This is a genomic window from Methylobacter sp. sgz302048 (assembly GCF_052162025.1).
GTDB lineage: Bacteria > Pseudomonadota > Gammaproteobacteria > Methylococcales > Methylomonadaceae > Methylobacter.
In genome coordinates this window covers 4,344,342-4,459,684 of sequence record NZ_CP197401.1, presented here as the reverse complement: position 1 = coordinate 4,459,684, position 115,343 = coordinate 4,344,342, and the positions used below count along the sequence as shown (strand labels likewise).

Annotated in this window: 98 protein-coding genes; 69 read left to right on the top strand and 29 right to left on the bottom strand. The window is 54.4% G+C overall.

What is annotated here, in order from left to right:
• The first annotated feature begins 201 nt into the window (after positions 1-201).
• From ACTNE6_RS19950 to ACTNE6_RS19910, 9 genes are all read left to right on the top strand, one after another.
• Positions 202-1,743 (top strand): OprO/OprP family phosphate-selective porin, encoded by a 1,542-nt coding sequence (locus tag ACTNE6_RS19950; RefSeq protein WP_442498050.1) that lies wholly within the window; start codon positions 202-204, stop codon positions 1,741-1,743.
• Positions 1,744-2,038: 295 nt separating this feature from the next.
• Positions 2,039-3,046, top strand: coding sequence for a sulfate ABC transporter substrate-binding protein (locus ACTNE6_RS19945; RefSeq protein WP_442498049.1), 1,008 nt, complete (start codon positions 2,039-2,041; stop codon positions 3,044-3,046).
• Positions 3,047-3,241: 195 nt separating this feature from the next.
• Complete coding sequence (cysT, locus tag ACTNE6_RS19940; protein ID WP_442498048.1) at positions 3,242-4,069, top strand: sulfate ABC transporter permease subunit CysT; 828 nt, start codon at positions 3,242-3,244, stop codon at positions 4,067-4,069.
• Between the two features lie 12 nt (positions 4,070-4,081).
• Positions 4,082-4,945 (top strand): sulfate ABC transporter permease subunit CysW, encoded by an 864-nt coding sequence (cysW, locus tag ACTNE6_RS19935; protein WP_194970643.1) that lies wholly within the window; start codon positions 4,082-4,084, stop codon positions 4,943-4,945.
• Between the two features lie 103 nt (positions 4,946-5,048).
• Positions 5,049-6,065, top strand: coding sequence for a sulfate/molybdate ABC transporter ATP-binding protein (locus tag ACTNE6_RS19930; protein WP_442498047.1), 1,017 nt, complete (start codon positions 5,049-5,051; stop codon positions 6,063-6,065).
• Between the two features lie 32 nt (positions 6,066-6,097).
• Positions 6,098-7,024: a LysR substrate-binding domain-containing protein gene (locus ACTNE6_RS19925; protein WP_194970645.1), complete on the top strand. Its 927-nt coding sequence runs from the start codon at positions 6,098-6,100 to the stop codon at positions 7,022-7,024.
• Between the two features lie 120 nt (positions 7,025-7,144).
• Positions 7,145-8,110, top strand: coding sequence for a serine O-acetyltransferase EpsC (gene epsC / locus ACTNE6_RS19920; protein WP_442498046.1), 966 nt, complete (start codon positions 7,145-7,147; stop codon positions 8,108-8,110).
• Positions 8,111-8,176: 66 nt separating this feature from the next.
• A complete protein-coding gene (locus ACTNE6_RS19915; RefSeq protein ID WP_194970647.1) occupies positions 8,177-9,106 on the top strand; it encodes a family 2A encapsulin nanocompartment shell protein in 930 nt (309 codons plus the stop codon).
• Positions 9,093-10,712, top strand: coding sequence for a family 2A encapsulin nanocompartment cargo protein cysteine desulfurase (locus ACTNE6_RS19910; RefSeq protein ID WP_442498045.1), 1,620 nt, complete (start codon positions 9,093-9,095; stop codon positions 10,710-10,712). Before ACTNE6_RS19915 ends, ACTNE6_RS19910 begins: the two co-directional genes overlap by 14 nt.
• Positions 10,713-10,930: 218 nt before the next feature.
• On the opposite strand, the gene smbP (ACTNE6_RS19905) is transcribed toward ACTNE6_RS19910, so the two are convergent.
• The 3 genes from smbP (ACTNE6_RS19905) to fae all read right to left on the bottom strand — a co-directional run bounded on the left by smbP (ACTNE6_RS19905) (position 10,931) and on the right by fae (position 12,345).
• The gene (smbP, locus tag ACTNE6_RS19905; RefSeq protein WP_442498044.1) at positions 10,931-11,266 is read right to left on the bottom strand and encodes a small metal-binding protein SmbP; all 336 of its coding nucleotides are present in this window, start codon (positions 11,264-11,266) and stop codon (positions 10,931-10,933) included.
• 146 nt (positions 11,267-11,412) lie between these two features.
• Positions 11,413-11,718, bottom strand: coding sequence for a hypothetical protein (locus ACTNE6_RS19900; RefSeq protein WP_331817424.1), 306 nt, complete (start codon positions 11,716-11,718; stop codon positions 11,413-11,415).
• 114 nt (positions 11,719-11,832) lie between these two features.
• On the bottom strand, positions 11,833-12,345 hold the full coding sequence (fae, locus tag ACTNE6_RS19895; protein ID WP_442498043.1) for a formaldehyde-activating enzyme: 513 nt from the start codon (positions 12,343-12,345) through the stop codon (positions 11,833-11,835).
• Positions 12,346-12,735: 390 nt separating this feature from the next.
• Between fae and ACTNE6_RS19890 the strand changes: the two genes are divergently transcribed.
• The 10 genes from ACTNE6_RS19890 (at position 12,736) to ACTNE6_RS19845 (ending at position 22,964) form a co-directional block, all read left to right on the top strand.
• On the top strand, positions 12,736-13,701 hold the full coding sequence (locus tag ACTNE6_RS19890) for a hypothetical protein (RefSeq protein WP_442498042.1): 966 nt from the start codon (positions 12,736-12,738) through the stop codon (positions 13,699-13,701).
• Between the two features lie 407 nt (positions 13,702-14,108).
• Complete coding sequence (locus tag ACTNE6_RS19885; RefSeq protein ID WP_331814755.1) at positions 14,109-14,645, top strand: GNAT family N-acetyltransferase; 537 nt, start codon at positions 14,109-14,111, stop codon at positions 14,643-14,645.
• Between the two features lie 90 nt (positions 14,646-14,735).
• Positions 14,736-15,296, top strand: a complete 561-nt coding sequence (locus tag ACTNE6_RS19880) for a histidine phosphatase family protein (RefSeq protein ID WP_442498041.1) — start codon at positions 14,736-14,738, stop codon at positions 15,294-15,296.
• A 135-nt stretch (positions 15,297-15,431) separates the two neighbouring features.
• Positions 15,432-15,821, top strand: a complete 390-nt coding sequence (locus ACTNE6_RS19875; protein ID WP_442498040.1) for a tautomerase family protein — start codon at positions 15,432-15,434, stop codon at positions 15,819-15,821.
• Between the two features lie 497 nt (positions 15,822-16,318).
• On the top strand, positions 16,319-17,017 hold the full coding sequence (locus ACTNE6_RS19870) for a hypothetical protein (protein ID WP_442498039.1): 699 nt from the start codon (positions 16,319-16,321) through the stop codon (positions 17,015-17,017).
• 155 nt (positions 17,018-17,172) lie between these two features.
• Positions 17,173-17,637 (top strand): SRPBCC family protein, encoded by a 465-nt coding sequence (locus tag ACTNE6_RS19865; RefSeq protein WP_442498038.1) that lies wholly within the window; start codon positions 17,173-17,175, stop codon positions 17,635-17,637.
• A gap of 570 nt (positions 17,638-18,207) precedes the next feature.
• Positions 18,208-19,851 (top strand): hypothetical protein, encoded by a 1,644-nt coding sequence (locus ACTNE6_RS19860; protein ID WP_442498037.1) that lies wholly within the window; start codon positions 18,208-18,210, stop codon positions 19,849-19,851.
• Positions 19,852-20,195: 344 nt separating this feature from the next.
• Positions 20,196-20,540 carry a small metal-binding protein SmbP gene (smbP, locus tag ACTNE6_RS19855; protein WP_194970664.1) on the top strand — a complete coding sequence of 115 codons (345 nt, stop codon included), beginning with the start codon at positions 20,196-20,198 and terminating at the stop codon, positions 20,538-20,540.
• Positions 20,541-20,880: 340 nt separating this feature from the next.
• Positions 20,881-22,035, top strand: coding sequence for a pentapeptide repeat-containing protein (locus tag ACTNE6_RS19850; protein ID WP_442498036.1), 1,155 nt, complete (start codon positions 20,881-20,883; stop codon positions 22,033-22,035).
• Positions 22,036-22,136: 101 nt separating this feature from the next.
• Entirely contained in the window at positions 22,137-22,964 is an 828-nt protein-coding gene (locus tag ACTNE6_RS19845; RefSeq protein WP_442498035.1) for a hypothetical protein, read from the top strand.
• A 200-nt stretch (positions 22,965-23,164) separates the two neighbouring features.
• Here ACTNE6_RS19845 and ACTNE6_RS19840 read toward each other — a convergent pair whose 3' ends face one another.
• Entirely contained in the window at positions 23,165-23,953 is a 789-nt protein-coding gene (locus ACTNE6_RS19840) for a methyltransferase family protein (protein WP_442498034.1), read from the bottom strand.
• Between the two features lie 446 nt (positions 23,954-24,399).
• Between ACTNE6_RS19840 and cmoA the strand changes: the two genes are divergently transcribed.
• On the top strand, positions 24,400-25,128 hold the full coding sequence (cmoA, locus tag ACTNE6_RS19835; RefSeq protein WP_442498033.1) for a carboxy-S-adenosyl-L-methionine synthase CmoA: 729 nt from the start codon (positions 24,400-24,402) through the stop codon (positions 25,126-25,128).
• A gap of 138 nt (positions 25,129-25,266) precedes the next feature.
• Here the strand turns inward: cmoA and ACTNE6_RS19830 are convergent, their stop codons facing one another.
• Together ACTNE6_RS19830 and ACTNE6_RS19825 are read right to left on the bottom strand one after the other, a co-directional pair.
• Complete coding sequence (locus ACTNE6_RS19830) at positions 25,267-28,329, bottom strand: TonB-dependent receptor (protein ID WP_442498032.1); 3,063 nt, start codon at positions 28,327-28,329, stop codon at positions 25,267-25,269.
• 368 nt (positions 28,330-28,697) lie between these two features.
• Positions 28,698-29,942 (bottom strand): hypothetical protein, encoded by a 1,245-nt coding sequence (locus tag ACTNE6_RS19825; protein WP_442498031.1) that lies wholly within the window; start codon positions 29,940-29,942, stop codon positions 28,698-28,700.
• Positions 29,943-30,685: 743 nt separating this feature from the next.
• Between ACTNE6_RS19825 and ACTNE6_RS19820 the strand changes: the two genes are divergently transcribed.
• Positions 30,686-32,239, top strand: a complete 1,554-nt coding sequence (locus ACTNE6_RS19820; protein WP_442498030.1) for a PQQ-dependent sugar dehydrogenase — start codon at positions 30,686-30,688, stop codon at positions 32,237-32,239.
• 51 nt (positions 32,240-32,290) lie between these two features.
• Here the strand turns inward: ACTNE6_RS19820 and ACTNE6_RS19815 are convergent, their stop codons facing one another.
• Both ACTNE6_RS19815 and ACTNE6_RS19810 read right to left on the bottom strand, forming a co-directional pair.
• Entirely contained in the window at positions 32,291-33,586 is a 1,296-nt protein-coding gene (locus ACTNE6_RS19815; protein ID WP_442498029.1) for an OmpP1/FadL family transporter, read from the bottom strand.
• A gap of 160 nt (positions 33,587-33,746) precedes the next feature.
• A complete protein-coding gene (locus ACTNE6_RS19810) occupies positions 33,747-34,847 on the bottom strand; it encodes a sigma-54 interaction domain-containing protein (RefSeq protein WP_442498028.1) in 1,101 nt (366 codons plus the stop codon).
• 991 nt (positions 34,848-35,838) lie between these two features.
• Here ACTNE6_RS19810 and ACTNE6_RS19805 point away from each other — a divergent pair.
• The 12 genes from ACTNE6_RS19805 (at position 35,839) to ACTNE6_RS19750 (ending at position 48,552) form a co-directional block, all read left to right on the top strand.
• A complete protein-coding gene (locus ACTNE6_RS19805; protein ID WP_442498027.1) occupies positions 35,839-36,540 on the top strand; it encodes an energy transducer TonB in 702 nt (233 codons plus the stop codon).
• Positions 36,541-36,550: 10 nt separating this feature from the next.
• Positions 36,551-37,468 carry a MotA/TolQ/ExbB proton channel family protein gene (locus tag ACTNE6_RS19800; RefSeq protein WP_442498026.1) on the top strand — a complete coding sequence of 306 codons (918 nt, stop codon included), beginning with the start codon at positions 36,551-36,553 and terminating at the stop codon, positions 37,466-37,468.
• Complete coding sequence (locus ACTNE6_RS19795) at positions 37,468-37,878, top strand: ExbD/TolR family protein (RefSeq protein ID WP_331819931.1); 411 nt, start codon at positions 37,468-37,470, stop codon at positions 37,876-37,878. The genes ACTNE6_RS19800 and ACTNE6_RS19795 overlap by 1 nt, the downstream gene beginning before the upstream one ends.
• A gap of 142 nt (positions 37,879-38,020) precedes the next feature.
• Positions 38,021-40,963 (top strand): TonB-dependent receptor domain-containing protein, encoded by a 2,943-nt coding sequence (locus ACTNE6_RS19790; RefSeq protein WP_442498025.1) that lies wholly within the window; start codon positions 38,021-38,023, stop codon positions 40,961-40,963.
• A 29-nt stretch (positions 40,964-40,992) separates the two neighbouring features.
• A complete protein-coding gene (locus ACTNE6_RS19785) occupies positions 40,993-41,958 on the top strand; it encodes an SMP-30/gluconolactonase/LRE family protein (protein ID WP_442498024.1) in 966 nt (321 codons plus the stop codon).
• A gap of 180 nt (positions 41,959-42,138) precedes the next feature.
• On the top strand, positions 42,139-43,029 hold the full coding sequence (locus tag ACTNE6_RS19780) for a dienelactone hydrolase family protein (RefSeq protein WP_442498023.1): 891 nt from the start codon (positions 42,139-42,141) through the stop codon (positions 43,027-43,029).
• Positions 43,030-43,064: 35 nt separating this feature from the next.
• Positions 43,065-45,182 carry a protein-disulfide reductase DsbD family protein gene (locus tag ACTNE6_RS19775; RefSeq protein ID WP_442498022.1) on the top strand — a complete coding sequence of 706 codons (2,118 nt, stop codon included), beginning with the start codon at positions 43,065-43,067 and terminating at the stop codon, positions 45,180-45,182.
• A gap of 368 nt (positions 45,183-45,550) precedes the next feature.
• Positions 45,551-45,961, top strand: coding sequence for a hypothetical protein (locus ACTNE6_RS19770; RefSeq protein WP_442498021.1), 411 nt, complete (start codon positions 45,551-45,553; stop codon positions 45,959-45,961).
• Positions 45,962-46,010: 49 nt separating this feature from the next.
• The gene (locus ACTNE6_RS19765; protein WP_442498020.1) at positions 46,011-46,631 is read left to right on the top strand and encodes a redoxin domain-containing protein; all 621 of its coding nucleotides are present in this window, start codon (positions 46,011-46,013) and stop codon (positions 46,629-46,631) included.
• Positions 46,632-46,643: 12 nt separating this feature from the next.
• On the top strand, positions 46,644-47,351 hold the full coding sequence (locus ACTNE6_RS19760) for a cytochrome b/b6 domain-containing protein (RefSeq protein WP_442498019.1): 708 nt from the start codon (positions 46,644-46,646) through the stop codon (positions 47,349-47,351).
• A gap of 43 nt (positions 47,352-47,394) precedes the next feature.
• Positions 47,395-47,856, top strand: a complete 462-nt coding sequence (locus ACTNE6_RS19755; RefSeq protein ID WP_194971882.1) for a c-type cytochrome — start codon at positions 47,395-47,397, stop codon at positions 47,854-47,856.
• Between the two features lie 234 nt (positions 47,857-48,090).
• Positions 48,091-48,552, top strand: coding sequence for a cupin domain-containing protein (locus tag ACTNE6_RS19750; protein ID WP_194971881.1), 462 nt, complete (start codon positions 48,091-48,093; stop codon positions 48,550-48,552).
• Between the two features lie 197 nt (positions 48,553-48,749).
• Here the strand turns inward: ACTNE6_RS19750 and ACTNE6_RS19745 are convergent, their stop codons facing one another.
• The 17 genes from ACTNE6_RS19745 to ACTNE6_RS19665 all read right to left on the bottom strand — a co-directional run bounded on the left by ACTNE6_RS19745 (position 48,750) and on the right by ACTNE6_RS19665 (position 64,739).
• Entirely contained in the window at positions 48,750-49,379 is a 630-nt protein-coding gene (locus tag ACTNE6_RS19745; protein ID WP_442498018.1) for a VPLPA-CTERM sorting domain-containing protein, read from the bottom strand.
• Positions 49,380-50,017: 638 nt separating this feature from the next.
• The gene (locus ACTNE6_RS19740; RefSeq protein WP_442498017.1) at positions 50,018-50,698 is read right to left on the bottom strand and encodes a lectin; all 681 of its coding nucleotides are present in this window, start codon (positions 50,696-50,698) and stop codon (positions 50,018-50,020) included.
• A 298-nt stretch (positions 50,699-50,996) separates the two neighbouring features.
• The gene (locus tag ACTNE6_RS19735) at positions 50,997-51,569 is read right to left on the bottom strand and encodes a cytochrome c (protein WP_442498016.1); all 573 of its coding nucleotides are present in this window, start codon (positions 51,567-51,569) and stop codon (positions 50,997-50,999) included.
• A gap of 83 nt (positions 51,570-51,652) precedes the next feature.
• The gene (locus ACTNE6_RS19730; RefSeq protein ID WP_442498015.1) at positions 51,653-52,126 is read right to left on the bottom strand and encodes a DUF6644 family protein; all 474 of its coding nucleotides are present in this window, start codon (positions 52,124-52,126) and stop codon (positions 51,653-51,655) included.
• 341 nt (positions 52,127-52,467) lie between these two features.
• Positions 52,468-52,962, bottom strand: a complete 495-nt coding sequence (locus ACTNE6_RS19725) for a DUF6644 family protein (RefSeq protein ID WP_442498014.1) — start codon at positions 52,960-52,962, stop codon at positions 52,468-52,470.
• Positions 52,963-52,980: 18 nt separating this feature from the next.
• On the bottom strand, positions 52,981-53,985 hold the full coding sequence (locus ACTNE6_RS19720) for a hypothetical protein (RefSeq protein ID WP_442498013.1): 1,005 nt from the start codon (positions 53,983-53,985) through the stop codon (positions 52,981-52,983).
• Between the two features lie 41 nt (positions 53,986-54,026).
• Positions 54,027-54,941 carry a hypothetical protein gene (locus tag ACTNE6_RS19715; protein WP_442498012.1) on the bottom strand — a complete coding sequence of 305 codons (915 nt, stop codon included), beginning with the start codon at positions 54,939-54,941 and terminating at the stop codon, positions 54,027-54,029.
• A 149-nt stretch (positions 54,942-55,090) separates the two neighbouring features.
• Positions 55,091-55,528, bottom strand: a complete 438-nt coding sequence (locus ACTNE6_RS19710; RefSeq protein ID WP_442498011.1) for a DUF6152 family protein — start codon at positions 55,526-55,528, stop codon at positions 55,091-55,093.
• Positions 55,529-56,323: 795 nt separating this feature from the next.
• Positions 56,324-56,740, bottom strand: coding sequence for a DUF6691 family protein (locus ACTNE6_RS19705; RefSeq protein ID WP_442498010.1), 417 nt, complete (start codon positions 56,738-56,740; stop codon positions 56,324-56,326).
• Positions 56,740-57,174, bottom strand: a complete 435-nt coding sequence (locus tag ACTNE6_RS19700) for a YeeE/YedE family protein (RefSeq protein ID WP_442498009.1) — start codon at positions 57,172-57,174, stop codon at positions 56,740-56,742. Before ACTNE6_RS19700 ends, ACTNE6_RS19705 begins: the two co-directional genes overlap by 1 nt.
• Positions 57,175-57,224: 50 nt before the next feature.
• Entirely contained in the window at positions 57,225-57,518 is a 294-nt protein-coding gene (locus ACTNE6_RS19695) for a hypothetical protein (protein ID WP_442498008.1), read from the bottom strand.
• A 531-nt stretch (positions 57,519-58,049) separates the two neighbouring features.
• Complete coding sequence (locus ACTNE6_RS19690; protein WP_442498007.1) at positions 58,050-59,702, bottom strand: choice-of-anchor X domain-containing protein; 1,653 nt, start codon at positions 59,700-59,702, stop codon at positions 58,050-58,052.
• A gap of 378 nt (positions 59,703-60,080) precedes the next feature.
• Positions 60,081-60,281 (bottom strand): NTP transferase domain-containing protein, encoded by a 201-nt coding sequence (locus ACTNE6_RS19685; protein ID WP_442498006.1) that lies wholly within the window; start codon positions 60,279-60,281, stop codon positions 60,081-60,083.
• Entirely contained in the window at positions 60,265-61,377 is a 1,113-nt protein-coding gene (locus ACTNE6_RS19680; protein ID WP_442498005.1) for an XdhC family protein, read from the bottom strand. Before ACTNE6_RS19680 ends, ACTNE6_RS19685 begins: the two co-directional genes overlap by 17 nt.
• A 52-nt stretch (positions 61,378-61,429) precedes the next feature.
• Positions 61,430-63,682, bottom strand: coding sequence for a molybdopterin cofactor-binding domain-containing protein (locus ACTNE6_RS19675; protein WP_442498004.1), 2,253 nt, complete (start codon positions 63,680-63,682; stop codon positions 61,430-61,432).
• The gene (locus tag ACTNE6_RS19670; RefSeq protein ID WP_442498003.1) at positions 63,679-64,152 is read right to left on the bottom strand and encodes a (2Fe-2S)-binding protein; all 474 of its coding nucleotides are present in this window, start codon (positions 64,150-64,152) and stop codon (positions 63,679-63,681) included. Before ACTNE6_RS19670 ends, ACTNE6_RS19675 begins: the two co-directional genes overlap by 4 nt.
• Positions 64,153-64,502: 350 nt before the next feature.
• The gene (locus tag ACTNE6_RS19665) at positions 64,503-64,739 is read right to left on the bottom strand and encodes a hypothetical protein (protein WP_442498002.1); all 237 of its coding nucleotides are present in this window, start codon (positions 64,737-64,739) and stop codon (positions 64,503-64,505) included.
• Here ACTNE6_RS19665 and ACTNE6_RS19660 point away from each other — a divergent pair.
• From ACTNE6_RS19660 to ACTNE6_RS19555, 22 genes are all read left to right on the top strand, one after another.
• Positions 64,738-65,490 (top strand): GntR family transcriptional regulator, encoded by a 753-nt coding sequence (locus ACTNE6_RS19660; RefSeq protein WP_228779268.1) that lies wholly within the window; start codon positions 64,738-64,740, stop codon positions 65,488-65,490. The genes ACTNE6_RS19665 and ACTNE6_RS19660 overlap by 2 nt on opposite strands.
• Before the next feature lie 249 nt (positions 65,491-65,739).
• Positions 65,740-66,984, top strand: coding sequence for a hypothetical protein (locus ACTNE6_RS19655; RefSeq protein WP_442498001.1), 1,245 nt, complete (start codon positions 65,740-65,742; stop codon positions 66,982-66,984).
• A gap of 49 nt (positions 66,985-67,033) precedes the next feature.
• Positions 67,034-67,603 (top strand): NADPH-dependent FMN reductase, encoded by a 570-nt coding sequence (ssuE, locus tag ACTNE6_RS19650; protein ID WP_442498000.1) that lies wholly within the window; start codon positions 67,034-67,036, stop codon positions 67,601-67,603.
• A gap of 19 nt (positions 67,604-67,622) precedes the next feature.
• Entirely contained in the window at positions 67,623-68,597 is a 975-nt protein-coding gene (locus ACTNE6_RS19645; protein ID WP_442497999.1) for a sulfonate ABC transporter substrate-binding protein, read from the top strand.
• A 75-nt stretch (positions 68,598-68,672) separates the two neighbouring features.
• Positions 68,673-69,833: an FMNH2-dependent alkanesulfonate monooxygenase gene (gene ssuD / locus ACTNE6_RS19640; protein ID WP_442497998.1), complete on the top strand. Its 1,161-nt coding sequence runs from the start codon at positions 68,673-68,675 to the stop codon at positions 69,831-69,833.
• Positions 69,830-70,624: an ABC transporter permease subunit gene (locus ACTNE6_RS19635; protein ID WP_442497997.1), complete on the top strand. Its 795-nt coding sequence runs from the start codon at positions 69,830-69,832 to the stop codon at positions 70,622-70,624. The genes ssuD and ACTNE6_RS19635 overlap by 4 nt, the downstream gene beginning before the upstream one ends.
• 22 nt (positions 70,625-70,646) lie before the next feature.
• On the top strand, positions 70,647-71,396 hold the full coding sequence (locus tag ACTNE6_RS19630) for an ATP-binding cassette domain-containing protein (RefSeq protein ID WP_442497996.1): 750 nt from the start codon (positions 70,647-70,649) through the stop codon (positions 71,394-71,396).
• Positions 71,397-71,706: 310 nt separating this feature from the next.
• A complete protein-coding gene (locus tag ACTNE6_RS19625) occupies positions 71,707-72,552 on the top strand; it encodes an amidohydrolase family protein (protein ID WP_442497995.1) in 846 nt (281 codons plus the stop codon).
• Positions 72,553-72,570: 18 nt separating this feature from the next.
• Positions 72,571-74,322: a fumarate reductase/succinate dehydrogenase flavoprotein subunit gene (locus ACTNE6_RS19620; RefSeq protein WP_442497994.1), complete on the top strand. Its 1,752-nt coding sequence runs from the start codon at positions 72,571-72,573 to the stop codon at positions 74,320-74,322.
• Positions 74,312-74,539 carry a 4Fe-4S dicluster domain-containing protein gene (locus ACTNE6_RS19615; RefSeq protein WP_442497993.1) on the top strand — a complete coding sequence of 76 codons (228 nt, stop codon included), beginning with the start codon at positions 74,312-74,314 and terminating at the stop codon, positions 74,537-74,539. The genes ACTNE6_RS19620 and ACTNE6_RS19615 overlap by 11 nt, the downstream gene beginning before the upstream one ends.
• A gap of 5 nt (positions 74,540-74,544) precedes the next feature.
• Complete coding sequence (locus ACTNE6_RS19610) at positions 74,545-75,513, top strand: HEAT repeat domain-containing protein (protein ID WP_442497992.1); 969 nt, start codon at positions 74,545-74,547, stop codon at positions 75,511-75,513.
• Between the two features lie 360 nt (positions 75,514-75,873).
• Positions 75,874-76,230 carry a hypothetical protein gene (locus tag ACTNE6_RS19605; protein WP_442497991.1) on the top strand — a complete coding sequence of 119 codons (357 nt, stop codon included), beginning with the start codon at positions 75,874-75,876 and terminating at the stop codon, positions 76,228-76,230.
• A complete protein-coding gene (locus ACTNE6_RS19600; protein ID WP_268120897.1) occupies positions 76,203-76,646 on the top strand; it encodes a helix-turn-helix domain-containing protein in 444 nt (147 codons plus the stop codon). The genes ACTNE6_RS19605 and ACTNE6_RS19600 overlap by 28 nt, the downstream gene beginning before the upstream one ends.
• Complete coding sequence (locus tag ACTNE6_RS19595; RefSeq protein ID WP_442497301.1) at positions 76,643-77,338, top strand: IS630 family transposase; 696 nt, start codon at positions 76,643-76,645, stop codon at positions 77,336-77,338. The genes ACTNE6_RS19600 and ACTNE6_RS19595 overlap by 4 nt, the downstream gene beginning before the upstream one ends.
• Before the next feature lie 2 nt (positions 77,339-77,340).
• Entirely contained in the window at positions 77,341-78,261 is a 921-nt protein-coding gene (locus tag ACTNE6_RS19590; protein ID WP_442497990.1) for a DUF3800 domain-containing protein, read from the top strand.
• A 152-nt stretch (positions 78,262-78,413) separates the two neighbouring features.
• Positions 78,414-78,710: a hypothetical protein gene (locus ACTNE6_RS19585; protein WP_442497989.1), complete on the top strand. Its 297-nt coding sequence runs from the start codon at positions 78,414-78,416 to the stop codon at positions 78,708-78,710.
• Positions 78,711-78,801: 91 nt separating this feature from the next.
• Entirely contained in the window at positions 78,802-79,410 is a 609-nt protein-coding gene (locus ACTNE6_RS19580) for a GyrI-like domain-containing protein (protein ID WP_442497988.1), read from the top strand.
• A 72-nt stretch (positions 79,411-79,482) separates the two neighbouring features.
• Complete coding sequence (locus ACTNE6_RS19575) at positions 79,483-80,154, top strand: ABC transporter ATP-binding protein (RefSeq protein ID WP_442497987.1); 672 nt, start codon at positions 79,483-79,485, stop codon at positions 80,152-80,154.
• A gap of 463 nt (positions 80,155-80,617) precedes the next feature.
• On the top strand, positions 80,618-81,409 hold the full coding sequence (locus ACTNE6_RS19570; protein ID WP_442497986.1) for an ABC transporter permease: 792 nt from the start codon (positions 80,618-80,620) through the stop codon (positions 81,407-81,409).
• Positions 81,410-82,126: 717 nt separating this feature from the next.
• The gene (locus ACTNE6_RS19565; RefSeq protein WP_442497985.1) at positions 82,127-83,284 is read left to right on the top strand and encodes an LLM class flavin-dependent oxidoreductase; all 1,158 of its coding nucleotides are present in this window, start codon (positions 82,127-82,129) and stop codon (positions 83,282-83,284) included.
• Positions 83,285-83,361: 77 nt separating this feature from the next.
• Complete coding sequence (locus ACTNE6_RS19560; RefSeq protein ID WP_442497984.1) at positions 83,362-83,997, top strand: class II glutamine amidotransferase; 636 nt, start codon at positions 83,362-83,364, stop codon at positions 83,995-83,997.
• Between the two features lie 285 nt (positions 83,998-84,282).
• On the top strand, positions 84,283-85,242 hold the full coding sequence (locus tag ACTNE6_RS19555; RefSeq protein WP_194971855.1) for an AraC family transcriptional regulator: 960 nt from the start codon (positions 84,283-84,285) through the stop codon (positions 85,240-85,242).
• Positions 85,243-85,295: 53 nt separating this feature from the next.
• On the opposite strand, the gene ACTNE6_RS19550 is transcribed toward ACTNE6_RS19555, so the two are convergent.
• Positions 85,296-85,562: a transposase gene (locus tag ACTNE6_RS19550; protein WP_442499722.1), complete on the bottom strand. Its 267-nt coding sequence runs from the start codon at positions 85,560-85,562 to the stop codon at positions 85,296-85,298.
• Between the two features lie 329 nt (positions 85,563-85,891).
• On the opposite strand from ACTNE6_RS19550, the gene ACTNE6_RS19545 reads away from it, so the two are divergent.
• From ACTNE6_RS19545 to ACTNE6_RS19515, 7 genes are all read left to right on the top strand, one after another.
• Positions 85,892-92,299, top strand: coding sequence for an SDR family NAD(P)-dependent oxidoreductase (locus ACTNE6_RS19545; RefSeq protein ID WP_442497983.1), 6,408 nt, complete (start codon positions 85,892-85,894; stop codon positions 92,297-92,299).
• A gap of 1 nt (position 92,300) precedes the next feature.
• On the top strand, positions 92,301-92,456 hold the full coding sequence (locus tag ACTNE6_RS19540) for a hypothetical protein (RefSeq protein WP_442497982.1): 156 nt from the start codon (positions 92,301-92,303) through the stop codon (positions 92,454-92,456).
• A 65-nt stretch (positions 92,457-92,521) separates the two neighbouring features.
• Positions 92,522-93,853 (top strand): aminotransferase class I/II-fold pyridoxal phosphate-dependent enzyme, encoded by a 1,332-nt coding sequence (locus ACTNE6_RS19535; RefSeq protein ID WP_442497981.1) that lies wholly within the window; start codon positions 92,522-92,524, stop codon positions 93,851-93,853.
• 107 nt (positions 93,854-93,960) lie between these two features.
• Positions 93,961-94,134 (top strand): hypothetical protein, encoded by a 174-nt coding sequence (locus ACTNE6_RS19530; RefSeq protein ID WP_442497980.1) that lies wholly within the window; start codon positions 93,961-93,963, stop codon positions 94,132-94,134.
• A 116-nt stretch (positions 94,135-94,250) separates the two neighbouring features.
• On the top strand, positions 94,251-96,461 hold the full coding sequence (locus ACTNE6_RS19525; protein ID WP_442497979.1) for an efflux RND transporter permease subunit: 2,211 nt from the start codon (positions 94,251-94,253) through the stop codon (positions 96,459-96,461).
• 10 nt (positions 96,462-96,471) lie between these two features.
• On the top strand, positions 96,472-97,254 hold the full coding sequence (locus tag ACTNE6_RS19520; protein ID WP_442497978.1) for an outer membrane lipoprotein-sorting protein: 783 nt from the start codon (positions 96,472-96,474) through the stop codon (positions 97,252-97,254).
• 126 nt (positions 97,255-97,380) lie between these two features.
• A complete protein-coding gene (locus ACTNE6_RS19515; protein WP_442497977.1) occupies positions 97,381-98,601 on the top strand; it encodes a hypothetical protein in 1,221 nt (406 codons plus the stop codon).
• 273 nt (positions 98,602-98,874) lie between these two features.
• Here the strand turns inward: ACTNE6_RS19515 and ACTNE6_RS19510 are convergent, their stop codons facing one another.
• Complete coding sequence (locus ACTNE6_RS19510) at positions 98,875-99,090, bottom strand: GDCCVxC domain-containing (seleno)protein (protein ID WP_434482865.1); 216 nt, start codon at positions 99,088-99,090, stop codon at positions 98,875-98,877.
• An 884-nt stretch (positions 99,091-99,974) separates the two neighbouring features.
• Here ACTNE6_RS19510 and ACTNE6_RS19505 point away from each other — a divergent pair.
• The 6 genes from ACTNE6_RS19505 (at position 99,975) to ACTNE6_RS19480 (ending at position 106,585) form a co-directional block, all read left to right on the top strand.
• Entirely contained in the window at positions 99,975-101,291 is a 1,317-nt protein-coding gene (locus tag ACTNE6_RS19505; RefSeq protein ID WP_442497976.1) for an alginate export family protein, read from the top strand.
• Positions 101,292-101,302: 11 nt separating this feature from the next.
• Entirely contained in the window at positions 101,303-102,544 is a 1,242-nt protein-coding gene (locus tag ACTNE6_RS19500) for an ABC transporter substrate-binding protein (protein ID WP_442497975.1), read from the top strand.
• Positions 102,541-103,362, top strand: coding sequence for an ABC transporter permease (locus ACTNE6_RS19495; protein ID WP_442497974.1), 822 nt, complete (start codon positions 102,541-102,543; stop codon positions 103,360-103,362). The genes ACTNE6_RS19500 and ACTNE6_RS19495 overlap by 4 nt, the downstream gene beginning before the upstream one ends.
• Before the next feature lie 205 nt (positions 103,363-103,567).
• The gene (locus ACTNE6_RS19490) at positions 103,568-104,113 is read left to right on the top strand and encodes an OsmC family protein (protein ID WP_442497973.1); all 546 of its coding nucleotides are present in this window, start codon (positions 103,568-103,570) and stop codon (positions 104,111-104,113) included.
• Positions 104,114-104,167: 54 nt separating this feature from the next.
• Positions 104,168-105,301, top strand: a complete 1,134-nt coding sequence (locus ACTNE6_RS19485; RefSeq protein WP_442497972.1) for an acyl-CoA dehydrogenase family protein — start codon at positions 104,168-104,170, stop codon at positions 105,299-105,301.
• 420 nt (positions 105,302-105,721) lie between these two features.
• Entirely contained in the window at positions 105,722-106,585 is an 864-nt protein-coding gene (locus ACTNE6_RS19480) for an ABC transporter ATP-binding protein (RefSeq protein ID WP_442497971.1), read from the top strand.
• A 277-nt stretch (positions 106,586-106,862) separates the two neighbouring features.
• Here ACTNE6_RS19480 and ACTNE6_RS19475 read toward each other — a convergent pair whose 3' ends face one another.
• Entirely contained in the window at positions 106,863-109,433 is a 2,571-nt protein-coding gene (locus ACTNE6_RS19475) for a TonB-dependent receptor (RefSeq protein ID WP_442497970.1), read from the bottom strand.
• Between the two features lie 701 nt (positions 109,434-110,134).
• Complete coding sequence (locus ACTNE6_RS19470; protein ID WP_442497969.1) at positions 110,135-111,529, bottom strand: arylsulfotransferase family protein; 1,395 nt, start codon at positions 111,527-111,529, stop codon at positions 110,135-110,137.
• Positions 111,530-112,126: 597 nt separating this feature from the next.
• Between ACTNE6_RS19470 and ACTNE6_RS19465 the strand changes: the two genes are divergently transcribed.
• Positions 112,127-115,042 carry a TonB-dependent receptor gene (locus tag ACTNE6_RS19465; RefSeq protein ID WP_442497968.1) on the top strand — a complete coding sequence of 972 codons (2,916 nt, stop codon included), beginning with the start codon at positions 112,127-112,129 and terminating at the stop codon, positions 115,040-115,042.
• Positions 115,043-115,343 lie beyond the last annotated feature (301 nt).

The following is a 115,343-nucleotide window of genomic DNA, read 5'->3' as shown; positions in this document are numbered from 1 at the left end:
GCGTTCCCATGCTCCGCATGGGAGCGCTTCCGTATGGCTGAAGCGGCGCGGAACGGGACACTGGAGCATCCCGAAGACAGTTTCTGCGCGGCGTCTGTGAACTATAAATAATCTACCGGAATAGCCGGCGATTAAATTAAAAAAATTAAAAAGGCGGCAAGACACCGGACAACCGGAAAGGGCTGCTATCTGGGGAAACGCATGAGGACCAACAACGTTTTACTTTTAACGGCCGCCATTAACGGTCTGTTAGCTGTCAGCGGTATTCAACCGGCAACCGCCTCTACCGCTAAAGAAAAAGACGAAAAAATCGAATTACTGGAACGTCGCCTGCTTTTGCTGGAGCAGCGCCTGGAAGCCGCCGAGCGTAATAATACCGAGCATACTAAGGCTCCGGTAGCGGACGACAAACTGCAAGCGCTGGACCAGAAAGTCAAAATTCTGGAGCGGAAACACGAAGTCGATAAGGAAATCGCCATAGAAAACGCTAAAACAGCCCCTATATTTGAAGCTGGCCCGAAAGGCGTGAGCTTTTCGTCGGCCGATGGCAGCAACTCGGTACGCCTGCGCAGTTCCATACAGGCGGACGGCCGCTTCTTTGTCGATAATGAGTCAAAGTTAAAGGACAGGTTCGATCTCAGGCAGGCGCGTATCTGGTTGGAAGGGCGGTTCTGGAAATATTTCGACTATAAGCTCATGCCCGATTTCGGCTCTAACCAGACGCTGTTGGCCGATGCCTATGTCGATGTGCATTATTTTCCCTATGCCAGCTTGAATATCGGCAAACAGAAAACGCCGATCAGCTTGGAACGTCTGCAAGGCGATTCCGACGGCAACTTCATGGAGCGCGCCTATCCGACTTATCTGGCCAGCAACCGTGACATTGGCGTCAAGTTGCACGGCAGCTTCGCCAGGCCCGGCGATAAAGTCCAGTATGCTGGACCTATCGACTTCAAAAACTTCTTCACTTATGAAGTGGGTGTATTCAATGGCGGCGGCGACAACGGCGCCGACAATACCGACAAGGAAAACGACGACAACAAGGAAGTGGCGGCCCGCCTCTGGTCGCATCCGTTCCAGAACTCCGGCATTGCTGTGCTGGATGGTCTCGGCGTCGGTGTCGCCGGCAGCTGGGAAGTGCCCAACAACAATAAAACCACCGTCAAGAACCTGAAAACCCCGCTGGGCCAGAATACCTTGGTTGACTACACCAAAGTCGGTACAGGCACAACGGAAGTGGTCGCGGACGGCGAACACTATCGCATCTATCCGCAGGCGTACTGGTTTTATGGGCCTTATGGCTTGCTGGGCGAGTATGTGCTGTCGTCTCAGCAGTTGACCGGCGACGGCGGCAATACGCATATTCAGCAGGACAACACGGCCTGGCAGATTCAGGCGTCTTATGTCGTGACCGGCGAAAACAACACCTTCCAGAGCGTCAAGCCGCGCTCGCCGTTCGATCCGTTCAATGGCCAATGGGGCGCCCTGCAACTGGCGGCGCGCTGGAGCGAATTGTCCATCGATGAGGACACATTCAAACCGATCAATGGCGTGCAGCTGTTGAACCCGGCCAATTCAATCAGAGAAGCCAGCTCCTGGGCGATCGGCGCCAACTGGTTCCTGAACCAGAATACGCGCTTGATGGCGGATTATGAAAATACGCATTTTACCGGCGGCGCCAAAAACGGCGGCGACCGCCCGGCTGAAAACGTGTTTTCAACGCGGCTGCAGCTGGTTTTCTAACGCTGCGCCGCGGATTGTGGGGGCGACTTCAGTCGCCCATTGATTATCAATACAAGGTTGTAGGGTACGCACCGCGTACCATTTTGGAGCGTCCATAAGTGGTACGCGGCGCGTACCCTACTGTTGGTAAGCGAAGTCGCCCCCACAAGTTGATAAATATCGAATAATTCGATGATAAGTTCTAATTATATCGTTTCTATTATTAACCCGGCTTACGTACCATTTGCATCAATGAACAAGCGCTAACAAAGCCGTCTTGAAACCTTTTACTTATTCTTTAAAGACAGGATACACCATGAAAACAAAAATAAGGCTGAAAACCGGTTTGCTGGCGGCGAGTCTTTTGGTCAGCAGCGCCGCATTCGCCGACAGAACCTTGCTGAATGTCTCCTATGACCCGACCCGGGAACTGTATCAGCAATTCAACCAGGAGTTCGTCAAATATTGGAAGGAAAAAACCGGCGAGACGGTCACGGTTCAGCAATCGCACGGCGGTGCGGGCAAGCAGGCGCGAGCTGTTATCGACGGCCTCGATGCTGACGTATTGACGCTGGCCATCAGCTACGATATCGACAAAATCGCCGCGAACGCCAAGCTGCTGCCCAAGGACTGGCAGAAACGCCTGCCCAACAACAGCGTGCCCTATACCTCAACCATGGTTTTCCTGGTCCGCAAAGGCAATCCGAAAGGCATCAAGAATTGGGATGATCTGGTGAAAGAAGGCGTATCGGTCATCACGCCAAACCCTAAAACTTCCGGCGGCGCGCGTTACAACTATCTGGCCGCCTGGGCCTTCGCCGAAAAAACCTACGGCAGTAAAGAGGCCGCCAAGGATTTCATCAGAAAGCTGTACAAAAACGTACCGGTGCTGGATTCCGGCGCCAGAGGCTCCACCACCACCTTCCTGCAGCGCGGCATCGGCGATGTGCTGCTGACCTGGGAAAACGAAGCCTACCTGGCTCTGAAGGAATTGGGCCAAGGCGAAGTTGAAATCGTCGTGCCGCCTTTCAGCATTCTGGCCGAAACGCCGGTTGCAGTCGTTGACACGGTGGTCGACAAACACGGCACGCGCGACCTGGCTGAAGCCTATCTGAATTATCTGTACTCGCCGGCCGGCCAGAAACTGGCAGCCAAAAATTTCTACCGTCCGACCGACACTAAAGCCGTCGATGCGGCCGATCTGGCCAACTTTCCGCAACTGGAACGCGTAACCGTGGATCAGGCTTTTGGCGGTTGGGACAACGTGCAGAAAGAGCATTTCGATGACAAAGCCATATTTGATCAGATCTATTCACCAAGCTAGTTAGGCACACTGTAGGGTACGCACTGCGTACCGTTCCGGGCTCATAAAAAGCTTGGAAAGGCACGCGGTGCGTACCCTACAGGCTGCCCTTATATCATTCTGTTGCCGGTGGGCACGAATAGGTTGTGTCCACCCTGCCGTTGGGGCGATACCTATAAAAATTTATGCTCACCACCACGAAAAGCGTAAAAAAACATGAGTCAAAGTAACATCATGCCGGGCTTTCGCCCGACTCTCGGTTTCACCCTGTTTTATCTGGGGCTGGTCGTGCTGATCCCGTTAAGCACGCTGGTATTCAAAAGCTTCCAGTTGAGCTGGGATGAGTATCTGTCCGTCATTACCAACGACCGCGTGGTCGCCTCTTTCCGCGTCAGCTTTGTGACTTCGCTGGCGGCCGCCGCCGTTGCCAGCCTGTTCGGATTTATCATTGCCTGGGTGCTGGTGCGCTATCCGTTTCCGGGCAAGCGCCTGTTTGATGCCCTGATCGATTTGCCGTTCGCCTTACCGACGGCGGTTGCGGGCATCGTGCTGGCGACGATCTACCAGCCTAATGGCTATATCGGCCAATGGCTGACCGAAATCTTCGGCCTGCAAGTTGCTTACAAGCCTCTCGGCATTATCGTGGCGCTGATTTTCATCAGCCTGCCGTTCGTCGTGCGAACGGTCCAGCCAGTGCTGCAGGAATTCGACTCTACCATGGAAGAAGCCGCGTCCAGCCTTGGCGCCACGCGGCAGCAGGTGTTTGCCCGCATTATTCTGCCCAACCTGTTGCCCGCTTCGCTGACCGGTTTTGCGCTGGCCTTTGCACGCAGTGTCGGCGAATACGGCTCAGTCATTTTTATCGCCGGCAATCTGCCTTATGTTTCCGAGATCGTGCCACTGATGATCATTACCAAGCTGGAGCAATACGAATATGCCGGCGCCACGGCGATCGCGTTGACCATGCTGGTCATTTCATTTCTCTTGCTGCTGGTGATCAACCTGCTGCAACTGTGGGTGCGCAAGCGCTCAGGCCAACTCTAAAAGGATACCGACATGAGTGCTATTGCTTACCCTGTCCACGAGGCTAAAACCGTTGAGCGGCCGCATGCGCTGCGCGATCCTGACTGGGTCAGATGGAGCCTGACCGCTGTCGCCCTCGGCATTATCGTTTTGTTTTTATGCCTGCCTTTGGGCATCGTCATTGTCGAGGCTTTTTCGAAAGGCTGGCAGACTTACTGGTCGGCGCTGACGCAGCCTGACGCCCAATCGGCCATGCAGCTGACATTGCTGACCGCCTTGATAACCGTGCCGCTCAACACGGTGTTCGGCGTGGCCGCGGCCTGGGCAATCACTCGCTTCGAATTTCGCGGCAAAAGCCTGTTGACGACGCTGATCGACTTGCCGTTCTCAGTGTCGCCCGTGATCTCCGGCCTGATTTTCGTGTTGTTGTTCGGCGCGCAGGGTTGGTTCGGCGAATGGCTGAGAGCGCATGACGTGAAGATCATCTTCGCCGTGCCGGGCATCATTCTGGCTACCTTGTTCATCACCTTCCCGTTCGTGGCACGCGAGCTGATTCCTTTGATGCAGGAAATGGGCAGCGAAGAGGAAGAGGCAGCGCTGTCGCTGGGCGCGAGCGGCTGGCAAACCTTCTTGATGGTCACGCTGCCGAACATCAAATGGGCGCTGCTGTACGGCGTGCTGTTGTGCAATGCCCGCGCGATGGGCGAATTCGGCGCCGTTTCGGTCGTATCGGGCCACATCCGCAGCCTGACCAATACGCTGCCGCTGCACGTCGAAGTCAGCTATAACGAATATGACTTTGTCGGGGCCTTCGCCAGCGCTTCGCTGCTGGCAGGACTGGCCATCGTGACGCTGGTCCTGAAAAGCGCGCTGGAATGGCGGCAAGCCAGACGATAAACCTGAGCGATATGGGCTGGGCTGCAAACCCGGCAATTCGTGCCGCTAATGCTGGGTTTAGCAACCCAGCCTACACAGTTCCAATAGTTTTGTGAGACGACTTATGAGTATTCTGCTTTCCAACATCAGCAAGAAATTCGGCCAGTTTTCAGCGCTGAACAACATCAACCTGGAAATTCCCGAAGGCGAACTGGTTGCACTGCTGGGCCCTTCGGGCTGCGGCAAGACCACCTTGCTGCGCATCATTGCCGGGCTGGAGCAAGCCGATCAGGGGCGCGTGCTGTTGAACGGCGAAGACAAAACCGACCAGCATGTCAGCCATCGCGGCATCGGTTTCGTCTTTCAGCACTACGCGCTGTTTCGCCACATGACCGTTTTCGACAACGTGGCTTTCGGGCTGCGCGTCAAGCCGCGCAATCAGCGGCCGAAGGAAAGCGAAATTGTCAAAAAAGTTCACGCCCTGCTGGAACTGGTGCAATTGGACTGGCTGCACGACCGTTACCCGGATCAGCTGTCCGGCGGCCAGCGCCAGCGCATCGCCCTGGCGCGCGCCCTGGCCGTGGAGCCGTCCGTGCTGCTGCTGGACGAGCCTTTCGGCGCGCTCGATGCCAGCGTGCGCAAGGATCTGCGCCAGTGGCTGCGCAACCTGCATCACGAGCTGAACGTCACCAGCATTTTTGTGACCCATGACCAGGAAGAAGCCATGGAAGTCGCCAGCCGCGTGGTCGTGCTCAATCACGGCCGCGTTGAGCAGCAAGGCTCGCCCAGCGAGATTTATGACCGTCCGGCCAATGCTTTCGTCTCGCGCTTCATCGGCCAGACCAACGTATTTACGCCGGAGCAGATGGACGACATTTGGCTATCCTCGTACGGAGTACAGCCCGGCAAAACCGCGCATGTGCGTCCGCATGACATCGATATCGAAAAAACAACCGATCAGGATGCGAAGGTCACGCTGAAAGACTGGCAGCATCTGGGCGCATTGATCCGCATCGAGCTGGTCAAGAATGGTTCAAACGACCGGTTTTACGCCGAAATGCCTAATGAGCGCTTCAAGCGCCTGCAGCTCGGCAAAGGCGACAAGGTGTCCATGCGCATCCGCCAGGCGCATTGGTTCTAGTAGATACAACCCGACTGTAAAGGACTATAACCATGAACTTAAGCCAACTGGAATTACTGCGCGTGCTGCAGGAAACCGATCTGAACCTGTCCAAAGCGGCTGACAGGATGCACATCGTGCAATCGGCCGTCAGCCGGCAACTGCAGCTTTTTGAAAGCGAGCTGGGCTCGCCCCTGTTCGAGAGAAAAGGCAAAAAGCTGACTGGCCTGACGCCTTTAGGGGTTCGCATCATGGATGAAGTGTCGACGATCAACATGGCCAAAAATAACATCCGTGCCATCGCGGCCGATTACCTGGACAGCCATCAGGGCACCTTGCACATTGCAACTACGCATACGCAGGCCAAGTATTTTCTGCCGACCCCGATCCGGCGCTTCCGGGAAAAATATCCCGGCGTCAGGATCTACATGATTCAGGCCTCGCCCGAACAGTTGATCGACCAGCTGCATGCGCACAAGGCCGATATCGCGATTTGTACGGAAAAAGTCGATGAAGATGCCGGACTGGTGCTCAAGAAATGCTACGCATGGCACCATGCGGCCGTCATGCCGCAGGACCATCCGCTGAGCACGGGCGAGATCACGCTGGAGCGGCTGGCGTCTTTTCCGATTCTGACCTACAGCTTCGGTTTCACGGGCCGGTCGAACATCGAACATGCCTTCAGGAGCGAAGGCCTGGAGCTCGACATCATCCTGGCCGCGGCCGACACGGACGTGATCAAGACTTATGTACGCCTGGGGCTGGGCGTCGGCCTGATCGCGGGCATGGCCTACGACGCGCTGGCGGACCGTGATCTTGTGGCGCGCGACCTGTCGCATCTGATTCCGCATTCGACGACCAAGATCGCCTATCTGAAACACAACTATCTGCCGCTGTACAGCCAGCATTTTATTGAGGAGCTGTTGAGCGCAGCCGATCTGCACCGCAACAGCAAGGAGCCGTTGCCGTTGCAACAATAGGAAAAACACAGCCTCTGCCGCTTGGCTCTGGCTTTTTTGCCTGCGATTTTAGGCGATGGCGACAGACGGCTGTTGCAGCGTTCTGAAATCGCGGATTGATCAACAAGGAACCCCATCTTCATGCAGGAAAATAATCAGAAAAACATTAGCCGTTGCGACCTCGATACCATCGTATCGGAACTGCGGATTCTGCGGAACAAATCGCTGCAGCGCCGGCAGCGAGAAGGGCGGCCTACGAAGCTGCCGTCCCGGAAGGCGCTGATCGACGTTCTTGAAAAGCTCTCGGCGGCGCTTTTTCCGAACCGTCTCGGCTCAGGGGAACTCACCGATGAGAGCATCGATTATTTCGTCGGCCATACGCTGGATGCGGCGCTAAGAGTCCTGTGCGAGCAGGTGCGCCGCGAGTGCTGCTTCAAAGCCGAACAGAACGGCAGCGTCGTCTCCGAGTGCAATCAACAGGCAGATAGCATCAAGCGCGATTTCGCCGCGCAGCTGCCGGCGATACGCGCGCTGTTGGATGAAGACCTGATGGCGGCCTATGAGGGCGATCCGGCCGCAGCCAGTCCGGACGAAGTGTTGGTCTGCTATCCGGGCATGACCGCCATTATTTACCACCGGATCGCGCATGTGCTGCACTCGCTGGGAGCGCCGCTGGTAGCACGCATGATTGCCGACATTTCGCATTCGGTCACCGGCATCGACATCCATCCGGGCGCCAGAATCGGGCCCAGCTTTTTTATCGATCACGGCACCGGCGTCGTTATCGGCGAAACGGCCATTATTGGCCGGCATGTGCGTTTGTACCAGGCCGTCACGCTGGGCGCCAAACGCTTCCCGAAAGACGCGGACGGCACCCTGATCAAAGGCAACGACCGGCATCCGATCGTCGAAGACGATGTCGTGATTTATGCCGGGGCCACCATTCTCGGCCGCGTGACCATTGGCCAGGGCTCAACCATCGGCGGCAACGTCTGGCTGACGCACAGCGTGCCGCCCGGCAGCATCATCACGCAGCCCCAGGCGCATAGCGAGGCGCTATCCGGCGGGACTGCAACTCAACAGGAGGGAGCTTACAACAGCCACTGAATCAATTTCGTATCACTTAAAAAAATAATAACTAATCACCAGACAAAATAATCAGGAAATAGAAATATGTCAGATATACATGAAGCCTATACCGCATTGAGCGATGTTGCCGCGCGTACATTGGCCAATGCGACCAAAACCGTCCCCATGATGTCCACCATCACGCCAAGATGGCTGGTTCACTTACTGCACTGGGTGCCGGTCGAGGCCGGTATTTACCGCGTCAACAAGGTCAAGAACGAAACTGGTGTTGCGGTCGACTGTTCCAGCCTGGACGAGCGCGAATTGCCGCAGACCTTCGTCGACTATGAAGCTTGGGGACGCGAGTATCGGCTGGGCGCGGTCAACACCGTGCTGGACATTCACACCCGTGTCTCGGACTTGTACAGCAGCCCGCACAACCAGATCCAGGAACAGTTGCGCCTGACCATCGAGACCATCAAGGAGCGCCAGGAAAGCGAGCTGATCAACAACCCCGAATACGGTCTGCTCAGTAACGTGGCGCCCTCACAGAAAGTGCAGCCGCGCGTCGGCACGCCCATACCCGACGACATGGACGAGCTGATCACCAAGGTCTGGAAGCAGCCCGGCTTTTTCCTGGCCCATCCGCTTGCGATTGCCGCTTTCGGCCGCGAATGCACGCGCCGTGGCGTGCCGCCCGCTACCGTGACATTGTTCGGTTCGCCGTTCCTGACCTGGCGCGGCATTCCGATCATTCCGTGCGACAAGCTCAAGATCGTCGACGGCAAAACCAATATCCTGCTGATACGCACCGGCGAGAGCCGTCAGGGCGTGGTCGGGCTTTACCAGCCGAACTTGACCGGCGAGCAAAGCATGGGCTTGTCGGTGCGCTTCATGGGCATCAATCATAAAGCCATTTCGTCCTATCTGATCTCGCTCTACTGTTCCTTGGCGGTGCTGACCGACGACGCCATCGCGGTGCTTGAGAACGTCGAAGTGGGCAAATACTATGATTACAGCTATGACTACAAGTGATTTTGATGCCCGGAACGCCTCTGCGGCGCCGGAACTGTCGGCCGAGCAACTGGAGCGCATGGCTAATGCCCTGTTTTCGGCCCTGCCCGGCGACGGCGATGCGGCCGGCGTAGCGGCGCAAGAGTTGGCCGTGCAGGCCGCCGAGCATCCGAGAGCGATGAACTGCGCAACAAAACTGGCCGGACTGCTTAACCCGGCCGGCGCTGCGCCGTCTGTTTCCGGCACGCCCGGCGAAGACGCGATGTTAAAGGAACTCGCCCGGCAGATAGCGACAGTCGATCACGCGCCTTTGAACGGAACATCCGGTTCATCGTTTTATTTTCTCGACGACCTCATGCCGTTCGGCCGCAGTCCGGAAGCGCCGGGCGTCGGCAATGCGCATCCGCCTTTCGACGTGCATGCCGTGCGCCGCGACTTTCCGATCCTGCGGGAGCATGTCAACGGGCGGCCGCTGATCTGGCTGGACAATGCCGCGACGACCCAGAAGCCGCAGTGCGTGATCGACCGCATCGCGTATTTCTACCAACATGAAAACTCCAACATCCACCGCGCCGCGCATGAACTGGCGGCGCGCGCCACCGATGCCTACGAGGCGGCGCGCACTACGGTCGCCCGCTTCCTGCACGCGCCGTCCAGCAATGAAGTCGTGTTCGTGCGCGGCGCCACCGAGGCGATCAACCTGGTCGCCAAGTCCTGGGGACGCCAGCATATCGGCAAGGATGACGAGATCATCGTCACCTGGCTGGAGCATCATGCCAACATCGTGCCGTGGCAGCAGCTGTGCGCCGAGACCGGCGCCAAGTTGCGGGTCGTGCCTGTCGACGATGACGGCCAGGTGCTGCTGGACGAGTATGAAAAGCTGTTCAGTTCGCGTACGCGGTTGGTCGCCTTCACGCAGGTGTCCAATGCGCTCGGCACCATTACGCCGGCCCGGCAGATGGTTGAAATCGCCCATCGCCACGGCGCGCGCGTGCTGATCGACGGCGCGCAGGCCGTGTCGCACATGCGCGTGGACGTGCAGGCGCTGGATTGCGACTGGTACGTGTTCTCGGGCCACAAGATCTTCGGGCCGACCGGCATCGGTGCGCTGTACGGCAGGCGGGATGTGCTCAACGGCACAGTGCCCTGGCAGGGCGGCGGCAATATGATCAAGGATGTCACGTTCGAGCATACGCAGTATCATCAGGCGCCGACGCGCTTCGAGGCCGGCACGGGCAATATCGCCGATGCGGTAGGGCTGGGGGCCGCGCTGGAATACATGGAAAAGCTCGGCATGGACAATGTCGGCCGCTATGAGCATGAACTGCTGGTCTACGCCACGCGCGGGCTCAAGACCATTCCGGGCTTGCGTCTGATAGGCACGGCAGCCGACAAAGCCAGCGTACTGTCCTTCGTGCTTGAAGGCTTCACGACGGAAGAGGTCGGCTCGGCGCTGAACAAGGCAGGCATCGCCGTGCGTTCCGGCCATCACTGTGCGCAGCCTATCCTGCGCCGCTTTGGCATCGAAGGCAGCGTGCGTCCTTCGCTGGCGTTTTACAATACCTTCCAGGAGATCGACGTGCTGGTCGAAACCGTGCGCGCCATTCAAAGCAAAAGACCTATCTGAAGTACCGAGGGTAGTCGCTTCAGCCGCGGTTGCCGCGGCTGAAGCGCTTTTTGCGAGATTGCATGGGATTGTTTTACCGAAGCGGCCTCATTGCAAGGCGCTGTTTCTGATCTGTTGAGAAGAAAATATTAAGCCGTTTCTAAAAATTGTAACAACACTCTTCATAAGGACTTTTACAGCAGGCGGCAGAACCACCTGCCGATATCATAGGCTACTGATTACTTGTTTCCGGCTTTGAGATGCTTGACCGCTTCTTCAGCAGCTTCGGTCGCCACTTCGGAATGTCCCTGTTTGCCGTGTTCGATGGCGCTTTCCAGTGATTTTACGCCTTCATCTATGTGCTGTTTGGCTTCGCCTTTGGAAACCTCGGCGCTTTTCTGGGCATGTTTCAGCGCTTCTTCCGCATGCTCAACCAGAACGGAAGCATGTCCAGCCTTGCCATGCGTTACCGCGGCATTGGCATGTTTCAGCGCTTCGTCCGCATGCGGTTCGGCAAAAACGCTTGTGTTCAATAAAAGTAATAAGCCTGTAGCCATTAATTTAAAAATTTTCATATTCGACCTGTTTTAAATAGTTAGTAAACGAAAGGTATTTTTGTATCAGGTTGAGGCTTTGTATGGCCTTGCATTCTCATGACCGATGCCGGTCATCTAAAGTCAGGCTATTTTTCGGCACCCCCTAAGTTGATGTTTCTTAAATTCTATTTATGGCGTTGTTCTCCATGGTGCTGTTTCAATTCCTCCCATCTGGCCAGCTGCTGCGTGGTCAGGACTTGTTTGATGGCCGCTTGCGATTCCTCGTGCAGAGCCTGAATCTTTTCACGCTGCTGACTGAAAATCCCTTCCAGCTTGGCTTGCTGGTCTTTCGTCAATTCAAGCGCTTTGCTCAGCTGCTCAACGCCGTGACCATGATGATGCCAGCTTTCGGCATGTCCTTGTCCGGGAACGGCAAAAGCCGTGACAGGAAGGGCCATCGCAAGGGATAAAAACAGGATTTTCTTATTCATAATGTTTCTCCGTTGATTGAATAGTGGCAGGCTCTTTTTCCGGAAGCAGTTCCATGAATTAATTCATCTGAGGTCATGATGAAAAATCCCGCAAATGCTCCGGCAAGCTATTGATTAGCTTTTGGCCTGAAACGGATGGACGGCGGTTGATTTCTGGGTCAGTACATCAACGGCTCTCGGTTCGCCTGCGACCGCGCGCTTGATGGCCAGACGCGTCGCTTCGTAATTGAACGCCTGGATTTTTGCATCGTCTTCGGCCAGCCAGTGAATAAAGACGCCCACGGAAATAAAAATATCGTCAGCCTCATCAATGGGTAAAATGCCATCCTCGACCGCATCGGCAACTGCCAGCGCTATGCCTCTTTGCGCGGGACCGAACAATTGCGTGGCCTGTTTGCCGTTTTTGATGGTCACTTTATTGAATAGCACAGTGGCGGGCTTAACCAATAGATTAGGCGCCACGACGGCCAGCAGGGTGGTGAAGCCGTCTTTGTTGTTGGTCAAGGCATTGGCAAACGCCGTTTCAGCGCTGCTGCCCCGGGGGCCTAATATCAGGTCAATATGAGCAACTTCACTGCCTTCCCCTACCAGCGCTTCGCCAATATGCAGCTTATTAATTCGAGCCATTTTTCTACTCCGTTTGTATTGTTGAAAGCGTTTCCTGTTGCACTGGATACGCACCTATCGATAACTAAGCGGTTTTCATGCCAATCATGACAAAACTCGATAAATCAAGGCAGATACGGATAAGGCAGTCCGTTTTGCCTTGTGATGGCTGCTGTTAATTCAACCTGAGTTGCTGAATGGGTGTTTCAGAAGGAACAGTGCGGCAGGATGATGGCATTATGATCAAAATCAAACATAGACCTTGGAGAACTACGGCCTTGACGTAAATAATGATGGTTCCGTCATTCGCCATTTTGGTATTGTTCTGCTCTTGTGCCGGCGTTTGACAGCATTATCAGAACATAGCATCGTTTTGCACATAGATTCATTGCCGCATGACCGGAGATATTCATGACTGAATCCAAACACAAACCCGCCGCGGTATTATCCATCGTCATGCTGGCATCCCTGCCCGCCTTTTCCGATACCATTCTTCATCACACGCCGCCTTTTGTGCCGACGGGCATGGAGTCGCTGGGAAACGACCGTCTATTGCTGTGGGGGGACGATGGCCAAGTGCAAATGCGTGACGGCAACGGTGAATGGTCGATGGTTTTGCATCTACCCATGCAGAAGGTCATGGAGATTGAACCGGAGGGCTCCGGTGGTTTTCTGGCCCTTGGTGCGCCCGCGACGCCATTCGGGGCAAGCCTCATTGCGGCCTTTGATCCGGCAGGCAGGGAAACCGAACGCTGGTCGGTCGCTGGGGTGTGGAATATCAAGGTTACTCCTCATGGAAGGAGAGCAGTAACTCGAACCGGATTGTTGCCGCTGTTGCCTCAAGCTGTCGTCGGCGTCGAAGAACCTTTCCCGGCATGGGGCGGCGATCAGCCGGAGGAACCACGATTTCCTCCGGAGCTGTTGTACTGGCCGGGAGGGACGATTTTCTGTCACCGCGCCGATTTGTCCTTGCAGCATTTTGCCCATGCGCGTTGCGAACGCCCGGGCCCCGCAGGATGGATCTATGAGAATGGAGAGTCGACGTTGGCCCCAGTTGCTTGCGGCCCTTGGCTGTTGGTAAATGAGGGGAAGCGCCAGGAACAGCTTGTCGTGCTTGAAATGGCGACAGGCAAGATTCTAGCCCGGCGGAATTACCCCAGCCGTCCGCGCATCGCTTGTGCCGGAGGAGATGAACTGGCTGTCGGCGATCGTAATCTCGAGCTAGTCCAACTGCCGTCGCTGAAATCACGCTGGCATTTTCCCATCGCTAAAGATCGGGTGATTGAGCTGACCGCATTAGAGCATTACCTGGCTTATCGTGGGGAAAACAGCCCGGACTTGCTGCTGGTGCCGCGTCCGGCGCTCGAACACCAGTGAATGAGCTTCATGCGGTTAGGCGCAACTGTTGTGTGTGAATTGTGGCGGTTTTCGGAGTAATAATAGTCGTCGTCTTATTCCTCTAAGAGTTCTTCATGGTATTTGTCTAAGTTGGAAAACAGCTTGCAACTTTTTTACCGGTTAACGAGGTTTTCCGTCCGAGAAAAATACGCATGCTTTGATTATCAACAAGATAGAAAAATTATTTTGGAAAAGCGTAACGCTCTTTCGATATAAAATTGGAAATGCCGACGCCGTTTTCTATGTTAAATGAATCCTCTTTGTTGGAACGCGATTATATGATGGAAAAATATATTTTGTAATTCTAACATCATAACTTTGTTGCCTTCATGATCCAGAATAGGGAAGATATACAGAAACTTTATAATTAATAGTTAACCAATCTCATGAAATCGTCCGCAATTACCTTCGCAGGTCTGGTTCTTAGGCCATTTTCTGACTCAGACGCTGACGCATTTACCCTCGCAGCGCTCGAATCCGTTGGAACAGTAGGCCATTGGATGCCATGGTGTTCTAGCGACTACAGTACTCGTCACGCCCTCGAATGGTTTGCCGCCTGCCGCACTGCGCGAGACGCAGGCACCGCATTTGAATACGGCATTTTTTGCCAAGACTCTGGCGATTTTCTTGGTGGTGCAGGTCTCAATGAAATCAGGCAACAGCACAAGTTTTGTAACCTTGGTTACTGGGTCCGTCAATCAAAGCAACGTCAGGGGATCGCATCCCGTTGCGTACAAGCCCTTTCCGCTCACGCGTTTCACCAACTCGGGTTGCACCGCGTTGAAATCGTAGTAGCCGTTGGTAACCTTGCCAGCGAAGGTGTCGCCGTGAAATCCGGCGCTCTTCGGGAGGGCATCGCGCGCAATCGTCTTCATATTCACGATAAACCGGTATCTGCTCATGTATTTTCACTTGTGCCGTAGCCAACCAGCGGTTAACCCATCACTCCACCAAACTTGCGCATAAAACCGCGCAAGTCCAGTGAATTCAAACGTTACGTTGCAAGATGAGCCATGGAAATTACATTAATCAGGCACGGCAAGCCCGCATTCGAGCTGAAAGGAAAAGTAAAGTCCCGGGATGTTTGCGAGATGATCAGACGGTATGATTCATCAGGCATAGCGGAGCCGCCGCCGGAACAAGCAAAGCAGCGGGCATCGGCATGCAAGGTGGCCGTCTGCAGCGATTTCATCCGCTCTTTGGAGTCGGCCAAGGCGCTTGGATTTGATGATATTTTGTTGAGCGATCGGATATTTCGGGAAATTGCCGTACCTCATTTCAAGACGGGTTCATTGGCTATGTCAGCCAGCGCCTGGGGTGCGCTGTTGAGATACATGTCGGTATTCGGTTTCTTGCAGAATGGGGAGTCACTCTCGATGGCAAAAAAGAGGGCGCAGGTTGCGGCATCGGCTTTGATTGACATAGCCCATGTCCATGAAAGCGTTTTGCTGGTGGGGCATGGCTTTATAAACTATTTTCTAGCCAGGGAATTGCTGTCCAGAAACTGGGTCGGCCCCTCAAAGCCAGGCGACGGCTATTGGGAATACGGGGTATATCAATATCATGCGGTATAACATGGCGCTGGGCGCTGCAAAGCCTGAACCAGGGGCAGGGTGCGGCTGGCTGCTCAAAGCATCCGACTCGCCGTTTCGGAGGACCCTATTCTAAGGCCGCTCATTTAAAATGTTACACAACAAAAAGGAAGTTTAATGGCCCAAGTAAAAATTTACGGCATTCGGGAAAAGCAGGCGCCGGTGCGCGAGCGTTTGTCGGAAACCATCCACCAATGTGTCATGGAGGCCTTGCAGTTTCCTGCCGACAAACGTGCGCATCGTTTTTTCATGATGGAGAAGGAGGATATGCTTTATCCGCCAGGGCGTACCGATGCTTACACCATTATCGAAATCGCAATGATCGAAGGCCGCAGCATTGAAGCAAAGAAGAAGCTCATCCGGCTGCTTTTCGACAAAATCAGGGATGAAGTCGGCATCGCGCATCAGGATATCGAGGTGTGCATTCAGGAAAGCCCCGCGCACAATTGGGGCTTCAGGGGCATGCACGGTGATGAAGTCAAACTCAATTATAAGATCAATATATGAATTTATTCAGGCGTTGGTGTTTCAACGGACATCGGGCATTTTGAAAACGCCGTACGTGAGTCCAGGACCACACGCCCTGTTATCAATGACGGAAATGAATACTCGCCGCCACGGCAGTAGAAAACTGATTTAGCAGGACTTACGCAAGCTTGTGGGGGCGACTTCAGTCGCCCCCACAATTTTTAGAGCCGCTTGCTTCAGTGGTTGAACAGTCAAACTGCGGAAATCCTGTTTAGTTCAAAATCAGCATTGAAAAAATTGCATTAGGTAGTATTACGTATTATGCTTCGCTTCGTGCTTGGCGCATCAGTATTTATGTTAGTCAAGCGCTAAAGAGGCTGCAGTCTGGATTGGAAGTATGGATTCGGCGCATCAGCGGTAGAGAAATCCATTGCAGAACTCCAATCCGCCTACGGGCCGGCTTTATTTTGTCTGATCGCCCATTCCGACGGGATAGGCGAATCTGTTCCTTACACTAGATCACAGGATGTCATTGTATGAATAAGTTCAAAAAACGGTTGTGGGTAATGGCTTGCGGTTCATTACTTGCAAGCATCGGTATCAGCCAATCTGTTCATGCCGCTAATAATATTCAGCACTTTAAACAAAAAGGGTCGGGTGCGTCGGCTCAATGGGATCAATCTGACGACTGCTCTTATTCCAGTACCTCCGTATATGTCTCGGAAACCGAAACACTAGGCGCCTCCGGCGATTCGGCGCCATTCGTCAGCGTATGGGTAAATACCTACAACTCTTGCAATGGAACCTCACACAGCATTTCCGGTTATTCATACGCTGATATCCAGTTCAACAAGAACCCGGGATTCAAGCCCAGCACACTGGTTGCGACCATCCCCGCCTCAGTGTGCAGCTATGACTATAATACGGATTCATGGTGGGGATCGTATACATGTGAGGAAAACCATACCATCGATGTCGATCTTACCTGGACGCCTACTGAGCATCCAATACACTCCAACAGCCATTACAACTACGGTTCGCCCACTTATAAGTTTTCATCCCACAGTGTAGGGTCTACGGCGGCCGCTACAGTTTCGGGAACCGTCAAACAGGACGGCTCTCTCGACTTGATTACCGGCAGCTTGACGTACGGACAGGTGTATTCTGACCATTCCGGCAGCATATACCTGGGCGAGTACCCTATCTTTTTGCCTCAACCAGTAGTTGCCTACTGACAATAAGGGCGGCACAAGCTTGAACCGCCTGTAAGCCGTACTGATGTTAAACGGGAAGCGTCTAAGAAATTCGGGCGCTTCCCTTTTCAACGCATCTTAAAAAGTTCTATTTCTTCATAAGGCTTGAGTCGAACTGAGGTTAATTAAGGAAACCTATGAGCAGTTATCAGCTACAAACTGAAATTGAGATTGATGCAACCCCCGACCAGGTCTGGGCAATTCTTACAGATTTCACAGCCTATCCGGAGTGGAATCCCTTTATTAAATACATTCATGGGCTTCCGCAGCACGGCGCCCGGCTTGAAGTGCGCATTCAGCCAAGCGGAGCCAGAGGCATGACTTTCCGTCCGTCCGTTCTGATGGCCGATGCCGGCCGGGAACTTTGCTGGCTTGGCCGCTTCCTGCTGCCCGGCTTGTTCGACGGCGAGCACTGCTTTGTGATCGAGCCTCTTGCCAGCGGAAAGGTGCGGTTCCGGCAAAGCGAGCAGTTCAGCGGCGTGCTCGTGCCGGTATTCAGAGGCAGCCTCGAGCGGGGTACGAAGCGAGGTTTTGAAGAGATGAATCAGGCGTTGAAAGCGCGCGCCGAAGCAAGCCATGCGCTTGATAATGGAGAGCTATAGGGATGTGCTGAACGCAATGAAGCATCAATCGCGAACGATATAGCTCGCGCCCTGACGCATCCTGTGGGCCGGGTTTCCGCAAAGCGCCAACCCAGCCAATCAAACTGAGTTTTTAGGATAAACCTTCAGGACTTACGCAGTTTGCCCGTTCAATCGTCGAAACAAGCGGTTCTAAAACCTGTGGGGGCGACTTCGGCTAGAGCGCCTACTGTTGGTAGTCGCCCATTCAGAAAAAGGCGACTGAAGTCGCCCCCACAGGCTTGTGTAAGTCCTAAATCTGTAATTCTCGCCGCAAATCCATAACGCCCCATCGACGCGCCGATATTGCTCCCCCATTGGGTACAACAGAAAATTAATTTTTCGTGTGGTGGCGTACATAAATTTCATTCTTCTTGCTGTAGGGTAATTTTTTATCAGGAAGACGTGCCATAGTCTGTTTGCTTTCCTCTGCATCGGGCCGTTATCTCAAACGTCGGCCCAGACGCGACTTTTCAAGCCGAGAGAGAAGTTATGCCATTTATCCGCTGCTTACATAGAACGCTACTTTTATTGGCAGTTTTCGCTGTTGCCATGTTTTCTATCAGCGCCTATGCGCATCAGGAACAAGCCGGAGCCGATTTTACAGAGAAAGCCCGGCTCGGCGAGATTCGTTTCCCGACTTCTGTCCGGTCGGAAAAGGCGCAAGCCCATTTTCTGCGGGGAGTCACGGCGCTGCATTCCTTTTCGTATGAGCTGGCGCTCGACGAGTTTCGCAAAGCCACGGCAATCGAGCCGGATTTCATGATGGGCTATTGGGGCGAGGCGATGGCGTACAATCAGCCGCTCTGGGGAAAGCAGGACGCTGATGCTGCGCGTAAGGCGCTCGCAAATATCAAGGACATCCCAACGCTGACTCCAAGGGAGCGGGCTTATCTGCATGCAGTAAAGCTATTGTATGACGAAGGCGACAAGGCCTACGCCGCCGCTATGGAAAGGCTCTACCGGGAATACCCGGATGATCTGGAGGCGGCAGCCTTTTATGCGCTGGCCCTGCTGGGGAGCGTCCGCTCAGACGATCCTGCCGGTCTGCGAACCCGGATCAGGGCAGGCGCCGTCGCGTTAGAGGTGGCCCGAAAAGCACCCTATCACCCCGGCGCAACGCACTATATCCTTCATGCGTTTGATGACCCGGATCACGCCATTCTGGCTCTGCCGGCCGCGCGGCGCTACGCCGAAATCGCGCCCGAAGCGCCTCATGCGCTGCACATGCCGTCTCACATTTTCCTGCAGCTGGGGATGTGGCCGGAAGCCGCTTCGACGCAGGAAGCGTTATGGGAACAGCAGAAAAACAGCCCCGTCAGCGAGCGCGACTACCATAACCTTTACTGGCTGCATTATGTCTATTTACAGCAGGGCCGTTACCGCGAGGCGGAGGCATTGCTGACGCTGATGCAGAAAAATCTCTCGGAGTTTCCTAAAGATGACAGCGTTTCCCTGGGCTACGTAACCTTTCTCAATTCCGGCATGGCCGCCGCCTTCATGCTTGAAACCGGACGCTGGGAGGCGGCAGCCAGGTTGATTGATCCCTTACAGAGGCGCTTCGGGCACTTTGTTGCGGCCGTCGAGGACAATCCCGGCCCGTACCAGGGGCTGGCCGGCTACGTCGAATCGCTATGGATCTACACGCGCGGCATGGCGGCCGCAAAAATGAATTCGCCGGATGCCCGCAAGCATATTGAAGCGCTGCAAGCCATGGCGCAGCGAGCCGATAAAGAGGATCTGCCCGGCATCGGATTGCCTCTGCCGAAAATATCGGAAATTCAAAGACTGGAGATTGCTGCTGTGGCAAGCGCATCGAAGGACAGACTGGATGAGGCTATCAAGCGTATGGAAAAAGCGGCGGCCATCGAGGATTCGGCGCCGCCTCCCCCGGGACCGCCTGCGTTGATCAAGCCCGCGCACGAATTACTCGGCGAAATGCTCTTGCAGGCGGACCGTCCGGCGGAAGCTGAAAAGCAGTTTGGGGCGGCGCTTGTTCGGCACACAAGCCGGGCGCGTTCATTACTGGGGGTTGCGCGGGCCGCCGCCCGGCAGGGAAAATGCGAGAACGCCATGAATACCTATGCCGAGTTCCTGCATCAATGGCAACGGTCCGATAAAGGCCTGCCGGAGATACAAGAGGCGCAGGACTATTTAAAGCGAGCCAGAAGCGATGGAATGTGCCGAACGTATTGACACGCACCGGCCAGGAGCGATGGGTTTCCTTTGATAGTCTATCCTGTCTGCCTTTCATTCTATGGTATTCATACGTATTGCGTATTTAATTCAATATAGTAATTTTGAGTTTCCACAGAGCAATAGCTTGGGAATCTTTGACGTGGCAGAGCGGGGCATTTACATCTTCACGTCAACCCTGAACAATCAGCCAACGGCCGAGGCGGTGTGAAAACTCACTGATGAATCTCGTCCCTTTTCCAGGTTGTTCTGACAATATAAGATCGTGTCTTTCCGTCAATTATTTTCGTTTTGATACCGCCTGGCGGTTTATTTAAATACTGAAAGCTGAAGGAGATACTTCTATGAAATTGAAACACGCTACCGTTTTAATGGGCGCTCTCGCGCTTGGCCTCAGCGCCCAATCCAATGCCGCCGAGCATCATACGGCTCAGGCGCTGGAACACTCTGGCATGGCGACGGCCCATGGACAGGATGGTCACGCCGACCAGCTGCTCAAGCATGCGGAAGAAGGCTTGAAACATGCTGAAGCTGCGGAAAAAGAGCATGCTGAATCTCATAAACACATGACAGAAGCCATTGATCATTTAAAACAAGCCATAGATCATGCCAAGAAAGACCATGCCGATGTAGCGACCAAGCATGCCGAAGAAGCGATGGTGCATATGCGCAAATCGATTCCTCAATAAGTCTCTAATAGTGAAGCCGGTTATCGGGCGTTCATGATAGCCGGTTTCGTTCTCCGTGATTTTGCCGTAAGCGGGCCGCCTGATTGTTATGCCGTCTAAAAACGGCCTTGTTTTCAATTCCGGTAACCGGGGTGAGAGCGATGCCGGCATCGCGATTTAAAACCGCCGGGCCAGCCGCGATGCAGGGTATCGCTCCCACAGGATCAGTCAATAATTTTTAAGGGTTCTTTAAGGAATTTTTCCCATATACGCTCAGACCGACAATCTGTAAGATTTTTATTACTCTAGTTCTTGCACTTAGCGGGAACCGTAATAACAGACAGGATCAGTCGAGAAGCTCATGAAAATCCAGAGGTCGTTTTTTCTTTTAACCGTATTGACGGGCATGGCTGCCATCGGTGCGGGGATGGGATATGTCGGCAAGGACAGCACCAAGCCTTTCGTTGCCCCGGCCATAAACTTCAAAGAGCCATCGGCGCCAAAGCTCGCCGTGAAGCCTCAGCCTTCAATCGATGAATCAATCGAAATACCTGAATTTGCGCCTTTGGATATCGCCGTCGCCGAACCGGTCCGGCCCAGCGCCGTGCAGTTGGCCGGCACGTTTCGCGGCGACTGGGGCGAAACGCTCATTTACGCCCGCAATGACCGGGTTAATTATGAAGATGCCGCCTATATAAGCCTGGAGAATGACAATCAAAACCAGCCGCCATCCACGAGCCCGGCATTTTGGCGCAGGGTGAAAAAATTCAAGACGCCCGATCCGGAAGCCTGCCTGTCTCCGGTCCAGGGCGCCGATCTGACCAAATGCGACTTTACCGAAGAAGTTAGCTTAAAAGACCGGAATCTGAACGGCGCGGTCCTGAGCAAGGCGCGGCTGGGCGGCGAGCTGGGCAGCGCCGATCTGACCGGCGCCAATCTGAGCGGTGCCGTCGTGAGCGGTTCGCTGGTGATCGGTCCCGATACCCGGCTCGATCATGCCAATCTGTCAAAACTGCAATCCGACGGCAACAATCCGCTGATTGCCGAATCGGCCAATCTGAGCAACACCAATTTCTCCGAAGCCAACCTCTATGGCGCCAAAATGGCGGGCGCGAACCTGACGGGAGCCGATTTGACCGGCGTCACCCTGACCGGCGCGGAGCTTTCTGAAACCCGTCTTGAGGGCGTCGGCCTGAGCAAGGCCAATTTGACCTTCGCCAACTTGTCGGCCGGCGTACTGGCCGATGCCGCATTGAACGAAGCCGATCTGACCGATGCGAACCTGACGGAGGCCGATTTTTCCCGGGCCAATCTGCAACAGGCGAATCTGGCCGGCACCGAACTGGCAAGAGCCGATCTTTCGGGCGCCGATCTGCGCGGCGCCAACCTGACGGCGGCCAAAAATACCAACAGCGCCATCATCGATAGCGAAACGGATTTCACTGACGCCATCTGCCCCGATGGCGTCAGTGTAGACGGGATGCAGGTTACGACCTGCGTCGGACACGGCTTTTAAGGCCATTGTCCGAGTTTCAAGGAAGAAATTTTGATGTCTGTCCCCAGGCATTGAGGGTCCGGGGACAGACGGTTATTTTTATAACATAGTTAGGAAAATTCATGAAAGAAACATCACTTCTTAGCGCCATGCTCGGCGTTCTGGCTATCACCTCCACCTCGGCAATGGCAACAGGATTTGTGACCTTGCCGTCAACGGGCTTTACGGTATCCGGCGGTACCTCAGCCTATACGCTCTGCAATGTAACCGGAGACTTCGGATCGGATGAATCCACGCCTCCGACATTCTCTCCCAATGGCGGCGCCAACAACACCTGTGCCGTGTCCAGCAGCAACCCGCCTTTGACCGGCTACACCAAAGTGGCGGAGACTACGCGCAATCTCACTACCAGTGGCATCACCGTCGGTACGCTGACCGACCAGGTCTGGCGGAATTCAGCCGGTACAAGCTGCGTTTATGCCGCCAAAATCCGCATGAACAACGTCGATTCCGACCCCAACACCGCCGGCACACAGTATTTTGAAGTCAACGACGTTCAGCGCGCCGGCTTCAGGGACCGGGGGCCGGTTTCCATTGCCTACAATTTCGTAACGCGCGGCGCCGGACAGTCCGACGAAGTGCTGTTCCGGGCCGGGCTGACCCATACTGCGGTGGTGCATGAACCGGGCGATGACGACCAGCCGCTGACCTCGGTGGCGCCGATTAGCACTAACTGGGTAGACTTTACGTCGGACGTGAACTACAACGATCCGGACGGCTCCTCCATGCGCGATTCATCATGGTTCTACGTCAAGAGCGGCTGTACATCGGCTACGCCGACAGCGGTTTCCAGCGTCTTGCAAGTCCGCGAAATGGGGCAGGAAGGCCAGCCTCTGCGCACAATTACACTTTCCGGCTATGCGCCGGCAGGGGCTGATAACGAAGACTAATGAGGCGGCTGTTAATCGCTTCAATCCAATCTGATGGCTGGATAAGCCAATAACCTGGCAATCTGGCTCGACGGTTGGGCCTGGCGCTCCTTGCGGCCGACGGCAGCCAGGATAACGCCAGGGACAGTGGTCGAAAGGGCGGGTATGATGGGATATTTCGATACCCCGCATCCCGCCCTTCCTTTTCGCCCTTGCGGAGCTTATCCCAGATCACTGTGTTCATCATGAAGATTCGATGCCAGATATCCTTTTTTTCTCAGGTAATTGACTGAAGCGGACAAGGCCACGGCCAGCAAAACGAGCCCAGACAGAACTGCGAAGGCTAAGCGGCTCTCGTCGAACCCGTAGAGATAATAGGTCTTCCACGCGACCAATGCGCTGCCGATCAGCAGTGCCTCGACGATCGTTCCGGTTTCCTTGTCGAGCGCTTTGCGCCAGTTATAATGGTCGAACTCCTGCAAGGTTTTACCCAGGCCGCGCAGATTGGGCCAGAAGCGATTGACGGTTTTCGTGTAATGGTCAAACTCCTGGCCAAACTTTTTCCTGAGAAAATCCTCTTCCGCCGAGATGACGGCGAGATAGACAAATCCGAAGGACAGGAAGATCAGCAGGCTAAGCAGGGGCGAGCCGTAGAGCAGGCTCAATCCCATCGTTATCAGGAAATTCCCTACATACATCGGATTGCGCGTGTGCGAGTATAAGCCTTTCACGACCAGCCTGGTGGCATATACTTGCCGGTTTTTTCCGCCGCGATGAATGTAGGCAAAGCCGATGGTCGCCAGGCGCAATGCCTCACCGGCCAGAGCGGTCATGAGTCCGATAATCACTAGCATCTGGTCGAGCGCGCGGCTTCCGAGGAGCAGGGACGGTTTAATCATGATGATCAGTGCGATCGCGATTCCGGGCAACAGCAGCTTGCGCGCGTGATATAAGACATTGCCCGTGGAGACCAGGAAACGGTTAAGTGGGCTGATGGTGATCGACTGCATAGTAATAAGTTCCTAAAAGATCGGGGAAAAATGTCTCTCATGCTTTAAGGCTGCGAAAATCGCCAGTACGGCCTGGGCGTTTGGCGGCTGCAACTTCTGACTGAGGTGCTGCACTTCAGTCAACCCGTTTGAGCTCAACAAGGTTTTTCGGGCCGCCGCCGCGGTCGCGGCAATGCTGGAAAAATTTACGCATTTTAGACATTTCGAGAATGTGCCGTGTCCGGCATTCGAATGCCGGACACGGATGCTATTCATTCTGACAGGTGCGCGGCAGTCCAGTGCCTGCAGTGCTTGGGGTAATCATGTCAGTTGTGTAATTATTGTATTCTCTAGTGTTTGCTGTAAAGTAGAATTATTGCCCTATGCTAAGATATAAGCTTGGAGAATCGGCAAGATTCTCACGGTCAACCAATCAGCTTTCCAGAGCGATTAATTTTTGGATTCTCATGTGTAAAGATCAAGTTTTTAAGGAACAAATTCAAAAGACTGCGGATTTTAAATTCGGCACGGCGGTTGCCAATGTATTTGACGACATGGTGAATCGTTCAGTACCTTTTTATGGCGAAATCCAGCGCATGATGGCGGAACTGGCTGCCGATTACGCCGCTGCGGGTACGGATGTCTACGACCTGGGCTGCGCTACCGGGACGACTCTAATCGGCATGAACACTTCGATACCCGAGGACATTCGTTTTATCGGCATCGATGATTCCCCCGAAATGCTGAATAAATGCCAAAGCAAACTGGAAGAAGCCGGATTTAAACGCCCTTTTGAATTACGCGTTGCCAACTTGAATCAACAGGTTGAAATCTCCAATGCCTCAGTAGCGGTTCTGTGCCTGACGCTCCAGTTTATCCGTCCCATCAAGCGGGAAAAATTGCTGCAATCCGTTTTTGACGGTTTAAACAGTGGCGGCGTGCTGATCCTGGTGGAAAAAATATTGGCTGAAAACAGTCGCTTCAACAGAGACTTCATCGAGTACTACTACAACTACAAGCGACGCAATCATTACAGCGAGATGGAAATTTCGCAAAAACGCGAAGCCCTGGAAAATATTCTGATCCCTTATAAGCTCAGTGAAAATATCGACCTGCTGCGCAATACAGGCTTCGCGCATTGCGAAGTGTTTTTCAAGTGGTACAACTTTGCCGGACTTATTGCGGTGAAACAGTAACAGGGCCAGATTGTCGGGCAGTGCTCCCACAAGCTTGCGTAAGTCCTGCTGGTTTGTTCCATCCGGAACCTTTCACGGCACGGCAACACCATGACATTAATCAACCGGGGCTGCCGGCCGTCAACTCTTGGAAGCTGTTCAGTATCTTACTTCCAGTCCCACCCAGTAGGCTCTCGGCGCGCCGGGGCCGATGAACGTGCTGTTCAGCCAGTCCCTGGAATTGTAGTTCCAGCCGCTGGGGCCTATGGCGCCTCTTTCGGACGGCGAGAAAGGATTGATTCCCAGCCGTCCGGCCGTGGCGTAGTCGCGATCGAACAGGTTGTTGATCATGCCGAAAAACGACACGCCCCTGGCGACTTCATAACGGGTTTTCAGGTTGAAGACCGCATAGCCGGCAATGCTGCCCGAGTCCTTGTACTGGCGCCCCTGGGTCAAGACTTGCCTGGTTTTGTTTCTGTTAAAAGCATAATAATAGTCATAGTCGCCTTGCGTATGCTCGTTGTTTTCGTTGCCGCGCACGTAGGATGACGAGTGCGCAATCATGGTGAGGCCCAGCATCCATTTCGGGGTGAGATGGACGTTCAGATTGGCGCTGATGTTATGCAGTGGTATGCCCGGCATGCGGTCGCCCGGGTTGATCTCGATCATGTCCTGGCCGGCTGCCAGCGGCCGGCCGGTCGAATCGTAGGGAATCTGCCTGGCTTCGTTCGGCGATAGTACGGCAGCGCTGCTGTTGTGCGGGCTCACCATGAACAGGTGCGACTGGAACGTCGCATCGGTATAACCGTAATTGACCTGAAGGTCGACGATGCCGACTTTGCCGGAAAAGCCGAACTCGATGCCCTGCCGCCGGGTGTCGCCGATGGTGTCGAAGAAGCTGCGGTCGGGCGTAATGCCGACCAGGTAGATGTCGTCCTTGAGATCGGTCCGGTATAGGCCGGCGTTCCAGTCCCAATCGCCGAAGATTTTGCCGCGCATGCCGAATTCGTAGGAGCTGGCGAAAATCTGCAGCAGATACGGGTCTCCGGACAAACTGGTCGGCAGCGTGCAGGAGCCGCCGATGGTCGCCAGGCTTTTCGGCACCATTTGCGTATTGTTTGGATCGCCGGGATTCTGCCGGACCAGGGAGCCGTCATAGGCGCAGCCCAGCTCCACGCTGGAGGGCACGCGGGTGCCCCGGCTCCAGTTGAAGAACAGGTTCAGGTGTTTCAGGTCTTCGTAAGCCACATCCTGGTTCTTGAACGGCAGGTAACTGATGCCGGCCGAGGGATTGAACGCCGTGTAATCGAAGGCATCCGAGGTCGGCGTGTCTCTGTGTTTGCCCAGGCCGAAATAAGGGTCCTGGGCCAGGTAAACCGTCTGCAGAAAGTCCCTGTCGGAATAGTTGGGTTCAGCCGGACAGGAGGCCGGATCGGCGCCATTGCAGAGAATAGAGTTCGGCCGGTAGGCATTGCGGTCCTGATAGGCGCCCAGGCTTGCAGCGCCGGCGCGGGTGCGGGCCTGCATGCGGTTTTTCACGCGCGTATAGTTGTAGCGGCCGGAAACGCTCAGATGCAGATTGTCGGAAGGCGAAAAGGTCTCGCTGAAATAACCGCTGAAGGTCGTGGATTTGCCGGAAAACGCGTTATTCCGGATATCTTCCCGCGCGGCTGTAAAAATGGGATCGATATGGGCGGGATCGCTGTACACCCGGTGCGAGGCGTCGATCAGGCCCAGGCGCTGGCTGGTGTCAAAATCGGTGCGGGCGTAATCGACGGAGCCGCCCAGCATGAATTTATGCAGATCGTTGTTCCAGTTGAGCTGCAGAGACCCGCCGTCGGTCAGTTGCCCGATCGATGTCTTGCTGAGCACGCCGATCGGCGTGCCGTCGATGTAGCCGGCCGGGGAATCTTCCGGGTCCGTCGATATCGGCGGGGTGTTGTCGCCGGCAGCGCCGTTGCGCGGCCCGGCGATTGATTTATATCGGATCTTGGTGCAGGGCTCTTCCATCGGCGGCGCGGGTATCAGATAGTCGTCATCTCCAAAGGCTAGAGTCTCTTGATTCAGGCTGCCCGGATCGATGAGGAAGTCGCCATCCCGGTCCAGGCCATAGTCCTGGATGCCGTCCCGGTTCGCATCCGGGTAGCGGCAGACAGGGCCGTCGATTGGGTTGTCCTGCGGCGCCATGGGCTTGCTCTGGTCGCTGATCTCTATGTCCGAGAAATCCTCGTAAATGTCGCCGGCGACGGCCTTGCGGCTGCTGTCGCGGCGGTAGATCTGGCCGGTCAGGCTCCACTCGTCGTTAAAAAAGAATTCGCCGCCCAGCGTGTACTGCTGCAGTTCGTTTTCGGTGCTGTCCGGCGACGTGAACACCGACGCCGGATTCTGCCGGTAAAGATCGGTCGGGATCAGGCCGTTGCCCAGCAGTGTATTGCCGACCAACAGACTGCTGAAGCGGAGCGCGTAGTCGTCGCCGCGCAGATCGAAGCGGGCAAATCCCTGGATGACCTGTGAAGGCGAATTGACGCGCCAGCCTTCTTCATCGAAGCCCGTGAAAGCGATGAAACTGCCCAGCGTGCCGTTGTTCCAGCCGGCCGACAGTTCGCCTTTCTTGCGGTCCCACGAGCCGCCCTGAAAGCTCAGATTGGCGCCGGGATCGTCAAAGCCGTTTTTCGTGCGCAGCGACAGGGCGCCGCCCAGCGTATTCAGGCCGAACAGCGGATTGGAGCCGGGAAAAACGTCCATGCTTGCGAGGGCGTTCATCGGGATCAGGTCCCAGTTCACGACATCGCCGAACGGCTCGTTGACACGCACGCCGTCGAAAAACACCGACAGGCCCTGCGGCGTGCCGATCTGCGGCGAGGCGGAAAAGCCGCGGTAGGTGATATCCATCTGGAAGGGGTTGCCCTGATAGTCGTTGACGTTGACCGACTGCAGGCGGCTGTTCATCAGGTCGCCGAGGCTGGTCGACATGGATTCCCGGATGTCTTCGCTGGTCACGGACTGTATGTTGCCGGGAATCTGTTCCCTGTCGAGTTGCAGGCCTTCCAGAGGGCCGAGCTTGGCGGTCGGCTTGCCGTTGATGGTGATGGTGTCGAGTTCGACGGCATCGGCATCCTCCGCCAGACACGGGGCCGTATTTGCCGACAAGGTTACTGTGAGCAGGAGTAAACGTGGTTTTTTGCCCAGCTTGAATAAACCGGGCGTTGGTTTCAAGGACATAACGACTGACTGTAAATGGGAATAGCCTGGTTGGGTTGGCACCGATAAACAAGCCGGCCATTTTATTAGGCGGGTAAGGACATGAATATGGGAAAAATTCCCTTATTCAGCGGCGGATATGAATACAGGAAAAATTCCTTGCCGCCTTGCGTAAGCATGTAGAGGCGGCTTCAGCCGCCCTGCCCTTTGCGTTTTCCTGCTTGCAGGCGGGGCAAAATAATAAGCCGCCTGGACGGCGGCTTGCCATTATTCATCCCTCATTCGATGGCTTGAATCGCGCCTTCAAGCACCTGGGTTTTCGGACGGCAATTAAAGGCGCGATAGTGCAGCGGCCGAGCACTGGACCGGCCGCATCGCGCATGGCCTCTTTATTGCTGCTGCATGGCTATGTGGCAAGGCGTGGGGCCACAGAAGACTTTATCCTGCGAGGCAATCTTGCCTTCGTAAAAACCCACTTCATGAGAGGGTTCATGGGAATCCGGTACCCATTGCTCGCCCCAGAAATAACTAATCCGTTTTCCAGGATTGGAAGATTTCATTATTGGATGACAGCCTGCCAGTTCGACCACCTGATCATAAGTCATTCCTACCTCGACTTTGGCTAATTGCTCATCCTCAGGTTTGCAGGTGAAAGCAGGCAGTTCTGCATTCTCCTTGTTGCCCTGAACGCAGTACATGCCGGTAACCGTCTCGCCATCGTCCTGCGTATAAGTGGTTTCAATAAAATCGGAGCAATTCTGGCTGTGGTAAATCACACGCGGCGTAGTGTCCTGAGGCGGCGTAGTGTCCTGAGGCGGTGTAGTGTCCTGCGGCGGCGTAGTGTCCTGAGGCGGCGTAGTGTCCTGAGGCGGCGTAGTGTCCTGCGGCGGCGTAGTATCCTGAGGCGGTGTAGTGTCCTGAGGCGGAGTTGTATCCTGAGGTGGAGTCGTAGGGTCTTGCGCGGCTTCAGAGGAAAGAACGCTAAGCAATGTCAGATCCGAATTCAATCCCAATCTGACATTCACGTACTCGACCTTATCGTTAACTGCCACCTCGGGGATAGTTATTGTGCCGGTAGCGGGGTCATAAACGGCGAAAGTCTCGGCAACAGCAGGCTTTTTAAAATCAATAAGATTGAATGTTCCGTCCGGGTTTAATTTCAATTTGACATCTACAAACTCGACTTTACCGTTAATCAGCACTTTTGAAATTGTCGCCATGCCGGTAGCGGGATCATAAGTGGTGTTTGCCGCAGTGGAAGCAGGCGCTTCGGCAGGAGCCTGAGGGGTTTCAGCGGAAAGAACGCTGAGTGTTTGGCCCGAAATGAATCCTAACCTGACATTAACATACTCGACTTTACCGTTAACTATCACTTCCGGAATAGTTACAGTGCCGGTAGCGGGATCATAAGTGGTGAAAGCCTCGGAAGCAGCAGGCTGGTCAAAACCGAAAAGATTAAATGTCCCGTCCGGGTTTAACTTCAACTTGGCATTGGCATAGGCAACTTTACCGTTGACCAGCACCTCCGGAATAGTGGCCGTGCCGGCAGCAGAATCGTAAGCGGTGCTTGCCGCGTGACCAAGCGTTGTCAGGAACAGGGCATTTAAAAATACCGCCAGCTTTTTTATTCTCATTCTCTTCATTCTTATAATCCTGTTGATCAGCTATGCGGCTTTGAAATTTGCGCACGATTGGCGTCAAGCACATAACTAATGACTGTCATTGGAAATAGCTCTGTTGGGTGTCGTCGATAAACGAACGGGGCATTTTATTGGGCGGGTAAAGTCATGAATATGGGAAAAATTCCCTTATCCAGTGACAGACATGAAAACGGGAAAAATTCCTTGCCTGCTTCGCTTGAATCCGTGTTCCCTTGTGCTATGGCCCAAGAGAATGATGCCTAACTTGACTGCCTGGAACTGATTGCGAGTCTTTTCGAGAGGGAAGAATTGAAAAATGAATAAGGCTGGCATAAGGGTTTTTTAGGGCTATAGAAAGCGTGCCAGATCTAACAGCGTACTTCTTTCAACAAGCTATCCCATGGCATTTTTCAGGGTAATAACCGATGTTACGGTGGCTTCATCCCGTTAGTCTTTGGCCGCTATGAACCGTTAGTTTTGATCGAAAAAATGACCCGAGCCAGACTGTCGAAAGCTGGCGATATAAGTATTCGCACTTATCCCAAGACGCTAACTTAATGCTTAACCTATCCCATTGTTGATATTTAGATCTCTGTACTCCGCCGCGCTATGTAACGGCATCAGATCATTATCGCTACGCACAATCCGAACGTCGCCGTTCTCGGCGACGCTGAGCCGACCGAGCGACAGGCTGTGTCGGCATCGGGAGGCACGGACGCAGACTGCAAGGAGGTCCTATGGTGACTTTTTCGGTTCAATGCATGCGCCATGCAGGGTTGGGCACCGTTGCTCTTCTCGGGGCACTGCTAACGCCGTTGCCTGCGCCCGGCAGTGTGATGCTGGCGCAGGTTGCCTCTGGCATAGGCAGCACCACCGATATCCAGAACGCGCGTGATGGCTCCGGCCGGCTATTCTTCGTCCAGCAGACCGGCCAGATCATGGTATGGAAGAACGATGTCGAGACAGAGTTCCTGAATATTTCAAGCCTGGTTTTGGCCGGAGGCGAGCAAGGTTTGTTGGGCCTTGCGTTCCATCCGGACTATCGCAACAACGGCTTCTTTTACGTGAACTATACGCGCAGGCCGGACGGTGCGACAGTGGTGGCGCGCTATTCGCGCAGTGCGAACGATCCCGACGCCGCCGAACCGCGGAGCGCAGCGGTATTGTTAACGATCGCGCAACCCTACGCCAATCACAATGGCGGCGCAGTGCGCTTCGGCCCCGACGGTTATCTCTATATCGGGATGGGCGATGGCGGCTCGGGTAATGATCCGCAAAATCATGCCCAAAATCTCACCAGCCTGCTGGGCAAAATACTGCGCATCGACGTGAATACCACGGCCGGCTCGCTTCCCTACGGCATTCCGCCCGACAATCCGCTTGTCAGGTCGCCGCAGCCGGGCGTGCGCGCCGAGATTTGGGCGTATGGACTGCGTAACCCTTGGCGGTTCAGCTTTGATAGAGGAACGGGCGATTTGTTTATCGGCGACGTGGGACAGAGCTCGCGCGAAGAGATTGATTTCGTCCGCGCCGGCACCGCCGGCGGAATGAATTTCGGCTGGCGGGTGATGGAGGGCACGCAGTGTACGAATCTTCCCGGCGATCCGCCCTGCAACGATCCCCGTTTCACTTTCACCCGGCCTATCGTCGATTACGATCATGGCCAGGGGTGTTCCGTAACCGGCGGTTATCTGTACCGAGGCCGTGCGGTGCCCGAGTTGATAAGTGCGAGCTCGTCCGAAGAGGGCCAACTGTTCAAAGGCGTCTATGTTTTTGGGGACTTATGCAGCGGCACGATCTGGCGTATCAGCGCAACGGCAGCCGGGGGCGTCTCGAAGTCAGTGCTGTTCGACTCGGGCCTGTCTATCACCACTTTCGGCGAAGATGAAAACGGTGAAATCTATGTTGCCGATGCGACTGCCTCGAAGATATACAGGCTCGCCAGCACGGCGCCAGGCGATACGATCAAGCCTGCGATCGCTATCACAAGTTTTCCTGACGCGCTGACTTTTCTTCAGCGTGGCGTCGCCTCTCAGGTGATATCGATTCGGGCATCGGATAACGTCGGGCTAGCGAAGGTTGATCTTTTCGTTAATGGCAATCTTTTCCTGACTTCAAAGTCTGGCCAGATCGATCAAGTTGTCGACACCAGCAAGGTTCCTGCTGGCGTCTACGAGTTGCGTGCGGTGGCGACCGATACCGCAGGCAATGCTAGCCAGGTGATCAAAGGCGTCATCATCCTTGAGACGTCCTCTGCGAATGTGTCGATCATCAACGGATTGTGCAATTGATTTCCTTTTATGCTGCGCCGCTGTCTTTGAGCAATGAATGGAGAGGCCGGATCAGAACTGCTTCGACCAAGCCAGCTGGAACGAGTATTGGTGCATTTCCAGATCGATGGTCTGTGTGGGGCTTAACGGATTGGTGCCGCTGACGGTATAACTGGGCGAATACATGAAGGCGAAGCTCAGTTCATCGTCCTTGCCCAGCGTGCGGCTGAAGCCGGTCGTCAGATGCCACTTCTGAACGCCCGGCGCCAGGATGTTGAACAGCACTTCCGAATCGGAAATCGGCTGCTCGCCGTAGCTGACGCCCGCGCGCCAGGTCCACAGCTCGTTTTGCTTCCACTGTGTGCCGAACTTGAAGACGGTGATATCGTCCCAGCCGAAGCCGGCGCCGCTGTCGTCCCCCAGCCGCGCCATCATCAGATTGGGGAGCATGGGATTGGCTTTCGAATTCACGGCGCTGTAGCGGATATGCTCCAAGTCGAAGGCTGTGGTGAGCTGGTCGGTGACATCCCAGGCTATTCCGAAGTTGAAGCTTTCGGGTATGTCGAAGTCGCCCTGCTCGGCAAACAGTCCCGCATAATCCTCAAACCGCGACATGAAGATGCGGCTTTTGTAGGAAGCGCCAAGGCGCAGGCCCGGCAGCGCTTCGTACAGCGCGCCGACGCGCACGCCGCCGCCGAAGGAATAATCGTAGCCCTGGTTGGACAGGTGGCCTGGATCGCTGGAAAACGGCGCAAACGCACCCAGGCCTCTGGCCTTGAAGCGCTGGATCGCGAAAATCGGTGCGATGCCGACTGAGGCGCGCCCGTCCAGAAAGGAATACGCATAACTGGGCACGATGAATCCCTGCGCCAGATCGACGCCGGCAGTGCCGGCGCAATAGGTGCCGGAGCCGCCGGGCGGGCACAGAGGATTGGGCGAGGCGACGTAATCGGTGTTCATGCCGCCGTTGCCGTAGAGCGCCACCCCGATGGTCTGCCGGTTATCGAGCCGATAGCTCCAGCCGATAGTCGGAACGGCAAAGTACTCGCTGTCGCTCTCCACGGTGCCGGGATTCAGCGGGAAAGCGCCGGGCATCATGGTCGGCTGGCCCGTTACCGTGTATTCCCGGCGCGGACTGAAAACTTCGACTTCCAGGTCCAGTCTCTCGCCGACAAAGGCCATGCCGGCCGGATTCACGGCCACCGCGATGGCGTCCTGAGGCAGGGCCGTGGCGGCGCCGGCCATGGCTTTGCTGCGCACGCCATAACCATGGGAGAAATAGCCGTTGGTTGCCTCCGACACGCCTGGCAGGCTTATTAAAGCGGTTATGGCGATACCCGGCAGATAGTATTTTGCTCGTAAATTCATTAATGCCCCCCTTGTTTTTGTGTTGAATCCTTCTTTTGGTTTTTGCCTGGACCGATGAACAGTGCAGTGAGGCGCATTGTAGTCAAGCTTATATTTTCAATAAAACGATCAAATTAGATTGAAATATTCAATAAATAGATAAAGATGATTGCGCAGTTGCTCAAGATGTTAAAAATCCGTACCGTTTAAGCCGGTGGCGCAGGATATTGCGGCTGATGCCAAGCAGACGAGCCGTCTGCACCTGATTGTTCTCGCAATAGGCATAGGCCGTGCGGATGATGGTTTCTTCCAGCGTATCGAACAGATTGGCTGCCGGCTGCTCGTACAAGTCGGCCAATACCGTTTCCAGAGGCTTGATCGGGGAAGACAGGGGCGCACGCGCGGGCGCACTAAGCGGACTGATGACGCTGGCGTTTAAATTCAGGTCTGCGGCCGCGACCCTGCCATTCCGGCAGATCAGCAGTGCATGGTGAATGATATTTTCCAGTTCGCGGATGTTGCCGGGCCAGGCATAATCGAGCAGCGCGCGTTCCGCATCGTCGCCCAACATGACAGAAGACAAGCCCATCCGTTTGCCGTAGCGTTCCAGAAAATGCCTCACCAGGGGCAGAATGTCGCCCGGCCGTTCGCGCAACGGCAATAAATTCAGCGCCGCGACATTGAGCCGGTAATACAAATCCTCGCGGAAGCGCCCGGCTTGCACGGCCGCACTCAAATCGATATTGGTCGCGGCAATCAGGCGCACGTCGATCGGAATGGCCTGGCGCGCGCCCAGGCGTACCACCTCGCGTTCCTGAAGGACGCGCAATATCTTGACCTGCGCCGAGAGGGGCAGATCGCCGATTTCATCGAGAAACAGCGTGCCGCCGTTAGCGGCTTCGAACCAGCCGCTGCGGGCATTCAATGCGCCGGTGAAGGCGCCTTTCTCATGACCGAACAATTCGCTTTCCACCAGCGATTCCGAAAAAGCGCCGCAGTTTACCGCTACGAACGGCCCGTTTTTGCGATTGCTGAGCGCATGCACCTGGCGGGCGGCCAGCTCCTTGCCGGTGCCGGTCTCGCCTATGATCAGCACAGTCGCCTCGCTAGGCGCGATGCGCTGAATATAATCGAACAAATGCCGCGATGCCGGATCGGCAAAAACCAGCGCCGTTGCCCTGATGGACAAGGCATGCGAGCTAGGATCAGGCAGCGTGATCAGCGGTCCGTCCTGAAGCTCGGGCGAGGCATTGTAAAAGTCGGAATCTCTGTATTTGGCCATAGTTGTTATTCGGGTTGTGGCTGGCTTAATGGGTGTTGCGAATTACTTTAACAGTTAATATATATGAGTTTAAATGATCATTTTTCATAACATTATCTGTTATTGACATATATAAGAAGCTATCCAGGTTATCTCATGAAACCACGAAGAACACGAAGCGCACGAAGAAAAGCAAGGTGTTGTCATTTCTTCCCATCACTTCATGAATTCATCAAAAACATTGGCAAGCATTTGAATTAAAAAGTCTTCATATCTTTCGTAATAAAAATATTTTGACCAATAACTGATGTTACGACAGGCATCCGTTCCCGTTTGCCGCGCCGAGCACCGGAGCTTTTAACAGAGCAGGCCCGCCAGGGGCGCGGCAGGGATGCCGCGCGTTGCCAAAGGGACGGAGTCCCTTTTGGCAACCCCTGTTAAAAGCGAGGAGCGCAGGAAGCAAGCGGCAACCGGGCGGCTTTTTCTTTGGTTACTTTCTTTTGGCCGCGCAAAAGAAAGTAACTCGCCCTCGGGTGCGATGAACCCGATTAACACAACCGTCGCGCTAGCGACACTTTAGCGCTGTTGCTGAGACAGCAGGCCATAAACAGCTTGTTGCTGAGAGTGCAGCCAGGCGCATGGCCGCGACTGCGGTCAGCAAATCGGCCGCAAAGATTTTCTGTTTTTAAAGTCATTGAATTCATTGGCATTGTTAGTGATCGAGCTCAGGTTGTGCCAGACATGGCACGGATTGTGATTAGGCTGTCTTGAAGTCGATTGAGACCAGTCTGCTTAAGGTTGTGGCCTCGTTTGCAATTATTACTAATGAATTGACACCGATCGGTGTCGTTCAAGGAACTGAGTGAACAGTATGAACCGCCCTGTAAAGAACTTTCAGCAAGTTGAACCAGGAATTACATCTCCCAATAACTTGGCGCGCATTTTCTCCTTTAAAACCGCTGCCAATGAATTCGATGCGTCATTCTTGCCCTCTGCAGGGGCAGTCGCGGTCTTGGACGACTTCAGATTTGAATCCGATAAAGGTGATCGGAAGCTTATCGATTATCTGGCGTTAGGCATATTGTCGATTTTTATTCATGCCGCGCTGGTTGACCATTTCGAACGGGCGGATTTTGAGCCGGAAGAAATTGTTCAGCCCAAGGTTCCGCCAAAAGTGCAAATCACCCTGGTTAAACCGCAGCCGAAACCAGTCATTCAGCCGCCACCGCCTCCTCCACCCAAGGCCAAGCCGAAACCGGTGCAGAAAAAAGCCGTTCCGCTCAAGCCGCAAAAACCGAAGGTCAAGCCAAAACCGGTCGAGGATATCGTTGAGCCGCCGCCAACGCCTCAGCCGACCTCGGCTGCCGAATCCAATGCGCCGGTCAGTCCGGCTCCCGTAGCGGCCCCGCCCGCGCCGCCCGTCGAGGAGAAAGTAACGCAGCCGCATGCGGGCGCCGATTATCTGAATAACCCGGCCCCGGAATACCCCGAGATTGCCATGGAGCGAGGCTGGGAGGGACGCGTGCTGATGAAGGTGCACGTCCAGCCTGACGGCAAGCCGGACGAGATTTCCGTCATAAAGTCCAGCGGCAAGAAGGTGCTGGACGATGCCGCCGTCAGCACGGTCAAGAAATGGTCTTTCGTTCCTGCAAAGCGCGGCGATACGCCGATTGCAGGCTGGGTAACCGTTCCTATCACGTTTAATTTAAGTTGAGGATTTATCAATGACACAAACCACATCTCCAGTTTCGCAAACACCGCCGGGCACTGGTATTGCCAATCCTGCGGCGTCAGGCATTACCGACGCGCCCGCGGGCGCTGCTCATGCCGCATCCGCGGCTACGGAACAGGTTGCTTCCGCTGCAAGCGGTATTGCTCCGGCCGGTTCGGACATCACCTCGGCCGTCATCGTCGACGGCACGCTCTGGGTATTAATCGGATTTTCGGTGGCGACCTGGGCCTTGATCCTGATCAAAGGCATACAGCACCTGCGGATTTCCCATCACAACCGCGTCTTCAGCAAACAGTTCTGGGGCGCGCAGGATTTTCAGGCCGCCGCCGCGTTGGGCACTTATGCAGGGCCGGCAGGGAGAGTCGCCCAGGCCGGTTTCGCAACGCTGATAGAAGCTGATGGCGGCACGACGACGCACGATCTGGAACATACGGGCGATCGTCAGGAACTGCTTGACCGCCGCCTGCGCCAGCAGATGCAGAAAGAACGCGGCGCGCTGGAAAGCGGGCTCGCGATCCTGGCGACCGTCGGCAGTATCTCTCCGTTCGTCGGTCTGTTCGGCACGGTCTGGGGCATCATGGGCGCGCTGACCAGCATCAGCAAAAGCGGTTCGGCCAGTCTGGACGTGGTGGCCGGTCCCATCGGCGAAGCGCTGATCGCGACAGCCGTCGGTATCGCCGTCGCCGTGCCCGCGGTCATCGCCTACAACTTCTTTATCCGCAGAAACAAAGTGATCTGGGCATTTCTTGACGATTTCGCCATCGATTTCGTGCATCTCGCCCTGAAAACCTCGTTCATCATCAAACGCCCTGCAGCCCGGCATACGGCGTCCCGCCTTGCTGATGCGGCCGGCAACAGAAAGCACATCCTCAATGACGAAGAACTGCCAGCGAAGGGGGCGCACGCCTGATGGCCTTTAATACGAGAGAAGACGGCGGCGATGACGTCATGGGTGAAATCAACGTCACGCCCTTGGTCGACGTGATGCTGGTATTGCTGGTGGTGTTCATCGTGACCGCGCCTTTGCTGACCAACGCCATCCATGTCAATTTGCCCGAAACGGCCGAAACGGCGCCGCCCGAAGAAAAGGAGGCCGTCTATGTCAGCGTGGATGCGCAGGGGAAAGTGTTCATCGACAAGACCGAGATTCCGCTGGAATCCTTCGAAAACGAGCTGAAAACCCGCAAGGCCGCCGACCCTGAAATAGCGCTCAACCTGAACGCGGACGATGCCGTGCAATACGGCATCGTAGCCAAGGTGATGTCATCGATAGAACGTGCCGGCATTGCCAAGCTGTCGGTTCTGACTATCGCCAAATAACCAATAAATCATTGCGTGGGAAGTGATTTAACCGGCCTGCCCAGGGCCGGTTCAGGGATGCTTTGTCCCGAACACACGGGATGCTCGTCAACCGACGGGCTATTCCAAAAGTTTTGAGAATAATTATTAATGAGTAGTGACAATGAATTTTGACAGTAATCGGCAACAGACGGAGGGCAGTGACGAGCTGGCGTTGTTGAACGAAGAGCTGATGTGGCTGATAGCGTACGATAATCTTGATGAGACCATTTCGACTGAAGATGCTCAAGCTTCATCAGACTCAACAAGAAAAACCACAGGAATCAACAATAAACCTATACTGCTGAGCTGTGCGGCAATCATTATTGCCAGCGCTTCATTATTCACGCCTGATTATGCTTTCGCTGACGATCAGGACCTTGCAGCCGAGAATGCCCGGCTGAGACAGGAGCTGGAAGCGGCGAGGAAAGAGAACCAATCTCTTAAAAAAACGCTTAAGGTTGAGAATGCGCCAGTCGTTGAAGATACCTCAGCCAAACCTCAGGCTGCTGAAGAAACCCTTGCAGAAGAAGCGGCCGTTGAAGAAAACAAGACCAAAGACCTTGGCGAAGTCGTGGTACGCGCGCAGCCGCGGCTTAAAAAACTAAAAGACGTCCCGACTTCCACCTCGGTGCGGACAGGACAGGAATTGGCGCGGGAGTTGGCATTCGACATGGAAGGCATTCTAAAACGCTCAGGCAACGTCAAATTCGATCCGGGCAATGCCCGCACTAGCAGTTTATCGCTGCGGGGCTTGGGAAAACAGGGCTTGGTCGATGCCATGGATCCCAGTATTGGAACCGTCTTCGATGGCGTGCCGTATGTATACAATCCGCTGACAAGCTTTGATCAATACGACTTAGCTTATGTGCAAGTGGATCGAGGACCGACCGGTACCGATTTCGGCAAAAATTTTAACATGGGCAGAATTGCGATTACGCCCAGACACCCGGCTTTTGCGTCAGACGCCAATTTTTCTCTGACCTATGGCGATTATGATACGTACATTGCCGATGCGGCCGGCGGCGGCGCTGTGATTGACAATTTACTGGCTTGGCGGGGCGCCATTCACGTCAACAAAGCCGATGGCGCGTACGAAAATATATCGAATCCGCGCCAGACTTGGTACAACAGAGATCGTGCAGCGGGTCGGCTCCAGTTGTTGTTTACGCCAACCGAAGATTTCAACGCCCGTATCAGCTTTGACGCGAATGTTAAACAGGATGAGTCATTCAATGGCAATGATTTTTTCACGCCACTGCCGCGTCAATTTGCCAACGGCACACCGAATACGTCTTTGAATTCGTCATTTGAGACACGATCAAGCAGGCGTTGGTTCAGGGATGCCAAGCCAAATTATACCCTTGCCAATTACTTTCGCACTGACGCCTTTGATCAGGACAGCAGCCAACCCATTCAAACGGCTAGCAAAGGTGGATTGATTGACCTTAATTGGAATGCAGGCGATTTCAAACTGTCCTCGATTACCTCGCTCAGAGATTTTGAATTCCGGGCCGCCAATGATGAAGGTACGCCTTTCGATGTCAACAGAGGCGGATTTACCGGCGGGCATGTACCTGAGTTATTGCATTTTACCCAGGAATTTCGCATCGGCTCACATTATAAAGATCTGGTCGATTATCAGGCTGGCGCGCTCTATCTGAAGCGCGATATGCAGTACAACAACTGGGCTTCTTATGGCAAGGACGCAGGCGCCTGGTACGCCAGTAATAGCCAATACAATGTGCTCGATGCCGATAATAACGGCAGACAATTGATGTCGGATTCTGCTGACGGCCTGATCAGATGGCGTAATCGTATTATAGAAAATGATTCCGCGGGACTTTTCGGGCAAGCGGAATGGCATGTAAACGATGCTTTTAACATCACGACCGGCGCCCGGGTCAATTATGAAAAACGCAAACTATCCGTCAAGCAAGTCTTGACCGATAACGGAAGCGGTTCAGTCTTGAACAAGGCTGCCGTCAATGGTATCCAGTTAGGCGGTTTTGAAACGGACAAGTCAGGCGTTATGCCTGCGAGTGCGCTGGCCGACCCCAAGCAGGTCGCAGCAGCTAACGCGGCGGCACTTAAATATTTTAATCAGCAAAATTACGCGGACCTGACTGCTGCGCAGAAAAGCCAGATCGGTGCGGCAAAATCCATTCGTGATGGCCGTATAGGGAATCTTTGGGACTTCCAAGATGGCGTCATTGAAGATGTTCAGCCTACATTCCTCGTAAGTCCGAGTTATAAATTCAACAAAGATCTGACGGGTTATGTGTCCTGGCGATTCAGCCAAAAGCCGGGGTTCCTGGATGTCCCGAATGGCGCAATTCAGAAAATTAAAGAAGAGACCACCAATGCCTTCGAGATAGGTTTCAAATCGGATCTATTCAACGACACATTAGCCTTGCATGCCGATTTCTTTTGGATGGATATAGAGGATTATCAGCAGCCGGCGTTGGTATTTGACGAATTCACTACCAACATAGATCGCCAAACCAATCCTAATGCCGATCCCGTATTCATCTCTGGCAGCGGCAATGCAGAAGGCGTCCGCATAATGGGTGTGGAAATCGATGGTTCTTACACTGGACTCCCCTATACCGCGATTAATTTTTCCGGCGCCTGGAATGATGCGGTTTACACCGATTTCACCAACGCCGTAACGCCGGTTGAACTGCGATATCCCGGCGCGCCGGTGTTATACGACGCAACGGGCAAAAATCTTCCCGGATCTGCTCAATTTACCTTCAGTATCAGCCCGGAAGTTCGTTACCCCCTTGCCAGGGTAGGTTTTGATAAAGCTGAATTCCATACCAGTTTTACCACTACGTATACCAGCGCATTCAACTCGGATAACTCGTTATCAACATACGGTGTCATTAAAGCCAATACCACGACGGATTTTTCGATTGGCATTGGTCGCGTCGACAGACTGCTTGATGTCTCGGTGGTCGGAAAGAATATTTTTAACAATCAAGAACCTATTGCCAGAACCTGGAATACCTGGCAGCCAAATTGGCCGCAGTGGTTTGGTGTAAGGGTCAGCAGTAGCTTTTAAATAATTTTATACGCATTCGGAGATAAAAGATGTTACCCAAAAAAATACTTAACAAGCTAGTCCCGCTTATTAGCGCAATTGCCTTCAGCGCCTCGGTTCAGGCAGACGATCCAGTCACGCCGCCCATCCCTGGCGTGGCGGCCGGCGGCGTCGTCATCGATCTGGTCAAGGACGGCTTCAACGGCACGGAAGGGCCTGTCGGCCTGGCGGACGGCAGCCTGCTGTTTACCGAAACCAATGCCAACCGCATCGTGCGCATCGCGCCCGACAATACCGTTTCAACGTTCCTGGAAAACACAAACGGCGCCAACGGTCTGGCCGTAAATGCCAATGGAGAACTCGTCGCCGTGCAGGTCGTCAACACCCGCGTAGGCGTGATTCATCCTCAAGGGCAGGAGAAGACCATCGTTGACAATTTCGACGGCCAGCCTTTCCAACGGCCTAACGATCTGGTTCTGGCCAAAAACGGCGGCATTTACTTTACCGACAGCGGCACGCGCCCGACCAAGGAAAACCCTAATCCGCCGGTTTCAAAACCGGGGCTGTTCTACATCACGCCGGCCGGCTCTCTGACGCGCCTGGCCAACGATATCGAGCGTCCGAACGGCGTTCAGCTCAGCCCTGACGAAAAAGTGCTGTATGTGGCTAATACCCAGGGCGAGCATGTTCTCGCCTATGACATCGCCGCCGACGGCTCAATCCAGAACAAGCGCAACTTCGCCAAGCTGGAAGGCTGGAAAAATACCGAAAACGGCTGGTCCAGCGGCGCGGACGGGCTGGCAGTCGATGCCGAGGGCAGGCTGTATGTCGCCTCCAACGCCGGCATCGAAGTATTCAGCAGCAAGGGCGAAGCGCTGGGCGTCATCCCGGTGCCTAAAAAGCCGCAGAATCTGGCTTTCGCCGGCAAGGACAAGAAAACGCTTTATGTGGTAGGACGCGGCGCCGCCTACAGAATTCCTCTGCTGGCAGCAGGCTACGGCGGCAGGGCGAAGTAAGGCGTTTATGAATTCGGTTTCAGAGTTTGCGGTGGAGACTGTGATCAATGGAGACACAACCCAAGCGTGGATAACGGCACCCCTTCCTCATGCTTGCTGTAATCCATGTAAATCCGTGCAGCCTCTATCAAGGGCTCTGAAACCGACCTTTTTATCAGGACATCATTCAAGGAGTCTTCCATGACGCGTAAAACAGCAAACGACTTCAATCCGGAAGTGCTGACGCTTTTCGATCATTACGTCCACGGCGATCTGTCCCGGCGGGGATTTTTGGCCTCGGCAGCCAAATACGCGGTCCTGGGGCTGACTGCGGAAGGCCTGCTTGAGGCGTTGAACCCGAAATTCGCTGAGGCGCAGCAGGTTGCCGTTGACGATACCCGCATTGAAGCAAGCTACGAGCATTATCCGTCGCCGGACGGCTACCAGACGATACGCGGCTATCTGGTGAAGCCGGCCAAGGTCAAAGGCAAACTGCCGGTGGTGCTGGTGGTGCACGAAAACCGCGGCCTGAATCCCCACATCGAAGACATCGCGCGGCGCATCGCTCTGGATAATTTTATCGCTTTCGCGCCGGATGCCTTGTTTTCTCTGGGCGGTTATCCGGGCGATGAAGACAAGGCGCGCGATCTTTTCAAGGCGCTGGATCAGAACAAGACGCGGGCCGACTTTATCGCGGCCGTCGATGTGCTGAAGAAACTGCCGGAAGGCAACGGCAAAGTCGGCGTGGTCGGTTTCTGCTACGGCGGCGGCATCGCCAATTTCCTGGCGACCCGCATTCCCGATCTGGCGGCGGCCGTGCCTTTCTATGGCGGCCAGCCGGCGGCGGAAGAGGCGGCAAACATCAAGGCGCCGCTGCTGCTGCACTTTGCCGGCGCCGATGAACGCATCAATGCCGGCTGGCCAGCCTATGAGGCGGCCCTGAAAGCTGCCGGCGTCAACTATGAGGCGCACATTTACCCGGGCGTGCAGCACGGCTTCAACAACGACACCACGCCGCGCTTCGACGCGGCGGCGGCAAAACTGGCGTGGGAGCGCACCATCCGTTTTTTCAATGACCATCTGCGCGCCTAGTTCCTTCATGTTCGACTGACTATCGCGAGGTTTCCATGCTGATCTTTCGTCTCATACCGATCGCTTTACTGGCGCTGACTTGCTCGGATGCCGATGCCGGCCCGTCTGAAGCCGCTACCGAGCAGGTCAGGGCGCAGTTGATCGCCTCAGTCGATGCCGTGCGCCCGGGCGATACGATTCAGGTGGGCGTGCATCAGACGATCATTCCGCACTGGCATACCTACTGGGTCAATCCCGGCGATTCGGGGCTGGCCACCACGATTGACTACGATCTGCCCGCCGGCGCCACGGCCGGCGCCATCCAATGGCCGACGCCGAGCCGCATCACGCTGGGTCCTGTGGCCAATTACGGCTACGAGAACGAAGTCACGCTGCTGTCCAGCATCAAGGTGCCGGATGACGTCAGCGGCGTGTTCCCGGTCAAGGCCAAGGTCAAATGGCTGGTTTGCGAGGAAATCTGCATTCCTCAGCGGGTCGAACTGGCGCTGGACCTGCCCGTCGCCGCGCCCGGTCAGGATCGCGGCCGCGGCAGCGCGCTGATCGGTAAGGCCCAGGCCAGTCTGCCGTCAGCCAGCCCCTGGCCGGTCAGCGCCGCAAGCGATAATAGCGGCTTGACGCTGCGGATCACCGGCACGGGATTGCAGCCCGACAACATCAAGGATATCTGGTTTTATCCGCTCGATTGGGGCCGGATTGCGCACAACGCGGACCAGCCTTGGCTGAGCAGCGGCGATACCATTGAGCTGAAACTGCAGCCAGGCGATGATGCGCCGGCTGTCGGCGGCCGTTTCAACGGCGTGCTGGCGATAACGGAAGATGGCCGGGATGGGCCGGTGACGCGCGGGTTTATTATCGACGTGCCATTGGCTGCGGCCAAAGCCGGTGCTTCGTTAGCTGCGGAACCCGATCTGGCGCTGCCGTCGGCACTGTTCCTGGCCTTGTTGGGCGGCGTGATATTGAACCTGATGCCGTGCGTGTTTCCGGTGCTTTCCATCAAGGCGCTGTCGCTCATAAAGCATGCGCATCAGGCGCCGCTGCAAACGCGCCTGCACGGGCTGGCTTACACCTCAGGCGTGCTTTTCAGTTTCGCGCTGCTGGGCTCGCTGCTGATCGCACTGCAAGCCAGCGGCTTACAGATCGGCTGGGGATTTCAGTTTCAGTCGCCGGTGTTCGTGCTGGCCGTCGCCTATCTGATGTTCGCGGTCGGGCTCAGCCTGTCCGGCGTTTTTTCCGTAGGCGGTTCGGCCACAGGCATCGGCGCTTCGCTGGCTGAACGGCCCGGCTATACGGGCAGTTTTTTCACGGGCATGCTGGCGACAATCGTCGCTACGCCCTGCACAGCGCCGTTCATGGGGGCTGCCATCGGCTTCGCGCTGGCTCAACCGCCGCTGGTTTTGCTGACCGTCTTTCTCAGCCTGGGCTTAGGCCTTGCCTTGCCCTATCTACTGTTGAGCTTTTGGCCTTTCCTGCAGCGCTGTCTGCCGAAACCCGGCGCCTGGATGGAACGGGTCAAGCAGGGCATGGCTTTCCCGATGTACGCGGCGGCCGTCTGGCTGGTCTGGGTGCTGGCGCAACAAGGCGGGAATGATGCGGTTGTCGTCGCGCTGGGCGGCATGGTGGCGATCGCTTTCGCAGCCTGGCTCTATGAATCCACTAAAACCGGCGGCGAAACGGCGCAGCATAGCGGCGAGGGCATTGCCGTGCTGACGTTGGCGCTGGTTTTGACTGGCGGTTATTACGGCGTGGAAGCCGGTGTTGCCGCAGAAGCCAAATCTTCAACCGCCGCCGAAGGCAAAGCTTGGCAGCCCTACTCGGACGAACGCCTCAAAGCCTTGCGCGCCGCAGGTAAACCGGTGTTTCTGAACTTTACGGCGGCCTGGTGCATTAGCTGCCTCGTCAATGAAAAAGTCGCTCTGAACCAGCGTTCGGTGATCGATACCTTCAGGCAAGCGGGCATTACTTACCTGAAAGGCGACTGGACCAACCGCGATCCCGAAATTACTCGGAAACTCGCGGAATTTAGCCGCAGCGGCGTGCCGCTCTACGTCTATTACCCCGGCGGCACGGCGGCGGGTCCGGTTGTGCTGCCGCAGATACTGACGCCCGAGATCGTAACGCAGGCTGTCACGGCAGTTTCCACGAATGATCAGTGAGAGCCGTAGGGTACGCACCGCGTACCTGTTCAGAGTTGTGATGAGCCGGCAAATTTTGAAGAGGGTATGCAATGCATACCCTACAGAGTGTAGGAACAAGGGAGTGCAAAGGAAACGGCACTCCCATTAAGGAAGCAAACGAGCCGAAAAAGTGATGATGACAGGCGAAGCACAGCGCGATCAAGTCCAGGTGTGGAGCGTGCAGACCTGCAAAGTTATAAGGCGGCTTCCGTTTCGCGGTTGAAGGATCAAGTTCAGCAGCAAATCAATGGACCGGTTTGCTGCCTCATCCAGGACGCTGCATTGGATGGCGGCGCAATAACCAGGGAAGGATAAATGCGTATGAATTTTTTAATGTCAGGGCGAAGATGCTGAGCAGCAAACAAATACAGATAATCATAACCGCCGCCGTTTTGATTCTGGCTGTAGTGATGCCGGTTGAGACCTTTCATCTGCTGATGGAAATCGTGGTTGAAATTTATGAGTTGCTCGAATTCACGCTGGATGAAGTGATCCACCACGTCTTCGAAACGAGCCGCCATACCACTCAGGTGATCGTTTTTTATTTGATGCTGGGGATGTTTTTGTACGGCCTTTACCGTCTGGCGAGGCTGTTGAGGGCGATCAATCTCAAGGTGAAAACCGCGATTTCCGGTTGGCATGCGATATGCAATGAAAGAAGCGCCAACGCCTGGAAGCCCTGGCTGTTGGACAAAAGAGTGCGGATGCTGTGCGGATTCACCTTTGGCGGGGCTTGTCTGGCCCTGCTGGTGTTTTAAGCAGCCGAGAGCCTGAAAGCGTTTTTTATTTAACCATAAGGAGTCAGTCATGTTTTTGAATCAATTTTACCGGAGCGCCTTAATGGGCCTGGCTTTTGTCCTGGCTTCCATGACGGCCCATGCCTCGCCTGTCGTCAATCAGGCCGCGCCTTTGTTCTCGGGCGCGGCCGCCGACGGCAGCAGCATCAATCTCGCCGATCTGCGCGGCAAGACCGTAGTCCTGGAATGGACCAACCATGAATGTCCGTTCGTGGTGAAGCATTACGAAAGCGGCAACATCCCGAACCTGCAAAAAGGCGCCGCCGCCAAAGGCATCGTCTGGCTGCAGGTCATTTCTTCGGCGCCCGGCAAGCAAGGCTACATCGACGGCGAAACGGCCAAAAAGCTCAATGCCGAGCGTGGTGCTGAGCCTGCCAACACCGTGTTCGATCCGGACGGTAAAATCGGCCGGCTCTATGAAGCCACCAATACGCCGCAATTTTTCATCATCAATCCCGAAGGCGTGCTGGTTTATAAAGGCGGCATCGACAGCATCCCTTCAGCCGACAAGGAAGACATCGCCAAAGCCGAAAATTATGTCAGCGCGGCATTAGCTGAACTGGATGCCGGCAAGCCCGTCAGCCAACCCGTCACCAAGCCTTACGGCTGCACCGTCAAATATTCAGGATAAGGAGAGACAACCATGAAAGAAACCGTACACATCTGGGACTGGCCGCTCAGGCTGTTTCACTGGCTGCTCGTGATAGCCGTCGTCGGGGCTTATGTCACCGGCAAGCTCGGCGGCGATCTGACCGACTGGCATGGCCGCATAGGCGGGCTGATTCTGGGCTTGCTGATCTTCCGTATCATCTGGGGCTTTGTCGGCACGACGCATGCCCGGTTCGTCAATTTCTTCCCGACTTTCGGCCGTCTTGCCGCCTATTTCAAAGGCAACTGGCATGGCGTCGGCCATAATCCGGTCGGGGCCTTGTCGGTCCTGGCGCTGCTGGCGGTGCTGACCGTGCTCGCCGCCACGGGCCTGTTCGCCAATGACGACATCGCCTTCGAAGGGCCGCTGTTCAGCCTGATCGACAAATCCTTGAGCGACAAATTGAGCGGCATCCATGCGCTGGCGCTGGATGTGCTGATGGGTTTGCTGGCATTGCATCTGGCCGCCATCGCATTTCATCAGCTGGTCAAAAAGAACAATCTGGTGCTTCCGATGTTGACGGGCAGGAAACAAGTGCACAAGGCCCAGGCATCATCGATTCCGGCGGTTGGAGCGTTGCGTTTCCTGATGACCGTGGTGATTTCCAGCACGCTGGTCTGGAGCATCTGGAGCGGGAACGTGGCGAGCTATCTCAATCCGGTCGACAGCCTGCAAACCGCGGCGGTCAGGCTGGGTTGGTAAAACGTTAAGACCATTTTTTATAACTCTAAAGGAGCTAAATACAATGAAAGTAAAACTGCCACTCGCGTTAGCGCTGACTGCTGTGACAACCGCAGCGTTGTCAGGTCAGGTTGAAGAGCAGATAAGATTCCGCCAGTCCGCCTATTCGTTTCTGAGTTGGAACACGGGGAAAATCAAAAGCCAGGTGGTCGACCATCCCGAAACCTTCAACAAAGATCAGATTATAGCGGCCGCAAACGCCATTGCCGCGACCGCCAATTCCGGCCTGATCAATCTCTACGGTCCCGGTACGGACCAGGGCATAGGCTGGAAACAATCCCGCCTGCGGCCTGAATTCTTCCAGAAACAGGATGAAGCCAAGGAACTCGACGCCACTTTCATCAAGGAAGCCAACGAACTGGCGAAAGTGGCCGCCACAGGCGATGCCGGCGCGATCAAAGCACAGTTCGGCAAAGTCGGCGCTTCCTGCAAGGGCTGCCACGATCTGATCCGCATTCGCGAGTGATGCGGCAAACTTCATTGCAGCCAAGCGTACCTGTAATGAGTAGGTACCGCTTGGCGCCATGGCCAGATTGAGGAACGAAACCCGGCATAGGGACACCTAATCGGTGATATGCAGGGTTTCCGCAAAGCATTGTAGGGTACGCATCGCGTACCTTCTCAGTGTCTAAATCAAGCCTCAAAAGGTACGCGATGCGTACCCTACTGAACTGTTCAACAACTTATTCTGGAGGATCAGATGTCTGGTATTTTTTCCCGCCATCAGTTATCACAATTAACCCTGACGCTTGCTTTGCTCGGAAGCTTCGGCACCGCAACCGCGGCCGATCTCGATCCCAGGGCCATTTCGATCAAACTGCCGGAGCAGATCAATTGGGTTCCCAACCCCAGCGGCTCGGAGACGGCAGTATTGGTCGGCGACCCGAGCAAACCGGGCCTGTATGTGGTTCTGAACAAGTGGAAAGCGCATCACAACAGCAAGCCGCATTCGCATCCCAACGACAGATTCATCACTGTGATTTCCGGCACCTGGTGGGTAGGCACCGGCACCGACTACGATCCGGCGCACCTGAAACCGGTCCCGGCCGGCAGTTTCGTCACCCATTACGGCAATGAAGTCCATTACGACGGCGCCAAGGACGAAGACACGATTCTGCAAATCGTCGGCATTGGGCCGGCTACGGCGACGCCGGCAAAGTAGTTTGTAACTGAAGTATTGTAGGGTACACATCGCGTGCCATTTCTGAAATTTTTTCGATGAACCAAACCTCAAAAGGTACGCAATGCGTACCTTTTACTGAACTATCAGAAATGGAAGATAATAAAAAACCGCCTACGGATTACCCGAAAGGCGGTTACAGCATTAGATAACAGTGATTGTATCTGTGCTAATAATGACTAAGAGCGCTTGCGATTAAAACCCAGCAGTCCCACTAAGCCAGAGCCAAACAGCCAGACGGCGGCAGGAACGGGAACAGCGCTGACATTGGCATTATTGACGGTAAAGTTGTCAATAAACACATAGTCGCTGCTGCCATTTAGGGTCAATGTAGCATGAGTAATGCCTGCATGAGCAATCCCAAAGTAGTCGCCTGAGTTACTGGCGTATGTGGGATTCAAGATGAGCGTTTCAAGTAAGTTGTTGCCGTTAAAAGCGGATAATGTCCAGGTATAATCAGCAGCACCCCATAAGAATCCGAAAGCGCTTACCGGCGCGTCAAAATCAAATTGGAAGCTATCAGGGCCGGAACCATGATTGGTCATATGATAAGTTCCGCGGGTGTTATAACCTCCAGCGTAATCACTATCTACTTCAATATTAGTATTGCCTGTGAATGTAACGCCGGCTATTGACAGAGAAGGAGCATCAACAACACCTGTTGATTCGAAATCAATTACAGTTCCTCCGGCTAAGTTAACATTGTCTGTGGGCAGTCCTTGGCCAAGGATTGGTGCGGCTGTGGCGAATGTTGGAAAAGCCAAGGCGGCCGTAATTATTAAGCCGCCTAAAGATAAAGATTTTTTCATTTATATTTCTCGATAAGCAATGGATAAAAACTTAACTCTCCCACTGTCCATTTTTTAGTTATAGCAGTTGAGTTAGAGTATATATTATCCCATTATTATTTATTTATGTGATACGTATCACATAATTTATTTATTCATTTAGATAATACCAATACTAAGTCTGAATTCCATTTCATTTATTTTATAAGGTTTATTCATTCAATTAATTAAGAGGGGTAATTTCTTTTCATTTAAAACCTGTAGGCTTGATTAAGAAACGAAATCCAGCACATACAGTGGTGGAGCTGGGTTTCTGCTAAAGCCCCAATCCAGCCTACAGGGCTCTAAAGCAACACTATTATTGGCTTAGCCAAGCCATTGAAGCGTCAGTCTGGTAGGGTATGCACTGCGTACCTTTTGGAATTTCACCCATCTGAACATTTTAAAAAATGGTACGCGATGCGTATCTACTTTTGAGATCGGCTGGGTTGAGGGATGAAATCGGCTCTGGATTCATTCCGTTCAGGCTCAGGCTAATTTATGGCCGGTGATTTTTTTGAGATTCGTATAAAAAATGCTACGGTGTTGCCACACAATGAACAGCCGTGTAGAGGTCAGGGCACGCGAAGCGTACCCTGACAGATCAAGCTCAAACAGACTTAGTCTGCAGCAAAGCAATAGAAATAGCCCGCGCCTCCGGTGCTCACCAGGTTCTCCTGGCTGCAGCCGCGGCTGGCGTGGGTCGAGTTCCAGGATACATTGCCGCCGGTAGCCCCGCGGTTGGTACGGTCGGAATGGCCCACCTGAACGCTGCCCTCTCCGCTGCTCGTGTAGTTCCTGCAGGTGTGATCGGCGGCGTCGGCGTAGGCTCTGCCGTCGGGCTTGGAGCCGGTGATGACGTCGTGCTGGTTGGGCGTATCGCCAACCCCGTTGATGGGCGTGCCTTTTTCGGTCAGCGTTGTCTTCCGGTGCACGTTATTGCCTTGCTGGCCGAGCTCCACGGTGTCGCCGTGCAGATGGGCCAGATCGTTGGCCACGATGGCGCCGTTGGCATTGGCCCACGGCCCTTTGCCGATGCGGTCGCGGGCGTTTACGGCGGGCTGGTCGCCGATAGCCTGAGTGCTCAGGTAGGCTCGCCAGGTCCGGTTACCGGCGCCGACCTCGCTGGCCAGTTTCTGGCAATGGGCATCGGCACCGGCCAAACCGCCCAGGTCGGCACCCTTGCCGAGGCCGGTGCTGGTTACGAAGAAGCCCAACGGGGGCTTAGGGGGTTCTTCTGCGAAGGCGGCGCTGGCGCTCAGAACGAGCAGGCCGGCAAGAAAGCTGCTTTTTTTATTCATATTCTTTTATCTATGGTTTAACAAAACGGATTTGTGGAGCAGGGCTCCAGCCCAAGATAGTCAGCATTTATCGTGCCGGATGAAATTGCGACGGAATCTGATGTTGATGAGCATGACCGGTCGCCGGATGTTGCTCTGAAGGCATATTTTGTTGATGGCCTGTTTTCACAGCAACATAGTATCGTAGGGCACGAGTATCGTAGGGTACGCATCGCGTACCTTTTGAGGTTTGGTTCATAGAGAAAATTTTGAAAATGGTACGCAATGCGTACCCTACCGAACTAAACCCAGCAGTCGACTATTTGGGCCGACTATCGCCCGGATACCAAAATTGACTATGACATTGTTCGCAGGCCTGTTCGACTTCGCCGCCGGCTCTTTCCAGATCCTCGACGTTTTTGGCGTCTATCGCGGCGATCAGCTGCTGCGCGGCGGCCTGAAAGTTATGGACCCGATTGACGTATTCGTTGCGGTTGGCAGCTATCAGTTTTGTGATGTCCGCCGGGTTCAATTCGGCGCCGCCGCTGGAAGTTTTGGCGCTGGCGGCCGCAATGGGCCGGTCCTCGATCAGCAGCAGGTTGCCGGCCTCGGCGACGGTCAACGCATGTTGCCTGAGGACCAGCCAGTCCCCGTCGGTTTGCGGGCGGCGTTCCTCGGTGCCGTTGGCCGTGCTGACCGATGATACCGAGTTCCAGACAAAGTCGATATTGGGGTCGATGACAGAGGTCATGATTTCCTGCAACGTCGCGGCCGGCTTGAAGGGCGGGTTCGGCTCGGCCGCGGGGATATTACAGGCCGCCAGCAGCGAGGTCATGGCTAAAGCCGGGGTCGTGGCGAGTAATTTCAGAGCGGATTTCTTGGATAAATTCATAAGTGGGGTGAATTCTCTAGCAGGTAAAGTCCGATGCCGGCAAGTAAAGGCTCGTCATGCGCTTGTCGATGGCATTCCCGGATTCAGAAAAAACCGATAAAGCGCCCGGCAAACGCCACGCCGATCCACAAGCTCAGCACCAGCCCGCCGGTGGTTTTTGCCAGCCATGTGCCGCGGGATTCAACTGCGGCGACTTTGCGGTACAGCGTCAAGTAAACCAGCAAGGCCAGGCCCAGCAGGGCAAGTTTGGCCCAAAAAAAATCGTTGGGGTAATAGCTGGTCGCGGCCGGAATGAAAATCAGCAGGCCGGACACCACCAGGAGCGCCAGGCCCGTCCAGAACAGCCGAGCCGTACTGCGTTCGATCTGCGCCAGCGGTACATTGCGCAGGCCCAGGCCCAGCAGATTCAGGCTGGTCAGTAGTACCGACGCTAGCAGCAGTATCATCCCGGCGATATGGCCGAGCTCCATCACGGCGCATAACAGATGGTCCAGGCCGCCGAGAAATCGGCCGAAGTCGCTGGATTGCAGAGTTTTAAACGTTTCAAGTGCTGTCATAACAATGATGATTCTTAAGGTTATTGATAACTCACTGATGTTACGCGGTCAGTTGAAGTTAGATCGGTTTAGCAAAGTATCGCTAACGCGACAGTTGTGTTAATCGGGTTCTCGCACCCGAGGGCGAGTTCCTTTTCTTTGCGCGGCCAAAGAAAAGGAACCAAAAGAAAGGCCGCCCGGTTGCCGCTTGCATCCTGCGCTCCTCGCTTTTAACAGGGGTTGCCAAAAGGGACTCCTGTCCCTTTGGCAACGCGCGGCATCCCTGCCGCGCCCCTGCGGGCCTGATCTGTTAAAAGCTCCGGTGCTCGGCGCGGCAAACGGGAAAGGGGGGCGTCGTAACATCAGTAACTCAGATAAGGGATCAGGCGTCCGGCGATAATGGTCAGGCTCCACAGCGTCAGCGATGTGAGTCCGGCGACTCTGACCGTGGCCGGCAGCACCGGCCCGGCACCCCAGGCGTCGACGTTGCGCCCCCATTTCAGCTCGAACCACAGGGCATTGGCGCCGGCCAGGGCGATGAAGCCGAGCTTGTAGAAAAACACCGGCAGCGTGATGATTTTGGAAGCCGCCGCAATAAACAGCAAAATTCCGGTCGCGAAGGTCAGTATGAATCCGCCCAGCAGCCAGGGCCTGAGCGGATGCAGCACTTGCGCGACCGGCAACTGCGGCAAGAACAGGCCGAGCAGGCGCAGATCGACAAAAAACAGCAGGCCCACTGAAACGGCTAAGCCGATCAGGTGCAGGCCTTCGATAATCGGAAACATGTAAACCGATTCGCGTAGCGCGGTGCCCAGTTCGGAGTCGTAAAGAGTTTGGGAAAATTCGATCAGTGACATATTACAAGTCTCAAAAATTTACTTCTTGGCCTGCTCGACGGCGCCTAATCCAAAGCTGCCGTTATTCTCGGCGCAGATGCGTTCGTACTGATCCAGTATCGTCTCCTTGCCGGCATGAGTGGCCGGTTCCACTTCGAAGTGCCAACCGTTGGGCTGGTCCTTCGCCGTCCATTTGCGCGCCGGCACCGTTATGGTGAACGGCCGGGTATAAACGGTCGGATCGGTCAGCAGCGCCTCGTAGGTGTAGCGTTTGCCGTCATTGCTGAAAATATAGCGTTCCTGGATGTGGCCGTTTTCGCTGATAAATTCGCCGGAGCGGCCGAACAAGGCCTTGCCGTTATGATTGGCGACGTCCACCACCAGCGTGTTGCCTTCCCAGTGGCCGCGCGAATCGCCGTTCCATAGTTTGATGTTGTCCGGCAGATGCGGCTTGCCGTCCAGGTGGATGATGCGGGTGCCGGAGTTGAACTGGAACAACACATAGCCGGGATATTGGCTGATCTCGTAACCGTGCCAGTACAGCGATTTGGGAATCCCGGCCGGCGCGCAGCGAGCCAACGGCTCGACATATTCCGGCTTGAGCGGGTTATGGAAATTGGCCTGAAATTCCTTGACCTTCTCCAGCGCCCAGGGCTGAAACGGCACCTGGCCGTCCGCCGGATCGCTGACCCGGCTGGGCGCCCGCAGCTCGCGCGGGCCTTTGGCGACCCGGTTGGGATTGGGATCATTGAGGATGCCGCCTTGCGGATCGGTAAAATTGTTGTGATTGGCGATGGTGTTCGACCAATGCCCCTGAACGTCCGGCTGTCCATCGGCCAGCCTTGGACCTTTCCATTTGCCGGAGACGATCTTGGGAAAGCTTCTTTCCTGTTCGATGCCCGGCCCGCCCAGCTTTAACTGTTTTGGGGCCTGAGCCGGTTTGGCTTCCGGCTTTTTCTCGTCTGGCGCGGCAATGACGCTTTGGCAGGCGATCAACATCGCCGAAAGCGCCAATCCAGGCATAACCGCCGGTCGGTGTGTCATTTTATGCTTCATAACGTCCTCATCTGTGTCTGGCCGGCGTTTCATGGCTTATTGGGTTTGGGCGGATAGTATTGGTCGTAGTCCAGCGTGAACCGGTAATCCTCGATCAACTGAAAATTCTTTTCCCGGTGCCGGTACAGAATCACGCTGATATTCCAGGGGCGCGTGAATACGTTAGGGTCTTCGACCGTGGCTTTGTATTCGATCGTGTTCGGGTCCAGGAAGGCCCATTTTTCGATGACATGCAGCGCGTCGCTGTGGAAGTTGCCGGCGCGGTCGAACCAGGTTTTGTCGTTGAAGTGCTTGACGTCGACCACCAGCGTATCGCCTTCCCAATGCGCACGGGAATCGCCCAGCCACCAGTCATACGGGTCCTTGGGATGATCGGTGCCGTCGGTGTGTATCGTGCGTACCGAATGGCCGAATTGATGCACCAGCGTCAAATCCTGTTTACGCTGAAATATCTGGAAAGGCTCGGGGTAATAGATACCGCGCGGCACGCCCAACGTGTAACCTTTCAGCGCGGGGTCGTCGGTAGCGCGGGCTTCGAAGTTTTTCTTTTTCTGTTCCAGCGCCTTGGGCAGATAGGGCAGGTACTGGCCTTCGATAATGCCGGCGCCGGGCGGCGCATCCTGGCGGTTTGCATGCGGCTCCAGATCGTAGTCGGCGGCGCTGGTAGTTTGCCAGATCCCGGAAAAATCCGGTTTGCCATTGGTTAGCCTGGGTACTTTTTTAGTGGCGGCGAATGCGCTGCCGATAGACATTATCAGCAATAGCAGGATGCCGCCGGTCAGCATGGCGATGTCCTGAGGTCGGGCAGGCTCAGCAGTGCCACCGCTAAATGCCGTTCGCCCTGTGCTTGTCGAAGGGAGCTCTGAGCCGGGCTGCGGCAAGCTCGCCCCGAATGGAATACCCGTAGATTTTAAGTCCTGGTTGCTATTCGGTGTAGTATTCAAGAATGTTCTCCTGATCGTTAGGCAAAGCCTGCAGCCTTGCCTAATTGGGTCTAGTCAGCCGGAAACTGGAAATCGATTGTCAGGCGACTGGATCGCGCAGCCGATTAGGCCGCGCAACGTTAAGAATCGGCAGATCTGGCGGGGCCGGACTATTGAGATTGGGCAGCGCCTTGCGCTTGCGCGTCGGGTGCGTCCTGGGCGCCGCCGGTTTTGACGCTGCGGCCGTCCGACAGTACCGTAGTGACCGCATAGCCAAACTCCTTGCCGTTCTTGGCCCGGTAGCCTTGAATGGTGACTTCGCTGCCGACCGGCAGGCTGGCCTTGGTGATGCCTTTTTGCTTCAGGCTGAACGGGGCGCCGAATTCGAAGCCCCAGTTCTTGACGCTGCCGTCCGGCTGCTTAGTGTCCAGATACAGCCAGCTATGCGGATTGACCAGTTCCAGCTTGGTTACAACGCCTTTCAGCTCGATAGGCTGTTCGGCATCGAATTCCGCTGAAAAGGCATGATGCGCGTTTGCCGGCAGCGCCGTCAGCGCGAGTAATCCGCTCGCGAATATCCCGGTTATCAGCTTGCCGCTCATATTCATTCGATTTTTCCTGTACTTAATTCGTTAAAAATCAGTCGTGGTGGAAACCGCATTGTTGGAGGGTTTCCAGACTTGGCGATATAGAACAGCAAGATTCAGGCCAGGGTTTTAGGATTGCCCGTTATTAAGGTAAATGTTTTGTATTTTCTGCAATCGGCTGCTTTGATGAGGTAATTGCCAGTCGGCACTGACTTATTGATAAATCTTAGTGCATGGCAGGAATTGGCTGGGCTGGTTAACGGCTGTTGGTTAAGCAACAGCCTGGAAGCATCAACTGTTGATGGGCAGACAGGTTAAACAGTTGGTGTTACGCAGCAAGTTGAATTCAGGTCGGTTTGGCGAAGTATCGCTAGCGCGACGGTTTGGTTTAATCGGGTTTCACGAAAAACATCCCTGTTTTTCGCCTTGACAGGCGACTATGTCGTGCAAATCGATCATCCTGCCGATTTGTCGCACCCGAAGGCGAGTTCCTTTTCTTTGCGCGGCCAAAGAAAAGGAACCAAAAGAAAGGCCGCCCTGTTGCCGCTTGTGTCCTGCGCTCCTCACTTTCGACGAGGGTTGCCAGAAGGGCCATCCTTGGCCCTTCTGGCAACGCGCTGCATCCCTGCAGCGCCCCTGCGGGCTGTTCTCGCCGAAAGCTGCGGTGCTCGGCGCGGCAAACGGGAAAGGGTGCCTATCTTAACTTCAGTTAAACAGGACTTATGCAAGCCTGTTGAGTTAAGTTTCATAGCTTGGGCTACGTGCCAACCGTAACCCAACATCAAGACCAAACTGGATTCCTTAACGCGCAGCCGGTTATTTGGGACGATGCAGACGCTGAAAAAGCCCCATGCCCGCGAACATGGCGGCCGTGAAGACATAGATTTCAACCCGGCCATAACTCAGCGCGGCAATGGCAGGCCCCGGGCAGATGCCGGACAAGCCCCAGCCTATGCCGAATAACGCCGCACCGGTTAAAAGCCGGACATCGATGCGCGCCTTTTTCGGCTCGTTGAAACTTGATGCCAGTATCGGTGCAGTCCGGCGCCGGGCCAGACGTTGCATCAAGGCCAGGGTCGTCAGCGCGCCGGCCATGACCAGCGCCAGACTTGGATCCCAGTGCCCGGCGACATCAAGAAAGCCGAGCACCTTCTCCGGATTGGTCATCTGTGCCAGCGTCAGGCCCAGACCGAACAGCGTTCCGCAAAACAATGCCGAGAGATAGCCGCCCATCACCAACTCCCTGCACCAGGCCAGTGGCGCACGATATACACTGTAACGGCGGCAACGGTCATGAATGTCAGCGTCGCCGCGACAGAGCGAGGCGACAGGCGCGTCAGTCCGCAGATGCCGTGGCCACTGGTACAGCCATTGCCAAGACCGGTTCCGTAACCTACCAGCAAGCCCGCGATCGACAGCACCGCCAATGACGGACTGATATGAAGGCTTGCCGTTTCGTCGCCGACTGCCCTGAACATTAAAGGGCCCAGCAGCAAGCCGGCAAGAAAGCAAAGACGCCAGCCGATATCGCGGCTGCGGGACGAAAACAATCCGCCCGTAATGCCCGAAATGCCGGCAACGCGTCCGTTGAAAAGCCACAAAAGACCGGCGGAGAGACCTATCAGCCCGCCGCCGGCCAGCGCCGAGTAAGGGGTAAAGTTTTCCATACGCTGCCTTTGAGTAACGAGTGAAAGTGCTAGATCAGAACCGCCGCGGCCTAGCCGGCAGGAACGATAGTCGATGGATTTTCGGGCCGGCTATCTGCTTGGGATTCAGCCGATTGGCGCTGCTGAAGAAGCCGGGCATCATGGAGAATTGTTCCTTGGCTGTGTATTCGCGGCGCGGTCTGAAAACTTCGGCTTCCAGGTCTGGCGGCAAAGGCCATAGCTTTGCTGCTCGTGTCATTGCCGTGGGTGAAGAAATGGCCGCTTGCCGCTTCCGACAAGCCCGGCACGCCTGCCATAGCCGCTATGGCGATGCCCAGCAGATAATATTTTTCCAGTGAATCCATAAATGCCCCCTTTTATTCAGTGCCGAATTCATTCTCGCTCAGTACGCATCTGGTCTGTCCAGGCTCAAACTGTGATCAGAGTGCACAGTTTATTAGAGTTTTTTTATTCAATAAAACGATCTAAATAGATAAATATATTTAATTAATAGATATATGATTCTGTATGGCGTAACGTTATCAATGTATGCATTCATGTAAATCGGATGCGGCCTTAAGGTTCAGTTGCCGCCCGTTGCGCCCATTCAGTTGGGTATGAATGCCGGCCATAATGGACAACGCGATGTTTCAGCGCTGATATCCAGACCGACCGGCCCGGATACCCGGTTGCTTATACGCGAACTGAATTGAAAGACGAAACCCTGCAGATACAATTATCTAGTCAGCGGTAAAGCCAGGTTTTTGCAAAGCTCCTGTCTTACATAAAAGGAGACGTACTTGTAGATTGGATTGAGGGTTGGAAACCCAGCTTCCATTATTTCAATAAGCTGGGTTTCTTCCTCAATCAAGCCGATTGATTATAGAAGCTTGATTTCATTTATCGCCGCTCCAGCCCTCAGCAGGGGGGCAAGAGCCTGATCTTTCGATCGCTTTTGTTCGTTGATACAATCCTTCCAGTTGTTTTTCAGCGACATCCGGATGTTTATTAGCAATTGCTTGAATTAATTTTAATTTTGCAAGTAATTGATAACCTAGCTTTTCACACAAGCCGTTAGCAATTCTAATAACCTCGTTTTCCATACTGGAATTGCAACCTATAAATTGGCTGCAAGAATAGGCGCTGGTTTCTCCTACTAAAGCAACTAACTGAGCAAGTTGGGCGCTGGTATTAAAATTTGGATAAATTAAAAAATTAGTCAATTTATAAGGACCATCTTTGCCGCTTCCGCCAATATTGCTTCCCATAAATTGGAGTATAACCGTATTTATTCCTGCATTCAGACTGAGTTGGCTGATTCCCGTGCTCCCTATCAAGGTATTATCACTGGTCGAACGCAAGTCAGCAGAAATACCGTAATTACCTGAAACCAAGGTATCAATTGAAACATCAATCTCTAATTTATCAAATAATCCATCCGCATCAGAACCAATTCCTCGATCGCCGACAATGTCTTTAACAATTAAAGGATCGCGCTCGAAATGACTGATATCAATATTCAGTTCACCCAGATCATTCCATACCCCTAAAACTTTGGGGCCCTTCCAGATATTGAGCGAAGAAACATGCCAAGGCTGAGCACTTAACGTTTTTAATTTTTTTACATCAAAAGTGACACTTAGAGGCGTTTCTGGCTGATTAACCAAGGAAGTTTCCGTAACACTCGTACCTGAAGCGTCTTTAATCTCAGCAGTAACTGAATAAGTCCCCGGCAAGCGAGGCTGCAATTCCTCAAACGTTAGAACGACGTTATTAATTAAACTGTTATTGTCAGAATCGACTAACTTGACATTGAATTGGCCTGAAATAGAAACATCTTTCTCTGATACTGAGAAAGCCTCGTAAACGCGCCCTCGATGGTTGTTCCAGTTGGCGTTGATCACCGTCTTATAATCGCCAGTTTTATCAAGATTAGTAAGTGTCGTGTAAACGCCATCGCCCGCTGAAAGGTCAGGTGCTTGGCCATCATCTTTTAGCGTTAATTGGCGTACGGTCGTTCCCGTTGAATCTAATACTCCAACGTTTATAGTGGCTCCCGTTGCTGGGAAACCGGCATAATACAGTATTACTGAAAATGGTATTTCTGTATTAGGTGTTATAGGCTGTGACGGATTTCCAATGATTGTTCTATATTGCAAACTTGGATCCTCCAAGACAGAAAATCCTGCTTTTTCTTGATCTCGGGCCTTTACTGTAAACGCAAAAGTGCCTGTGATCGCAGAATCTGAATCAATTGTAATTAAGGATTCATTGTTAATATCGCTTGTATCAATTGACCAATTAATGCCGTAGTTACTGGCATTGCTTTCGTTAATTAATGTGCCATTAGGTAATGTCAAAGTAATATCACTGCTATTTGCTCCGGTTACGAAAGCAGAAAAGCTATCATTTGATATTAAAAATTGTTCGCTAATGGAACCATTCTTTTCGGTTTGAAAAACCTGAGCCATTGGGATGAGGGGTAATGCCTGGCTTGTTATACTTACAGTAGCAACAATTAACCCGCTAATATACGAAAATATTTTCATTTTAAAGCCCCCCATCCAAGCGCATTTTTACCTTGTGAAATTGCTTCATCTTGTGATTGTTCATCAATTACAGTTCCGTGGTTTTTTTCATTAGCTCCGGTTAGAGATATTGTATTTATTATGCCCGGCGCTCCATGAGTGTAGTGGTCTAATTTTGATGGACACCGTTATAGGAGGAAAATACTCTACCTAAACGGAGAAAATGATGACTCAAAAACGCAGGAAATTCGATTCCAGCTTCAAGCTTAAAGTCGTGCAATTGATCAAAGAGCAAGGACTGAGAACTATAGGATATGCTGAACATAGTGAAGCGCATCAATCGCGAAAAATGCGCCTCGTGCCTCGGCACATCCAATGGACTGACGAAATCCGGCCAATTTAAAAAAGTCGGAGAATCGAAAGATCAAATCCCTGAAAGACTGAGATGACGCGTCCGTTCAAAATTGAGCCAGCATTCAGAATCGAGCTCTCCAGCAAGGAGCGGTTGCCCCATGCGAGTGATTGCTTGGGGCTGCCCATGCGGCTGGATGCGTCGGCCGCCAGAACAATGGCGTAAACGTTATCAGTGTATGCATTCATGTAAATCGGATGCGGCCTTAAGGCTCAGTTGCCGCCCGCTACGTCCGTTCAGTTCGGCATGAATGCCGGCCATAATGGACAACGCGATTTCTTCCGGCGTTTCAGCGCCGATATCCAGACCGACCGGCCCGAATACCCGGTTGCTTATACGTGAAGCATCGCTGCCGAGGCTTTGCAACAGCCTGTCCTTGCGATGCGAGGGACCTAACAGCCCGATAAATGGGATGTCAGAGTACATGATCGACTTGAGGTAGCGCTCATCGTATTCGATGTTATGCGTCATCAATACCAGCGCGTTGAACCGATTCAGTTCCAGACTGCTGTTCAGATCCTGCGGCATGAGATGAAGCAGGCAGTCGGCCAGTGGAAAACGCTCTTTTTTGATATGGCCGGGCCGGTGATCAACCACTGAGACGCGCCAGCCAAGCGACTTGGCACATTGCACGAGGGGAATGGCATCGGCGCCGGCGCCCAATACCAGCAATTGTAATGGCGGCTGGAGCGGATCGTAAAATGCCCCAATGACCTGATTGTTGATTACATGCGATTCAATGCGCGATTTTTGCTGCAATAAAGTTTGCAAAGTCGGCGCCATGAAAGGAGAAGGCGTCGTGGTCAATAGCTGCCGGTTGCCTGAGCCCAGCAGTAAGAAATTATGGCCGACCGGAAAGTCGGGATGCCCGGATTCATAGATGCTGACCAGAACGCTGGGTATATTGGCTTCGGCGGCATCGGCAATGACATTCAGCGGGCTGAAATCATATTTCGCCTTCAACAACTGCAGCAAAATCCTGACTGCGCCGTTGCAGCCCAGTCCCAGTCCCCAGACCACGTCATCCGGAGAGCGCATATCATAAAAAACCGTCTTGGCTTCGCCAGTCTCGAAAACCGACTGCGCCTGCTCGATCAGATCCCGCTCGAAACAGCCGCCGCCCAGCAAACCGATCAATTTGCCTTGTTGGGTTATTAACATGCGCGCACCGGCTTTTTGATAAGTCGAACCGAAAGTTTCAACGATGGTAGCCAGTACGCTGTCTTCGGCCTGTTGCTTCAGCTGCCGGTAGGCATTGATCAGGTGATTGATTCTATTGGCCATGACTTATCCGGGGCTGTTTCCAACGGTGAATTCATCGATGATTTTATGCATGCTAACTCCAGCTCAGATCGGTTCGCAGCAAGGGCAGTTGGCGCACGCGTATGCCGGTGGCGGCGAAGATCGCGTTGCATACGGCCGGGGCCAAGGGCGGCAGGGCCGGTTCGCCGAGACCGGTCACCGGATGGTCGGTCTTGAGAAAATGCACGTCCACCCACGTCGGGGCATTGTCGATGCGGATCATCGGATAATCGCCGAAATTGCTCTGTACGATGCGGCCCTTCTCGATATTCAGTTCCTGGAACATCAGCGCGCCGAGACCGTCGACTACCGATCCCTGCACCTGATTTTCCGCGCCGCTGAGATTGACGATTTGCGCGCCGATGTCGGTCGAAACCACGACGCGGTCAACCTTGAGCTTGCCTTCCCTGGACACGGTGACCTCGGCGACCTGCGCGATATAGCCGCGGTGGCTGAAATGGAAGGCGATGCCCTGGCCCTGCCCGCGCGGAAAGGTTTTCTTGCCCCACTCGGCTTTTTCCGCCACATGCCGCAACACGTGCTTCATGCGGTCGACATCGTAGGGGATGCCCTGCTTGCCGGTGCCCAGGAGAAAGCCCTTGTCGCCCAGGATTTCCAGGCGAAATTCCAGCGGGTCGCGGCCGGCGGCATGCGCCAGCTCGTCGATAAAGCTGTGAAACACCCAGGCCAGTACGTTGCTGCGCGGCGCGCGCCAGGGGCCCATCGGAATGCCGCATTCCAGAGGCGTCTGCTCCAGGAGGCAGTTTTCCAGCCAGCGACCGGGAAATTCGTCGCCGGACAGGTTGGCGCCGCTGCCGGGTTCCAGCGACGGCTTGCCGTCCACGATGACCTTGTGGCCGAACGTTACAAAATGGTTGTGCCAGGCGATCAGTTTGCCCTTGCCGTCGAGACCGCCGCGCAGGAAGTGGAAGCCGCCGGCGCGGTACTGGTCATGGCGCAGGTCGTCCTCGCGCGTCCAGGTCAGCTTGACCGGCGCCGCCACGCGCTGGGCGATGGCTGCCGCTTCGATAATATAGTCCGGTATCAGGCGCCGCCCGAAACCGCCGCCGCTGCGGGTAATGTGCAGGGTGATCCGGTCTTTGGGGATGCCCAGTGTCTGCGAGACGATTTTCTGGCCGGCTTCGGGATTCTGCGTGGGCGCCCAGATTTCAATCGCCCCGTCCTTGTACCAGGCGGTGCTATTCTGCGGCTCTATGCTGGCGTGCGAGATGAAAGGATAACTGTAAGCCGCTTCGACCGTTTTATCGGCTTTCTCGAGCGCCGCCTTGGCATCGCCGTCATTGCGCAGAACCTCGGCGCCGGGCTGCCTGGACAGTTCCTGAGCCCTGGCGGTGAAGCCCGCCCAGCTTTCCGCCGCTACCTTGCCTTCATCCCAGACGACCTTTAGCTGTTTGCGGGCGCTGAAGGCCTCCCAGGTCGAGTCGGCGACGATGGCCACGCCGGGCAGCAAGCCCTTGAGATCGGTGCCGCCTTCGATAATGAAGGCATCGCGCACGCCGGGCAGCGACCTGATCTCGTCCAGATTGGCGCTGACGACCTTGCCGCCGAAAGCCGGCGATTTCTCATAGACCGCATAAAGCAGGCCCGGCAGCTGGACGTCGATGCCGAACAGAGGCTTGCCGGTCACGATGGACGGATTGTCGACGCCGCCGATGCGCGTGCCGAGCAGCTTGTAATTTTCAGGCGATTTCAGTCGCACCGATTCGGCGTCGGGAACCGGCAGGTCGGCGGCCGTGGCGACCAGTTGACCGTAGCCAAGCTTGCGTCCGGTGGCCGGATGATGGACGGCGCCGTCCCGGGCGATGAGTTCCGCTGCGGGAAGCACCCAGATCCGCGCGGCCGCTTCGACGAGCATGGTGCGCGCGGTCGCGCCGAGCCGGTGGAACTCCTCGTAATTGGTCGGCGTCGAGCGCGAGCCGCCGGCATTCTGGCTGCCGTAAGCGGGGTCGAGGTCGCCCTGGATGATGAGAACATCCTTCCAGTTGACCTCCAGTTCTTCGGCGATGATCATGGGCAAGGAGGTCTTGATACCCTGGCCGATCTCAGGCTGCTTGCTGATCAGCGTCACCGCGCCGCTCGGAGCGATGCGGATGAAGGCATTGGGTCTGAACGACTCCGTTTCAGCGAGGGCGGACGGCTTGGTGACCAGATTCGCCGCGCTGTAGGCCGTATTCAGATAAGAGCCGAGGATCAGGCCGCCGCCGGTCAGCGCGGACTTGCGCAGAAAGTCGCGGCGGCCGGCATTTTCAAGAAGATCTGCACTCATATTGACTCCTTGCCGGCGATTTCAGCCGCACGATGGATGCCCGCGCGAATACGGAGATAAGTGCCGCAACGGCACAGATTGCCGGCCAAAGCGGCGTCGATGTCCTGGTCCGATGGATGCGGGTTTTTTTTCAGCAGCGCGGCGGCGGTCATGATCTGGCCGGCCTGGCAATAACCGCATTGCGGCACATCGAGTTCCTGCCAGGCCTGCTGCAAGGGGTGCTTGCCGTCCGAGGCCAGTCCTTCAATCGTGGTGATCCGGTTTTTTCCGACGCTGGAGACAGGGATCAGGCAGGCCCGGGTAGGCACGCCGTCGATATGCACGGTACAGGCGCCGCACTGGCCGATGCCGCAGCCGAACTTGGCGCCGACCAGGTTGAGATGATCGCGCAGCACCCACAACAAAGGGGTGTCAGAGGCAACGTCCACGGTTCTCGGCTCGCCGTTGACGTTGAGTGTGTATTTGCTCATAGGAAATGGATTCGCTTATAGATCGAGGGAAAAAGTTATCCGCGTAAGCTTCATCGTTCACCGGCGGGAGGGTCAAGGTAAAAAATCATACTTTCATCTGCTCCTATCGATCGGATAAAGACAATACGGTGGTTCCGTTTAACGAACGCAAGATTCATACCGGATAGGGAGGGGTTAAACTCGCGGCTGGACGGGGCATGTTGCCCCGTCCGAGATGTTTGGCAGTTGCAAACCCCGTCTCGCTTGCACAGCGACGACCTGTTGCTGAATCAACAGCGGAATAACAGCTACTGTTTGTCAGGCAACATTCTGATCAGCCTGTCTCTTTCCTTTGCAAGCAAATTAAATTGCTATGCGCTATTGCGGACGCTGCTGATTTTCGAACAGTCAATCAACAGCGGATGCTGATAATCCAGCAGAACCCAGAGCGGCGCCCGCCGGCTGCACCAGGCTTGCCTGGCGCTTTGCGCTCTTAAGAATCCTCCTATTATCAATGGCATAGCAAGATGTGGCGATTTATGCCCAAACTTGGCATCGGTTTTGCAATAAACGTGCAAGTAATAACCTGTAATGACGAGTCCTATCATGACGATACCTATCATGCCGCCCAACAATTCCGCTCAGCAGGCGCCGGGGCCACTGTATGCGCGCATCCGTGACGAACTGCGGGCCGATATCGTTGACGGCACCTACCAGCCTCACCAGCGGCTGCCGTCGGAAAGCGATCTGATCGGCCGCTACGGCGTCAGCCGCATCACCGTGCGTCAGGCCTTGGGGGAACTGGAGAAAGAAGGGCTGCTTTTCAAAGTGGTCGGCAAGGGCATGTTCGTTTCCAAGCCCAAACCGTTTCAATCGCTGGCGCGCCTGCAGGGCTTTGCCGAAGCGATGTCGCAGCAGGGACACGAAATCTACAACCGTCTGATCAGCCTGAAATTCCTGCCCGCCAGCGCGAAAGTGGCGCAGCAGCTCGGCCTGGAGGAGGGCAGCCTGGTGACGGAACTGAGGCGGGTGCGCCATCTCAACCGGGAGCCGGTGTCGTTCGACATCACTTATTTGAGCGTCAGCATCGGGGAACGGCTCGCCAAAGAGGACCTGACTACCCGCGATCTTTTCCTGATCCAGGAGAACGATTACGGCATTCCACTTGGCTATGCCGACCTGACTATCGACGCAGTGCTGGCCGATGCGGAGCTAGCCGGGTTACTGCAGGTCACCGAGGATTCGCCGATTCTACGCATCGAGCGGCTCACCCACAACAGTGACGGCATTCCGCTGGATTTTGAATACCTGTACTGTCGGGCGGACAATTTTCAATTCCGGCTAAGAGTCGCGAGATAACAGGCACGGCATGACTCATGGCAGGCCGGATTGCGGGCCTGTTAAAAATCTGAATTTGAACAAATAAATAAAACTGACCGGACAACCGGAGGTGAATTAGCGGTAGGCTGGGTTGCTAAACCCAGCATTTCGGCCGCCTGTGCTGGGTTTCCGCTAAAGCTCCAACCCAGCCTACGCAGGCTGAATTTGAACAAATAAATAAAACTGACTGGACAACCGGAGGTTAATTAAAACAAGGGGAATTTAATTGTGATTGTTTTTGAATCTGAGGCTAAAGAGCCCGTAATGGTGCCGTTATCCGACTCTTCAAGCCATCAGGAAGGTTTCAGCCGGAGCACAGGAGCGGAGCGCGACAGTTGCCCGAGCACAAACGGCTTTTCATCGGCATTGGCCAAGAGCATGGTTCTTGCATCTTTATGGGTTGTTCAGCCTGATGCCTATGCCGACAACATGGATTCGCCTTACTTGAAACTTGGAAAAATCGATACCTTCTACGACCGCAAGGACAATGGCGATTTTCAGGTCAACAGCTTTCTCTGGTCACCTGTCTTTAAAGGCGGTTACGGGATCATAGCGCCTGAGAACGGCGGACAGGACACGCATTATTTCGGTGGCTATGTGCGCCCGTTGCTGACGCATCCGGAACTAGGGGATGCCTTCCTGGGGGCGCAGGAAGTGTTCGTCGGCGACAGCAGCCAGACCGAGGTGCAGGGCGAATACCGGCTGCCTTCCGGCCTGGGCTTTGGCGGCGGTTTCGTCGACCGGGAATTCAGCGACCAGGATATTCAGTTTGCCAAGGTCTCTTATAAAAATCAGTGGCAGGGCATCAGGTACATTCTGTCGACGCAATGGCAGAATTTTCAGGGGAAGGATTATCCCGGCGGCTACGTCGCGCTGTACAACACAGAGCTGATGGCCTCATGGGGAAGCGACGGCGAGCAGTGGCGAAGCTCTTTTGGTTACGTTATGCCGGACCACGGGCAGTTGCTGCGTCCTGCGCTCGAGGTTTTATATATCGATAACACCATTGGCAAGGTCGATGGCTCCAAGGACCTGATGGTAAGCGGCAGCCTGGGTTTCCGTACCGGCTTTTTAAGTCATGAAGCGCGGTTAGGGCGGGCGATGGGACCGACCGGCATGGAGTTTACCAATCCCTTGGGTTATTTAAACCCTACTTTCAACAGGCGTCTGAATACCTGGGAGCTCGGCGAGCTGGTCGATTTTCGCTACATCAACAAAGCGCTGCCCAATAATCGCCGGGAAGAAACGCTGGAGGCGGTCGTCTTTCCGGGCCAATTGCTGGGACATGACAGTTTGCTGAGTTCCATATTCGTTGGCGGTGGTATGACCAGCCCAAACCCCGGAGAAAACGGCGTCAGCGGCCTGTTGGGTTATGCCGGGCGCATCAAGCACGTGGGCTCAAACCTTCGCCTCCAGCATGATTTTGACCGGGACGATACATCGCTCTATTTCGGTTTGATTTATTGGCTGTAATGCATTGAACAGCCATTCGTATTGATAAAAATCAGGAGAATAAATTTATATGTCTCATATTGTTGCCATAGCAGGCAGTACAGCTGAACAGTCAAAATCCACTGACTTGCTGAAACGGATACTCGCCCAGGTTGAAGCGTATGGTTTTTCCACGCAACTGCTTTCTGTGCGTGATATCCCCGCGCAAGAATTGATTTACGGGGCCGGAAAGGACAGTCTGCACCTGAACCATGTGACCGGGCAAATCGGGCGCGCAGCCGGCGTCATCGTTGCGTCTCCGGTTTACAAGGCTTCATACAGCGGCGCGCTGAAAGCTTTTTTGGATCTGCTGCCGCAAAAATCCTTGGCCGAAAAAATCGTCCTGCCGATCATGACGGCCGGGTCCTCAAAACACCTGCTCGCCATCGATTACGCGCTGAAGCCCGTGTTGACCGCTTTAGGCGCCACGCATGTGCTGAGCGGCTTTTTTGTCTCGGACGACCTGATTCAAAGGGACCCGTACGGGCTCTTGTCGCTGGACGATGAAGCCGAGGCAAGGCTCAGGGAACAGGTTCGCGCGTTAGTGTTTGCAGCCGGTTTGCCCACACCTCAAAAAGACTATGAACCAACAGAATATTAATCAACCCGGGGGGAATTTTATGAGTAAGAAACGCTTTTTTACAGCCATTCAGTCATTAATGGCAGTTGCCGCTATGGCGACAGCACTTTCCGGCACCGCTTACGCGGCAGACGAGGACTGGCCGAAGGAAATCACGCTGGGCTATCAGAAGTACGGCTCCTTGATCATCCTCAAATCGACCGGCGAGCTGGAAAAACGTCTGCAAGAGCACGGCGTGACAGTGAACTGGGCGGAGTTCCAGTTCGGGCCGCCAATGCTGGAAGCGTTGAACGCCGGCAGCCTGGATTTTGCCATTACCGGTGAAACGCCGCCTGTCGCCGCTCAGGCGTCCAAGGGTTCTTCCATTGTCTACATCGCCAATGAGCCCGCGTCGCCACAGGGCGAAGGCATTGTCGTCAAAGCCGATTCCGAACTGAAGACCATTGCCGATCTGAAAGGCAAGAAGGTGGCGGTCGCCAAAGGTTCGAACGCGCATTTTTTCCTGATCCAGGCCCTGGCGAAAGCCGGCCTGACGCTGGACGACATCAGCGTGGCCTATCTGGCGCCAGCGGATGCCAGGGCCGCTCTTGAACGCGGCGACGTGGCGGCCTGGTCGATCTGGGATTACTTCTATGCCGCCGCCGAAATCCAGCTGGGCGCACGCGCTTTAACGACCGGTGAAGGCATCGTGAACAACTACGCGTTCTATACCTCAAGGCGCGACTTCGCCGAAAAATATCCGGCGCTGCTCGACGCGGTGCTCGATGAAGTCCGCAAAACGGATCAATGGATCAAGGAAAATCCCGCTGAGGCATCCCAAAAACTGGCGGCGCATGTCGGCATCGACGCCAAAATCCTGGAAAAAGCCTTGCGCCGCAGCAACTACGGCCCGGAACCTCTGAAGCCGGAAGTAACCGCTGCTCAACAGAAGATTGCCGATACGCTGCTGGCCGTCAAATTACTGCCTAATCAAATCAAGGTACAGGACGCCGTCTGGCAGCCACAGGGCAAATAACCGTTACAGTAGCCGGAGCCCAAGGTTCCGGCAGTTCAAATCAACCGGATAAACAAACGATCAGGGGACAGTATTATGAAAATTTTTTGGTTCTTACCCACTCAAGGCGATGGCCGCTATTTAGGCTCGGCCGTCAATGCCCGGCCGGCGAATCATCACTATCTGACTCAAATTGCACGCGCTGCCGATGAGCTGGGTTACGAAGGCGTTTTGATTCCGACCGGCCGCACCTGCGAAGATGCCTGGATTGTCGCGTCGTCGCTGGTTTCCGTGACTAATCGCCTGAAGTTTCTGGTCGCTTTGAGACCGGGTGTGTTGTCGCCGGCGGCGGCAGCGCGCATGACATCGACGCTGGACCGGTTCTCCGACGGCAGGCTGTTGCTGAATGTGGTCGTTGGCGGCGATGCGGCCGAGCTGGCCGGGGACGGGATTTTCCAATCGCATGACGACCGTTACGAGCATGCCGAGGAGTTTCTGCATATCTGGCGGGAATTGCTGGAAGGCAGGAAAGTGGACTTTCAGGGCAAACATACCCGGATAGAGGGCGGCAGACTGCTTTTCCCTTCCGTACAAAAACCGCATCCGCCGCTGTATTTCGGCGGCTCGTCTCCTGCCGCGCATCAGTTTGCGGCGAATGAGATGGACGCGTATTTGAGCTGGGGCGAGCCGCCCGCGCAAGTGGCGGAAAAAATCGCCGATGTGCGCGAGAAGGCCGCGAAAAATGGCAGAACACTGAAATTCGGCCTGCGCCTGCACGTAATCGTGCGGGAAACCGACGACGAGGCCTGGGCCGCCGCCGAAGACCTGATCAAATATGTCGACGATGATGCGGTAGCCAAGGCGCAACAGGCTTTCAAGCGATCCGATTCCGAAGGCCAGCGGCGCATGGCGGAACTGACCCAGTGGGGCGGCTCGCGCACCCGCGAGGCGCTGGAAGTGTCGCCGAATCTGTGGGCAGGCGTCGGCCTGGTTCGGGGCGGCGCCGGTACGGCGCTGGTCGGCTCGCCGGAGACAGTGGCCGCACGGATCAGGGAATATGCGGATCTGGGCATCGACAATTTCGTGCTGTCCGGCTATCCGCACCTGGAAGAAGCCTATCGCGTCGCGGAATTGCTGTTTCCGCTGCTGCCTGTCAACGCCGGCAAGCAGAAAGAAGATGCCGTCGTTTATTTGAGCCCGGTCGGCGATACCGGCCATGTCGAGGTGTCATCGGAATTGAAGGTCGGTGCATCATGAGCATCGGTCAACTGTTGCCTGGCCGGTCAAAACTGATCGGTCGGATTTCAGGGTGGTTCTTGCCGGTTTTCCTGATTGTCGCCTGGTGCATTGCCGCCCAGAACAGCTGGATTTCTTCCCGGATTTTGCCGGCGCCTTTCGATATCGTCAACTCGGCGGTTAACCTGACCGCGTCCGGGGAACTGGCGAAAAACATCCTCGCCAGCGCCGAGCGCGCAAGCTGGGGGCTTTTGATCGGCGGCAGCATCGGCTTTCTGCTGGGGCTTTTGAACGGCTTGTTCAGGACCGCGGAGCGTTTTCTCGATACCACTGTGCAGATGGTCAGAAACGTGCCGCATCTGGCGTTGATTCCGCTGGTCATCATCTGGTTCGGCATCGGCGAGGAAGGCAAGGTGTTTCTGGTGACGCTGGGGGTGTTTTTCCCGATCTACGCCAACACCTATCACGGCATAAAAACGACCGATCCTCAACTGATCGAGATGGGCCGCGTATACGGCCTGAGCCCCTGGCAGCTGTTTTCCCAGATTATCTTTCCGGGCGCGCTGCCTTCCATCCTGGTGGGGCTGCGCTATTCGCTGGGACTCATGTGGCTGACACTGATCGTCGCCGAAACCATCGCCACCACCTCCGGCATCGGCTACATGGCGATGAACGCCCGCGAGTTCATGCAGACGGATGTCGTGATTCTGGCCATTCTGATCTACGCCCTGCTGGGCAAGCTGGCCGATACGGCGGTCCATTTTCTTGAAGGGCGCATTCTGCAATGGCATCCCGGTTTTAACCACAAATAAGGCAAGCAGCGCAATTTTCGCAATGAAAGCAAATTCAAAGCATACATCCAGTCTTACGCTCAAACTGCAACAGGTAAGCAAAAGATTTGGCGAACTGACCGTTCTGGAAAATTTAAATCTGGTGATCGAACCGGGCAGTTTTGTCGCCATTGTCGGGCGAAGCGGTTGCGGCAAGAGCACCTTGTTGCGGCTGATTTCAGGGCTGGACCAGCCGGATGAAGGCACCGTTTTTTACGATGACAAAGTGCACCGGCAGCTCAACGGCCATGCCCGGGTCATGTTTCAGGAAGCGCGCCTGCTGCCCTGGCAGCGGGTGCTCGATAACGTCGGCCTGGGCCTTGGCAAGGCGGGAAAGGCCAGGGCGCTGGAGGCGTTAAGGCATGTCGGGCTTGAATCCAGGGCCAATGACTGGCCGTCCGTGCTGTCGGGCGGGCAACGGCAGCGCGTGGCGCTGGCCCGCGCCCTGGTGCACGAGCCGCGCCTGTTGCTGCTGGATGAGCCGCTGGGGGCGCTGGACGCGTTGACCCGGATAGAGATGCAGCAATTGATAGAAAAAGTCTGGCTGGAAAGCGGATTCACGGCCGTCCTGGTGACGCACGACATTTCGGAAGCGGTCACCTTGGCCGATCGCGTCATTCTGCTCGATGGCGGCAAAATCGACCTGGATATCCGTGTCGATTTGCCGCACCCGCGCCACCGCGACAACCCCAGGTTGATTCAGTTGGAAGAAGAAATACTGCACCGCGTGCTGAATACGCCGGAGATCGTTTAACTGATCCCGGCATTGCGACATTGACAAGCCTGTGGGGGCGACTTCAGTCGCCTTTTATCCTGGGCGACTGAAGCTTTGTAGGGTACGCATCGCGTACCTTTTGAGGCTTGATTTAGACGCTGAGAAGGTACGCAATGCGTACCCTACAGTGGATTTCGCCTTGATTTTGGCAGGGCAGCAGGGTAGAGCCGCCTATGCCGGGTTTCCGCTAAAGCTCCAATCCAGCCTACACAGGCTGAATACGCCAGAGATCGTTTAAGCATTTTGCCTGTAAAACGGGCAGCCCTGTTAATTTCGAATTGAGATAAAGATGAAAAGAAAAATAATAGATATGCGCAGCCGGCCGTCGTTTCTGCATGACTTTTACGGCGCAACGCCCGGCACGGCCGAATACGAAACAGCCAGATGGCTGAACCGGCGCGTGGGCTCGAAAAACGACGCGCATTTTGTCCGCTCGCGGACAGCCGAAGCCTTTGTCGAGGAAGTGCGCGAGGCGGGCATTGCGGCAGCCGTCGTGGTCGGGCGCGATACGCCGGCCTTGTCGATTGCCAATGACCGGATTCTGGAGATCACGGCGCCCCATAAAGAGCTCATCGGCATTGCCTCGGTCGATCCGCAGAAACCGAATGCGCTTGATGAAATCGAGCGCGCCGTCAAGCAACTCGGGCTGGCCGGCATCAATATCGAGCCGGGGTTCGGCAACCCTGCGCTCAAGGCGGACGATCCTTCCCTTTATCCGATTTATGAGGCCTGCGATCAACTGGGCATCCCGGTTTTCCTGATGTCCGGACCGACAACGCCGAATTTGGAACATGCCAATCCGGCCGCGGTGGGCGGGGTTGCCCGCGCGTTTCCCCGTTTGCCGATTGTCTGCTACCACGGCTTCTATCCTTACGTGAACGAAATGATAGGCGTCGCGTTTCGCTATGAAAACGTCTACGTCGTTCCGGATATGTATATTTTCCAGCCCGGCGGCAGTTTATATGTCCGGGCCGCCAATGGCTTCATGCGCGACCAGCTGCTGTTCGGCACCTCTTATCCCTTCCGGGCTATGGGCCAGACCGTCGATGACTTTCTGACGCTGGGCCTGCATGAACAGGTACTGGACAACGTGCTGTTCAGGAATGCCGAACGGCTGCTGAAACTCGAACTTTAGAAAAACTTATTAGCCATTATGGAAACTCATAATATAGAAGTCGATATCCTGGTCATCGGCGGCGGCACGGCAGGGCCTATGGCCGCCATCAAAGCCAAACAAAAAAATCCGGCGCTGAAAGTGCTGCTGCTGGAAAAAGCCAATGTCAAACGCAGCGGCGCCATCTCGATGGGCATGGACGGCCTCAACAATGCCGTCATTCCGGGCTACGCCACCCCGGAGCAATATGTCCGGGAAATCACGGTCGCCAATGACGGCATCGTCAACCAGAAGACGCTGTTCGCCTATGCAGAAAACAGCTACGCTATGATCGAAGAACTGGATAGCTGGGGCGTCAGATTCGAGAAGGATGAAAACGGTGATTACGCCGTCAAAAAGGTTCATCACATGGGGACCTACGTCCTGCCTATGCCGGAAGGGCACGACATCAAGAAAGTGCTGTATCGCAAGCTGAAGCAGGCGCGCGTGGACATCACCAATCGGTTAGTGGCGACGCGCGTTCTCGCAGGGCCTGACGGACAGGCCGCCGGGGCGCTGGCTTTTGATTGCCGCACGGGCGTTTATACCGTCATCCGCGCCAAAGCGGTGATCCTGTGCACTGGAGCGGCAGGGCGTTTGGGCCTGCCTGCGTCAGGCTATTTGTTCGGCACCTATGAAAACCCCACCAACGCCGGCGACGGTTACAGCATGGCGTATCACGCCGGAGCGGAGCTGTCGGGCATCGAATGCTTCCAGATCAACCCCTTGATCAAGGATTACAACGGCCCTGCTTGCGCCTACGTCACCGGCCCCATGGGCGGCTATACGGCCAATGCCCGGGGCGAGCGTTTCATCGAGTCCGATTACTGGAGCGGGCAGATGATGCAGGAGTTCTATCAGGAACTGGCGGGCGGCAAGGGGCCGGTTTTCCTGAAGCTCAACCATCTGGCCGAGGAAACTGTCGCCAACATCGAAAATATCCTGCACGGCAACGAACGGCCCAGCCGCGGCCGCTTTCATCAGGGGCGCGGCACCGATTACCGGACCGACATGGTCGAAATGCACATCTCCGAAATCGGTTTGTGCAGCGGCCATAGCGCCTCCGGCGTGTGGGTCAATGAGCGCGCCGAAACCACGGTGCCGGGTTTGTATGCGGCGGGTGATCTGGCCTGCGTGCCGCACAATTACATGCTGGGCGCTTTCGTGTACGGCCGGCTGGCCGGTGAATCGGCGGCCGATTACTGTGCAGCTACGGCATTTGCGGCTATTGACGCGCAGCAAGTGGAAGCCGAGCGCCAGCGCATTTTCGCGCCGCTCACGCGCGGACAGGGGCTTTCGCCGGCCCAGGTTGAATTCAAGTTGCGTCGGTTGGTGAATGACTACCTGCAGCCGCCGAAAGTGGCGCGGCGCATGGAAATCGGCCTCAGGCGCTTTGAAGACATCCGCGCCGATCTGCAAAAAATGGCCGTGTCGAACCCGCATGAACTCATGCGGGCCGCCGAAGTCGGCTTTATCCTGGACTGCGCCGAAATGGCGGCCCGGGCTTCGCTGTTCCGCACGGAAAGCCGCTGGGGGCTTTACCACTACCGGCAGGACTATCCCGAGCGCAATGACGCGGACTGGCAGGTGCATGTTCAAGTCAAGAAAGACCGCAGCGGCAACATGCAGGTGTTCAAGCGGGCGCTGGAGCCTTATCTGGTAGAGCTGGAGGAGGCTGAAAAGAAAGTCTACCGGCAATTGCGCATTCAGCCCCGACAAACGAATTCATCAGGAGAACACTATGGCGTTTAATCCTATCGATTTTCCAGTCAAAGTGAATCTGGAGGCTTGCATAGCCGACAAAGGCTGTACGGTATGCATCGATGTCTGCCCGCTGGACGTGCTGGCCATAGACCCGGCAACGGGCAAGGCCGGCATGAAGTACGACGAGTGCTGGTATTGCCTTCCCTGCGAGAAGGACTGCCCGACCCAGGCCATTACTGTGAATATTCCCTATTTGTTGCGGTGACAGCTATGGACTCTGCATTAACTGACCGTCTCTCCCATGCCGACCCCGTCGTGCGCCGCGTGGCGCTGATGTCGCTGCTGGACGAACTGGACCCGGATGCCGCCGAACCCGTTTTAATCGCCGCGCTGGCAGATCCGGCCAAGGACGTGCGTCTGGAAGCGGCAAAAGCGTTGGAGGCTCAGGATAGTCCGGCGGCAGTGGCCGGGCTGTTGAAGGCCCTGGAAGATAGTGAACCCGCGGTACGGGAAGCCGCGGCCCAATCGCTGAGCGCCGTTAAAAATCCCGCGATCGGCGCCTTGCTGCTGGAACAGGCAAACAATAGCGATGCCGGCGTTCGCGCCGCGATTTTCCGGGCGTTGCGCGAACTGCGCCTGCCTGAGGCAACGCTGCCGGCGCTCAAGGGCTTGTCGGATGAAGAGGCTCATGTCCGCCGGGAAGCCGTAGCCGTGCTGGGCTGGCTAAAAGCTCATTCGGCTTTGCCGCAGATGGTCGTGCTGGCAACAAACGATCCCGATGCCGAAGTGCGGCGAGCCGCTGTCGGGGCGATAGGCTTTTCGTCCGAGGCCTTAGTAAGCAGCGCTGTGCAATCGGCGCTGGCGGACTCGGACTGGCAGGTGCGCGAGACCGCGGCTGCGGTAACAGGCAAGCTGGGGCTGCAAGCACTTGCACCCGCCTTGATTGCCGCTTTGACTGACAGCCACTGGCAGGTGCGCCTTAAGGCTGCTCATAGTCTCGGACGACTCAGGGAGTGCAACGCCGTGGCGGCGTTGTGTGGTTTGCTTTTCGATCCTGTCAGCAATTTGCGCAAAGAGGCCGCGCTGGCGTTGGGAGAAATTGCCGATCCGGCAGCGCTCGATCTGTTGCTTGAGGCTGCAAGCGATCCGGACCCGGATGTGCGCAAGGCCGCAAATCTGGCCTGTTGCCGAATCAGGGCTTTGCACGATCTGCCTGATATCAAATGGCAGGACCAATAAGCGGCCATGATTTCGATATGGCCGAGCCATGGCTTGCAATTCTTCGCTGTTTGTATCCATAACTGATATTAAGCAGGTGTTCGAATTTAGATTGCCTTAACCATTTTTATTATTTAAGGTGTCGCTACCGCGACGTTATTTGAATCGGTTTTCACGAAAAACCTCCCTGTTTTTCCCTTGACAGGCGGCTATGCCGTGCCAATCGGCCAGCCTGCCGATTTGTCGCACCCGAAAGCGAGTTCTTTTAACAGCCTGTGTAGGCTGGGTTGGAGCTTTAGCGGAAACCCGGCATGGGCGGCCGAATGCTGGGGTTACCAACCCAGCCTACCGCGCTATTTAATCACTTGTTAGGCACAATATATGTACTTTCACATCGACGAAGCGGGAAATACTGGCAACAATTTGTTTGACTCCGCTCAACCACGTTTGAGTTACGGTGTTCTTTCGAGCTTAAGAAACGTAGACGCACTCTGCACGGATATTCATAAAGAAATTCAACGCGAAATCGGAGACGGACAAATTCACGCTAACCAGCTCGGTTTTGGAGGGCTCGTTAGGATTGCGCCATTATTGATCGAAATCCAAAGAAAAATGGAGTTCGATTTTGATTACTACTGCACTGCCAACGCTAAGAATATGGGCTACCTAAAACTGTCTAATAGGCTTCTTTCCCAAACCGGAGACGAGACATGCCCAAGAAATACATTGTCCGCCTGAGCGATACGGAACGTCATCATCTTCAAGAGGTGATCAAAAAACTTCAAGGCAGCTCACAAAAAGTCCGGCGTGCGCAGATTCTGTTCAAGGCCGATGCGAATGGCCCGGGTTGGACAGACCAGCGGATTGCGGAGGCCTACGCATGCCGGATCAACACGGTCGAAAAGATCCGCCAGCGCTTTGTCGAAGAGGGCTTTGAACGGGCGTTGGAAGGCCGAAAACGCGAGTATCCGCCGACCCCGAGGTTATTGGACGGGGCACAGGAAGCGCGCATTATCGCCACGCGCTTGGGATCGCCGCCGGCAGGCTATGCGCGCTGGAGCCTGCGGCTGTTGGCCGGGCGCGTCGTGGAACTGGGGATTGTAGACGCCATCAGCCATGAGACCGTCCGCAAGCTGATTAAAAAAACGGCATGACGCAGCGGGCGATTGCCTATGGGGTGATTCCGCCCGAGCAGGACGCCGAATTTGTGGCTGCAATGGAAGAGGTGCTGGACGTGTATGCGCGACCGTATGAGGCCGCGCATCCGGTCCTTTGCATGGACGAACAACCGATACAGTTGATCAAAGAGACCCGTACGCCACGACCGGGGACGCTGACGCAGCCGCCACGGGTCGATTACGAATACGAGCGTGCCGGCACCGCCAGCTTGTTCCTGTTTACCGAGCCGTTAGTCGGATGGCGCGAGGTGACGGCCCGCCCTCAGCGCACCAAAGCAGATTGGGCCAAAGAAGTGGCCCGCTTGCTGGAAGGGCGTTATGCCCAGTGTCCCGTGGTGACGCTGGTGAGCGACAATCTCAACACCCATACCAAAGGAGCCTTTTATGAGGTCTTCGAACCCGAACGTGCCCGCAACCTCGTACGGCGGATCAAGTTTTGCCAGACGCCCAAGCATGGCAGTTGGTTGAATATCGCTGAAAATGAGTTGAGTACCCTGACCCGACAGTGCCTGGCGCATCGAAGGTTCGGTGACATGGAAACCTTACGGACTGAAATTAGCGCCTGGTCGAGCTCTGTTAATAGCAAACAACGCGGTGTCGATTGGCAGATGAAAGTGGACGATGCACGAACGAAACTGAAATCCATTTACCCTAAAATTAAGCTGTGACAATGCACTACTTTATTGAAAAGCCCGATTACGCACTTGTTTTGTTTTTTGATTCTGTATTCGATGCCGGGCTAAATGAAGCGGTTAAATGGGATGTCTATTGGACACCCATGAGATATCTTCTAATTCACAAGTTAGCCATATTGTTTGATGAACCTCTTCTTCGTGAATCTTGGCGATTATGCATAGAAAAGAGAATCGAGAACTATAAGGACGATATTGTTCGACTCCTAACTGAAGTCAAAAGGCGAGCAGAATCCTCGGATCTTGATGCCAGATCAAAGGAGATTATTGTCGATGCTCTAAATTATGGGATAGCAAAGCCTTTGGAGTTGGATTTCGGACATCCGGATCGAAAGATGGTCTCGCCAAACGCTGTTGGTTTTCAGTTTGTCGTGTCGTGCATAGCGCGAAGAGTTAGAAAGAAAAATAGGAAAAAAGCTTCATCAATAATCGTTGACAGGCAGCACCAATTTAACAATGCGCAGATTGGTACACATTATTACCAGGCAAGACTTGCTGAAGGTCTTAAGAAAGCACCTCATAAAGAAAAAAATTACTACCTCAAGCATCCATTGTTCGCCACCTTGGAAGAAGCAGAAATAGTAAACAAAGGATTACCTGATCGAGAGTTAACTATCTCAAAAAGCGCAGATTCCATTGGGTTACAAATAGTAGATGTGTACCTCTGGATTGCAAATAAGATCATTTCCAGACAGGAACTACCAAATGAACTCGGCTACTTGTGGTCGATATTTGGCCGCCGAAGTTCAATTGATGGTATTTCAGTGGAGGGAATGGAGAGGAGGTTCATGGAGTTTGAGAAGCTACTACCTAGATTCGAGGACCTTACCAACGAACAGAAGCAATTAGCCGAAAGTTTGGTTGAGAAACATCGTGAGAAAGTGCGTTCACTTACCTAAGGATATGAGCGCGGTAGGATGCGGTGAGGTATGAACCGCATCGTTCGCGCTCGATGCGCGTCACTGCGTTCAGTGCATCCTATGAGCTATGGGGATTTCATCGTTAAAATCTGGCCCCGAGTTACAAGTCTTCTCAAATAATCGGGATTCCAATGAAAGTGATAGCAAGAGTTTTTACGCACCTGCTGTTTGCATGTGGATTTCTTGTCTTTATTGCTATGCCGACCAATAAGTACGCATGGATGCAAGAAATAGATCCATCGATTTCGGCATTACCGGCTGATGATGGTTCTGGTAATAGAACGATATTCACACTCCTGCTTTTGATCGTTATCGTCACAGCACAACTAGGAATAGTCATTATTTCTGCAAGCAAGAAGGAAAAAGTGATTTCAATAGTCCTTGTATTAGTGGCAATCTCCGCATGGTTGTTACGTTTTTGGCAATGAAACTGCCCAACGAGACGCTTCAGCCGGCCACTCAACCGCTACGCGGTTTCGCGGCTGCTGAACTTTACGCTAGTCGTCATCAGGAGAACTCATGGAAAAAATCGACCTCAGAAAAGAGCTGAAGCATCTGTACCAGCCATCTGCCAAGGAAGTCATTCAGGTTGAAGTACCAGCCTTCACGTTCCTTATGGCCGACGGTGAAGGCGACCCAAACACATCGCAAGAATATGCCCAAGCCGTAGAGGCCTTGTTCTCTGTGTCCTACACGGCGAAGTTCATGATCAAGAAAGGGCCGCAGAAGCTTGACTATGCGGTGATGCCACTCGAAGGGCTTTGGTGGGCGGATGACATGTCCGCCTTCGCGGCCAATGACAAGGCCAAGTGGAAGTGGACGATGATGATCATGCAGCCATCCTTCATAGAAAACGACGTTGTCGAGTCGGCCATTGCCGAAGCCCGGAAAAAGAAAAATCTTCCAGGCATTTCCAGGCTGCGCCTGGAAACCTTCTGCGAAGGCCGTTGCGCGCAAGTGCTGCATGTTGGCCCATTTTCCGAGGAAGGACCGACGATCCGACGCGTCCATGAGTTCATCGACGCCCGGACCGGCCGAACCGGAAAGCACCATGAAATTTACTTAAGCGATATTCGGCGGGCAGATCCGAAGAAATGGAAGACGATTATTCGTCATCCGATGCTATGATGCCTCACATTGCGAGCGTCGCTCTTTCGCAGCGTCGAACGATTGCAGGATTAAATCGGATTTTTACACATAATGCCCCCTATCATTGAATTTGACCGCGTGTCTGTCCGCATCTATGAAAAAACACTGCTGTCGGAGATCAGCTTTGATCTTTTTGCCGGCGAAAAAGCCGTGTTATGCGGCAAGTCCGGCTCCGGCAAGAGTAGTGTGCTGCGGGCTTTGCTGGGCTTGTTGCCGCTGTCCCAGGGTATGATCCGCTTTCAGGACAAGCCGCTTGATCCCGCATCGGTTCAGGCTATTCGAAGCCGCATTGCCTATATAGGACAGGAGCCGATACTGGGTGCTGAAAGCGTCAGGGAAGCGCTGCTCTTGCCTTTCCAGTTTAAATCCCATCATGGCCATAAGCCCACGGAAGCGCAGATCATGGACGTATTGCAGCGTTTGCATTTGCCCGCAGATATTCTGTGCCAGGACAGCGGCCGTATTTCCGGCGGGGAAAAACAGCGGATTGCGCTGGCCCGCGGCCTGCTGCTGGGCAAAAGTATTTACCTGCTGGACGAGGTGACCAGCGCATTGGATGCGGCAAGCAGACAAGCGGTGTTCGAGGTTTTCTCCGATGCCAGTTTGACAGTTTTATCGGTCGCTCACGACCCCGACTGGATCGAACGCTGTGATCTCGTTTTCGAAATTGAAGAAGGGCGATTGACAAGTCGTAGAGGGCGCGCCGAGCAGCGCAGCTTTTAGCGGTGGTAGGCTGGGTTGCTAAACCCAGCATTTCGGCCGCCCATGCCGGGTTTCCGCTAAAGCTCCAACCCAGCCTACACAGGCTGCATTAGGTAACTGATGTTACGATGGGCACCTTTTCCCGTTTGCCGCGCCGAGCACCGGAGCTTTTAACAGAGCAGGCCCGTAAGGACGCGGCAGGGATGCCGCGCGTTGCCAAAAGGGACAGGAGTCCCTTTTGGCAACGCCTGTTAAAAGTGAGAAGCGCAGGAGATAAGCGGCAACCGGGTCGCCTTTTCTCTGGTTACTTTCTTTTCGACTGCATGGATGCAGGAGGTAGAGCAATGCAGGAGCAATTGCCGAGGCGACGCAAAAGAAAGTAACTCGCCTTCGGGTGCGAGAACCCGATTAAAATAATCCGTCGCGCCAGCGACACTTTAATTAAATCTCAACTGACTGCATAACATCAGTTAGGTAAACCGCAATGGAAACACTGGATATCACCCTCCCCCGGATGGCGCTGCTATACGGCCTCTGCCTGCTGCCCTGGCTGCTGCTCTGGCTGATAGGCCTTCGCTTGAGCCGGGATATCGGCATCAGCATTCTGCGCATGACTGTCCAGTTATCGCTGGTCGGGATTTATCTGAAAGCGCTGTTCGACCTTAACAATCCCTGGCTCAACGGCTTATGGATACTGCTGATGCTGATGGTCGCCGATTTGAGCATCCTGCAGCGCGCAGGGCTCAAGGCGCGCTATTTCTTCCTGGCCACTCTGACGGCGATTGCCTCCAGCGTCATAGTCTCGACCGCTTATCTGGTGATGCTGGTGATCCAGCCGGCGCTTTATTACGACGCACGCTACATCGTGCCGCTGGCCGGCATGATTCTGGGCAATTGCCTGCAAGGCAATGTCATCGCGCTGGAACGGTTCTATTCCGCGTTGCGGAAAAACGAGCAGGAATACGAGACTTTCCTGATGCTGGGCGCGACCCGCTGGGAAGCGGTCCGGCCTTACTTCCGAGCCGCCATCAAGGCCGCCCTCAATCCGACCATTGCCGGCATGGCCACCATGGGACTGGTTTCCTTGCCCGGCATGATGACCGGCCAGATCCTGGGCGGCAGCGAGCCCTGGATCGCCGTGAAATACCAGATCGCCATCATGATCTGTATCTTTGCCAGCACCGCCATTGCCAGCATCATCAACCTGAGACTCAGCCTGAATATTGCATTCGATGCGTTCGATGTCCTGAAGACTGAAGTGATTGAGAAGCGCTAATCGGGCTCGATAACCGCTTTGTGCCTTTTCCTCTTCGAGAAAAGGAGAACCCGGACCTGTAATGTAGGGGCGAATTCACTTGTGCCCCTTGCGGGTATTCGCACTGCCTGTATATCTCGGCTGTTCCGGGGCGAGTGAATCCGATCCTACAACTGCGTCATCAGCCTGTGTAGGCTGGGTTGGAGCTTTAGCGGAAACCCGGCATGGACGGCCGAAATGCTGGGTTTAGCAGCCTGGCCTACCCCGCTGCCCTGCCAAAATCAAGGCGAAATCCACCGTAGGGTACGCATCGCGTACCTTTTGAGGCTTGATTTAGACACTGAGAAGGTACGCGATGCGTACCTTCTACGAGGATGGGGAGACTCCAAATGCCGGGCCCAGCCTACCGCCGCTAAAAGCTGCGCTGCTCGGCGCGGCCAACGGGACAAGGCGCCCGTCGTAACATCAGTTTTTAAAACTTGCAGAGGCGGTTTCGCCAAAAATGCCTATTATTGGCAGTCACCTATGGATTAAAAGGCGACTAAAGTCGCCCCCACAGGTTCCGCTGGACTCTCCAGCTCTGCTTTTACAACAACAGCGCTGTACCAGCAGGTGCTGCATAAACAGCAACAAGACTCTATCAATCGCCCTGCCGGCGCTACCTGATCTGCCCAGAACAATGGCACAGCCATTGCATTGCTCCATAGAAGCATTGCTATAACGAAGGTAGAGTCAGTCATGAGTGTAACGAGAAGCGAAAAAAAACGGCTGAAGTTGAGCGTGTACCTGCCTGGCGACAGCCGCCATCTGGCGGCCTGGCGCCATAATGAGGCATCTGAATACGCAGAATTGAATTTGACGCATTATATCCGGATCGCGAAAACAGCCGAGCGCGGCAAATTCGATGCCATATTCCTTGCCGATACTGCGGATCTGTCCGCAAGCAATAATGAAGCCTTAGATCTAACCAGCCCGGTGGATCATTTCGAGACTGTCACGCTGTTGACAGCACTCTCTCACGCCACTGAACGCATCGGCCTTATCGCAACCGCTTCCATTGCCCATGCCGACCCTTACAACTTGGCCAGTAAATTCGCGTCGCTCGATCACATCAGTTGCGGCCGCGCCGGCTGCAATCTGGTCTCGATTCCCGACAATGCCAAATCCAAGTACCCCAGCCTATACAATCAGATTGAATACAGAGCGCATTTCGAGAGCGCCGGCCAATATCTTGATGTTCTCGCGAGCATTTGGGATAGCTGGAAACATGAAGCTTACGTTTACGATCTGCAAAACTGCTCAGCTCACAGGGCGGGTGATATTGCGGCGTCTTATCATGGCTGCCCCGTTATGGTTCAGTCAGGGGTATCGGATGCCGCCGTGGAATTGGCCGCACAGACAGCCGATCTGGTGTTCACGGCACAGCACGCGCTCGAAGCCGCCAAAGCCTTCTATTCGAAGCTGAAAGGCAAATTAATCAAATACGGGCGTTCGCCGGAACAGACTAAAATCCTATCGGCCGTGCTTCCGGTGATCGGCAGGACCGAGCGCGAGGCCCGCGACAAATATGAAATGCTTCGGTCGCAGGCTGACAGGCCTTATTACACGGGCGCTGCCGGCACAGGGTTTCAGCAGGCGATGATAGGCACGCCGGCATCCATCGCGGATCAACTGGAAGACTGGTTCGTCAGCGGCGCTGTCGACGGGTTCAACATCATGCCGCCCTGCCTGCCCGGCAGCCTGGACGATTTCGTCAATCTGGTCATTCCCGAATTGCAGCGCCGGGGTTTGTTCCGTACCGAGTACGAAGGGGCAACGCTGAGAGAAAATCTGGGTCTGACTCATCAGGAAGACCCGTTCAACAGGCGCATATTTCATTTTCCGGCGGCTTCCTAGCGGCCGCGCTTTGCTGAGCCTATTCATGAATTTGAGCCTGAATCATTGATGTATAGACGATCCATGAGAATTAGCCTATGTGTCTGATCATACATAAACCGAGGCATGCAGAGGTGCCTATTGACCTGCTGCGGTCAGCTGCCGAGCATAACCCCGACGGATTCGGCCTGATGGCTTTCGGCGGGGCGAGCTGGGTTAACGTCACGCGGCGGCGCACAACCTGCTTTAACGCATTGCACCGGGCTTACAGAAGCGTGGAGGATCAGGAATGCGTCATTCATTTGCGGCTGCGCACGCGGGGCGGCATCACGGCCGCCAATACGCATCCTTTCAGGGTGACGCCTGATGTTTACATGGTGCACAACGGCACGCTGGATATCGAGTGCCGGGTGCAGGGGCGTTCCGACAGCTGGCATGCCGCCCATGATTACCTGCGCCCCATCCTGCGGCACAACCCGGATCTGCTGCACAGCCAGGATTTTCAGGCGCTGCTGAAAACCTGGATCGGGCCGGACAACCGGCTCGTCTTCATGGACGCCCGCCGGCAGAAAACAGTTATTGTCAACCGGGAACACGGCGTCGAATTTCAGGGCTTGTGGCTGAGCAACACGCGCTGGTTTGATGCTGGCCAATTCGGATTGCCTCAGCAAGAGCGGGTGCCGGTGGAATCCCTGCCGGTTTCTTTCGTAAAACTGAAAGCCATGAATAAATAGACGGCTAGGCTGGTTTTCAAAGCCGCCCATGCCGGGTTTCCGCTAAGGCTCCAACCCAGCCTACACGTACGCATTGCATAACACCCGCAACGGGCATGGATCTTAATTAGCATTTCTTTAAACTGATATTTTCCTTTAACTATATCACCATATCAGATATTGAGTTCTAAAAAGATCATTTTTTAAAGCCCAAGGCAATTCATATACTTTGCGCCTGTATTTAACGGCTGACGTGCCGTCAATCGACAGCTTTTGCATGCTGAACCCGTGTTTGGAGAGAATAAAATGCAACCATCAACAGATCATTTGGTTCATTGGCTGCTGTCCAGCCTTGAGCTCGAAACGACCCTGTTCCATGCCGGCCAGTACTGCGGGACCTGGCGGGCCGCTCCGTCGGGGTTTATGCGCGCAGGCTTCCACCTGGTCCTGAAAGGCAACTGCTGGCTGCATTTGCCCGAAAGCCGGGAGAGCATTCCGCTGGAGCAGGGCGATGCCGTTTTCTTTCTGAGAGAGACGTTGCATTATCTGAATCCGAGCGAATCGCCCGATGATCCCTCGCTCTGCCGCATCAGGGAAGGGCAGATGACGCCGATCGACGAGTCCATACCCGATGCGGTCGCGTTAGTGTGCGGCTTTTTCAACTTCAGGTCCGGTTTGAGCGAAATGCTGCTGAGCTCTTTTCCCGATTACCTGGTCATTCGCTCCGACAATGAGGAACTGGCCGGCGCCCGCGCCATCTTCGATCTCATTCTGGTGGAAGCGAAAAGCGCGGGTGATGCGCCTTCACCGCTGATTGTGCGTCTGACAGACCTGTTGTTCTTCTACGCTATCCGGCAACTGGCATCGACTCAAAAGATATCGGCGGGTTTATGGGCCGTGGTGCAAAGCCCCGAGTTTGCCAGACTGCTGGAAGCCATGATCAGGGAGCCTGAAAAATCCTGGCCGGTCGAGGCGATGGCGGATTTCAGCCACATGTCCAGAGCCACGTTTTTCAAGCGTTTCAGCAGGATTTCCGGACAGTCGCCCAATCTTTTTCTCGCGATGGTGCGCATGAAAATAGCCGCCCAACTGTTGCGCCAGGGAAGGAGCATTACCCAGACTGCCGAAAAGGTCGGCTACCAGTCCGAGTCGGCTTTTTCGAAAGCCTTCAAGAAAATCATCGGCCAGCAGCCCGGCGCCTATCAGCGCGCAAGCCTCGACATGAAATCCGGCTTATCCGAAGCGGCCCACGGCCGCGTCATGTAATCCGGCCGCTCTATTTTAAGACTCTTCCGGATTTCCCGCGGTAACCCCAATATCTAGTGTCCCGCAAACAAGACCTGGCGACCCTGAACATCAAGCCAAATATGCTGGCATAATCGACCCAGGTTATAAATGCTGTAACAGCGACGCTTGATCACTTTGATCTTGTTGTTCAACCCTTCGACAAACCCGCTAGTTTCTCGCCGGCTGAAATAGTTAGTGATCTCATCACGCCAGTTAGCCAAGGTCGTCACAAAGGACATCAGCCCCAAATCCGTTTTCGCTTCAGCCACTGTGTTTAGGTTGCGGTAGTCACGGGAAATCCGGCATGGCTTTCGCAGAAGAGAGAATTTGACCTGTAAAAGTGGTTTCTTTTTGATGACTAATCGTCATATGCCACATTGAAGAAAGATGAGGCGGTCTCGTCAGTTAAATATTACCGTTTTTGTTAATTGAATATTACCTTTTTTTTATAAGCCACCAGATTAAACTGGTAACCAAATAATATATTAATGGGAAATGAATGCATAAATTGTAATAAATATGATGCATAAATTGTAATAAAGCCAAATTAATATGGTTATTCCCAGTTATAGTCGATTAAATAAATATATTTGATGTATATATAAAAGAGCATTAAAAGGATATTACGATGAAAGAAAACAAAGTTAATTATAATCAAAGAATAGCTGATCCTATTGCATTAATAGGTATCGGCTGCCGTTTTCCTGGCAATGCTAATAATCCTGAAAGCTTTTGGGAAATACTCGGATCCGGCAGCGATGCCATCGTTGACATTCCTCCTGAGCGTTGGAATCTACGCCGGTTTTACGATGCAGATACCCGTAAACCAGGCAAAATGTATGTTAAACAAGGCGGTTTTTTGCAACAGCGCGTTGATGAGTTTGATGCGCTGTTCTTTGGCATTGCCCCGCGCGAAGCCGAATGTATGGATCCGCAGCAACGCTTGTTATTGGAAACTAGCTGGGAAGCCTTGGAAGATGCGGGCATTCCTTACGAATCCCTGGCAGGATCCAATACTGGCGTTTTTATCGGGGCTTTCACGCTAGATCATAAACTGACCCAAATGGGGAAGATGAATCGGCAGTTGATCGGCACACATACTGCGATTGGTTCAACCATGACGATTTTGTCTAACCGCATATCTTATGTGTTAGACCTGCGCGGCCCGAGCGTCAGTATGGATACCGCCTGCTCTTCTTCTTTAGTCGCATTGCATCAGGCTTGTCAAGCGATATGGAATGGCGAATGTGATCTGGCGCTGGCGGGCGGCGTTAACGTGATGATGCGCCCCGAATACCCGATTGCCATGTGTAAAGGCGGTTTTCTTGCCCCAGACGCACGCAGTAAAAGTTTTGATGCCAGCGCTAATGGTTATGGCCGCGGTGAAGGCGCCGGTGTGGTGGTGCTGAAACGGTTGTCGGAGGCGTTGCGTGATGGTGACTCAATTTATGCATTGGTGCGCGGTACGGGCGTCAATCAGGATGGAAGAACCAACGGGATTACCGTACCCAATCCTGAATCGCAAACTGCACTAATCCAGCAGGTTTTCGAGAAATACGCCATTGATACCAATGATATTTATTACTTTGAAGCCCACGGCACCGGTACACCCGTCGGCGATCCCCTGGAAGCCAAGGCGTTGGGTACCGCATTAGGACAACATGATGAGCGGCACGCTTGTCTGCTCGGCTCGGTTAAGGCCAGCATTGGACATCTTGAAGCGGCGGCAGGTGTCGCTGGCGTTATTAAAACGGCATTGTGCTTATCACATCGTCAAGTGCCGCCCCAGGCGAATCTGACCACGCCCAATCCTGATATTCCCTTTGCTGAATTGGGTCTGAAACTCCCTCGGCAATTGGAAGCCTTGGCACCGACCGAGGATAAAGTCTGTGCCGGCGTGAATTCATTCGGCTACGGCGGCACCAATGCGCACGCCATTTTACAAAACGCCCCGCAAGTCGAATCAGCAGAACGGACTCCCGACCTGCCCGGCAAAATTTATTGTTTACCTTTATCAGCGCGTAGCGAAGGGGCTTTAACCGATTTGGCGAAAGCCTGGTTAGCCCGCTTTGATGAAAATCTGTCCGTCAAATTATCAGATCTCGGCTATTCAGCGGCTTGCCGTCGAGGGCATCACAACCATCGGATGGCGGTCGTGGGCACAACCTGGCCGGAAATGCGCAATCAACTGCAGTCTTTTGTCGAACAAGGCACAGGCGAGTGGCTGGCTTCAGGCAAAACAGCCGGCGAATCAAATCAAAAGCCTGTCTTTGTTTATACCGGCATGGGCCCGCAATGGTGGGCCATGGGCCGGGAGTTATACCAAAACGAAGCCGTCTATCGGACAGCCGTTGAAGAATGCGATGCGATTTTCAGACAGGTAGCGGGTTGGTCGATATTAGATGAAATGCTCCTGGATCAGGAGGTTTCCAATATTTCCGACACCACTATCGCACAACCGGCTAATTTTGTGATTCAGGTGGGTTTAACGGCACTTTGGCGTTCACTTGGCATAGAGCCGGCAGCGATTGTCGGGCATAGCGTCGGGGAAGTCAGTGCCGCTTATGCCGCAGGCGTGTTAAGTCTCGAAGAGGCGGTATTAGTCAGCTATCAACGTAGCCGTATTCAGAAAAAAGCCTCGGGCCTGGGCAAAATGTTGGCGGTGGGGTTAAGTCAGGAGCAATGCGGTGACTTATTGGAACTGACGCAGGGCGAGGTTTCGATTGCCGCCATCAATGGTCCGTCATCACTTACTTTGGCGGGCGATGCGAACAGCCTGGAGGCCATTGCGGCGTATTTGACCGAAATAGGCGAGTTTAACCGCTTTTTGCAAGTTGAAGTGGCTTACCACAGTCCTTTTATGGAACCGCTCAAGCCTGAAGTCAGAACGGCATTGGCGGGATTAAAACCCGAACTGCCAAAAATCCCGTTATATTCCACCGTTACCGGTGACTTGGTCACCGAAGTGCTCTTCGATGCCGAATACTGGTGCAACAATATCCGCGAGCCGGTTTATTTTGCCAAGGCAATGGCCAGTTTATTGCGCGATGGCCACCGGGCTTTCCTGGAAGTGGGGCCGCATCCGGTGCTGTCTACATCCATTAAAGAATGCTGTCGTCAACAGGGCATTCAACCCCAAAGTTTTGCTTCATTGCGTAGGGATAAACCTGAACGCCTTACCTTGAATCTGGCTTTGGCAGAAATGTATGTCGCGGGTTGCAAAATCGACTGGCGCAAGTTGTTTGCAGCCGATGCCCGCTATATCAAGTTGCCGACCTATCCATGGCAACGGGAAACCTATTGGAGTGAAAGCCAAGAATCCAAATCGGATCGCGTTGGCGGGCCGGTCCATCCCTTATTGGATCGCCGGTTACCCGATCCCAGACCAACTTGGCAAAGCACGGCTAATCATCAAATGTTGCCGTATCTGAACGATCATCAAGTTGACGGCCTGGTGGTAATGCCTGGCGCCGCATACGTAGAAGCCGGCTTAGCAGCCTTCCGGCAACTTGCCGGCCACAGTCAATGTGCACTGGAACAACTGAATTTCAATCAAGCCTTAGTATTGAATGATAGCGGCAGTGAGCAAGTCATCCATGTGGCCTTGGATCAGAACAATGGCGAATATACCTTTTTCAGCCGTGATTCTGACGATCAGCTGGGCTGGCGGTTACATGCGTCCGGCAAGGTTGTTGAAACTGAAGAAACTATCATTCAGACCGTAAGCCGTGAAGATATAGCCAGCCGCTGCAGCGAGATTGTCGATATCGGTAAGTTATACACCGATTTGGCAAAGCGCGGCTTACGCTATGGCCGGTATTTTCGTACTATTCGCCATTTGCAACGCCAGCAAGGTGAAGTGCTGGCGCGGATTGAATTAGACTCCGATTTATTAACAGATAATGCCGATTACTGTTTACATCCCAGCCTGTTGGACGGTTGTTTTCAATCATTGATCGCCGCGCTTGCAGATAGTGACAAGTTTTACATGCCGGTAACCATCAAGCGCGTCGCTTATCACCGCAAACCAGGTACGGCATTCTGGTGTCATGGCAAGCTCACTCGCATCAGCGATCAAGGCATCGTCGGCAATTTAAGTTTATTTGATGATACGGGCAACTTATTAGTTGAAGTTGCAGGCTTACGCTGTCGCGCGCTTTCGACGCAAAAGGAAGATCCCGGCGAACAACTCAAACAATGGACTTATGCATGGCAGTGGTCAGCACAGGCATTATCGGGCAACATGGCTAAAAAAACCGGTTGCTGGTTGGTATTTAGCGATATGCAGGGGATTGGAGATTCGCTATGTCGAGAGCTGGAAACCAATCCTGCCAACCAGGTGATAAGGGTGCCAAGCTCTGATGCTTATCAAAGTGAACCGGGAGTCGTAAGGCAACTGAGCGAAAATGAGTTGAATCATTTGCGGCTGGTTTTGCAAAAAGCCAAAGCTAACCATTGTGCAGGCGTCGTTTACTTATGGGGCCTGGACCGCCGCGCAAGCCAGGATGATCCGGTGGGCATCGATCAAGCGAGTGCGGCGTTGCAAGTCATCCAACTGCTATCCAGCGAATTCGATGAACAAGCACCCCGCTTGTACATAGTCACTGAAGGCGCGCAGGTGTTATCGAAAATGGATGTTATCGATAATCTGGCTCAAACGCCATTGGTCGGTTTGGCGCGCGTAGCTTTCAATGAATACCCTGCGTTGCGTTGTACCTTGATTGATTTGGCCGCCATTGGCACTCAGCCAAACATTGGCTTATTAGCCCAGGAATTGCTTGCCGATGATGACGAGGATGATGTGGCTTTACGCGGTAATGAGCGTTTTGTGCATCGTTTGGATCGACTGGTGCTTGAACCTCATTTTGTCGAGCACAAAACCTTAAACGCCAATGAAGTCCAGGCGTTTCAAGTACAAGGCCACGCCGAATTCCATGCCATGCCGCGCCCCCTGCCGAAAGCAGGCGAGGTGACGGTTGCGTTGGATTATATTAATTTAACCGGCGTTAATCCGAACGCCGAAGACAATGAAGATAACCTGCAAGGTTATTTTGCCGTCGGCGTGATAACGGCAGCGGCTGAAAATATTAATCAGTGGTCTGTCGGCGACAAAGTGGTTGTGGCTATCGAAGGCAGGCCGGCATCGCATGTCGTCTGTCCTATTGAGCGAGTGTTTCCGGTCAGCCATTTCCCTGCCTTGGCTCACGCCGAAGTCGCTGCGTTAACGACCACATTAATTCCTGCGTATTACGCTTTACACACGATTGCCCGCATTGCGCCCGGCGAGATGGTGTTAATCGATGCGGCATTGGGGGCGAATGCGATAGCGGTTCAGACGATTGCCCGCTGGTTGGGGGCGAACTCCCAATTTTATAGTCATGAGGCAAATCCGCAATTATTGAATGACGGGGCTGTCAGCGCTGACCACCTGCCTGATTTCCCTGCCCTATTGCAGGATGCCGCTAAGGATCTGCCTATTCGGGCTTGGGTGCATAGTGATAATGGGTTTAAGCAAATGGCTGTCGACAGCTTGCTCGATCCTGGCGTCCATGAGCTGATTTTGACGGATAAGACCGGCAATACATCCGCATCCGGAAGATTGAACAGCAACTTCGCTATCAGCGCACTAAAACTGGCATTTACCGCCCCTCGGCTGTTTGGGCAATTGCTGGCGGAAGTGGGGCAATTATTGGTTTTGAGCCAGAAAGACTTTTCATTAGCGCAAGTGTTGACAGCGCATGAAGGTTTAGCCTGGTTGACCGCTGTCAATGCAGAGACCGTTGGAACAGTACCGATTTTATCCTTAACCGATAAAGCAGAGATTGCGGTGAGGGACGATAGCCCCGCCATGCTATTTGATGCGCAAGCCACCTATTTGATTACCGGCGGTTTTGGCGGTTTTGGGTTGGAAACGGCGGACTGGCTGGCCAAACGGGGCGCCAGACATTTGGTATTAGTCGGCCGTCGTGGCGCAGCGGATGAGAGTGCAAAAGCCGCAGTGCAATCCTTGGAACAGCAAGGTGTGCGAGTGCTGGCGGCAGCCGCCGATATAACAGACGAAGCGCAGGTAGCAGCTCTGCTGGCACAAGTGGCCGCTGAAATGCCGCCCCTTAAAGGTGTGCTGCATGCGGCTGCAGTGCTGGACGATGCGCCGATATCCGAGCTGAATCCTGAACGCCTGGCGCCGGTAATGAAAGCAAAGGCATTAGGGGCGTGGCACTTGCACAAGCACACGCAAAATCAGGCCCTGGACTTCTTCATGTTGTTCTCTTCGGTTTCCGCGCTGATCGGCAATGCCCGCCAGGCCAATTATGTCGCAGCCAACGCCTTCCTGGATGCCTTGGCAAGTCATCGTAAAGCCTTAGGGCTGCCGGCCACGTCCATTAACTGGGGGGCGATTGCTACCGGCATGGCGGTGGAAAGCGCCGAAGTGGCGAAACATCTGGAGGTGATGGGAATATACGCCATCACCGCGGAGCAGGCCCTGGACGCCTGGTCGCATTTACGCGACATCGAATTGCCGCAATATGGCTTGATGAACTATGTCTGGTCACGCTGGCAAGAATTCGAGCCCACAGGAGGAAATTCTCCCCGGTTCTCAAAACTGATGGCGACTGGCGGCGCCGCAAGCAATGCGCTCACTGAACTATGCCAGGCAATCAGCCAATTGTCCGCGGAAGAACAAAGGCCGGCGATGAGCCAGGCCCTCGTTGAGCAAGTCGCAAAAATACTGCGTATCCCGGCGGCCAAGATCGACCCGCTAGCGTCGTTATCCCAGATGGGCGTGGATTCATTGATGTCGGCGGAATTGCAGGCGGCCATTTATCAGGTTTTTGGGGTTCGGATTTCCACCCTTGAGCTGATGCGTAGCCAGGATTTGATTCATTTGGCAACGCTGCTGATGGACCGCACACTTTTAGCTTCGGAAAGAGCGGGTTCCAATACAGAAAGCCATGAAGCCTCTTTTGTTGACCGTATGTCTGCCGAGGAAATCGACATTCTGCTTAAAGAAATATTGTTGGAAGAGGAAAAATAACATGCCAACTCAAGAGGCCGACTTGGCCCTTGTCTCCGTAGAGAAGACGCGCTGCCATAATTTGATCCGTCTAGCCAACTTGCTATTGGATCGGGCGATTCAATCCCTGTCCGCAGCCCGTGGCAACAATGTTCCGGTAAGCCAGCCGTTTGATTGACCGTATGCGGACAGAAGAAATAGATATTTTGCTTAATCACATTTTAAAGGAAGAGGAGAAATAAGATGTCCAACCAGGCAGTCAACATGGCCGACATGACCGAGGAAAAGAAACGCTTGCTGCTTAAACAGTTGCTGGCGCGCAAGGGCCAAGGACAGGCCGCCGAGCAAGAAGCTGGTGAAATTCCCGAAGACTATTATCGGGTCGATAAATTTCCAGGTTATCGTATGTTGATGGAACAAATGGAAACCTTTAAAGCACTGGCCATGGATAACCCTTATTTTAGTGCGCATGAAGGTGTTAGCGATCACCTTACCCATATCGACGGAAAAGATTACATCAATTACTCCGGCTACAACTATCTGGGCTTATCCGGTCATCCCGAGGTATCGGCTGGCGCCAAGGCCGCTGTCGATCGATATGGCACATCGGTTTCGGCAAGCCGTATTGTATCCGGCGAAATCCCGCTGCACCGGGAACTCGAAGCCGCACTGGCGCATATCCACGGTACGGAAGATTGCGTGGCCCTGGTCAGCGGTTATGCGACCAATGTTTCGGTGATCGGGCATCTGTTCGGGCCCAATGACCTGCTATTGCATGACAGTTTGATCCATAACAGTGTGGTTACCGGCTGCCAACTGTCCGGCGCCCGCAGGCTCGCTTTTCCGCACAATGATTATGACGCCTTAGAAAAGCTGTTAGTTGAAAACCGTAAACAGCATCAACGCGTATTGATCATTATTGAAGGCGTGTACAGCATGGATGGCGACATCCCGGATCTGCCGCGCTTTATTGAAGTGAAAAAACGCCATAAGTGCTTGTTGATGGTCGATGAAGCCCATGCGACGGGCGTTATCGGCCCCCGCGGATTTGGAGCGCACGATCATTTCGGCATCGACGCCGGGGAAGTCGATATCTGGATGGGGACCTTAAGCAAATCGTTTGCGAGCTGCGGCGGTTATATCTGTGGTTCGAAGGCATTAATTGACAATCTTAAGTACAATGCCCCTGGCACGGTCCTGTTCAGCGTGGGCATTTCCCCCGCGAATACTGGCGCAGCCCTGGCTTCGGCAAAGATCATGATGCGTGAACCGGAACGGGCGAAACGTTTGCGGGCAAAGGCTGCGCTGTTTTTGGAATGTGCCAAAGCGCATGGCCTGGATACCGGGCCTTCATCCGGTACAGCCGTGGTGCCCATTATTCTTGGCAATTCCATGCATTGTTTAAGATTAGGCCAGAAATTGGCGCAAGCCGGCATCAGCGTGCATCCTATTATGTATCCGGCGGTGCCGGAAGACGCCTCACGACTGCGATTTTTTATTACCCATAACCTGGCTGACGAGGAAATCGTTTATACCGTGAATACGCTCGCCAAGGCGCTATCTGCATTAAAGTGAAAGCCAGCCGTTCCACATGATTTTAACTACACTAATACAATCTGATTCATTAGGGAAAAATATGAAACATGATAAAAAAGCGCTCTTATCAGCTGCGGGAGACGGCCATGACTTTCCCGGCTGAAGCGGCGGATAAGAATCTAAAACCTAGGGCAGAGCAAGCGCTGGAAGTTGATCAATTTTTTTCAAAATATGATCAGCAAGCACGCAAGAGAAACGCAGAATCCAGCGACACCATTAACGTACTTTGTCCATTCCATAAGGGATTAATGCAATGTTAAGAAAATATTCCGACTGGCTGTTACGCTTTCCCTGGCTTGTTATCCTATTAAGCCTGGCGTTAACTGCGGCGGCAACATACGGCGTAAGGTACCTACATTTTAAAAGCGATTACCGAATGTTTTTCAGCGATGAAAATCCCCAATTAATGGCCTTTGAAAAATTACAAAAAACCTACACGCGAGACGATAATATTCTATTGGTTGTAACGCCTAAAAATGGTGATGTCTTTACGGCACAGAGCCTGGCTATTGCCGAGCAGTTAACTAAAAATTTGTGGCAGACGCCTTACTCATCACGGGTGGATTCCATTACCAACTTTCAGCACAGCACCGCGGAAGGCGATGACCTGACTGTGGGTGATTTGATTGGCAATGCCGCTCAATTGAACGAACAAGAAATTGCACGTCTCAAGCAGATTACTCTGAATGAGCCTTTACTGGTTAATCGCCTGGTGTCGCCCGATGCCAAAGTGATGGGCTTTAATGTCGTAGTGCAGCGCCCCGGCAAAGACCAGGATGCCGAGACTTTACAAGCTACTTCTTTCGTTCGCAAGCTAGTGAGCGATTTACAAGCGTTACATCCTGACCTGGATGTTCGCCTGACCGGCTCCATTCTTATGGATACCGCATTTGCGGAGTCCTCGGAACTGGATCTCAACACGCTGACACCGGCCATGCTGGTGATTATCGCTATCGCTTTGTGGTGGTTTTTGAAATCATCGCTGGGCATGTTCGCCGCCTTGCTGATGATGACGCTTTCGATAGGCTCGGCAGTCGGTTTGGCAGGCTGGCTGGATATTGCCTTCTCGCCGTCCAGCATTCCCGCGCCGACTATCCTGCTCACCTTGGCGGTGGCGGATTCGGTGCATATTTTAACCTCTTATTACAGCGGGTTGGCGCAGGGACTGGATAAGCGAGCGGCGATTGCAGAAAGTCTCAGAATTAATTTCAAGGCGATTTTTTTCACCAACCTCACGACCGCCATCGGTTTCTTATCCATGAATTTCAGCGACGCGCCTCCTTTCCGGGACTTGGGCAACATTACCGCCCTGGGGGTGGGCGCCGCCTATTTGCTGACGATTGGCTTTTTACCGGCATTAATGGCCGTGCTGCCTGCAAGACAGGGTCGAAGCGAAGCGGCAGGCACCAAAACGTTCGCCGGATTGGCAGGATTCGTTATCAAATATCGTTATTCGTTATCGCTATTTTTACTGTTGTTCACTGCCGCATTGATCTCCTTTATTCCACTGAATGAGCTCGATGATGAATACGTCAAGTATTTCGATGAGTCTGTCGCATTTCGCCGCGATACCGATTACACCACTGAGCATTTAACGGGTATTTACACCATTGACTATTCGTTAGAGCATGGCGAAGATGAAGGCATTAACGATCCTGACTTTCTCAAGCAAGTCGAGGGGTTTGTGCAATGGTATCGCCAACAGCCAGAAACCCTCCATGTCTATACCATCAACGACATCTTTAAACGTTTGAATCAAAATATGCACGGAGACGATCCGGCCTGGTATCGGTTACCGGATACCCGGAAAATGGCTGCTGAATATCTGCTGCTGTTCGAGATGTCGTTGCCTTACGGCCTGGATCTGAATGACCGGGTTAATGTCAGTAAATCCGCAACCCGTGTCACTGTTACTTTGCGGAGTTTGTCCAGCCAACAAATGATCGATCTGGAGGCGCGGGCGCAAGCTTGGCTGAAAACCAACGCCCCGTTAATCAAACAGAGCGATGGCACCGGCTCATCTTTGCTTTTTTCGCATATCGGCCAGCGCAATATCGTCAGCATGATCAGCGGTGAATTGATGTCCATAAGCTGTATTTCGCTGATTTTGATATTGGTGTTGCGCTCAATCAGCTTGGGGCTGCTCAGCCTTATCCCTAATTTGATCCCGGCCGGCATGGCGTTTGGCATTTGGGGCTTGACCGTCGGGCAAGTGGGCATGGCCTCATCGGTGGTAGCGGCGATGACCTTGGGCATCTTGGTGGATGACACGGTGCATTTTCTCAGCAAATATCAACATGCGAAAAAAGATAAAAATCTTACTCCTGAAGCCGCGCTTTATTATGCCTTCGCAACCGTGGGCAATGCCTTGTGGGTAACATCAGCCGTTTTGATCATGGGCTTTTCGTTATTCACCTTTTCCAGCTTTAAAATCAATTACGAGATGGGGCTGTTGACGGTAATCATTTTTGCCCTGGGCTTATTTGCTGAATTTCTGTTGTTGCCGCCGATTTTACTGATCTATGAAGACATCAAATGTAGTCTCCATAATTTTTTTAATAAACCTGTACAAAACACCCAACTTTAAGGAAAACCGAATGAACAAGTCAGTTTATTTTGCCTTATTACTGGCCTTAGCCGCGCCAGCGCTCCATGCCGAAACTCCGGAAGAAAAAGGTTACGCCATCGCCAAAGAAACCGAAAGACGGGATTCCGGCTTTGGCGACAGTTCAAACGACTCTTTATTTATCTTGCGCAATGCCCAGGGAGAAGAAAGCATCCGTGAATTTTCGACCAAAACCCTGGAAGTCCCAGATGACGGCGACAAGGATTTAGGGATTTTTCTTAAACCCGCCGACGTGAACGGTACGGCTGTGCTAACGTTCTCGCACGGACTTAAGCCCGACGATCAGTGGCTGTATTTGCCTGAATTAAAACGGGTTAAACGGATTTCTTCAGTAAACAAATCGGGACCATTTGTCGGTACTGAATTTGCCTTTGAAGACATCGCTTCCTGGGAGGTAGACAAATACAAGTACAAGTATCTGCGTGATGAAGTGCTCGACGGCAATGATTGTTTTGTGGTCGAAAATACGCCGGCTTATGAATACTCCGGTTACGCCCGGCAAATCGAATGGGTCGATAAAACGATCTATCAACCACGTAAAATCGAATTTTACGACCGCAAAAATACGCTGTTAAAAACCTTAACGTTCAGTGATTATCAGCAATACCTTGATCGTTACTGGCGGGCCAGCAAATTGGATATGGTCAATCACCAGAATGGCAAAAGCACCACTTTAAAGCGGAGTAATTATCGGTTCCGTAACGGCTTTCAAGACAGCGACTTTTCCGAAAGCGCTCTTAAAAACGTGCAATAGTAAACACTGTAAAGAATGACGAAGCAAACATCGCGCGCCGCTCGCCTTTTTATAATCGTGAATTGATGTGCAGACACCGTTTGCCCATCAATGATAGTCCGAAATACTAAGACATTAGCCAACAACATGAACATAAAAGCGACGATTATTGCAGCGTCATTCTTAACAGTCAGCAATGTTCAAGCAGCAGAATGGTCGGGTTTTGCTGCGCTTGACCTGCGTTTGTTTGCAGAACCCGCCGCTTTTCCCGAGCAAAACACCAGCTTTGCCGATCCGTCTGTAATGGTACAGCCCGAGTTTCGGCAGGGATGGAACAATGGCGCAGACCGCTTTACCGCGATACCGTTTGGCCGCTATGACAGCCTGGACAGCAACCGCTCGCATTGGGATATACGCGAATTCAACTGGCTGCATAAAGGCGACGGCTGGAACCTGCAGGCCGGCGTGGGCAGATTGTTTTGGGGAGTGACGGAGTCACGGCATCTGATTGACATCGTTAACCAGGCCGACTTCGTAGAAAACATCAACAGTGAAGAAAAGTTGGGGCAGCCCATGCTGAATTTGAATATTCCGACCAGCTATGGCAACTTCAATTTGCTCTATCTGCCTTATTTTCGCGAGCGTACCTTTCCGGCTGCAAATGGTCGGGTTAGATTCGAACTCCCCGTAGACACGGATAACCCCAATCTTAATGGCATCAGTCATTTTCATCCTGATTGGGCGCTGCGTTGGAGCCGTACTTTCGGCGATTGGGATGTGGGGATTGCGCATTTTAGCGGTGTGGGCCGTGAACCTCGGCTGGCCCCCTATTTTCCTGAGGGTTCACCCTTTCCCACCGCGCTGATTCCAACTTATGATTTAATCAATCAAACCAGTTTGGACGTGCAAGGCGCACTGGGAAACTGGCTGCTCAAACTTGAAGCAATGACGCGCAGCGGCCAAGGCAGCCGCTTTGCCGCGGTGGTTGCAGGCGCGGAATACACTCAGTACGGCATCTTTGAAAGCAGCGCCGAGTTAGGTTTGTTAATGGAATATCAATATGACGGGCGCGATACATCCACACCCAGGCAAGCCTCTGACGCGCCTCCAACGCCTGGCGACAATGATATGTTTTTGGGTACGCGCCTGTCGCTGAATGACGAACAGAATACTCAATTACTTCTAGGCGTTACCGTCGACTTAAATACCCAAGCCACGGTCGTGAGTTTTGAAGGCAGCCGCAGACTCGATGATGTCTGGAGAATTGAACTGGAATCCAGGCTGTTCAAAAACATTCCCAGCACAGACATTCTCACCGGCATGAGCCAAGATGATTATGTGCAAATCCGGTTAACGCGGTTTTTTTAAATCAAGGCATTCAGATGATTGGATGCATAAGGAAAAATGCGCATCCCCTACGGCTTTACAGTGACTTTTAACCCGGCATACTTTACCGCTTACAATACCCGGCCCCATCATTGCCGTTTTAGGCGCTTAGGAATAATGGCTCGCATTTCATTTCATGGACTCATGCTAATTGCAAACGGAATCCGGACTTCAGACCTGTCCATCATTGATGTATTGCGACAGTCAATCAAAACAACACAAGCCCATCGTATCGTTTAGCCTGACGCTGCTATCCTATCTGGTGCAACAGGAAGCCTGTTGCTGGATCGGTGGGCATTTAACCGAACCGTAAGAGCAAAATACGCAGCAGTCCCCCGGCTTCGGTTTGAGCAATGTGCCGCAGGATTTGCATTCATAGAAAAACTGGCAGGCATCGGTCGGCATGGTTTCCGTTTCGGCATGCCCGCAGCAGGGGCAGATGATGGTCGATTCGAGGATGATGACGCTCATTCATTCACTTTCTTGATAAAGGATGGGTATCCGATGGCCTTTGGCCGCTTCCGTCAATTTATCCGCTGTGGTCACTGTATCGTCGAATTGCACCGTCGCGGCTTTGCTGGCTTAATCAATCGATACCTGTCGCACGCCGGAAACAGGTTGGCTAGAACAGCTATCCTTTAGTTAGAAGCATAACCTGAAGGCCGGAGTCAGTTTAGCATTTTTATCTAAACAATAGCGCTCTAGTGATCTCATCACGCCAGTTAGCCAAGGTCGTCACAAAGGACGAGAAACACTCCAGCCCCAAATCCGCTTTCGGTTCAGCTACTGTGTTTAGGTTGCGGTAGTCACGGGAAATCCGGGAGCGCCTGTTTCAAGGCGGCGTCAAAAGGAGACGAATCAGCAGAATATCGCGACACCTGCGCATTTCAAAAGATATGGGTTAAAAATAAAATCCAGCTTTTAATAAAAAATATTGAGTGTGCGGTATATAAATGAATATTTCCGAATATATAGCAGATACGGAAGCTGAAAAGATAATCCATTACGGGTTGGAAAATCGTGTTAATAAAGGGTATATAAAATTATGTGATAAACCGGTTTTTCCATCGGAATCAGAAAATGGATGTCATGATTTATTACCACAATTTTCAGTATTTGCGGGATATAAGATATTCGATAATTTCATTATTGGAAGTATTAAAAAAGAAAACCCAATATCCCTTATTCGACTCATTACATTAATTTCGGCAATTGCCTGCTTCGGTTTTCATGCCCACGCCAGGGCTGAAGGCAGCGGCAAGCCACCGCTAGGACAGCTTACTGAAAACATCCGCCTGACCGGCGAGCTGCGCGGCCGTTATGAAGCTTACGATTTTTTCCAGCCCGGACCGGCCGTGAACAATAACAACGAATACGATTTCTGGGCCCTCCGCGCCCGCCTGGGCGTATTGGCCACCAGCCGGTATGTGGACGGCTATGCGCAAGCGGAATACAGCGGCATCTATGGCCTGCCGAATGACGCTTTCGCTAGGCCGGGAGGCGCATTGGGACTGGGCGCCCTGTATTACACGGAAAACGGCCAGAACGTTTCGCCCGGCGATGTCCACCTGAAGCAGGCTTATCTGAACTTCAAGTTTGAGCCTTTGGGATTGCCCGGACTGTTTTTGAAAGCGGGCCGCTTCGAAGTGCGCGAAGGGCTGGAATATAGAACCGGCGACGTGAAATTCGACCTGCTCAAGGCAAACCGGGTTTCGCAGCGTCTGCTGGGCACTTTCGATTTTACCCATGCCTCGCGCAATTTCGACGGTATGGAAGCGGTCTACGACCGCCCGGATTTCAATATCAGCCTGAGCGCCACGCATCCCACCCAGGGCGGCTTCAATATCCACGCCCAGGATGAAATCAGCGACATCGACCTGTTCTATACGGCCTTGACCAGCAAGAAAGACACGCTGCTGCCCGGCACCGAAGGCCGGCTGTTTTACCTGTACTACGGCGATGACCGCAACACCGAGGCCATCGACAACCGGGCCGCCGGCCAGAAACCAATGCTGAGCCAGAGCGGTCTGAAAATCCACACGCTCGGCACCCATTGGCTGACGGTGCAGAAATGGGGCGACGGCGCCGCGGACGCCTTGCTGTGGGGCGCTTATCAGTTCGGCGACTGGACCAACCAGACGCATCAGGCGTGGGCGTTTGACGTCGAAGGCGGCTATCAATGGGCCGGCCTGCCGCTGAAGCCTTGGCTGAGAGGCGGCTATTTCCTGGGCTCGGGCGATGACAATGCGGCCGATGGCCGGCACGAAACGTTCTTCCAGGTGCTGCCTACGGTGCGCCTTTACGCCAAATTCCCGTTCTTCAATCTGATGAACCTGAGCGACGCATTCGCGCAATTGATCGTAACGCCAAGCCAGGCGATACGGGTCGGCATCGATTTCCATCATCTGTCGCTGGCCGAGGCGGGCGACCTGTTCTATGCCGGCGCAGGCGCCAGTTCGAGGTCCGGCTCATTCGGCTACCTGGGTCGTCCTTCGACCGGCCGAAGCACAATCGGCGAACTGGTTGACCTGAGTTTTACCCACAACATCACTCAAGAACTGTCCTGGACCGCCTACTATGCCCACGCCTTCGGCGGCGACTATGTAGATAATTTTTACCGACAAAAGCAGGACGCCGACTTCGCTTTTGTGGAATTCAATCTGACGTTTTAAAGGAGTACGCCATGCCTAAGAAAAACCAACCGAACGCCATGCCCGATCAATCGGACCTGCATCATCCGGGCGCCTGCTCGTGCTGCGCCATGTCGCGCCGCGATTTCATCAGGCTGACTGCCATTCTGGGCGCGGCTTCGGCGCTGCCGGGCGGCTGGGCTCACGCGGCCGAGAGCAAGAGCGATCGGCCCTTGCGCATCGGCTATCTGCCCATCACAGATTCGTCGCCTTTGCTGGTGGCGCATGCCCGGAAATTCTATGAAGAAGAAGGCCTTGAGGTTGAGAAGCCCAAACTGTTCCGTGCCTGGCCGCAGCTGGTCGAAGCCTTCATCGCGGGGCAGGTCGATGTCATTCATCTGCTGGCGCCTACCGCCCTGCTGATCCGTTATGGCAGCAAGTTTCCGGCCAAGATAGTGGCCTGGAACCATGTCAACGGTTCCGCCCTGACGGTGGCGCCCAACATCAATGATGTGAATGATCTGGCCGGCAAGACGGTCGCGGTGCCGTTCTGGTTTTCGATCCACAATATCATCCTGCAGCATTTATTGCGCCAGCACGGCCTGGCGGCGGTGTCCGGCGTGCCCAAGGACAAACTCAAGCCCAACGAAGTCAATCTGGTCATCATGCCGCCGCCGGACATGGTTTCGGCGCTGGCCAACGGCAGCATTGCCGGCTATATCGTGGCGGAACCCTTTAATGCCGCCGCGGAAAACCTGAAGATAGGCAAGATCCTGCGTTTCACCGGCGATGTCTGGAAGTCCCATGCCTGCTGCGTCGTGTTCATGCGCGAAGCGGATCTGGCGCAGCGCCCGGAATGGTCGCAGTCGGTAGTCAACGCCGTGGTTAAGGCCCAGGCCTGGATTCGGGACAACCGCCAGGGCACGGCGCAGTTGCTGGCCAAGGAAAGCGGCAGCGCCTATACGCCGCATGCCCAGGCTGTTCTGGAGCGCGCATTGTCGCATTATGGGGCCGATGCCTACGGCAAACAGGGTGCGCTGCAGCATGGCGACTGGCAGCAGCAGCGCATCGACTTTCAGCCCTATCCCTTCCCGTCTTATACGGCAGAACTCGTGCGGCTGCTCAAGTCGACGCATGTTGAAGGCAATAGCGAATTTCTGAACACGCTGGACCCCGGCTTCGTCGCCGGTGATCTGGTCGACGATCGCTTCGTGCGCCGGGCCATCGACAAGGCCGGCGGCGCGAAGGTCTTCGGCTTGCCGGAGACGCTCACACGGGAGGAGATCCTGTCATGAGCGCCTTGCCCGAACGCGTCAGCGGCAATTGGCCGGCTTTTTTCCGTATCCGGCCGACTGGCATCAGGCTGAGTTCGGCATTGCCGCTGCTGGGGATTGCTGCCGCGCTGCTGCTGTGGTGGCTGGCGACCGCCGAAGCCCTGCATCCGGAAAGCATTCTGGCCCAATTCGCCCCGGGCGCCTGTTTCGATGCCTTGCAGAGGCTGGTCCGGACAGGCGAAATCGTTCCGCATATGGCCGCCAGCCTCCGGCGCGTGCTGTTGAGCCTGTTGTTTGCGCTGCTGGCCGGCATCCCTCTGGGCCTGTTGGTCGGCATGTCGCGCGCCGTGGAGCGGGCGACCGGGCCTCTGTTTCAGTTCATCCGCATGATCTCGCCCATTTCCTGGATGCCGCTGGCGGTCATGGTGTTCGGAATCGGCGACGCGCCGGTTTATTTCCTGCTCACGATAGCCGCCGTCTGGCCCATCATGCTGAACGTGTCGTCCGGCGTGCATGCGATCGATCCCCGCTGGCTGACGCTGGCGCGCAGCCTGTGCGCCACGCGCCGGGAAACGGTCATGCGCATCGTCGTGCCGGCGGTCGTGGCGCATATCCTGACCGGCATCCGCCTGGCCATAGGCATCGTCTGGATCGTGCTGGTGCCCGCCGAAATGCTGGGCGTCAGCGAGGGGCTGGGCTATTTCATTCTCGATACCCGCGACCGCCTGGCTTACCCGGAGCTGATGGCGGCCATTCTGGTCATCGGCGTGATCGGTTATCTGCTGGATTTGGCTGCCCGCCTGTTGATACGGCAATGGAGTCACCGCCGAGAGAACTGAATGGGTCAGCGGCCATGCTGTGGGGGCGACTTCAGTCGCCCGGCAAGAGTATGTTGCTATGAATATAAACGGGACTGCTGTTAATTATTACCGTGAATATCGAGACGAATGAACAGAATATCGCGATTCCCGCGCATTTCGGGTAATGCGGGTTATTAATAAAATACCCGCCAGATCAATTTTAATAACGCAATGTGAGGTTTTTATGGCTGTTGAAAAAGTTAATTGTTTTTACCCGGATATACTCCGTCCTATCGATAAATCCGGTCTGGAAAAGCTGTCTGAAAAAGGCAAGGCAAACCCCGGCGCAACGGTGACGCTGAAGGCGAAAACGGTCTGTGAAGGACAATTCCGCAACCTGACTTATATTCGCGATCTGGCCCCTTATGTCATTGACGAGCCGCCTCATTTGCTGGGCCAGGATACGGCGCCCAACCCGTCGGAAGCCTTGCTTGCCGCGTTGGGCGCCTGTCTGTCGGTGGGCATTCATGCCAACGCGACGGCCCGCGGCATCGCCTTGAGCAAACTGGAGCTGGCATTGGAAGGCGATATCAATGTCACAGCGGTCTGGGGCGTGGGCGACCTGTCCCCCGGCAAGCACCTGGGTTTTTCCGCAATCCGCGTAGCCATCAGTGTGGAAGGTGACGCCGACGCTGAGACTTTGGCTGAAATCATCGCCCATGCCGATCAATGGTCGCCGGTCGCCAACACCTTGCGCAACGCCGTTCCGGTCGATGTCGTGCAGAACTGACAGTGCGGCGCCGGGTTCCGGTGCTCCTTATTGAGTCTGTAAAAGAGAAAAACTATGAATGCAATAATGACTCTTGATATGAACGATTCCTTGGATGGTCAGCCCGAAATAGCGAATCTGGACCAGCTGATTGCCCGGCGGTTGGAGCCGCATGTTGCCGCGATCGATCTTGAAGGCGAATATCCGCGTGAGTTTTTGCGTTCACTGGGCGAAATCGGCGGCTTCGCGGGCGTGGTTTCTCCAGAGTATGGCGGCAATGGCCTGGGGCTGGGGCATTGCTTGAGCGTGATGGACCAGGTCGCCCGCAGCTGTCTCTCCACAGCGTTTGCGGTCTGGTGCCAGACCGCCTGCCAGCGCTATCTGCAATTGTCCGGCAACGATCAGGTCAAGGCGGCCTTTTTGCCGGACCTCGCCGGCGGCCGCCTCATGGGCGGGACCGGCTTGTCCAACACCTTGAAGGCCAATGCCGGCATCGAACGGGCTTTGTTGAAGGCACGCCGCATCTCCGGCGGTTACGAGATCAACGGCAGTCTGCCCTGGGTATCCAATCTGGGGCCGGGGCATATATTCGTCACCGGCTGCCCGCTGGAAGGCGATGGCCGTCTGGTGTTTTTCGTCGTCGACTGCGATCAGTCGGGATTTCGGCTGGTGGACGGGGCCCGTTTTGCCGCCCTGGAAGGCACCGGCACGCTGGCCTGCCAGTTCCGGAATTGCCGGATCGAGGACCATCGCGTGCTGGCGCATGCGGAGGATTCAGAGGCTTATCTGGCAAGAATAAAGCCGGGCATGATACTGGGTCAGATGGGCATGGCCCTTGGGCTCGTCAAAGGTTGTATCGATCTGGTCGATCGCTCGCAATCCTCTTTGAACCAGTACCTGGACGATCAAGCCGATGACCTGCGCGGGGCGTTGCAAGGGGTCGACGACGAAACGCATCGGCTGGCTGGGATTCTGGATCGCGATCCGTCTGCTGCCATTATCCGCGATATTTTAAAAGTTCGTCTGGCGGGCAGCGAACTGGCGCTGCGGGCCGCGCAGGCGGCCATGCTGCATCAAGGAGCTAGAGGCTATATGGCCCATTCCGCCGCGCAGCGCAAACTGCGCGAGGCGTATTTCGTGGCCATCGTAACGCCTGCCATCAAGCATCTGCGCCGTGAGCTCGCCAATCTTGAGAATCAGCAGCATTGATATATTCCTCAAGCTATTACCTGATGTTACGACAGGCATTCTGTCCCGTCTGCCGCGCCGAGCACCGCAGCTTTTAATAGATCCGGCCCGTAGGGGCGCGGCAGGGAAGCCGCGCGTTGCCAAAGCTTCGTAGGGTACGCATCGCGTACCTTTCCGGACTCGCGGTGTACCGAAAAGCTTTGAATAGGTACGCGATGCGTACCCTACAATGGATTTCGCCTTGATTTTGGCAAGGCAGCGGGGTAGAGCTGCCGATGCCGAGTTTCCGCTAAAGCTCCAAACCAGCCTACATAGGCTGTTAAAAGCAAGTCACTCGCCTTCGGGTGCGATGAACCCGATCAAATAAAACCGTCGCGCTAGCGATACATTATTAAATCTCAACTAACTGCGTAATATCAGTTATTACCATGGCAATTGACGATGTATAAGGAAAATCTCTTGACCGGCTTCACCCATGACCAAACCTTTCCATCATCTGACCGGCCAACCGAGCGGCCTTTGCTGCAAGCCAAACGACTCTCGAAAGAATATCTCAGCAAAAACCGGGCATTGCGGGTTTTTGAGGATATTGACCTGGAAGTCCGCCCGCATGAAGTGGTCTGCCTCCTGGGTGCCAGCGGCTGCGGCAAGTCTTCCTTGTTGACGGCGCTGGCGGGCTTGAATCCGGGCAGTGGAGGGCAAATTCTGTTCGATGGGAGGCCGCTCAATAAACCCGATGCGCGCCTCAGCCTGGTCTTTCAGGACCCCTGCCTGTTGCCCTGGCTCAATGTCCGCCAAAACACGGCTTTCGCGTTGACCCTGAGCGGCGGCCCGAAGCTGACTCGTCATGAAATCCAGGCGCAAACGGATACGGCTTTGCAATGGGTAGGACTGCAGAGTTTCGCCCATGTCTACCCCGACCAGTTGTCAGGCGGCATGGCGCAGCGCGTGTCGTTGGCGAGAGCTTTGGTACGCAGCCCGGAGATTTTGCTCATGGACGAGCCTTTCAGCGCGCTCGATGCGATTACGCGCCTGAGCATGCAGGAGCTGTTGCTCGGCTTGATCGCCCACAGGCGCAATGCCGTGGTACTGGTGACCCATGATATAGATGAAGCGTTGATGCTCGGCGACCGCATTTTATTGATGGGCGGCGCGCCCGGCCGCATCGTGCGGGAATGGAAAATTTCCCTGCCGCAGCCCAGGGGGCAGCGACTCCATGAGCTCGTAGAGACCCGTATGGCTATTCTGGAAGCATTGGCTCAGGTGGCCGGCGGACAACGGCTGCCGGACGGCAGGGTAATTTGAAGCCCGTATGCTGATTTTAGGGACAAAACCCAATACTAAGAATCAAACTTGTGGGTAGATCAAGCCTTTTGTCTCGCTTCTGATTTCTATAACCGTAGCACTAGACGATGTAAATACGCGCCGAACGTGTCGGCGCGTAGCCTGATTTTTCCTTAAGATAGGGCGATAAATAACTTCCCTGAATTTACACAGGTGTGGGGGCGACTTCAGTCGCCCAGGGCGAATTAATTCGCCCCTACATGATGGACAAACCGGAAAGTCATTTTTAACCGAATCCTTAGAACTTCGAATTCAATACCAGCCCGACATAGCGACGAGCACCGATGCCGTCGTAACCGACCGGATAGGTATTGCTATAATCGTTGACGCTGGTGGTGTACTGGGTATCGAACACGTTATTGGCCACCAGATTGACTTCGTATCTGATCTTGCCGCCGGTGAATAAACCGATGCCGATGTCCGTGACTTGATAAGCATCCTGCTTACCAAATGACGATAATTGTGCTTCAAGATTCTGCGACGAGCGCACGACCGAGTTGACCCAGGCGTGTCCGTTCAATCCGGCAAACCCCAGCGGCTTGTGCAAGTCAACACCAAAGATACCGGTCAGGTCAGGCGCGCCGACCACCTGCCTGCCGGTAAAATCGCAGACTGCCTGTACCGAAGTGGGAATCTCCGCCGGACAAGTCGCGGTGCTCCAGTCGGTATAACGGGCATGGTTGTAGGCGCCGCCGAAGCTGAACGTCAACCAGGGATTTGCATAATAAGCGGAATCGATTTCAACCCCCATTGCGGTAATTTCGGGAATGTTGCCCAATTCCGAACGGTAACCGGTTTGCTGAGTCGCATCGGGAATGCTGGTGGTAGCCTGATAGTCGGTAACCGTGGTGTGATAGAGATTGATATTGAACATCAACGACTTATCGAGCAGCAGACTTTTCAGTCCCAGCTCGAAGTCCAGCGATTTTTCCGGTTTTACATAGACGTTCGAGCCGTCAGAATTATTAAACTGTACCGAACTGGACTTTTGCCCGCCGGCGGCCGACGCATAGACCATGATGTCTTTGTTGATTTTATAGCTGGGATTGGCCAGCCAGGAGGTCGACCATTCATCGATCCGGTTGCCGGACTGCCGGCCGTAAGTCTGTGCGACTCGCGCCGCGCGGATGGCGTCTGCCGTGGCGTTGCCGGTTGAAGTCAATGGCGAGCCATCATAAAAGGTAGCGGTTTTCTCGATACTGTTGTTCTTGCTTTCGAAGGTTTCGCGGATGCCCAAAGTCAGCGTGGCTTTGTCTGTGATATGCCAGTTGACCTGCTCGAATAACGCAATACTGTCCGTGGATGGCGTGGTGTTGGTCTTGACGAAGACATTGTTCAGAGAACTGCGCAGCAAACCGACATCGCTGCCTATTAACTCGTTATATTGACGATTACTGGCGTAAAAAGCGCCGGCATCGACGCCATACAAGTTTCTGCCGGTAGAATCGGTTTCGGTATGCATCAGAAACAAGCCGCTCTGGGTATCGAGCCAATCGAACGGCGACCAGGCGTAGCGCAGCTCCTCGGAATACTGTTTGGTATCGACTTTTGTACCGCCTCTGGCGATATCGAACCTGGTTTCTTCACTATCGTTTTTGGCATTGAAGTGAAATTCGCGATAGGCCAGCACCGATGTCAATGTACCCGGCCCAATATCCCAATCCAGTTTTCCGGAAACGCCGCCGTTAATGGTAGGCAGAGGCTGCGCCTGGCCTATATCGATTTTGTTCCAGGCCTCGTCGCCGATGATGGGTTGATAACCATTGAAATAGCCCCGGGAAATCCGGCTGGTAAAGGTATTGGTTCTAGGCGAACCGTTGAGAAAAGTCGCCGGCTCGAACATCTTCGGTTTAACGTTGCTGTTTTCGTGTGCTTCGGCATAATCGATGTTCAGCCTGAATCGCAATGTTTCGCTCGGCGTCAGCAGGAACTGCAAACGGCCGCCGTAGCGTTGCCGTTCGTTGTAGGTGCCGCCTTCGGGATTGATATTATGCAAGTCGCCGTCCTGCGTATTGATAAACGCCGAGGCGCGAAAAGCCAGTAAATCGTCGATTATCCCATTGCTGTAAGATGCTCTGGCTTTAAATGCGCCGGGCAATATACCAGTCTGTTGATTGCCGCCGACCTCGCCTTCAACAAAGCCCTGTTGAATAAAACTGGGCGCCTTGCTGGTATAGTTGATCACGCCTATGGTCGTGTTTTTGCCCATCAGGGTCCCTTGCGGCCCCCTCAGCACTTCAATCCTGTCCAGATCGGTAAAGTCTTGATAGGACATGCCGACGTGGCTCATGAAAACATCATCCACCATCACCCCAACCGCGGGCTCCATACTGTCATTGCCGCTGGCCTTGCCGATACCGCGTATCGAAATGCCGGTCCGTCTGCCGTTGGGGGTGGTCGCTGTAACGCCGGGCGCACGTTTGGTCAGATCCTGAATGTCGTAAGTCCTGTCGCGTTCAATATTTTTGTTTCCCAGTACGGTAATCGGGATCGGCACGTCCTGAAGTTTTTCTTCCTTGCGCCGCGAAGTCACAACCACTTCCGACAGGTTTTTAGGTTCGACAGCTTCCTGTTCAGGTTCTGCCGCCGCTGCAGAAACAGCGCCTTCCGCCGGCGCTGGCTGCGGGGGGGCTGTGCCGGCATTTGCCGTATCGGCAGGAGCGCTCTCGTTGGTCAAGGCCCTTAGCCGCGCATTCTCCTTTTCGCTTGCTTCCAATTTCTGCTTTAAACGCGCTATTTCAGTGGCGGGATCGCCGGAGATAGCTTGAGCGAAGCCATGGCCCGGCATCAGCAGGCAAGCTCCCGCCATAAGCATTGCCGGTCGGTTCAGGCTTGCCCGGTGCCAAGCCGCCGCTTTGGTTGGCAGTGTGTTTTCACTTAGGATGCCAAATACTTTGGCGGACAAAAGCCGCTTTTCAATCCTGCTCCCAGGCGGCTGTTTCAGGCTTTTGCTTATAACCGGCAGCCGGCCTAATCTATCGATCCCCATCTACTTCCCCACTTGTCATTTATAAATGTTTTGGTTTTGTTTGCTTCATGTCAGATCGGACGCATAAAAACACCGACTGCCGTAAACAGGGGGATTTCATTCGCTAGAGAACCAGCGTTCTTGTGACTACCTCTGTTCCTCGACTGTTGTCCGGGCATCAGCCTCAAGTGCTTTTTGCGCACGGCTTGCTTCCTGATCAACACAAAGATCGATTGACTTTCGCATCTTCCATGCCACATCAAGCCCAATGTGAAAAATCCAGCGACGAAATTTTTCAAACAACTGTTCTAAAAGTAGGTAATTACACGTAGGGCTCAGACAAATAATCGGACTCTTAAAAAATCGAGGTATTGGGGACCGGACGCAACTGCTTCTTGAGCATCAATTTACAAGCTTTTTTGTTGATAGCCTGCTGCCTGGGGCGCATCGGGAGCTTAGCTTTGATTACGCAATACCTTAGAAGGTATTGCGTAGCCGATGGAGTCATGCCCCATGGCTATTCAATCCATGGGGCAGGGCGGTTATTTCACCGCCGACAGATGAAACTGGCTGGGATCGGGCGGGATCACGGCATTCTCGGCATGCGGCGTTCCGGCCGGAACCCACTCGTAAGGCACGGGCTGGGCGCGGTAAACCTGGTAATTGACGATTTCGCGTCCGGTTTGCCGGTCCTGATTGCGGCTTGGATAAGGATTGATGTATTCCCAGACGATCTCGCCGGCGGGCGTGACCTGGAAGAACCGGCCGACCTCACCCTCGTCGATGAAGGTGTTGCCGTTCGGCAAACGGCGCGCGTTGCTGATATGGGCGCTGCGGAAGCTCCAGCCGGGCCGTCCGGAATCCTCGGCCGTGTATTGCCAGACGATTTCTTTTTTGACCGGATCGATCTCCAGTATCCGCGAGCCGCCGGTCACGGTCAGAGCCGCGGGCGGATAGCCGCCTTCGCCCTGGTTGTCGAAGACCAGCAGATTGCCGGCGCCGGGGAGACCGGCCGGAATAATATGGGCATCATGCTGGCCGCTGATCTGATCCACGGGGCGCGGCGTTTTGCGGCTGGCATTGATGCCGGATTCGCCGATGGCGGGATAATGAGGGCCCAGCGTCCAGACGACCTGGCCGGACTGCTTGTCGATGATGGCGATAAAGTTGGCATTGCGGGAGTCGATCAGCAGGTTGTCAGGATGGAATCGCTTATCTCCGGCATCGTACCAGCGGTTGGGGCCGACAACTTTCAAGTTGTTGAGATGCAGGTAATCGGCATTTTTGGACGCTTTCACCAGCTTCAGCTCTTCCGGCGTAAAGCCGAATTCCCCGATGTGGTCTGAAGCCTGCCACGTCCATACAATTTCACCTTCCGGATTGACTTCGTAGACGACGTCGTCGAGCACATTGGGCTGCGCGAAGCCGGGAACCGGATGAACGAGGTTGGCGAGCACCAGGGTGTTGCCATTCGGCAGCCTGGCCCAGTCATGATGCTGCTGCGCCCGGCCGCCCGGCGCTTTTTCGCCGAATTGCCAGACGGTTCTGCCTTGCCAATCCTGTTCGCCGATCGTTTTCGAGACGCGCCGGCCAACCCGGCCCGGCACCAGGTCGGGGCCGCTGCCTTCTTCGGTGGCGAGGGTCAGCAGCACATGGCCCGGCTCGCCGCCCGCCAGCGCGGGATCGATCAGGGTAATGAGCGAGCTTTCATTGCGCCATTGATGTACAGGGTTGCCGTTCAGGTCGATCAGGCGGGCAATCTTGTCGCCGCCGGTAAACAGCACGAATGAATTGTAAGCCTTGGCAGGATCGTAGCGGAGGGTGCCGGTCGGGAAAATGCTTGGTTCTGCCAGCGCGGACAAGGAAATGCAAGTTCCCAGCGCTCCCGCCAATAAAGTAAAAGCCGTTTTGGTCGGCTTGTGATCAAAAATCTTCATGTCCATTTTTCCTTGTTCCGAGGATTGGGTTTCTTAAAAACGCGCAGTCATGCAGGCTCGCCGCCGAATGCTGTGTTCAGTGAGCTGAGCCTCAATCCGAGTAGCAGCTATCGTACCAGCCCGTAACTCAGGACGGGGAGAGACACTCGCCTCATCGAGGCAGCCAAGAATCCGGGTGTTCGCAAATCTTCAGTCCGCAGGTCCGTGTCCGGCGATATCTGTTGTTCATATGGGTTGCTGTTGGAGAAACAGCCCATCAGCAGGGTGCTTATGTTAGAACAGTTGGCATCGGCTAAAGGTGTTGGCGAAAGCGCCAATCGATGTCCTCCCGGATCATTGTTATGACATAAAGTTTTTTAAATTCAGATAACTACCTGTTTCACGAGAGAGGATAGGACAAGGAAACCCTGTTTTTGCCTGCATGGCACGAAATCTGCGTTTTCAGGAGAGCGTTGCGGAAAGCATGGGTAACGCCATCTATATATCAGTGCTACGAATGAAATGGATCTTGCTGCCTGTATATGCGCTGCGGCTAAAACAATTACTTCACGGATCGATGCACTGTTTTAATTTTATTTGTAAGGAAATGGGGTAGTAATGAAACGCAAAATGGGAGATGTATTTTCAACCGCCTTGGTCCGGCAGGCGGTTATTCCTCAGGCGATCGGCTCGCGTCGCAAGTTATCCTCCAGCATAGCCGTGGCGATAACAGGCGTTTCCATGTTATCCGTATCCGGCGTGCAGGCGGCGGATGCGAAAAAAAGCGTGCAGGAACTGCAGGCGGAAGTGGAGCGCTTGACGCAGGAACTGGCGGCGTCGAAAAAGCGGGAGCAGGATTTGATCAATAAAAGCGCAGCCGCTGCGCCTGCCGGGACAGCGCCCCCCGTTGCCGCTGAAGCGCCCGCTGCTGTTGAAGCGCCGGCGACGGAAGTGGCCCAGGCAGAGCCGGAAGAAACCAAGGATCTGGGCGAAGTCGTGGTACGCGCGCGGCCCAAGCTTGAAAAGCTGCATAATATCAAACAGTCGGTGTCGGTCGTTTCGGGCAAGGAGCTCGATCGCGAGCTGTCGCTGGACCTGGGCGCCATTACCCGGCGCGCTTCAAACGTCCAGTTCAACCAGAACAACACGCGCGGCGCCTCGTTATCGATCCGCGGCGTGGGCAAGCGGTCTTTCACGGAAACCCAGGACCCCAGCGTAGGCGTAACGGTCGATGGCGTCAGCTATGCGCTGACGCAGCTCGCCAACTTCGATTTCTACGATGTCGATGCGGTAGAAGTCACCCGCGGCCCCAGAGGTACCGAGGGCGGCTTGAGCGCGAGTTCGGGCAAGGTCAATGTTTATTCCAAGCTCCCGACCTTCATTCCCACGGCCGAACTCTCGGCGGCTTACGGACAGCGTGAAGCCCTCATTCTGAAGGGCGCTCTGGGCGGCGGCGTGATCGATGATTTTCTGGCGACGCGCATTTCCTTCCTGGTCGACAAGGGCCGAGGATTCTATACCCAGTCTTATGATGAAAACTACAGCCTTTACAACAAGGACCGCCTGAGCGGCCGCGTGCAGTTTCTGTTTACGCCCAGCGAAAATTTCAAAGCGAGAGTGGGCGGCGATTTTGAGCCCAGACAGCCGCAACTTCAAAACGGCCTGACGTTTTATCACGACAACCCTTTCAGATTCGCCGATGGCAGCCTGGTGGACCCTAACGGTACGCAGGCAAAAGCCAGGCTATTCGGTTTTACCAATACTGCCGGCGTTTTTACCGGTTCTCGTCCTTACTTTGAAAACAGGGGCTTTACCTGGAACGATTATATCGGCGGCGAGCAGCGGAAAACCGTCAATTTCAATGAAAACCAGGGGCAGACGGTATCCAATAAAGGCGCCTATGTGCATCTCGACTGGGATGTCGCCGACCACCACCTGAGTTCGAATACCGCCGTGCGCTCTTACAGCTTCGATGCCCATAACGATGAAGGCACGCCCTTCGACATCAACGTCGATGGCGGCGGCGGCGTCAACTACAACCAGTACACGCAGGAATTCAAGATCGTCGATCAGCCCGGCGGCTTTATCGATTACCGAGGCGGCCTTTTCGGCATCCAGACCCGCAACGACATCGTTTCAAAGACAGGCTGGGGGGCCGACGCGGGCGCCTGGCTGGCCACCAACGCGCAATACAACACGCTGGACAGGAACGCCGGCGAGAATCGCGGTTCGGGGCTGGCTTTGCTCAAGGATGCCTTGCAGGATGCGCGTAAAAAAGGCGACACCGAGGTTCATACCTATGCCGGTTCCATCTTCGGGGAATCCGATCTGCATTTTACCGACGACTTTACTTTAACCACAGGATTGCGCGTGACCAAGGAGCACCGCAGGACAGTGGATACGGTTCAGTTAGCGAAGAATGGGGCAGGCGGCGCGCTGAATCCGGTGGCGATACGCGACGTGCAGCTCGGCGGCTTTGACTCCGCGGCCAATGGCGAATTGCAGGGCGCCAACTCCGCGGACCAGTTGAAGCTGGCCGACAGTGTGGCCAACCGTTACTTTGGCGCTGCCGTGACCGATACGCCGGGCCAGGCTTACAACAGTCTGACCGAGGCCCAGAAGAACCAGGTCGGCACCGCCAAAAGGCTCCGCAGCCAACAGGTCGGGCAACTGTACAATCCGGTCAAGAGCACTTATACGGATCTGTTGTTTACGGCCCAGGTGACGCCCAGCTACAAGATCAATAACGACCTGACCACCTATCTGTCCTGGCAATACGGCGAAAAATCGGGTTCCGCGCTCAATGTCAACGGCGTATCGCGTAATGTCAAACCGGAAAACACCCATGCCCTGGAATTGGGCCTGAAGTCGTTCTGGCTCGATAGGTCGCTGATTTTAAACGTCGACGCCTTTGTGATGGATATCCACAACTACCAGCAGTCGGTGCAGGTCGTCGATCAGTTTCAGACCGATATCAACATCGCCAACGGTCAGGCCAATCCGACGGCTTACACGAGCGCGCAAGGCAACGTCAAGAAAGTGCGTGTGCATGGCGTGGAGCTGGACAGCGTGTATAACGGCATTCCGAACCTGTCGCTGCGCTTCAACGGCGCCTATAACATCGGCAAGTACATAGACTACGACAATGCCGGCAAGCCGGAAGAGCTGGCGTACCTGCCGGAACCTTACATTGACCAGAGCGGCAGGATCTTGCCGGGCGCTTCCAAATGGAGCTTTACCGTAGGCGCGGAATATGTCAAACCTGTTTACGACAAGTATCTGTTCCACACCAGCGTCAATACCAATTTCCAGAGCGGCTACAACAACGCCGATAACCTGTCAGCTTATGGCTGGGTCAATTCAAGATCGCTGACGGATGCCGCGATCGGCATAGGCACAAAGAACAATGTGCTGGACTTAAGCTTTATCGTCAAGAACCTGTTTAACAACACTACGCATGAAGAGGGCTGGAACAGTTATAGTCCTAACCCCTATCCGCTCTGGTATGGCGTTCAGTTGAGCGGCAAAATTTAACGCGCTTTTGCATCACCGCAAGGATGCGGACTCCCCTGGGCTCCGGTTATTTCCGGAGCCTTTTTTTATTTGCAGGCATCTCTTACCGGGCCGCATCAATCAAAAGTCATCTGCGAGCCCAAACCCCATCGGAACTGTTGTTTATCCAGCCACATGGGATGTTGATAGGTTGCTGCAATTTCAACAGTTCCCTGCGCTATTTTAGCTGTCGGCAAACACTTACAGTTGCTCTCAAGCTAGAGCGGTGGCCGCAATTTCTCTTTATATCAATGAACATGGCGCTTCCAGACCGGCTGGTTCC

Excerpts from the sequence above, each read along its gene's own strand:
- ACTNE6_RS19950 (WP_442498050.1), top strand. The coding sequence starts at position 202 with ATGAGGACCAACAACGTTTTACTTTTAACGGCCGCCATTAACGGTCTG.
- ACTNE6_RS19945 (WP_442498049.1), top strand. The coding sequence starts at position 2,039 with ATGAAAACAAAAATAAGGCTGAAAACCGGTTTGCTGGCGGCGAGTCTT.
- cysT (WP_442498048.1), top strand. The coding sequence starts at position 3,242 with ATGAGTCAAAGTAACATCATGCCGGGCTTTCGCCCGACTCTCGGTTTC.
- cysW (WP_194970643.1), top strand. The coding sequence starts at position 4,082 with ATGAGTGCTATTGCTTACCCTGTCCACGAGGCTAAAACCGTTGAGCGG.
- ACTNE6_RS19930 (WP_442498047.1), top strand. The coding sequence starts at position 5,049 with ATGAGTATTCTGCTTTCCAACATCAGCAAGAAATTCGGCCAGTTTTCA.
- ACTNE6_RS19925 (WP_194970645.1), top strand. The coding sequence starts at position 6,098 with ATGAACTTAAGCCAACTGGAATTACTGCGCGTGCTGCAGGAAACCGAT.
- epsC (WP_442498046.1), top strand. The coding sequence starts at position 7,145 with ATGCAGGAAAATAATCAGAAAAACATTAGCCGTTGCGACCTCGATACC.
- ACTNE6_RS19915 (WP_194970647.1), top strand. The coding sequence starts at position 8,177 with ATGTCAGATATACATGAAGCCTATACCGCATTGAGCGATGTTGCCGCG.
- ACTNE6_RS19910 (WP_442498045.1), top strand. The coding sequence starts at position 9,093 with ATGACTACAAGTGATTTTGATGCCCGGAACGCCTCTGCGGCGCCGGAA.
- smbP (WP_442498044.1), bottom strand. The coding sequence starts at position 11,266 with ATGAAAATTTTTAAATTAATGGCTACAGGCTTATTACTTTTATTGAAC.
- ACTNE6_RS19900 (WP_331817424.1), bottom strand. The coding sequence starts at position 11,718 with ATGAATAAGAAAATCCTGTTTTTATCCCTTGCGATGGCCCTTCCTGTC.
- fae (WP_442498043.1), bottom strand. The coding sequence starts at position 12,345 with ATGGCTCGAATTAATAAGCTGCATATTGGCGAAGCGCTGGTAGGGGAA.
- ACTNE6_RS19890 (WP_442498042.1), top strand. The coding sequence starts at position 12,736 with ATGACTGAATCCAAACACAAACCCGCCGCGGTATTATCCATCGTCATG.
- ACTNE6_RS19885 (WP_331814755.1), top strand. The coding sequence starts at position 14,109 with ATGAAATCGTCCGCAATTACCTTCGCAGGTCTGGTTCTTAGGCCATTT.
- ACTNE6_RS19880 (WP_442498041.1), top strand. The coding sequence starts at position 14,736 with ATGGAAATTACATTAATCAGGCACGGCAAGCCCGCATTCGAGCTGAAA.
- ACTNE6_RS19875 (WP_442498040.1), top strand. The coding sequence starts at position 15,432 with ATGGCCCAAGTAAAAATTTACGGCATTCGGGAAAAGCAGGCGCCGGTG.
- ACTNE6_RS19870 (WP_442498039.1), top strand. The coding sequence starts at position 16,319 with ATGAATAAGTTCAAAAAACGGTTGTGGGTAATGGCTTGCGGTTCATTA.
- ACTNE6_RS19865 (WP_442498038.1), top strand. The coding sequence starts at position 17,173 with ATGAGCAGTTATCAGCTACAAACTGAAATTGAGATTGATGCAACCCCC.
- ACTNE6_RS19860 (WP_442498037.1), top strand. The coding sequence starts at position 18,208 with ATGTTTTCTATCAGCGCCTATGCGCATCAGGAACAAGCCGGAGCCGAT.
- smbP (WP_194970664.1), top strand. The coding sequence starts at position 20,196 with ATGAAATTGAAACACGCTACCGTTTTAATGGGCGCTCTCGCGCTTGGC.
- ACTNE6_RS19850 (WP_442498036.1), top strand. The coding sequence starts at position 20,881 with ATGAAAATCCAGAGGTCGTTTTTTCTTTTAACCGTATTGACGGGCATG.
- ACTNE6_RS19845 (WP_442498035.1), top strand. The coding sequence starts at position 22,137 with ATGAAAGAAACATCACTTCTTAGCGCCATGCTCGGCGTTCTGGCTATC.
- ACTNE6_RS19840 (WP_442498034.1), bottom strand. The coding sequence starts at position 23,953 with ATGCAGTCGATCACCATCAGCCCACTTAACCGTTTCCTGGTCTCCACG.
- cmoA (WP_442498033.1), top strand. The coding sequence starts at position 24,400 with ATGTGTAAAGATCAAGTTTTTAAGGAACAAATTCAAAAGACTGCGGAT.
- ACTNE6_RS19830 (WP_442498032.1), bottom strand. The coding sequence starts at position 28,329 with ATGTCCTTGAAACCAACGCCCGGTTTATTCAAGCTGGGCAAAAAACCA.
- ACTNE6_RS19825 (WP_442498031.1), bottom strand. The coding sequence starts at position 29,942 with ATGAGAATAAAAAAGCTGGCGGTATTTTTAAATGCCCTGTTCCTGACA.
- ACTNE6_RS19820 (WP_442498030.1), top strand. The coding sequence starts at position 30,686 with ATGGTGACTTTTTCGGTTCAATGCATGCGCCATGCAGGGTTGGGCACC.
- ACTNE6_RS19815 (WP_442498029.1), bottom strand. The coding sequence starts at position 33,586 with ATGAATTTACGAGCAAAATACTATCTGCCGGGTATCGCCATAACCGCT.
- ACTNE6_RS19810 (WP_442498028.1), bottom strand. The coding sequence starts at position 34,847 with ATGGCCAAATACAGAGATTCCGACTTTTACAATGCCTCGCCCGAGCTT.
- ACTNE6_RS19800 (WP_442498026.1), top strand. The coding sequence starts at position 36,551 with ATGACACAAACCACATCTCCAGTTTCGCAAACACCGCCGGGCACTGGT.
- ACTNE6_RS19795 (WP_331819931.1), top strand. The coding sequence starts at position 37,468 with ATGGCCTTTAATACGAGAGAAGACGGCGGCGATGACGTCATGGGTGAA.
- ACTNE6_RS19790 (WP_442498025.1), top strand. The coding sequence starts at position 38,021 with ATGAATTTTGACAGTAATCGGCAACAGACGGAGGGCAGTGACGAGCTG.
- ACTNE6_RS19785 (WP_442498024.1), top strand. The coding sequence starts at position 40,993 with ATGTTACCCAAAAAAATACTTAACAAGCTAGTCCCGCTTATTAGCGCA.
- ACTNE6_RS19780 (WP_442498023.1), top strand. The coding sequence starts at position 42,139 with ATGACGCGTAAAACAGCAAACGACTTCAATCCGGAAGTGCTGACGCTT.
- ACTNE6_RS19775 (WP_442498022.1), top strand. The coding sequence starts at position 43,065 with ATGCTGATCTTTCGTCTCATACCGATCGCTTTACTGGCGCTGACTTGC.
- ACTNE6_RS19770 (WP_442498021.1), top strand. The coding sequence starts at position 45,551 with ATGCTGAGCAGCAAACAAATACAGATAATCATAACCGCCGCCGTTTTG.
- ACTNE6_RS19765 (WP_442498020.1), top strand. The coding sequence starts at position 46,011 with ATGTTTTTGAATCAATTTTACCGGAGCGCCTTAATGGGCCTGGCTTTT.
- ACTNE6_RS19760 (WP_442498019.1), top strand. The coding sequence starts at position 46,644 with ATGAAAGAAACCGTACACATCTGGGACTGGCCGCTCAGGCTGTTTCAC.
- ACTNE6_RS19755 (WP_194971882.1), top strand. The coding sequence starts at position 47,395 with ATGAAAGTAAAACTGCCACTCGCGTTAGCGCTGACTGCTGTGACAACC.
- ACTNE6_RS19750 (WP_194971881.1), top strand. The coding sequence starts at position 48,091 with ATGTCTGGTATTTTTTCCCGCCATCAGTTATCACAATTAACCCTGACG.
- ACTNE6_RS19745 (WP_442498018.1), bottom strand. The coding sequence starts at position 49,379 with ATGAAAAAATCTTTATCTTTAGGCGGCTTAATAATTACGGCCGCCTTG.
- ACTNE6_RS19740 (WP_442498017.1), bottom strand. The coding sequence starts at position 50,698 with ATGAATAAAAAAAGCAGCTTTCTTGCCGGCCTGCTCGTTCTGAGCGCC.
- ACTNE6_RS19735 (WP_442498016.1), bottom strand. The coding sequence starts at position 51,569 with ATGAATTTATCCAAGAAATCCGCTCTGAAATTACTCGCCACGACCCCG.
- ACTNE6_RS19730 (WP_442498015.1), bottom strand. The coding sequence starts at position 52,126 with ATGACAGCACTTGAAACGTTTAAAACTCTGCAATCCAGCGACTTCGGC.
- ACTNE6_RS19725 (WP_442498014.1), bottom strand. The coding sequence starts at position 52,962 with ATGTCACTGATCGAATTTTCCCAAACTCTTTACGACTCCGAACTGGGC.
- ACTNE6_RS19720 (WP_442498013.1), bottom strand. The coding sequence starts at position 53,985 with ATGACACACCGACCGGCGGTTATGCCTGGATTGGCGCTTTCGGCGATG.
- ACTNE6_RS19710 (WP_442498011.1), bottom strand. The coding sequence starts at position 55,528 with ATGAATATGAGCGGCAAGCTGATAACCGGGATATTCGCGAGCGGATTA.
- ACTNE6_RS19705 (WP_442498010.1), bottom strand. The coding sequence starts at position 56,740 with ATGGGCGGCTATCTCTCGGCATTGTTTTGCGGAACGCTGTTCGGTCTG.
- ACTNE6_RS19700 (WP_442498009.1), bottom strand. The coding sequence starts at position 57,174 with ATGGAAAACTTTACCCCTTACTCGGCGCTGGCCGGCGGCGGGCTGATA.
- ACTNE6_RS19695 (WP_442498008.1), bottom strand. The coding sequence starts at position 57,518 with ATGGATTCACTGGAAAAATATTATCTGCTGGGCATCGCCATAGCGGCT.
- ACTNE6_RS19690 (WP_442498007.1), bottom strand. The coding sequence starts at position 59,702 with ATGAAAATATTTTCGTATATTAGCGGGTTAATTGTTGCTACTGTAAGT.
- ACTNE6_RS19685 (WP_442498006.1), bottom strand. The coding sequence starts at position 60,281 with ATGAATGCATACACTGATAACGTTTACGCCATTGTTCTGGCGGCCGAC.
- ACTNE6_RS19680 (WP_442498005.1), bottom strand. The coding sequence starts at position 61,377 with ATGGCCAATAGAATCAATCACCTGATCAATGCCTACCGGCAGCTGAAG.
- ACTNE6_RS19675 (WP_442498004.1), bottom strand. The coding sequence starts at position 63,682 with ATGAGTGCAGATCTTCTTGAAAATGCCGGCCGCCGCGACTTTCTGCGC.
- ACTNE6_RS19670 (WP_442498003.1), bottom strand. The coding sequence starts at position 64,152 with ATGAGCAAATACACACTCAACGTCAACGGCGAGCCGAGAACCGTGGAC.
- ACTNE6_RS19660 (WP_228779268.1), top strand. The coding sequence starts at position 64,738 with ATGACGATACCTATCATGCCGCCCAACAATTCCGCTCAGCAGGCGCCG.
- ACTNE6_RS19665 (WP_442498002.1), bottom strand. The coding sequence starts at position 64,739 with ATGATAGGACTCGTCATTACAGGTTATTACTTGCACGTTTATTGCAAA.
- ssuE (WP_442498000.1), top strand. The coding sequence starts at position 67,034 with ATGTCTCATATTGTTGCCATAGCAGGCAGTACAGCTGAACAGTCAAAA.
- ACTNE6_RS19645 (WP_442497999.1), top strand. The coding sequence starts at position 67,623 with ATGAGTAAGAAACGCTTTTTTACAGCCATTCAGTCATTAATGGCAGTT.
- ssuD (WP_442497998.1), top strand. The coding sequence starts at position 68,673 with ATGAAAATTTTTTGGTTCTTACCCACTCAAGGCGATGGCCGCTATTTA.
- ACTNE6_RS19635 (WP_442497997.1), top strand. The coding sequence starts at position 69,830 with ATGAGCATCGGTCAACTGTTGCCTGGCCGGTCAAAACTGATCGGTCGG.
- ACTNE6_RS19630 (WP_442497996.1), top strand. The coding sequence starts at position 70,647 with ATGAAAGCAAATTCAAAGCATACATCCAGTCTTACGCTCAAACTGCAA.
- ACTNE6_RS19625 (WP_442497995.1), top strand. The coding sequence starts at position 71,707 with ATGAAAAGAAAAATAATAGATATGCGCAGCCGGCCGTCGTTTCTGCAT.
- ACTNE6_RS19620 (WP_442497994.1), top strand. The coding sequence starts at position 72,571 with ATGGAAACTCATAATATAGAAGTCGATATCCTGGTCATCGGCGGCGGC.
- ACTNE6_RS19615 (WP_442497993.1), top strand. The coding sequence starts at position 74,312 with ATGGCGTTTAATCCTATCGATTTTCCAGTCAAAGTGAATCTGGAGGCT.
- ACTNE6_RS19610 (WP_442497992.1), top strand. The coding sequence starts at position 74,545 with ATGGACTCTGCATTAACTGACCGTCTCTCCCATGCCGACCCCGTCGTG.
- ACTNE6_RS19605 (WP_442497991.1), top strand. The coding sequence starts at position 75,874 with ATGTACTTTCACATCGACGAAGCGGGAAATACTGGCAACAATTTGTTT.
- ACTNE6_RS19600 (WP_268120897.1), top strand. The coding sequence starts at position 76,203 with ATGCCCAAGAAATACATTGTCCGCCTGAGCGATACGGAACGTCATCAT.
- ACTNE6_RS19595 (WP_442497301.1), top strand. The coding sequence starts at position 76,643 with ATGACGCAGCGGGCGATTGCCTATGGGGTGATTCCGCCCGAGCAGGAC.
- ACTNE6_RS19590 (WP_442497990.1), top strand. The coding sequence starts at position 77,341 with ATGCACTACTTTATTGAAAAGCCCGATTACGCACTTGTTTTGTTTTTT.
- ACTNE6_RS19585 (WP_442497989.1), top strand. The coding sequence starts at position 78,414 with ATGAAAGTGATAGCAAGAGTTTTTACGCACCTGCTGTTTGCATGTGGA.
- ACTNE6_RS19580 (WP_442497988.1), top strand. The coding sequence starts at position 78,802 with ATGGAAAAAATCGACCTCAGAAAAGAGCTGAAGCATCTGTACCAGCCA.
- ACTNE6_RS19575 (WP_442497987.1), top strand. The coding sequence starts at position 79,483 with ATGCCCCCTATCATTGAATTTGACCGCGTGTCTGTCCGCATCTATGAA.
- ACTNE6_RS19570 (WP_442497986.1), top strand. The coding sequence starts at position 80,618 with ATGGAAACACTGGATATCACCCTCCCCCGGATGGCGCTGCTATACGGC.
- ACTNE6_RS19565 (WP_442497985.1), top strand. The coding sequence starts at position 82,127 with ATGAGTGTAACGAGAAGCGAAAAAAAACGGCTGAAGTTGAGCGTGTAC.
- ACTNE6_RS19560 (WP_442497984.1), top strand. The coding sequence starts at position 83,362 with ATGTGTCTGATCATACATAAACCGAGGCATGCAGAGGTGCCTATTGAC.
- ACTNE6_RS19555 (WP_194971855.1), top strand. The coding sequence starts at position 84,283 with ATGCAACCATCAACAGATCATTTGGTTCATTGGCTGCTGTCCAGCCTT.
- ACTNE6_RS19545 (WP_442497983.1), top strand. The coding sequence starts at position 85,892 with ATGAAAGAAAACAAAGTTAATTATAATCAAAGAATAGCTGATCCTATT.
- ACTNE6_RS19540 (WP_442497982.1), top strand. The coding sequence starts at position 92,301 with ATGCCAACTCAAGAGGCCGACTTGGCCCTTGTCTCCGTAGAGAAGACG.
- ACTNE6_RS19535 (WP_442497981.1), top strand. The coding sequence starts at position 92,522 with ATGTCCAACCAGGCAGTCAACATGGCCGACATGACCGAGGAAAAGAAA.
- ACTNE6_RS19530 (WP_442497980.1), top strand. The coding sequence starts at position 93,961 with ATGACTTTCCCGGCTGAAGCGGCGGATAAGAATCTAAAACCTAGGGCA.
- ACTNE6_RS19525 (WP_442497979.1), top strand. The coding sequence starts at position 94,251 with ATGTTTTTCAGCGATGAAAATCCCCAATTAATGGCCTTTGAAAAATTA.
- ACTNE6_RS19520 (WP_442497978.1), top strand. The coding sequence starts at position 96,472 with ATGAACAAGTCAGTTTATTTTGCCTTATTACTGGCCTTAGCCGCGCCA.
- ACTNE6_RS19515 (WP_442497977.1), top strand. The coding sequence starts at position 97,381 with ATGAACATAAAAGCGACGATTATTGCAGCGTCATTCTTAACAGTCAGC.
- ACTNE6_RS19510 (WP_434482865.1), bottom strand. The coding sequence starts at position 99,090 with ATGAGCGTCATCATCCTCGAATCGACCATCATCTGCCCCTGCTGCGGG.
- ACTNE6_RS19500 (WP_442497975.1), top strand. The coding sequence starts at position 101,303 with ATGCCTAAGAAAAACCAACCGAACGCCATGCCCGATCAATCGGACCTG.
- ACTNE6_RS19495 (WP_442497974.1), top strand. The coding sequence starts at position 102,541 with ATGAGCGCCTTGCCCGAACGCGTCAGCGGCAATTGGCCGGCTTTTTTC.
- ACTNE6_RS19490 (WP_442497973.1), top strand. The coding sequence starts at position 103,568 with ATGGCTGTTGAAAAAGTTAATTGTTTTTACCCGGATATACTCCGTCCT.
- ACTNE6_RS19485 (WP_442497972.1), top strand. The coding sequence starts at position 104,168 with ATGAATGCAATAATGACTCTTGATATGAACGATTCCTTGGATGGTCAG.
- ACTNE6_RS19480 (WP_442497971.1), top strand. The coding sequence starts at position 105,722 with ATGTATAAGGAAAATCTCTTGACCGGCTTCACCCATGACCAAACCTTT.
- ACTNE6_RS19475 (WP_442497970.1), bottom strand. The coding sequence starts at position 109,433 with ATGGCGGGAGCTTGCCTGCTGATGCCGGGCCATGGCTTCGCTCAAGCT.
- ACTNE6_RS19470 (WP_442497969.1), bottom strand. The coding sequence starts at position 111,529 with ATGAAGATTTTTGATCACAAGCCGACCAAAACGGCTTTTACTTTATTG.
- ACTNE6_RS19465 (WP_442497968.1), top strand. The coding sequence starts at position 112,127 with ATGAAACGCAAAATGGGAGATGTATTTTCAACCGCCTTGGTCCGGCAG.